Origin of the sequence: Enterobacter cloacae complex sp. IR5401 (assembly GCF_049238425.1) — a bacterium.
Classification (GTDB): Bacteria; Pseudomonadota; Gammaproteobacteria; order Enterobacterales; family Enterobacteriaceae; genus Enterobacter; species Enterobacter hormaechei_C.
Genome location: NZ_JBMKHN010000008.1, coordinates 113,882 through 226,267, shown reverse-complemented (window position 1 = coordinate 226,267; position 112,386 = coordinate 113,882). Strand labels below are relative to the sequence as shown.

Below are 112,386 nucleotides of genomic sequence, written 5' to 3'. Positions count from 1 at the left end.
ACGCCGTAGCGCCGATGGTAGTGTGGGGTCTCCCCATGTGAGAGTAGGGAACTGCCAGGCATCAAACAAGTGAAGAGGCCATCCGCAAGGATGGCCTTTTTGCGTTTCTACACCTGCTTCCTTTCCATAAACAAATCACCTATCCCCCCATATATACGGTAAACTATCCCGGTTTTTGCATCAGGATAGCGTCTATGAATCACTCCCTTAAGCCCTGGAATACCTTTGGTATTCAACGGAATGCTAATCAAATTGTACGTGCCGAAAGTGCTCAGCAGTTGCTGAATGCATGGCAAAACGCAACAGGAAACGGTGAACCCGTACTTATTCTGGGCGAAGGAAGTAATGTCCTGTTTCTCGATGATTTTGCGGGGACGGTAATCGTCAATCGCATCATGGGGATTGAGTGTAAAGAGAGCGCTGAAAGCTGGCATTTACACGTGGGTGCTGGCGAGAACTGGCACCATCTGGTGCAATATACCCTTGAAAAAGGGATGCCCGGACTGGAAAACCTGGCCCTGATCCCGGGCTGTGCAGGATCATCTCCTATTCAAAACATCGGTGCCTACGGCATCGAACTGAAACACGTCTGCGAATATGTCGATTGCATCGAACTCGCGACCGGAACGGCGAAGCGCCTGACCGCAGAGCAGTGCCGCTTTGGTTATCGCGACAGCATTTTCAAGCACGATTATCAGGATCGTTTCGTCATTGTGGCCGTTGGTCTGCGCCTGGCGAAAGCCTGGAAACCCGTTCTGACTTACGGCGATCTGACCCGTCTTGACCCGGCTACCGTCACACCGCGTGAGGTATTTGATTCCGTATGCCACATGCGCATGACCAAGCTCCCGGACCCGAAAGTCAACGGAAATGCGGGCAGTTTCTTCAAAAACCCGGTGATCAGCAGCGAAAATGCAAAAGCATTTCTCGCTGGCTGGCCAACGGCCCCGCATTATCCTCAGGCGGATGGCAGCGTGAAGCTGGCCGCAGGCTGGCTTATCGATCAGTGTGAATTAAAAGGTACTACTCTTGGTGGCGCTGCTGTTCATCGTCAGCAGGCGCTGGTACTGATCAACCAGTCCAACGCGACAAGTGAGGATGTCGTCAACCTGGCGCACCATGTTCGTCAGCGCGTGGGCGAAAAATTCAACGTCTGGCTGGAGCCTGAAGTTCGCTTTATTGGCCGAACGGGCGAAGTGAATGCCGTGGAGACCATTGCGTGAAGGACAATACTATTCCGTTAACTCTCATCGGTATCCTTGCTGATGGCGAGTTTCATTCTGGCGAGCAGCTGGGCGAACAGCTGGGCATGAGCCGCGCTGCCATCAATAAACATATTCAAACGCTCCGCGACTGGGGCGTGGATGTGTTTACGGTGCCGGGAAAAGGCTACAGCCTGCCGGAACCGATCCAGTTACTGAATGAAGAGATCATCCGCAGCCAGATTGGGCACGGTAACGTCGCGGTATTGCCGGTCATTGATTCGACGAACCAGTATCTGCTGGATCGCCTGAGCGAGCTGAAATCCGGTGATGCCTGCGTTGCCGAGTACCAACAGGCAGGACGTGGCCGCCGGGGGCGTAAGTGGTTCTCACCATTTGGCGCCAACCTCTACCTTTCCATGTACTGGAGGCTTGAACAGGGGCCAGCTGCGGCCATCGGGCTGAGCCTGGTCATCGGCATTGTGATGGCAGAGGTGCTGCACGATCTGGGTGCCGATCAGGTGCGGGTAAAATGGCCCAACGATCTGTATCTCAACGATCGGAAGCTGGCGGGGATCCTGGTCGAACTGACGGGAAAAACAGGCGATGCCGCACAGATCGTTATTGGAGCGGGGCTGAACATGGTGATGCGAAACGTGCAGAACGATGTCGTGAACCAGGCCTGGACCAACCTACAGGAAGCGGGGATCACCATCGATCGCAATACGCTTGCCGTCCGCATGATCAATGAGTTGCGTAGTTCGCTGACGCTCTTTGAACAGGAGGGGTTAGCGCCATTCCTGTCCCGCTGGGAAAAGCTGGATAACTTTATTAACCGACCGGTGAAGCTGCTGATTGGGGATAAAGAGATTTACGGCACATCACGCGGCATTGACGCGCAGGGTGCGTTGCTTCTTGAACAGGATGGTGTGATTAAGCCCTGGGTGGGCGGTGAAATTTCGTTACGAAGTGCAGAGTAACCCTCTCCCCACAGGGGAGAGGGTGTAGCAGCTCATCACTGCGGATACGGCACCCAATCCCCGGCATTCAGTCGGACATAAGGCTTATTCTGATACTGGATCACCACCGCATTGGCGTTTTCCGATACCTCCGCCGTCTGCGGCAGCCCGCTGGTGAGCTGATCCCAGTTCACGCTATCTTCCACAAACAGCTTACCGTCTACTGCGCGAGCGACCAGTTCCGAGATAGCCAGATAGCTGCTTGGCTGGGTGATCTCAACTGGCGCTCCCTGATGCGGCGCCTTCATGCCAAAGAACTTAATCCCGGCCGGAACGTTAGTGATGGACGGGCTTGGGATATCGCGCAGACCAGACACCTGCATCCTGTCGCCTTTCAACGCTCCCCCATGTTCCGGTACTACCACCACCATCACTTTGCGGCCTGATTTTTCCAGCTCGTTGAAGAACGCGTTCAGCTCGTCAAAGAACTTCTGCGCACGGGCCTTATAATCGGCCGTTTTACTCACGCCGGGATAATGGTTCCCGTCGTGCAGCGGCAGCGTGTTATAGAACGTCGCACTACGTGTCCCTTCCTCTTTGCCGACGGTATCTAACCAGCGCTGAAGCACGGCGGTATCGTCATACACCGGCGAGCCATCAAAGCCCAGCAACGTAACCGGCAGCCCTTTCTGGTCCATCAGCGGGGCCTGCATGCCACCCTGTTCACGTACTTCTTTCAGGAAGTTACCGAACTGACCGTTATGACCCATCATCAGGTGCTGGGTAAAGCCCAGTTTTGCCAGGTTATCAAACAGATAACACTGGTTAGCTGCCGGCTGGTAGAGGTTCTTATGCGAAGGCTGTCCGCAGCTGGCGCGCAGCAGGCGGATAGCCGCCGGGCCGCTGTACGACGTGGCCGAGTTGAAGTCCTTGAACTGAATATCGAAATGCGACCACAGCGGGTGCGACATCAAACCAGCCGCGTCAACGTCAGCCCAGGACAGAGAACAGATGTTAATGACCAGCAGCTCAAACGGCTGAGCATCGGCAGGCAGCGCGTCCGGGAATTTCGTCTGACGCTTATCTTCCGCAGCGTAAAAACTGGAGAGCCACGCGTTCAGGTTCGTGGATGTCGGCGGTGCAGTCTGCGCTGGAATATCCCCAACCACAGGCGTATCCCCTGCTGTCGCGACGGTCGCGGCGGCGGAACCGCCCGTGGTGGTCACGGTTGTCGTCGGCTGACCGGCTGGCCACAGCGAGAAGCTCGGGCCCGTCAGCGTCAGGACGTTAAGCCAGATCATAATCGCGACGACAAACACCGTCACCCGGATCCACTGAGACAGGAACAGCCAGGCGACCAGCAGGACAAATACCGCGCCAATCATCTGCCAGTTAATAAAGCGCTCAACCAGATCGAGCATATAGTCCGCACTGAAACCTGCGACCTGGGAGCCCTGGCTCATGATGCTTTCAGGGCCGGGCAGCCAGGTATCATGCCAGAACAGGGCGAAACCGATGGGAATAGCGACCCAGTGACGTATACGGTGCAGCCTGAGGTTCGGGATTGGCATCAGCAGGAATGCCATAAACACCAGGTTAAGCAGAGGGTGGAAATTAAGATAGCCTGCCCACAGCAGACCAAACTTCACCAGAAAGTAGAAATTCCAGCCGGACAGGCCGCGCCAGTATTGCCAGAGTGGCGATGGCGCCGAAGAGGTATAGGTAGAATTAGTCATGTTTTCGGTTTGCCTTGACGTTCGGAGCGCGACTCAGTGTTCCGGCGGGTTTAATATAGCGAGGTTTGACGAACAGTAATCTGACCGTATCGCGAATACGGCGCAGGGAATGGCGTGCATAGTAGCCAAGCGGCAAAAAAATCAGCGCGCACAGAACAACCAGTTGGATGATATCGCTGATATTCATAATGGCGCGCTCTCCTTGTTCTCATCCAGTAAGCGTAGCGGCTCAGGTACCCGACGCCAGACATGCCCGTCATGTTTCGCGTTCAGAACCGGTTTGGCACCGCTTGTCACAGGCAACGGTTTCGCCCACTTTTCAGGAGCCAGGGCACGCATCTGGACAAGCTCAGCGCTGATCAAATTATCTTCAAACCAGACCATGCGGTTCGAGAAGATATCCCCGGTAGGAAGCGGGAAGATATGGTTAAGCGCCGTATCCAGATCGTTCACCCGGCAGAAGGAGAGGAACAGCACCAGGCGGTTATCGCCAATGGTCATGATATCCCCGATACGGTTAGGGCGGCACAGAGTAAGCGCCTGCTCAACGCGAATACCCGGCACGGGGCGCAGGGCAACCATCACCCCTTTTCCGTCTGCCGGTAACAGCGTATTGCTCATCATGTTGCCCACCGCATCGCAGAAGGTGTCCCATTTCTGGTAGCCGCGCAGTTTCATCGGCTGCGTCATTGAAAGCAGGGTGCTGATATCTTCCGGAACATGTCGATTAAACTGCTGGCCCTGGATGCTTTCGATCAGCGTCAGACAGCGCGACAGGGGAGCATTCCACGGGATGACCATATTCGCGCCGCAGCCCAGTAATAAGCGCTCATCGGTGGCGCGCAGGCTGGTATTATTTTCACGCACCACAATTTTTAACGCGCTGCCGCGCTGGCGACGTAATGTGTGAATGTGCCTTGCCAGCGTTTCTATTTGGTTATTCTGGATCAACGAGAAAATAATGGTCGCCGCCTGCGTGGTGCGCGCCTCATCAAATAAGGCTTCATTGGTATCGAACAGTGACCAGTGCTCAGACAGTGCAGGCGCACCTTCCAGTACCGCAATATGACTCAGAACGCGTTTTTCATCACTGCGTGGCTGAACTATCGTCTCTTCCTGTTGAGCAAGATGCCACTCATCCCCGACATGTTTGAGGGTAAGTTGTTGTCGGGAGCTCACCCCTTTTTCATTGCACCAGAAAGCCACGTCGTAAAGATGGCTGTCGGTCTGGACACGAATACTGGCCAGGCCATAGAGAGAACGGTATTCACTCATTAAAAGTGAAAAAAGCTTGTCATTATTACTGCCTGGGTTAACAACCAATAAGGTGCAATTTTGATTTTTTGCCCATCTGTTGATTTTTTCCAGCCATTTCAGCAGTTTTTCAGAGGGGATATTTTGCAGGCCGTTATTAGAGCATTTTAGAATCAGTAAATAGTGTTCAGGAACAATAGAACACTGAATATCGCGGGGTAAAAAGTATAGACTGTCAGCCTCCGCAGGCATGGAAAATAATCGTACTGTCTGGGGTCCACGGTCACTGTCGAGCCTGATGATTGACTTCGGCTCTTCGCCCATCGTAATTATGGCCACGCGGGAATCCTTCCCCTGCGCCGCTATCGTCTGGTTTACCAGACTGATGGCATCTTCATTACGATCCGTATTAACCCACCAGACTCCTCCGACTGGCATGTGGCGCAATTCGTCCCATAATGACTGGATGCCAATAGAAAATATGGAGTCCACGGTGTCCCTCTTTTCGTCGAATTTCTATGTCTCTCAGTTTACTAGCGAAAGCGTAGAAATAAACCTAACATTGAAATTAAAGAACATCAGATTTAGCATGTAAATGAAATTTAGTGGGCAGGACGCCTCGCTGCATCTGAATCTTATGATTTTACTCAAAGGGATGAAAAAAGAATGCAAAATAACGAACCCGCAACCCCAGTCGACTCAAGTCTGGGTTACACATTCCAGAACGATTTTTTGGCACTCACGCAGGCTTTTTCTTTGCCTGAAATAGATTACACCGATATTTCCCAGCGGGAACAGTTGGCGGCGGCTATTAAACGTTGGCCGTTATTAGCTGAGTTTGCCCAACAACAATAAGGAAGCCATTGATGGCTGTACTAGGATTACAGGGCGTCCGTGGTGGGGTGGGTACAACTTCCGTTACCGCGGCGCTGGCGTGGTCATTGCAGGTATTAGGTGAATCGGTACTGGTCATTGATGCCTGTTCCGATAATTTGCTGCGCATGTCATTCAATGTCGACTTTACGCATGCAAACGGCTGGGGACGTGCGCTTCTGGACGATAAAGACTGGCGGGATGCGGGTTTGCGTTATACCTCCCAGCTCGATTTGCTTCCCTTTGGTCAATTGACCGAAACCGAGCGCGGGAATGAAGCCGCGTACCAGCGCCTGTTCTCTCGCTTCATCACCGCATTGCAGAGCCTGAAAGAGAGCGGGCACTATCAGTGGATCCTGCTGGACCTGCCGCACGGTGCCGCGTCGCTGACCCGCCAGCTGCTGGCGCAGTGCGACCATGTGCTCTCCATCGCGAACGTAGATGCGAATTGTCATATCCGTCTGCATCAGCAGCCGATGCCTGCCAATGCCCATATTCTGATCAACGATCTGCGCATTGGCAGCCAGATCCAGGACGATCTCTACCAGGTCTGGCTCCAGAGTCAGCGCCGCCTGTTGCCGATGGTGATCCATCGTGACGAAGCGATGGCGGAGTGCCTCGCGTCCAAACAACCCCTCGGGGAGTACCGTAGCGATTCACTGGCGGCGGAAGAGATCCTGACGCTGGCCAACTGGTGTCTGCTGCACTTTGCTAAACGGCCGGAGCCTGCCGGGAGTTCAGTATGAGCCGCCTGACTAACTGGCTGCTCATTCCGCCGGTCAGTTCGCGCTTAAGTGAACGCTACCGCCATTACCGTCATCACGGCGCCTCGTCGCTGAGCGCAGCGCTGGGCTGTTTGTGGATGATTCTGGCGTGGATGTTCATCCCCCTCGAGCATCCCCGCTGGCAACGCATTCGCGCGCGCCACGGTGAACTCTATCCGCATATCAACCCTGACAAGCCGCGTCCGCTGGATCCCGCGCGCTACGCTATTCAGTCCATCTGGCTACTGACGACCTCAACGGGCGCGGAGAAAAAAACGTCCCGCTGGCGCAGCTTCGATCGTGTGCAGAACCTGCGTGAACACTACCACCAGTGGCTTGACCGGCTACCCGACCGGGTGGGCGACAAAACGGGTCATTTAGATAACCAAAAAGAGCTCGGGCACCTACACCCGGGCTTGCGGCGTTTTATTCTCGGCGTGGTTGTGGTGTTCTCGCTGATTCTTGCGCTGGTCTGTATTACCCAGCCTTTCAACCCGCTGGCGCAGTTCACCTTCCTGATCCTGCTGTGGGGCGTGGCGCTGCTGGTGCGGCGCATACCAGGGCGTTTTTCTGCCCTGATGCTGATTGTGCTATCGCTGACCGTTTCCTGCCGCTACATCTGGTGGCGATATACCTCAACGCTGAACTGGGACGATCCGGTCAGCCTGGTGTGCGGCTTAGTGCTGCTGTTTGCTGAGACTTACGCCTGGATCGTGCTGGTGCTGGGTTACTTCCAGGTTATCTGGCCGCTGAATCGACAGCCGGTGCCGCTGCCAAAAGACACGACCCAGTGGCCTACGGTGGACCTCTTCGTGCCGACCTACAACGAAGACCTGTCGGTGGTAAAAAACACCATTTACGCCGCGCTGGGTATCGACTGGCCGAAGGATAAAATCAAAATCTGGATCCTCGATGACGGTGGCCGCGCCGAGTTCCGCCAGTTCGCGGACGAAGTGGGGGTAGAGTACATCGCCCGTACCACGCATGAACACGCGAAAGCCGGTAACATCAACAATGCGCTGAAATATGCCAAAGGGGAATTCGTCTCTATTTTCGACTGCGACCACGTGCCAACGCGCTCGTTCCTGCAAATGACCATGGGCTGGTTCCTGAAGGAGAAAGAGCTTGCGATGATGCAGACGCCGCACCACTTCTTCTCACCGGACCCGTTTGAACGTAACCTCGGTCGTTTTCGTAAAACCCCGAACTAGGGCACGCTGTTCTATGGCCTGGTGCAGGACGGGAACGACATGTGGGACGCCACGTTCTTCTGCGGCTCCTGTGCGGTGATCCGCCGGAAACCGCTGGATGAAATTGGCGGGATCGCCGTCGAGACGGTCACGGAAGATGCGCACACCTCGCTGCGTCTGCACCGTCTTGGCTATACCTCCGCCTACATGCGTATTCCTCAGGCGGCGGGGTTGGCCACGGAATCCCTGTCGGCGCACATCGGCCAGCGTATTCGCTGGGCCCGCGGCATGGTGCAAATTTTCAGGCTCGATAACCCGCTGATGGGTAAAGGGCTGAAGCTGGCGCAACGGCTGTGCTACGTCAACGCCATGTTCCACTTCCTGTCGGGTATTCCACGGCTTATCTTTCTCACAGCGCCGCTGGCGTTCCTGCTCCTTCACGCTTACATCATCTATGCGCCTGCGCTGATGATTGCCCTGTTCGTTCTGCCGCACATGATCCACGCCAGCCTGACGAACTCGAAGATTCAGGGGAAATATCGGCACTCCTTCTGGAGTGAAATTTACGAAACGGTGCTGGCCTGGTACATCGCGCCGCCAACCATGGTGGCGCTGATTAACCCGCATAAAGGGAAATTCAACGTCACCGCGAAGGGCGGGCTGGTGGAAGAGGAGTATGTCGACTGGGTGATCTCCCGACCCTATATCTTCCTGGTGCTGCTGAATATTGTGGGCGTGATTGTTGGGATCTGGCGCTACTTCTACGGCCCGGAAAACGAAATTCTGACGGTCTTCGTGAGTATGGCGTGGGTGTTTTATAACCTGATTATCCTCGGTGGCGCGGTGGCGGTATCGGTGGAGAGCAAACAGGTTCGCCGCGCGCATCGCGTCGAAATCAGCATGCCAGCGGCCATTGCCCGCGACGATGGACATCTCTTCTCCTGTACCGTACATGACTTTTCGGATGGCGGTCTGGGTATCAAGATCAACGGTCAGGCGAAGGTGCTGGAGGGGCAGAAGGTCAACCTACTGCTTAAGCGCGGCCAGCAGGAGTATGTCTTCCCGACGCAGGTGGTGCGTGTGAGAGGAAATGAAGTGGGTCTGCAACTGATGCCGCTGACCAAAAAACAACACATTGATTTTGTGCAGTGTACGTTTGCCCGCGCGGATACGTGGGCTCTCTGGCAGGACAGCTTCCCTGAGGATAAGCCTCTGGAAAGCCTGCTGGATATTCTTAAGCTGGGGTTCCGTGGCTATCGTCACCTTGCAGAATTTGCCCCGTCGTCGGTGAAATTAATTTTCCGGTCACTTACTTCACTGGTTTCCTGGGTCGTGTCGTTCATTCCGCGTCGACCTGAGCGAGATGAAGCGAAGCAGGCGGACCCGGTTATGGCTCAACAATGATGATAACGCGATGAAAACAAAACTTTCCTGGTTATGTGCAGTGGCAATGGGGATGAGTGCGCTCCCTGCAACAGTGGCTAACGCGGCGCCTGATAACGCAGCGACCACGCCCGCGCCAACGGTGCCTGTCGTCGCGCAAGCGACCGATCCGGTTGTGACGGCCGCGCCGGGGCAGACGGAGAACGTTGTCCCGAATCAGCCGACGACGGGGAATACGCTGCCCGGCGACAACCCGGTGGTTGGGCAGGTCATGCCTGGCGTGCCGGGAGCCAGTGCGCCGGTGGTTGCCGAAAATACGCCGTCGCGTGACGTTAAGCTGACGTTTGCCCAGATCGCGCCTCCTCCGGGCAGCATGGTTCTGCGCGGCATCAACCCAAATGGCGGTATCGAATTCGGTATGCGCAGCGATGAAGTTGTGTCAAAAGCGATGCTCAACCTGGAATACACCCCATCGCCGTCGCTGCTGCCGGTGCAGTCCCAGCTTAAGGTCTATCTGAATGACGAGCTGATGGACGTCCTGCCCGTCACCAAAGAGCAACTGGGTAAGAAAACCCTGGCTCAGGTGCCGATTAATCCGCTGTTTATCACCGACTTTAACCGCGTGCGTCTGGAGTTTGTCGGCCACTACCGCGATGTCTGTGAAAACCCGGCCAGCAGCACCCTGTGGCTGGATGTCGGGCGTAACTCTTCGCTTCAGATGACCTATCAGCCGCTGGCTTTGAAAAACGATCTCTCCGCCTTCCCGGTGCCGTTCTTCGACCCGCGTGATAACCGTCCGCTGAACCTGCCGATGGTCTTTGCCGGCTCGCCGGATGTGACCGAACAGCTGGCGGCCTCTATCGTGGCATCCTGGTTTGGTTCCCGCTCCGGCTGGCGTGGTCAAAGTTTCCCGGTCATGTACGACAAAATGCCAGACAAAAACGCGATTGTGTTTGCCACCAACGCCAAACGCCCGGCATTCCTGCGTGACCATCCGGAGGTGAAAGCACCCACCATCGAGATGATCAGCCATCCGGACAATCCGTACGTGAAGCTGCTGGTGATCTTCGGCCGTGATGACAAAGATCTGGTGCAGGCGGCGAAGGGCATTGCGCAGGGAAATATCCTGTTCCGCGGTAACAGCGTTGTGGTGGATGAGGTGAAACCGCTGCTGGCGCGTAAGCCTTATGATGCGCCGAACTGGGTACGTACCGACCGGGCAATCACCTTTGGCGAGCTGAAAACCTATGAAGAGCAATTGCAGTCAACCGGGCTTGAACCTTCTCCTGTCAGCCTGTCGCTGAACCTGCCGCCGGATCTCTATCTGCTGCGCACCAACGGCATTGATATCAACCTGAACTACCGTTACACCGCGCCGGCAACCAAAGACAGCTCGCGCATGGATATCAGCCTCAACAACCAGTTCCTGCAATCGTTCAGCCTGACCAGCAGCCAGGAGACAAACCGGTTGATGCTTCGTCTGCCTGTATTGCAGGGGCTGCTGGATGGCAAAACCGATGTGTCGATCCCGGCGCTGAAGCTCGGTGCGGTGAACCAGCTGCGGTTTAACTTCCAGTATATGAACCCCATGCCGGGTGGATCGGTGGAAAACTGTATTACCTTCCAGCCGGTGCAAAACCACGTGGTGATTGGCGATGATTCCACGATCGACTTCTCGAAGTATTACCACTTTATCGCGATGCCGGATCTGCGTGCCTTTGCTAACGCCAGCTTCCCGTTCAGCCGCATGGCTGATCTCTCTGAATCGATTGTCGTGATGCCAAAAGCGGCCAACGAAGGTCAGGTTGCCACGCTGCTGGACACCATGGGTACCGTTGGGGCGCAAACCGGCTTGCCGGCTATCAACGTGACGGTGACGGATGACGGTAGTCAGATCCAGAACAAAGATGCCGATATCATGGTCATCGGCAACATTCCGGACAAGCTGAAAGACGAGAAGCGCGTCGATCTGCTAGTGCAGGCGGCTCAGTCATGGGTCAACACGCCGCTGCGTCAGACCGAGTTCCCGAGCATCATGCCGGACAGCGGCGATCGTCAGGCCAATATCAGGACGACCGTAAGTTCAACGGGTCCGATGGCCGCGATTGTCGGCTTCCAGTCGCCGTATAACGACCAGCGCAGCGTTATCGCCCTGCTGGCGGACAGCCCACGCGGCTATGAGCTGCTCAACACGGCCATGAACGACAGCGGTAAACGGGCAGCAATGTTCGGTTCCGTCTCGGTGATCCGTGAGTCGGGGGTAAACAGCCTGCGCGTGGGGGATGTCTACTACGTCGGTCATCTGCCGTGGTTCGAACGCCTGTGGTACGCCCTGTCTAACCACCCGGTGCTGCTGGCCGTGCTGGCTGCGCTCAGCGTCGTATTGCTGGCGTGGGTACTGTGGCGTCTGCTGCGAATCATCAGCCGTCGTCGTCTTAACCCGGACCATGAGTAAGCGGTGATGAAAATCTTTCGCGGGTGTGTAGTCGCAGCGTTGATGCTGGCGGCGGCGAATCTTCACGCTGCCTGTCGCTGGCCTGCCTGGGAGACGTTCAAGCAGGATTATATGAGCGAAAGTGGGCGGGTCATTGATCCCAGTGACGCGCGCAAAATCACCACCTCCGAAGGGCAAAGCTACGGGCTGTTCTTTGCCCTCGCGGCAAACGATCGCAAGGCGTTCGATCTGCTGCTGGCATGGACGCGCGATAACCTTGCCGAGGGAGATTTAGCCCAACATCTCCCGGCCTGGCTGTGGGGAAAAAAGGACGACGAAACCTGGGCGGTTATCGACCCTAACTCCGCGTCTGATGCCGATATCTGGATTGCCTGGTCGCTGCTGGAAGCCGGGCGGCTGTGGAAAAATCCCGATTACACGCGCACGGGTAAGGCGCTGTTGACGCGCATTGCCAGTGAGGAAGTGGTGAAGGTGCCGGGGCTGGGTTCTATGCTGCTGCCGGGTAAAGTCGGTTTTGCCGAAGAGAGTGTCTGGCGCTTCAACCCCAGCTACCTGCCGCCGCAGCTTGCGAGCTATTTCACCCGTTTTGGCGCGCCGTGGACGACGCTCCGTGAAACTAACCTGCGTCTGCTGCTGGAGACCGCGCCTAAAGGATTTTCCCCGAACTGGGTGAAATACCAGAAAAAGGGCGGCTGGCAGCTGTCGCAGGATGCATCCCTGATCGGCAGCTACGATGCGATTCGCGTCTATCTGTGGGTAGGGATGATGAACGATAACGATCCGCAGAAAGCCCGGCTACTGGCGCGTTTCAAGCCCATGGCGACCACCACAATCAAACAAGGCTTGCCGCCGGAGAAAGTGGATGTAGCAACCGGGAAACGCACCGGAGATGGGCCGGTAGGGTTTTCTGCCTCTCTCCTTCCGTTTTTACAAAACCGGGACGCGCAGGCGGTGCAACGCCAGCACGTCGCCGATCGTTTTCCCGATAATAATGCTTATTACAGCTACGTTCTGACCCTCTTTGGACAAGGGTGGGATCAGCATCGTTTTCGTTTCACCGTGCAAGGTGAATTACTACCGGATTGGGGCCAGGAATGCGCACGTTCACACTGAATCTACTCACCTTATCGCTTGGCCTGGCGCTAATGCCCCTGGCCCAGGCCGCCAACTCCCCGCAGCAGAGACAGCTGCTGGAACAGGTCCGTCTGGGGGAATCCACCCAGCGTGAGGATTTAGTGCGCCAGTCGCTCTATCGCCTTGAGCTGATCGATCCCAACAACCCGGACGTGATTGCCGCGCGCTTCCGCTACCTGTTACGACAGGGCGATACGGCGGGCGCGCAAAAAGAGCTGGATCGCCTGAAAGGAATGGCACCCGATTCCAGTGCCTACCAGTCCTCCCGTACTACCATGCTGCTCTCCACGCCGGATGGTCGCCAGGCCCTCCAGCAGGCTCGCCTGCTTGCCACCACCGGGCACACGCAGGAAGCCATTGCCGCGTATGACAAACTGTTTGACGGTAAGCCGCCCAGCGGCGACATCGCGACGGAGTACTGGAACGTGGTGGCGAAAGAGCCAGCCCGCCGCAACCTGGCCATTAATCAGCTTAAGAAAATAAACGCCAGCAGTCCGGGCAACGTCCCGCTACAGTCCTCGCTGGCACAGCTTCTGTTTCAGAGCGGACGGCGTGATGAAGGGTTCGCGGTGTTGCAGGAGATGGCCAAATCGAATAATGGCCGCAGTCAGGCGTCGGACATGTGGTACCAGCAGATCAAAGATCAGCCGGTCAGCAGCGCCAGCGTCACCGCGCTGCAACAATACCTGAGCGTATTCAGCGATGGCGATAACGTGACGGCGGCGCGCACCCAGCTTGAAGCACAGCAAAAACAGCTCGCCGATCCGGCGTTCCGCGCCAAAGCCGAAGGGTTAGCCGCAGTGGATGCCGGGCAGGGCAGTAAAGCGGTAACGGAGTTGCAAAAAGCAGTCAGCGCCAACCACGCCGACAGTGAAGCCGTAGGCGCGCTGGGGCAGGCCTATTCTCAGAAAGGCGATCGCGCGCGTGCGGTTGCGCAGTTTGAAAAGGCGATCGCCCTCGATCCGCAGAGCGATAACCGGGGCAAATGGGACAGCCTGCTGAAGGTCAACCGATACTGGCTGCTGATCCAGCAGGGGGATAACGCCATGAAAGCCAACAATACGGCCCAGGCCGAACGCTATTACCAGCAGGCGCGCAATATCGACAATACTGACAGCTACGCGGTTCTGGGGCTCGGTGATGCGGCGGCGGCGCGCAAAGATAACGACGCGGCCGAACGCTATTACCGCCAGGCGTTGCGGATGGACAGCGGCAACAGCAACGCGGTGCGTGGTCTCGCCAATATTTATCGCGCGCAGTCTCCGGAGAAGGCGACGCAGTTTATTCAGTCGCTCTCTGCCAGTCAGCGCCGCAGCATTGATGATATTGAACGTAGCCTGACGAACGAGCAGCTGTCAGCCCAGGCTGAACAGCTGGAAAGCGAGGGGAAATATGCGCAGGCCGCAGAAATTCAGCGCCGACGCCTTGCGCTATCCCCGGGCGACGTGTGGATCACCTACCGACTGTCACGCGATCTGTATAGCGCGGGTCAGCGCAGCCAGGCGGATAACCTGATGCGTCAGCTGGCAAGTCAGAAACCGGGCGATCCGGATCAGGTTTACGCCAGCGGGCTGTACCTGTCCGGTAACGATCAGGACCGGGCGGCGCTGGCGCATCTGAACACGCTGCCGCGCGACAAGTGGAACGGCAACATTCAGGCGCTGGCGGACCGCCTGCAAAGTAACCAGGTGCTGGAAACCGCCAACCGCCTGCGCGACAGTGGAAAAGAGCAGGAGGCGGAAACGTTGCTTCGCCAGCAGCCTCCGTCCACCCGTATCGACCTGACGCTGGCGGACTGGGCTGAACAGCGGGGCGATCATGAGGCCGCGAAAACCGCCTACAACACCATTCTGCAACGCGAACCGCAGAACGAAGACGCGATCCTCGGCCTGACCGAGGTCTATCTTGCTCAGGGCAACAAGGAGGCGGCGCGCGCGGCGCTGGCGAAACTGCCCGCGGCACAGAACGGCGAACCGCTCTCCATCAATATGCAGCGCCGGCTTGCCATGGCGCAGGCCGGACTGGGTGATCCTGCCGCGGCCGAAAAGACCTTCAACGCCATTCTTCCGCAGGCCAAATCGCAGCAGCCTTCGATGGAAAGTGCGCTGGTGATGCGCGATGCCGCCCGTTTCCAGGCACAAAATGGTCAGCCTCAGCAGGCGCTGGACACCTGGAAAGATGCGATGGTCTCATCGGGCATCACAACGACCCGTCCGACCGATAACGACAGCTTTACGCGACTCACGCGTAACGATGAGAAAGATGACTGGCTGAAGCGCGGCGTGCGCAGCGATGCAGGCGATCTTTATCGTCAGCAGGATCTGAACGTCACGCTGCAACACGACTACTGGGGCTCCAGCGGCACGGGAGGCTATTCCGACCTGAAAGCGCACACCACCATGCTCCAGGTTGATGCGCCGCTGTCGGATGGACGTATGTTCTTCCGTAGCGATCTGGTCAATATGAACGCCGGTTCCTTTGACACCGATAACGGAACTTACGATCCGACATGGGGTACCTGTGCCGAAACGCCATGTCACGGCAGCACGAACCAGTCGGCTAACGGCGCCAGCGTGGCCGTCGGCTGGCAGAACAAAACCTGGGCGTGGGATATCGGTACAACGCCGATGGGCTTCGACGTGGTCGATGTGGTGGGCAGCCTGAGCTACAGCAACGATTTAGGGCCGATTGGCTACACCCTGAACGCCCATCGCCGTCCGATTTCCAGCTCGGTGCTGGCCTTCGCCGGGCAAAAAGATCCCAATACCGACACCACCTGGGGCGGCGTGCGTGCCACCGGTGGCGGCGTGAGCATGAGCTACGACAAAGGCGAAGCTAACGGTATCTGGTCAAGCCTGAGTGCCGACAGCCTCACCGGAAAGAATGTCGAAGATAACTGGCGCGTCCGCTGGATGACCGGCTATTACTACAAGCTCATCAATCAGAACAACGAACGCCTGACGGTGGGCGTGTCCAACATGCTCTGGCATTACGATAAGGATTTAAGTGGCTATTCGCTGGGCCAGGGCGGTTACTACAGTCCCCAGGAGTATGTGTCGTTCGCCTTACCGGTGAACTGGCGTAAACGCACAGAGAACTGGTCATGGGAGCTGGGCGGCTCCGTCTCCTGGTCTCATTCAAAAACAAAAGATGTGATGCGTTATCCGTTACAGGGGCTGATCCCGGACAATGAGCCAGGCCGTTATACCGATAAAGGTGTGATGGAAACCGGAAGTAGCTCGTCAGGCACGGGTTATACCGCAAGGGCGATTGTTGAACGCCGCGTGACGTCCAACTGGTTTGTCGGTCTGGGCGTCGATATTCAGGAAGCAAAAGACTATACCCCGAGCCATGCGCTGCTCTACGTTCGGTATTCTGCCGCGGGCTGGCAGGGTGATATGGACTTACCACCGGAACCGCTGGTGCCTTATGCAGACTGGTGATCGGATTTTTACTTAATCTAATTGTAAGTCTCTCTTAAAAGTGCAGCTATCGGGTATACTCGGACGCACCAGGTTTACACCCTGGTGCGCCCTGCGCTTCGAGTTTTGTGGAGAGTCATTTTGCGTGTCAGCCGTTCCTTAACGATCAAACAGATGGCGATGGTGTCTGCCGTCACAATGCTGTTTGTCTTCATCTTCTGCGTCATTTTGCTGTTTCACTCCGTACAGCAGAATCGCTACAACACGGCTTCGCAACTGGAAAGTATTGCCCGCTCGGTGCGGGAACCCCTGTCAGCCTCGATCCTGAAAGGGGATATCCCCGAGGCGGAATCCATCCTGAAGCGCATTCAGCCCGCCGGTATCGTGAGCCGCGCGGATGTTGTACTGCCGAACCAGTTCCAGGCGCTGCGGATGAGCTTTATCCCGGAGCGTTCCGTCCCGATGATGGTGATGCGCCTGTTTGAACTGCCGGTGCAAATTTCCCTGCCTCTCTACTCCCTGGAAAGACCGGCTAACCCGCAACCGCTGGCCTACCTGGTGCTACAGGCCGACTCGTACCGCATGTATAAATTCGTCATGAGTTGGGTTGCTACATTAGTGACCACTTACTTACTTTTGACATTAATGCTGAGCGTGGCGCTGACGTGGTGTATCAACCGGTTAATTGTGCATCCGTTGCGCCGCATAGCCCGGGAGCTGAACGACCTCTCTCCACAGGAGCACATGGGGCATCAGCTTCCGTTGCCGCGCCTGCATCACGACGATGAAATTGGCATGCTGGTCCGCAGTTACAATATCAACCAGCAGCGTGTCCTGCGTCAGCAGGAAGAGCTCAGTAGCAACGCCACCCGTTTTCCGGTATCTGATCTGCCAAACAAAGCGTTTTTAATGGCCTTGCTGGAGCAGACCGTCGCCCGCCAGCAGACCACCGCGCTGATGGTGATTGCCTGCGAAACCTTGCAGGACACGGCGGGCGTGCTGAAAGAGAGCCAGCGCGAAATGCTGTTACTGACGCTGGTGGAAAAGGTGAAATCCGTTCTGGCGCCGCGCATGGTGCTCACCCAGGTCAGCGGCTATGACCTGGTGGTGATCGCGCACGGTGTTAAAGAGCCGTGGCACGCCATTACGCTAGGTCAGCAAGTACTCACTGTCATTAATGAGCGGCTGCCCATTCAGGGTATCCAGCTTCGCCCGAGCGCCAGCATCGGTATTGCGATGTACTACGGGGGGCTGACCGCCGAGCAGCTTTATCGTCGGGCTTTCTCGGCCGCGTTCACCGCGCGCCGGAAAGGGAAAAACCAGATCCAGTTCTTTGATCCGGAGCAGATGGAAAAAGCCCAGCAGCGCCTGACGGAAGAGAGCGACATTCTGACGGCGATGGACAATCGCCAGTTTGCGCTCTGGTTACAGCCGCAGGTCAATTTGCGCACGGGTGAAGTGACCAGCGCCGAAGCGTTGCTGCGTATGCAACAGCCGGACGGCACGTGGGAGCTGCCTGAAGGGATGATCGAACGTATCGAGTCCTGCGGCCTGATGGTCACCGTCGGCTACTGGGTGCTGGAAGAGTCTTGCCGCCAGCTTGCGGCCTGGCAACAACGGGGCATCACGCTGCCGCTGTCGGTGAATCTCTCTGCGCTACAGCTGATGCACCCGACCATGGTGCCGGAGATGCTTGAGTTGATCCATCGCTACCGCATCCAGCCCCACACGTTGATCCTGGAAGTCACCGAGAGCCGTTGTATCGATAATCCTGACGACGCTGTCGCCATCCTGAAACCGCTGCGTAATGCCGGGATCCGCATTGCGCTGGACGATTTCGGTATGGGGTATTCCGGCCTGCGTCAGCTCCAGCACATGAAAACGTTGCCGGTGGACGTCCTGAAAATCGACAAAACCTTTGTGGAAGGGCTGCCGGAAGATTGCAGCCTGGTGCAGGCCATTATTCAGATGGCGCACAGCCTGAATCTGCACGTCATTGCCGAGGGTATTGAAACCGACGCCCAGCGTGAGTGGCTGGCTGCGGCGGGCGTAGAGAGCGGACAGGGCTTCCTGTTTGATCGCGCCGTACCGACGGATATCTTTGAGCAACGCTATCTCGCCGACGCTGGCAATAACGCAAAAGTGTAATTTTGTTGCTGGCTTGTGCGAGCCAGCTCAAAGTTCTTAACATTTGTGTTTCAAATTTGAACCCCGTTTATTTCTGTCCTGTTATGTGGGTGTTATTTTAAAGCCGCAGGTTAACCATAACCTTACAAAGCCTGTAGTTTTTCTTTCCAGGGACACCCTATGAAAACCTCACTCTTCAAAAGTCTTTACTTCCAGGTCCTGACAGCCATCGCCATCGGTATTCTGCTCGGTCACTACTACCCGGAGCTGGGCGCGCAGATGAAACCGCTTGGCGACGCGTTCGTTAAGCTCATCAAAATGATCATCGCGCCGGTCATTTTCTGTACCGTGGTGACCGGTATCGCTGGCATGGAAAGCATGAAGGCGGTCGGGCGTACGGGGGCGGTTGCCCTGCTGTACTTCGAGATTGTCAGTACCATCGCGCTGATTATCGGCCTGATTATTGTCAACGTGGTACAGCCTGGCGCGGGCATGAACGTTGACCCGGCCACGCTGGATGCGAAAGCGGTGGCGGTTTACGCTGAACAGGCGAAAGATCAGGGGATTGTTGCCTTCTTGCTGGACGTGATCCCGAGCAGCGTGATTGGCGCGTTCGCCAGCGGAAACATCCTCCAGGTACTGCTGTTTGCCGTGCTGTTTGGCTTTGCCCTGCACCGTCTTGGCAGCAAAGGCCAGCTGATTTTTAACGTCATTGAAAGCTTCTCGCAGGTTATCTTCGGCATCATCAACATGATTATGCGTCTGGCCCCGATTGGCGCCTTTGGCGCGATGGCCTTCACCATCGGGAAATACGGCGTCGGCACGCTGGTACAGCTGGGCCAGCTGATCGTCTGCTTCTACATCACCTGTATTCTGTTTGTGGTGGTGGTGCTCGGCTCCATCGCCCGTGCGACCGGCTTCAGCATCTTCAAATTTATCCGTTACATTCGTGAAGAGCTGCTGATTGTCCTCGGCACATCCTCTTCGGAGTCCGCGCTGCCGCGTATGCTCGATAAAATGGAAAAGCTGGGCTGCCGTAAGTCAGTGGTGGGGCTGGTTATTCCTACGGGCTACTCTTTTAACCTGGATGGCACCTCGATATACCTGACGATGGCGGCGGTCTTTATTGCCCAGGCCACTAACAGCCACATGGATATCTTCCATCAGATTACGCTGCTGGTGGTGCTTCTGCTCTCTTCAAAAGGGGCGGCGGGCGTAACGGGCAGCGGATTTATCGTGCTGGCGGCCACCATTTCGGCGGTGGGCCATCTGCCGGTGGCGGGCCTGGCCCTGATCCTCGGTATTGACCGCTTTATGTCTGAAGCCCGTGCGTTAACCAACCTGGTCGGCAATGGCGTGGCGACGATTGTGGTGGCGAAGTGGGTGAAAGAGCTGGATCACAAGAAGCTTAACGATACGCTGAATAACCGCATATCTGAGGACAAAACCCCCGGTTTATCCTCTTAATCCCTCATAAATGCCCGTATTCCCTTGTGGGGATGCGGGCACCTGCGCATAATAACCGTTCATACCTGTCATAATTCGACAAGATTTTTTTTGGGTATATTTCACTTCCGCCCGTGACGTTTAGCCGAACACGCTGTCTAATCGGAAGGTTTTCATCGTCATCTTTGAGTGCTCACGTCGCGAGACACTCTCTTTAACCAGGAATGTTGATCAGGGGTTCACATGCAGGGCACAAAAATTCGACTCTTAACCGGCGGTTTGCTGATGATGGCAGCAGCCAGTTATGTGCAGGCAGATGCGCTCCAGCCAGACCCGGCCTGGCAACAGGGAACACTGGCGAACGGTTTCCAGTGGCAGGTATTATCCACTCCGCAACGTCCGAGCGATCGCATTGAAATCCGTCTTTCTGTGAATACCGGCTCCCTCACTGAAAGCACCCAGCAGACCGGCTTAAGCCACTTTATTCCTCGACTGGCGCTCACCCAGAGCGGCAGTTTGCAGGCGGTTCAGGTGCGTTCTTTATGGCAACAGGCCATCGATCCGAAACGCCCGCTGCCCCCGGCTGTGGTTTCTTATGACTACACCATGTTTAACCTGAGCCTGCCCAACAACCGTAACGATCTGGTTAAAGAAGCGCTTACCTATCTATCCGATGCCACCGGCAAACTGGCGATTACGCCTGAGACCGTAAACTATGCGTTGAGCAACAGCGACATGGTGGCGACCTGGCCGACGGATACCAAAGAAGGCTGGTGGCGCTACCGCCTGAAAGGGTCCACTCTGCTTGGCCACGACCCGGCAGAACCGCTGAAACAGCCGGTGGATGCAGAGCAGGTGAAATCTTTCTACCAGCAGTGGTACACCCCGGATGCCATGACCCTCATTGTAGTGGGCAACGTGGACAGCCGTGCGGTGATAGAGCAGATCAACAAAGCCTTTGGCGATCTGAAAGGGAAGCGTGAAACGCCTGCCCCTGTTCCTACCTTGTCCCCGCTGCGTCCTGAGACGGTCAGCATCATGACGGATACCGTGCGTCAGGATCGTCTTTCAATGATGTGGGATACGGCCTGGCAGCCGATCCGCGAGTCTTCTGCGCTGCTGCGTTACTGGCGTGCGGATCTCGCGCGTGAAGCGCTGTTCTGGCACGTTCAGCAGACGCTCAGCAAGAACAACGTGAAAGATATTGGCCTGGGCTTTGACTGCCGTGTGCTGTTCCAGCGCGCCCAGTGCGCCATTAACGTGGAATCGCCGGGCGATAAGCTCAATGCCAATCTCGGCGTGGTGGCGAAAGAGCTGGCTAAAGTGCGTAAAGAGGGCCTGTCTGAAGAGGAGTTTAACGCGCTGGTGGCGCAGAAATCCCTTGAATTGCAGAAACTGTTCGCCACCTATGCCCGCGCCGATACCGATATCTTAATCAGCCAGCGCATTCGCTCCTTGCAGAATCAGGTGGTGGATATCGCGCCGGAGCAGTATCAGAAACTGCGTCAGGACTTCCTGAACGGTCTGACCGTGGAGATGCTGAATCAGGATCTGCGCCAGCAGTTGTCGCAGGATATGGCGTTGATTCTGTTACAGCCGAAAGGTGAGCCGGAATATGACATGAAAGAGTTGAAGGCCACCTGGAACGCCATCATGGCGACGGCGCCGCAGCCAGCGCAAACGGCAGCCGATGATTTACATCAGGATGCGAGCGATATTCCGCAGGGCCAGTAAGCCCTGCGTCCCCTCTCCCTGTGGGAGAGGGTTAGGGTGAGGGCATCAGCCCGCCCAGTCCTTAAGCAGGCATCGCCTCGCGCGGAATAATCGCTCCGCGATACTGAATCACCGTGCTGGCCGTTAAATGACCGCGCTGCGCCGCCGCTTCCGGCGTACCTCCCGTCAGACGTACCGCCAGATACCCCGCGCTGAAAGAATCTCCCGCCGCAGTGGTATCGATCACTTTCTCTTTCGCCAGCTTCACCGCCGGGACCTCTGTCACGGCTTCACCTGCAACCGCCACCAGGCAAGACTCCGCCCCACGCTTGATCACCACTTCGCTGACCCCGGCAGCCTGCGTCCGGGCGATGACCTCATCAACCGGTTTTTCGCCCCACAGAGCATCTTCATCATCCAGCGTCAGGAAGGCGATATCGGTGCATTCGAGCATCTGCTGGTAGACCTGCTGCGTCTCTTCGCGGCTGGCCCACAAACGTGGACGGTAGTTGTTATCGAAAATCACCTTACCGCCATTGGCACGGCATTCGCGCAGCAGTGACAGCAGCTTTTCACGGCTCTCCTGGCTCAGGATCGCCAGGCTGATCCCGCTCAGGTAGAGATAATCGAAGGTCGCCAGTTCTTCGCAAATGGCAGCGGCGGCCTCGCTTTCCAGCCAGAATTTGGCGGCCGCTTCATTACGCCAGTAATAGAAGGTGCGCTCGCCGGTGCTGTCGGTTTCGATGTAGTACAAACCCGGCAGGCGGTTTTCCATTCGCTGGATCAGCGAGGTCCCAACGTTTTCACCCTGCCAGGCTTCCAGCATCTGCTGGCTGAAGCTGTCCGTTCCCAGCGCGGTAACGTAGCTCACGCTCAGCGCGTCGGGGGAGACCTGACGGGCAATGTAAACGGAGGTGTTCAATGTATCGCCACCAAAACCGCGGCTGACTTCCGCGCCTTTCTGGGACAGCTCAATCATGCATTCGCCAATCACGGCAATTTTTTTAGACATAGTCGTGAACCTGAACAAAGTAATTAAGGGTAGTGTGCGCTGTGTGTTTTTTATGGTCAACTATATTAAAACGACGTTCCATTATTTTTTTTGAGCCAGCGCGTATTCCGGCATATTTCTGTCATCTTAATTTCATTTTCCCGGTGAATTGAACATAAAGTTCTCACCTGGCGGGCCGATAACTCAGTGACGAGTCCAGAAAGGCTATCCCATACAACAGGACATCCGAAATGAAGTCAGAGCAGGTTATCCAGCGGCTGAGCACTACGCCTGAGGCAAGTATTGAGAACTTGCAGGAGCATCGCTACTGGCTGCAATGTGAGCGAGCGTACACTTATCAGCCCATCTACCGTACCGACGGTCGGTTAATGGCGATTGAGGTGTTAACGGTCGTCACTCATCCATCGAATCCTTCAAAGCGTATTGCACCGGACCGCTATTTTGCGGAGGTTGCCGTGCGTCAGCGTATCGACGTGCTGGAAGAGCAGCTGAGAATGCTGGCGACGAAGCAGGCGTTCTTCGAGCAGCACGGTATTCTGGCGTCGGTGAACGTGGATGGCCCCACCCTGATGGCGTTACGTCAGAATGCGACGTTGCAGGCGCTGATTGCTACCTTGCCGTGGATGCGCTTCGAGCTGGTGGAACATGTTCAGCTGCCGCAGGACTCCTCGTTTGCCTCGATGTGTGAGTTTGGCCCGCTGTGGCTGGATGATTTCGGTACCGGTATGGCCAATTTCTCCGCCCTGAGCGAAGTGCGTTATGACTACATCAAAGTGGCCCGCGATCTGTTTATCATGCTGCGCCAGACGCCGGAGGGACGGAACCTGTTTACGATGCTCCTGCAACTGATGAACCGCTATTGCCAGGGTGTCATTGTGGAAGGCGTAGAAACGCTGGAGGAGTGGCGCGACGTGCAAAATTCCCCGGCAGCGGCGGCACAGGGTTATTTCCTCTCTCGTCCTGTCCCCATGGATACCCTGGAAAAGGTGATAACCAGCCTCTGATCTGCCCGCTTCCCTTTGTCTGAACTATAGTTTTAGAGGCAAGTTCATCAGGAAAGGGGACAACAATGACAAAAACAACCAGGGTGATTTCCTGGACAGCAGGGATTTTCTTGTTGCTGATCGTGGTCTTAATCATCATTATCGCCACGTTTGACTGGAACCGCCTCAAACCGACCATCAACCAGAAAGTCTCAACTGAGCTGAACCGCCCCTTCGCAATACGTGGCGATTTGGGCGTCGTGTGGGAGCGCCAGAAAGAGGAAACTGGCTGGCGGAGCTGGGTGCCCTGGCCGCACGTTCATGCCGACGATATTATTCTCGGTAACCCGCCCGACATCCCCGAAGTAACCATGATCCACCTGCCGCGAGTGGAAGCCACGCTGGCGCCGTTAGCCCTGTTAACCAAAACGGTGTATCTGCCGTGGATCAAACTCCAGCAGCCCGACGCGCGGCTGATTCGCCTGTCAGAGAAAAACAACAACTGGACGTTCGATCTCGCCAGCAGCGGCGATAAAGATCAAAATGCGCAGCCCTCTTCGTGGTCTTTCCGCCTCGACAATATTCTGTTCGATCGGGGGCGGATCGCCATTGACGATAAAGTGAGTAAGGCTGACGTGGAGATCCTCGTCGATCCGCTGGGCAAGCCGCTGCCGTTTAGCGAAGTCACGGGCAGCAAAGCCAAAGGCGATGACAGCAAAGCGGGCGATTACGTCTTTGGCCTGACGGCGAAAGGGCGCTACAACGGCCAGCCGCTCACCGGTAAAGGCAAAATCGGCGGCATGCTGGCGCTCAGGAGCGAGGGCACGCCGTTCCCGGTGCAGGCGGATTTTCGCTCCGGCAATACCCGCGTGGCGTTCGTGGGCACGGTTAACGACCCGATGAACATGGGCGGCGTCGACCTCCAGCTTAAGTTTGCCGGTGATTCGCTGGGGGAACTGTACGATCTCACCGGCGTACTGCTGCCGGATACTCCGCCGTTTGAAACGGACGGGCACCTGGTTGCCAAAATCAACACCGAAAAATCGTCCGTCTTTGACTACCGTGGATTCAACGGCCGCATCGGCGACAGCGATATCCACGGCACGCTGACCTACACCACCGGTAAACCGCGCCCGAAACTGGAGGGGGACGTTGAATCCCGCCAGCTGCGTCTGGCCGATCTTGGTCCGCTGATTGGCGTAGATTCGGGCAAAGGCACGAAGTCTAAAGAGGTTAAAAAGGACGTTCAGCCTGCGGGTAAAGTGCTGCCCTATGACCGCTTCGAAACCGACAAATGGGACGTGATGGATGCGGATGTGCGCTTCAAAGGACGTAAAATCGAGCATGGCAGCACGCTGCCGCTGAGCAACCTCTCGACCCATATCATCCTGAAAAACGCCGACCTGCGCCTGCAACCGCTGAAGTTTGGCATGGCCGGGGGAACCATTTCATCGAATATCCACCTGGAGGGGGATAAAAAGCCGATGCAGGGAAGGGCGGAGATCCAGGCGCGTCGGCTGAAGCTGAAAGAGCTGATGCCGGACGTGGAACTGATGCAGAAAACCCTCGGTGAGATGAACGGCGACGCGGATATTCGCGGCACGGGTAACTCCGTAGCGGCGCTGCTGGGCAGCGGAAACGGCAACCTGAAACTGCTGATGAACGACGGGCTGGTGAGCCGTAACCTGATGGAGATCCTGGGGCTGAACGTCGGGAACTTTATCATCGGGCAAATCTTCGGTGACGACGAAGTACGCGTTAACTGCGCGGCGGCAAATCTGGATCTGGTCAACGGCGTGGCGCGTCCGCAGATCTTCGCCTTCGACACGGAAAACGCGGTTATCAACGTCACCGGTACCGCCAGCATGGCGTCCGAGCAGCTCGATTTAACCATCGATCCGGAAAGTAAAGGCATTCGTATCATCACCCTGCGCTCGCCGCTGTACGTTCGCGGAACCTTCAAAGATCCGCAGGCGGGCGTGAAGGCCGGGCCGCTGATTGCGCGTGGTGCGGTCGCCGCCGCGCTCGCTACGCTGGTGACCCCTGCGGCGGCGCTGCTGGCGTTGATTTCGCCGTCAGAAGGCGAAGCGAATCAGTGTCGGACGATTTTGTCGCAGATGAAGAAGTAGTCCCGTTTCTCCCTCTCCCTGTGGGGTGAGGGATCCCCACAAAATAATGCCTGCACAGACGGCCCCCTCTCCTTTGAGGGAGAGGGCTGGGGTGAGGGGGAACATACGGCTCTGGTGGTCATTCCGTTCACTTTATGTTCCTTGCTACTCTGTCACGACATGACCGGTGAACGTGCCAGGGTGGCTCAGTCGCCACCACCCTGGCGACCCGCCCTCTCGGCGCATCCCCGCGCCTCGCCCCGGCATTCACTTACAGCGCCTGATGCTTCGTCTCATGCGTCAGCAGCAACGCAATCAGCGTCAGCGCTGCCATTGCTGCCAGATAGACACCCACATAGAACAGGCCATAGTTCGCCTGAAGCCAGGTGGCGATATACGGGGCTACCGAGGCGCCCAGAATCGACGAAACGTTATAGGAGAACGACGCGCCGGTGTAACGCACTTCAGTCGGGAACAGCTCCGGCAGCAGCGCGCCCATTGGGCCAAAGGTCAGCCCCATCAGGCTCAGGCCAATCAGCAGATACGCCATCACCAGCGCAGGGCTACCTGAACCCAGCAGCGGCGGGAAGACAAACAGCGCGAACAGAATAATCTGGGAGGTGATGACGATCATGCTTGAACGACGGCCAAATTTATCCGCCAGCAGGCCCGCGATAGGCACCATCACACCAAATCCGATGACCGCCATCATCAGCATCCACAACACTTCGTTACGTGGCAGGCCCAGGCCGACCGGCGCGGCGGCAGTACTGAAGGTCATGGAGTAAACGGTCATGATGTAGAACAGCGTGTAGGTCGCCAGCATGATGAACGTGCCCAGCACGGTCACGCGGAGGTGTTTGGTCAGCAGCGTCCCCAGCGGAACTTTAACCTGCTTTTTCGCCGCGGCGACTTTAGCAAAGACCGGCGTCTCGTGCAGCGACACGCGCACGTACAGGCCAATCAGCACCAGCACGGCAGAGAAGACGAACGGAATACGCCAGCCCCAGCTCATGAACTGTTCATCGGTCAGCAGCCAGGAGAGGAGCAGGAAGGTGCCGTTAGCGAAGAAGAACCCAATCGGTGCGCCCAGCTGCGGGAAAGAGCCATACAGGGCACGCTTGCGCGCCGGAGCGTTTTCGGTCGCCAGCAGTGCCGCGCCGCCCCATTCCCCGCCCAGCCCCAGACCCTGACCAAAGCGCGCCAGCGCCAGCAGCACAGGCGCCAGAATGCCGATAGTTTCATAGGTCGGCAGCAGGCCGATGGCGACGGTGGAGATCCCCATCGTCAGCAGCGAGGCAACCAGCGTCACTTTACGGCCAACGCGATCGCCAAAATGCCCAAAGACCGCTGAACCAATCGGACGCGCAACGAAGGCGATAGCAAAGGTGGCTAAAGACTGTAGCGTGGCTGCCGTCGGGTCGCCCTGAGGGAAGAAAATATGCGGAAAGACAATGACCGCAGCGGTGGCGTAAATATAAAAGTCGAAGAACTCAATGGCGGTGCCAATCAGCGATGCGACGACGACTTTATTGCGCGAGTTGACCGGAACGTGTTCCGCCCCTTCGTTAAGTGTGGTGGCTGTTGCTTGCATAATATTTTCTTATTTTTGGACGAACGAAGGGCCATATTAGGCATAGCAAAAGCGACATTTCAATCTGTAACAAAGGCGTGGCGTGGTCATAAAAGCAACAAAAAGCGGATAATTTTCAGACCAGCGAAAACACTTCTATGAAATGCTTCACACTTTTTAAATATCAGTCATTAAAACTGGTTTTGCGTTAAATAAAAGTTACGGACTGGATTTATATGCTGAAATGGCGGATCGGGCTGAAATATCAGCCCGACAGGACATCAGCGGTGGGTTTTACCCGGCATGCGCGGGTCATCTTTATACTCAGCCGTGGCGATCCACGCGGCGCAGAACAGCGTCAGGCGAGCGAAGAAATAGAAGAAAGCCATCAGCCCCAGCACCGAACCAAAGGCCGCGCCGGAGGGCGACTTCACCAGCGACGGAAGCGTATAGGTCATCACAATTTTGATCACTTCAAAGCCAATGGCGGCAATCAACGTCCCACGGATCAGCGCCTTCTTGCGCGGCCGATGGCGGGGCAAACGCCAGAAGATCCAGAAGAAAAGCAGGTAGTTAGCAAAGATGGAGATGGCAAGCCCTATACCGCGCCAGGCCGGTTTCAGCCATTCAATGTAATCCAGGTACAGCGCGGAGATAATCATCTGCTGCGCGGAACCGGCGACCGAGGTGATAGAGAGCGTGATGACCAGCGCCACCAGCAGCCCAATCAGCGAAATAAAGTCGCGCAGATACTTCACCCATATCTTCTCCTGATCCTGCGGCCTACGCTCCCAGACGTCACGCGACTGGGCGCGAATAGCCTCACGCAGGTTGCCCATCCAGTTCACCCCGGAATAGAGCGCAATCAGCAACCCGACGATACCCACGGTGGTACGCTGCTGCACGGCGGTATTGATGGTGCTTTTGAGCGTTGTGGCGAGCGTCTGGTCGCTGACGTTGGTCAGGATCTTATTGAAGATGTCCTGCAACAGCGTCGGGTGAGACGCCAGCACAAAACCGGCGGCGGCAAATGACACCATGAGGATGGGGATCATCGACAGGAACGAGAAATAGGTAATCGCCGCGCCAAACTGATTTCCCATGCGGTCGTTAAAGCGCTCAGCGGCGCGTATCAGGTGAGCAATCGCGGGTATCTGCTGAATTTTTTCGGCTATGCCGGTCACGGTGCCCAGCGCTTTGCTGGCCGTTCCAGGCTCTTTCGGCGCTTCAGGCTCGTTATCCATCTTTTTGATGGGTTCATAATCTAAATGTTGAGTCGGTCGTTGCGGGTTATTTTCCGGCGTCACGCGCATTTTCCTTTTCGTTGAGCTGGATGTTACTGAATTATAGCTTGCGACTAGTCCACGTAACCTTTTGTGAGTTCGGTAAGCCACTCCATAAACACATGCACCCGACGGGAGAGGTTACGGCGGTGGGGATAAATGAGGGAGACGGGCATTGGTTCAGCCCGATATTGCGGCAGGATCTCAACGAGTTTTTTCGTGCGCAGGGCATCACGCACCCCGACGCGCGGGACCTGAATAATGCCAAGCCCGGCGATACAGGCGGCCTGGTAGGTTTCTGTGCTGTTAACCGACAATACGCCTCCCGTTTTTACCCACTGGGTCGCGCTGCCGTTGTAATACTCAAAACCCTGCGGACGGGTGCCCAGCGTGGCGGAGTAGTGAATGAGGGCATGCGAAGCCAAATCGTCCAGCGTCTCAGGGTAGCCGAATCGCGTCAGATAATCCGGGCTGGCGCAATTAATCACCGAGAGCTTCCCAAGCGGGCGGGCGATAAGCCCGGAGTCCTTTAAGTTTCCCACGCGAACCACGCAGTCAAATCCTTCGCGGATGACATCGACCAGACGATCGCTGCTACTCAGCTCCAGTTCAATGCCGGGAAACTGTTGTAAAAATGCAGGCAGTTTCGGAATGACGACATTTCGCGCAATGGCAACGGGCATATCCACACGTAGCCGACCACTGATGGTTGAAGGGTCGTGCAGGAATATGCCGTCCAGTTCGTCCAGATTCATCAGCAGATCTTTGGCGCGCTCGTAATAAACCATGCCGTCCTGCGTCAGGCTGACGCGGCGGGTAGTGCGGTGCAGCAGCTGCGTCCCCAGCGCGTTTTCCAGTGCCTGGATCTGTCGCGATACGCTCCCCTTCGGCAGGCTTAACGTCTCCGCCGCGCGGGAAAAACTCTCCAGTTCCGCGACCCGAAGGAAAAGCTGCATTGCGTGTATTTTATCCATAGATGTTGGTCATTGTTGTTAAGAATGAAACAGTGAAGCGCTCACGGCACTATTTATTGATTTTCTACCATCTAATAAGCTCTTTCTCAATCTTCATCACAGCCGAAACGAGGTGAATTATGAGTGAACGTATTGCTTTAGTGACGGGCGGTAGCCGCGGCCTGGGTAAAAATGCCGTTTTGAAGCTGGCCGCGGAAGGGACAGGCATTATCCTCACCTGGAACAACAGCCAGCAGGAGGCGCAGGAAGTTGTGCGCGAAATCGAGGGAAAAGGCGGAAAAGCGGCAGCATTGCAGCTCAACGTCGGCGATACGGCAAGCTTTTCGCGCTTTGCTCAAAAGGTGAAAGATACCCTTAAACACGTCTGGCAACGTGACACCTTTGACTATTTAGTGAACAACGCAGGTACAGGGTTATATGCACCCTATACCGAGACGACCGAGGCGCAGTTTGATGATGCGATGAACATTCACTTCAAAGGACCGTTTTTCCTCACGCAACAGCTGCTGCCGCTCATAAAAGACGGAGGGCGGATCCTGAACGTCTCCAGCGGACTGGCCCGTTTTACTCAGCCCGGTTCAGGAACCTACGCGGCAATGAAAGGGGCGATGGAGGTGCTGACCCGCTATCAGGCAAAAGAGCTTGGCGCGCGCGGAATTACCGTCAATATCATCGCGCCCGGCGCGATTGAAACCGACTTTGGGGGCGGGCGAGTGCGGGATAATGCGGAGCTTAACCAGCTGCTGGCCTCGCAGACAGCGCTGGGACGCGTGGGCCTGCCCGATGATATTGGTGACGCCATTGCGGCGTTGCTCAGTGACAAACTGGGCTGGATGAATGCGCAACGTATTGAAGTTTCAGGCGGTATGTTTCTGTAATATTCAGTCTTAAGGGGGAAGGAACCCTCTTAAGGAAATCCTTAAAACAGTTATGTCTAAATGCTGGAAGATATAAAGAGAGCTGGGTGATTTGTAACCTCTCCATTCATTGAGTTTTTTCTTAAAAAATGCCTCTGTAGAATCCCCCTTCGCTATTCTCAGAGGAGTAAAACGATGCGAGTAATCATGTTTGACAGGCAGTCATTATTTATTCATGGAGCGATGTACAGTTTGCAGAAGTTAATTCCGAAAATAGATATGACAGGAACTCGTCAGACTGATGAATTATGGGCGCAATTATCCGCGTCACCCTCCGCTATCGTCATGATAGATGGGTATTTAATTCGTGATAATGGTGTGGCTTTACTGGAAGAGATTATGGATCGCTTTCCAACGTCGCGCGTGGTGTTGGTGTTAACGAAAAAAGAGCGGCGTTGGGTTGAGCAAATGTTTCAGCGCAACGTGGTGGCGATAATTCCCCGCAATGCGAATCCCGAACGCTTTTCCGCAGTGCTGGATTCTGTATCGCGAGGAATGGTCTGTTTTCCCGGCGAGTGGCTGAAGCAGCACACCTCTCAGGATGAACTGGCAGTGTTAAGCGAGCGCCAGCGTGAGGTATTGAAGTTACTGGCGGCCGGAGAGTCCAATAAAGAGATTGGACGTAATCTCAATATCAGTGCGGCAACGGTAAAAGCCCATCTTGAGACGCTTTTCCGGCGTCTTGATGTCAAAAACCGGACGCAAGCCGCGATGTACTACACCCGGGCGACGGCCTGAAGGATCTTCTCTGGCAGAGGGGACTCTTCCCCAAAACTGAAGAGGGTTAATATCAGTGCGTCATGCTGCTGTTGGGTTAATGGGCGTTTGTTCATTTCCCGCAGCAGCGCCTCACATAATTGAATATCATTACAAAGCAAATTCTCCGCCTCAGTCGGCGTGATGAGACCGTTAAATTTTTCCCACTGGCGAATTACGTGACCATAACCTATAACCCATATTCCCTTTTCGTCACGGTATTTCTCCAGGGAAAGGCCCTGTTGTTTTTTAATTAATGCGATTGCAGCAGAAGATATCTGCATTGCATAACCCGTCATAAGCGTTTCCTCTTAATGACGCGACTATAGAGGAAACGCCGCCGGGGAAATATCCGCCAAATGGCTGTTGATCAGGTTTAACTGAACGGGAATTCCTTTTTCAGTAAACCGAATAGCCAGTCGTTATGCCATTGCCCTGAAAGGAAATAACTCTCGCGCAACTCACCTTCCAGCTGAAAACCTGTTTTTTCCAGCAGTCGCCTGGAGGCGATATTTCCCGCCGTCACGGTCGCGGTGAGCCGACGGATATTGCCCTGAGTCAGCGCAAAATCACACACAGCCCGCAGAGATTCAAAGCCGTAACCTTTCCCCTGCGCAGAAGGCGCAAAGAGAAAACCGACTTCTGCACAATCTGCTTCCCGGTGCACATATCCGGTTACGCCCAGCGGCGTATGGCTGGCCGTCTCACGCACCATAAGGCAGAGCCAGTGCGAACTGCCCGGCGTCCACGGCAACAGACGAGACTCAAAGGCTTCCCGAATGTCCGCCTCGCTACGCGCAGGGGCGACAAAACGCATTACCTCAGGATTTTGCTGTAGCGACAGAAAAAAGGGCCAGTCTTGCTCTTGCAGCGGCGAGCAGGTGAGACGCGCGGTGGTTAAGGCGGGCATGACGATCCTCCGGAGACATTGCAAATGATTATAAGGTTGTCACTTTATTTCAACAGAAAGTCAGGTATGTTTAACCTCATATAAATAAAAAGAAAAACGACTTTTAATGCCGCTTTAGCGGTACTCATTGTCTCTCAAGGAAAACAATGATGATTAGCTCATCGCATCATACCCGCGAACAGTTTGAACACTGTCTGGCGGCGATCCGTCAGGCGTCTGTTGAAATTTTACTTCTGTTGAATGTACATGTTTCTGAAGGAAAAGATCCACGCTGGTTTCTGGAGCAACTGGATAGCGCCCGCCTGGGGCTGGGCGGGTGGGGCGCTGTAGCCAGGAAGCTGAACCTGAATGATGCGGAAATGACGGCCTTTACGCTGCAATTACGCTTGCTTCAGCAGCGTGTTCCCCAGTATGAAAGCGGGCAGGATGTCAGCGAAAATCAGCTGATTGCGGCGATGCGCTTCGTCACCTCCCTTGAATATCTGCGTCTGCAACAGCCCCTCCTGACCTACGAAACCGGGAGGGTGCCAGAGAAGGAGAGCCAGCTTCAGGCGCAGAAACAGGTGCGTGCCATTGAGCTGATGATTAAAGGGCTGATACAGCAGGCGTGGCCCGATCCGGTGCGGCTGAATAATCATCTTAAGACCTTGTTTAACGCTGAACGCGTGCGTCGCTGGCTGAAAAACGGTGAGATTAATGATGTTCTGAGCGGCATGTTGTTCAGCGAACTGGCCCAACTGCTGGTGGATAAAAAAGAATTTAGCCGCTACTACGCGCCGCTGTTTAACGCCCCGGACATGCTGACGCTGCTGGTAGAGCCCCGCAAAACCCTGCAAACCTTCCTCGAAGATATTCGACAAATCCGCAACAGCATCACCGTGCAGCAGCCGTTAAGCGGAGCGCAAATCCAGCTGCTCGACTGCTATTACACGCAGATCACCCGCTCCGTTCAGCGCGCGTTTGAGGAAGGGCGGACACGCGTTAACCCGGCGGCGCTGATGGCGGTGGACGAAAGCGAGCTGCACGCGTTCTGGGAAAAGGCGCAAAAAATGGACCGCACCACAGGCGGCGATCTTTTTGAAGTGCGCGACAGTATAGAAAAACCGACTCAGCGTGCCACGCGTACGCCAGAGCAGCGTGAACAGCTGATTTCCGGCGTGCTGTGGGGAGCGGTTGGCGTGATGGTTATCGCGATTGTCGTGGGGGGATTCTGGCTGGTGAACAGCAGTAAACCGCAGCCGGCTGTGGCCAGTACGGCATCTCCCGCACCGGTGCAGGAGATGCGCGAAACGCCTTCCTCGCGAGAAACGCTGACGCGGATGGGTGTCACCTGGGATGAAAACAACTTCCGTTCAGCGATTAGCCGCAACGATACCCGGGTGGCGCTCCTGTTTTTGCAGGGCGGGATGGACTGGAAAATGTCATGGACGGAGGAGGCGTTGTCGGCAGGCTACGACGATGTGCTGGAAGTAATGTTGCGCTACCGCCTGCAAATGACAGAGCAAAAGCCCTGCCGACGCTTTATTAATACGCTTAGCCATGCGATGGCGAACGGGGAATCGCTGACGCCTATGCGTAAGCAGTACCTGAAAGCATTCTGTACCGTCCCTGCGGTGGTGAAACGCCAGCAGCACGACGCCGATATGGCAACGCGGCGCGCGAAGACGCAGCCCGATGCCAGCACAAAAAAATGGCAGTCCATCCAGACTGCCATTTATGAGGTGATTCGTTAACTTTTCCCTCTCCCCTCAGGGGAGAGGGTCAGGGTGAGGGGCAAGGCTCAAGGTTCACCATATAACCCAATCAACCGCCGCACCACGCCATTCGTCCAGCCGAAGCCATCCTGCAACGGATACTCCCCCCCGCCACCTTCGCGTGGCGTGCTGCTGGCGATGTGGTACTTCTCAATCAGCTTATGATGGGTTTTGTAGTAATGGTTCACCGTGTGCAGCCAGCTCCAGGCGATCTCATCTCCCAGCGAGTCGTTGCCGTACTGCTTGAACCCCTGGATCGCCATCCACTGGAGCGGCGCCCAGCCGTTCGGCTTATCCCACTGCTCCCCGGTTTCATATTCGGTGGCGAGAATACCGCCCGGCGTGAGCAGACGGGCTTTAACGGCATCGGACAGCCGTTCAGCCTGCTCATGCGTCGCCATGCCCACATACAGCGGCACAATGCTGGCCGCAGAGAACAGCGCCAGGGCTTCACGCCGCCAGTCGTAATCACGATAACAGCCGTTCTCTTCGTCCCACAGATAGCGGTTTACCGCCGCGCGCCGGTCGCTGGCTTTCTGGCGGAACAGATCAGCCGTCTCTTTATCCCCTTTCGACGCGGAGATGTTGGCGATAGCGCTCTCCAGTTTGAACAGGAATGCGTTCAAATCGATGGGGATAAATTGTGTTGTGCGGATGCTGGCCAGCCGCGCAGGATCGCGCAGCCAGCGGGATGAGTAATCCCATCCTGAGGCTGCCCCGGCACGCAGGTCACGGTACACCTCGTTCGGCGGACGACCAGAATGACGGGCAGTTTCAACGTCCTCAATCCACGATTCATCCCGCGGCGTATCGCGATCGTCCCAGTAACGGTTGAGCAATGAGCCATCCGGCATACGAACCGCACTGCGATAGGCCTGATTGAGCAGCAGCGATTCCGCCCCGTCCATCCAGAAGGCGTACTCCATCTTGAGGTGCTCAAGATAGCGCTTCGCCCCGCGCACGCCGTCCTCTTCAAACAGCTCCACCATCAGAGCAAAAACGGGCGGCTGGGAGCGGCTGAGATAGTAGGTGCGGTTGCCGTTCGGGATATGGCCGTAGCGCTCAATCAGCCAGGCGAAGTTATCGGCCATACATTTCAGCAGATCGTTACGACCGCTTTCTGCCAGCCCCAGCATGGAGAAGTAAGAGTCCCAGTAGTAGGTCTCGCTGAATCGCCCGCCGGGCACAATATAGGCCTGCGGAAGCGCCAGCAGCGACGACCACGGGATGTGATCCTGCGGCTCGCGCGTCAGCACCGGCCACAGATTATCGATATGTTCTTTCAGGGACAGGCCGGGATCAGAGACGTACTCTTTGCTGTAGTCCTCCGGTAGCCAGAAGTGATTCTCCACAAAGCGCGCCAGGTCAAAATCACGGTGGCGACGCACCTTGCGATAGCGGATCAAAATATCCAGCGGATCCATCTTCGGCGCGCAGTCGGGAAAGGTTTTGCTGTCCGCAAACAGCCGCGACGACTGGACGTGTTCAAACAGTTCAAGGTAGCGGTCAGCGGGCGTAAGGGCATCGGACGCCGGCAGCCCTTCAATCATTTCCGGTTCCGGCTCTGCCTCGATCATCTCATCCAGTTTTAACTCACAGGGATCGGTTTCATAGCGCAGCTCTTCTGCAATATCGAACTCGATATCCTCGGCAGTCTGTAGTTTCTGGTTGAACATGGTGTTCAGGACCTCCGGTTTATGTCGTAACAAATACGGGTTTTTCCCGGCTATCTTTTAAGCGTAGACATTCGCTTCGGTTAATGCGGTGCGAAGTGTGCGGTAGATCACGCTTTCAAAATGGATTTAAACACGCTGAAAATCAGATATCCCTTTGATTATGAAATCATTAAATCAGAATCTTTGGAAACAGAGCAGGAATAAAATTCAGAGCATTCGGTATTCTGCATTTACGCAGGGATTAATGTGCCTGACGCGCATTGCCTTGAAGGCTGTTGGCGGTTTGATTGGCTTTCTGACTGGCGCCTTCGCTTTTATCCATCGCCTTGCTGGCCGCTTTTTCTGCATGGGCGGCGCTGTACGCAGCCAGATGGGAAATCACGATGGCGTAAATGCTCATTAACGACACCCACAGAATGCTGTTTTTCCACCACAGCAGGGTAGGAATAGTCAGTATCGCCCATACCAGCGCGAGAACAAGGTGCATTTTGGCCATCAGTTTTGCGGTGATCTTTACGTGCATTTTCATATCTCTAATCTTTTTCCGTAGTAACAGGCGAACGCGTAGCGCTTTTTAAGATTAGTTAATTCCACCGCGGGTAGCGGGTTATTTTGTTACCGTTTGTACACCCGTTAGGTTTACCTGCCCAGGGCATAAAAAAACCGGCCAGTTGGCCGGTTTTGTTGCGGATCAGACCGATCAGCGCATGGTCACAAATTCTTCCGCCGCAGTCGGGTGGATTGCCACGGTGTTATCGAAGTCTTTCTTCGTTGCGCCCATCTTCAGCGCCACCGCGAAGCCTTGCAGGATCTCGTCCATGCCGAAGCCAATGCCGTGGATGCCGACGATCTTCTCTTCCGGGCCCACGCAGACCAGCTTCATGCGGCACGGCTGACGGTGCGAGGTGACCGCGGTATACATCGCGGTAAACGCCGATTTATACACTTTCACCTGATCATCGCCGTACTGCTCACGCGCCTGCGGCTCGGTTAAGCCGACGGTACCGATTGGCGGGTGGCTGAAGACCACGGTCGGAATGTTGCTGTAATCCAGATGTTCGTCCGGCTTGTTGTTAAACAGACGCTCGGAAAGACGACGCCCCGCCGCCACGGCAACCGGCGTCAGCTCTACGGCGCCGGTGTTATCACCGACGGCATAAATGCCCGGTACGCTGGTGTTCTGGAATTTATCAACGACAATGTAGCCTTTTTCATTGGTTTTCACCCCGGTTGCGGCCAGGTTGAAGTTGTCGGTGGCCGGTTCACGGCCAATCGCCCAGATCAGGCAGTCAACGGTCTGGCTGCGGCCATCTTCCAGCTCCAGCGTCAGGCTACCGTCCGCATTTTTCACCACCGCTTTTGGCACGGCGTTGGTGTGCAGGGTTGGGCCTTCGGCGTTCATCACCTCGACCAGCGTGTCGACGATCAGCGGGTCAAAGCTGCGCAGCGGCGCGTGTTTACGCACGAACAGGTGCGCTTCCGCCCCCAGGCCGTTAATCACGCCGGCCAGTTCAACCGCGATGTAACCTGCGCCCACAATGGCAACGCGTTCTGGCAGAGCAGGCAGCTCGAAGAACCCGTCGGAGTCAATACCGTATTCCGCGCCCGGAATGTGCGGGTGGCTCGGACGGCCGCCGGTGGCGATCAGGATGTGATCGGCGGTGATCGTCTCGCCGTTCACTTCGATCGTCTTCGCATCCACGAAACGGGCAAAGCCGCGGATCACGTCGACGTTATTCTTGCCCAGCACGTTATCGTACGAGGTGTGAATACGGTCGATGTAGGCGGTACGGCTGGCGATCAGTTTATCCCAGTCGAAGTGGTTGATGGTGGTGTCAAAGCCGTAGTCCGGGCCATACATATGGATAGCTTCACGGATTTGCGCGGCATGCCACATCACTTTCTTCGGTACACAACCCACGTTCACGCAGGTGCCGCCGAGTTCTTTGGCTTCAATCAGCGCACACTTCTGGCCGTACATGGCTGCACGGTTGATGGAGGCGATGCCGCCGCTGCCGCCGCCGATTGCGATGTAGTCATAATGCTTAGTCATAGCGTTGTCCTTAATCGTGAATTGCCGCGATTGTATACCTGAAATCAATAGTTTCCACCGATGGCTGCGATTACTCCGGCACGATCCAGCTCACGGTGGCGTGACCCGTACCGGCTGGCACCAGCGTTTTGTGCAGCCACGGCAGCACGTTGTTCATCTGTGCTTCGAGCTTCCACGGCGGGTTAATGACGATCATGCCGGACGCGGTCATGCCGCGCTGGTCGCTGTCAGGGCGCACCGCCAGCTCAATTTGCAGGATTTTGCGAATGCCCGTCGCTTCGAGGTCTTTGATCATGCGTTTAATTTGCGCGCGCAGCACTACCGGATACCACAGAGCATAGGTGCCGGTCGCAAAGCGTTTGTAACCTTCGTTAATGCCGGTCACCACCGCCTGATAGTCGGTTTTGATTTCGTACGGTGGGTCAATTAGCACCAGGCCGCGACGGGAAACCGGCGGCAGTTTGGCTTTCAGCTGCTGGTAACCATCGGCTTTGTCTACGCGGGCGCGGTTATCTTTCTGAAACTCAGAACGCAGCAGCGGGAAGTCGCTCGGGTGCAGCTCGGTTAACTGGAGGCTGTCCTGCTCGCGCAGCAGCTGGCGGGCAATCAGCGGGGAGCCAGGGTAGTAACGCAACTGGCCGTTGCGGTTGAAGTGATTCACCACGCCAATGTACGGCTCCAGCTCGGCAGGCAGATCGTCCTGCTGCCAGATACGCGCAATCCCTTCCAGATATTCACCGGTACGCTCAGCATGCTCGCCGCTCAGCTGATAACGGCCCGCGCCCGCGTGGGTGTCCAGATAAAGGAACGGTTTATCCTTTTCTTTAAGCGATTCGATGATCAGGCTCTGAACGGTGTGTTTGAGGACGTCGGCGTGGTTGCCTGCGTGGAAGCTGTGGCGATAACTGAGCATGGGTAATGATATTCCGCTGAATTGACGATTTGCCACAGTTTACAGCAGAACGGCACAGATTACCCGCAGGCCCGGTAAGCGCAGCGCCACCGGGCTCTTTTCCGCCACGTCTGGCATTGAAATCCTCTACACTTAACCCCATTACTGAACAATATGCACAGCGCCGGATGCGCGCTTCATTCACCTATTTCAACAGGACAGCGTTTATGACCAATCCATTACTGACGCCTTTTTCGTTGCCACCGTTTTCTAAAATCCTCCCCGAGCATGTGGTTCCAGCGGTTACGCAATCGCTGGACAACTGCCGCGCGGCGGTAGAAAGCGTGGTCGCGCAGGGCGGGCCGTACACCTGGGAAAATCTGTGTCAGCCGCTGGCCGAAGTGGACGACGTGCTGGGGCGCATCTTCTCCCCGGTGAGCCACCTGAACTCGGTAAAAAACAGCCCGGAGCTGCGCGAAGCCTACGAGCAAACCCTGCCGCTGCTCTCTGAGTACAGCACCTGGGTCGGCCAGCATGAGGGGCTCTACAAAGCCTACCGCGACCTGCGCGACGGCGACCACTATGCCGAACTGAACACGGCGCAGAAAAAATCGGTCGATAACGCCCTGCGTGATTTCGAACTGTCCGGGATTGGCCTGCCAAAAGAAAAACAGGTTCGCTACGGTGAAATCGCTGCGCGCCTGTCCGAGCTGGGCAACCAGTACAGCAATAACGTCCTCGACGCTACCATGGGCTGGACGAAGCTGATTACCGATGAATCTGAACTGGCGGGCATGCCGGAAAGCGCGCTGGCGGCAGCAAAAGCCCAGGCCGAAGCGAAAGAGCAGGAAGGCTTCCTGTTAACGCTGGATATCCCAAGCTATCTGCCGGTGATGACCTACTGCGACAACCAGGCCCTGCGCGAAGAGATGTACCGCGCCTACAGCACCCGCGCCTCCGATCAGGGGCCGAATGCGGGCAAATGGGATAACAGCCCGGTGATGGCGGAGATCCTCGCCCTGCGCCACGAGCTGGCACAGCTGCTGGGCTTCGACAGCTACGCGGATAAATCCCTCGCCACCAAAATGGCCGAGAACCCACAGCAGGTGCTCGACTTCCTGACCGATCTGGCGAAACGCGCCCGTCCTCAGGGTGAAAAAGAACTGGCTCAGCTGCGCGCCTTTGCGAAAGCGGAGTTCGGCGTAGACGAGCTTCAGCCGTGGGATATCGCGTACTACAGCGAAAAACAGAAACAGCATCTCTACAGCATCAGCGACGAACAACTGCGTCCGTACTTCCCGGAAAACAAAGCCGTTAACGGCCTGTTCGAGGTGGTGAAACGCATCTACGGCATTACCGCGAAAGAGCGTACCGACATCGACGTCTGGCATCCGGACGTGCGCTTCTTTGAGCTGTATGACGAGAAAAACGAACTGCGCGGCAGCTTCTACCTCGATCTCTACGCGCGTGAGAACAAGCGCGGCGGGGCGTGGATGGACGACTGCGTGGGCCAGATGCGTAAAGCGGATGGTTCCCTGCAAAAACCGGTCGCCTACCTGACCTGTAACTTCAACCGTCCGGTGAGCGGCAAACCTGCGCTGTTTACCCACGATGAAGTGATCACCCTGTTCCACGAGTTCGGTCACGGCCTGCACCACATGCTGACCCGCATCGAAACCGCTGGCGTCGCCGGTATCAGCGGTGTGCCATGGGATGCGGTCGAGCTGCCTAGCCAGTTTATGGAAAACTGGTGCTGGGAGCCGGACGCGCTGGCGTTTATCTCCGGTCATTACGAAACGGGTGAACCGCTGCCGAAAGAACTGCTGGATAAAATGCTGGCAGCGAAAAACTACCAGGCGGCGATGTTTATCCTGCGCCAGCTGGAGTTCGGCCTGTTCGACTTCCGCCTGCACGCCGAGTTCAGCCCGGAGCAGGGGGCGAAAATCCTCGAAACCCTGGCTGAGATTAAAAAGCAGGTTGCCGTTATTCCAGGGCCAACCTGGGGACGTTTCCCGCACGCGTTCAGCCATATCTTCGCAGGCGGGTACGCCGCAGGCTACTACAGCTACCTGTGGGCCGACGTGCTGGCGGCGGATGCCTTCTCGCGCTTCGAAGAAGAGGGGATTTTCAACCGCGAAACCGGTCAGTCGTTCCTCGACAACATCCTGACCCGCGGCGGTTCAGAAGAGCCTATGGAGCTGTTCAAACGCTTCCGTGGCCGCGAGCCGCAGCTGGATGCGATGCTGGAGCATTACGGAATCAAAGGCTGATTGCTACGTGAAGATCTGCTTAGTAGATGAAACAGGCGCCGGGGACGGCGCCTTATCTGTTCTGGCGGCCCGCTGGGGGCTGGAACATGATGAAGACAACCTGATGGCGCTGGTGATGACGCCGGAACATCTGGAGCTGCGCAAGCGCGATGAGCCAAAGCTTGGCGGGATTTTTGTCGATTTTGTCGGCGGCGCGATGGCGCACCGGCGTAAGTTCGGCGGCGGTCGCGGCGAAGCGGTGGCCAAGGCGGTTGGCATTAAAGGGAGCTATCTTCCGGACGTGGTGGACGCCACGGCGGGGCTGGGGCGCGATGCGTTTGTGCTGGCCTCGGTGGGCTGCCGGGTGCGGATGCTGGAGCGTAATCCGGTTGTCGCCGCGCTGCTTGACGACGGGCTGACGCGGGGCTATGCGGACCCGGAAATCGGCTCGTGGTTACAGGAACGTTTGCAACTTATTCATGCCTCCAGCCTGACGGCGCTCACCGACATCACCCCGCGCCCGCAGGTGGTTTATCTCGACCCCATGTTCCCGCATAAGCAGAAAAGCGCGCTGGTGAAGAAAGAGATGCGGGTGTTTCAGTCGCTGGTGGGGCCAGATTTAGATGCCGATGGCCTGCTGGAACCGGCTCGTCAGCTGGCGACGAAGCGTGTGGTGGTGAAGCGGCCGGACTATGCGCCGCCGCTGGCGGACGTTGCGACCACTAACGCGGTGACCACGAAAGGGCACCGGTTTGATATTTATTCGGGTACGCCGGAATAGAAAAAGCCGGGTGGCGGCTTCGCCTTACCCGGCCTACATCCTCGATCTATTCCCTCTCCCTTTGGGAGAGGGTTAGGGTGAGGGGAATTTAACGCACTTACTCGTCTTCTTCGTCACGCAGTGGAACAATCAGCATATCCACGTGAACGGTGTTAATCAGCTGGCGCGCGGAAGACATCAGTTTGCTCCAGAAGTCCTGATGGTGACCACATACCACCAGGTCCATATCGTATTTCTTAATCGCATCAACCAGCACCTGGCCCAGATCGCCGCTACCGCTTAAGGTTTCAGTGATCGGATAGCCCGCGTTGGTAGAAAGCTCGCTCAGCGCGTGGTGAGTCTCTTCGGAGATGCGTTTCTGCATATCGCCGAGATTCACGTCGATCAGACCGGTGTAGAGGTCGGAGTAATTCACATCTACGTGAATCAGCGAAACTTTCGCGTTGTAGGGACGTGCCATGGATACTGCTTTATCAACCAGCACTTTACTCTCCGGGGAGAGGTCTACCGCGATAAGAATGTGTTTGTAAGCCATAGTGTTACTCCTTCCTTAAGTTATCGATGACTAAATGGGAAAGCCGTCGTCTGATGCTTTCATTACGGCCCAGTTAAACATATTTTTCAAGCTTTGGTGTTGATAACGATTAACCTTGTGGCAAAAAAATTAACGGATCTCCTACACTATTTAATGAGCCGTTCGGATATTAAAACGCGAACCGGATCGACTTTTGGTCATTCTTTCACTGAACTGTCTGTCAGGGCATTGGGGTGCGGTAGCTCAGGAGCCTTGCTTCGTGGGCGGACGCCGGGGAGGATGTATGATTAGCACCGTCGCATTGTTTTGGGCGTTATGCGTGGTTTGCATAGTGAATATGGCGCGCTACTTCTCATCGTTACGTGCGCTGTTAGTGGTACTTCGTGGTTGCGATCCGTTGCTTTATCAGTATGTGGACGGTGGAGGGTTCTTCACCTCGCACGGACAGCCCAGCAAGCAGATGCGTCTGGTGGGGTATATCTACTACCAACGCTACCGCGATCACCACGATGAAGAGTTTATCCGTCGCTGCGAGCGCCTGCGTCGTCAGTTCATTTTGACCAGCGCCCTGTGTGGTCTGGTTGTGGTGAGTATGATTGCGCTGATGATTTGGCACTGAGCATAAAAAAAGCGGGCCAGTTTCCTGACCCGCTTTTTTGTCGCCTTCAGCCGATTAAATCAGCTTCAGCGAAATCCAGTACAGACCGCCAGACAGCAGGATGGACGCCGGGAGGGTGAACACCCAGGCCATCAGGATGTTGGTCACGGTTTTACGCTGCAAACCGCCGCCGTCAACAATCATTGTACCTGCCACGGACGAAGAGAGTACGTGGGTGGTGGAGACTGGCATACCGGTGTAACTCGCCAGACCGATAGATACCGCTGCCGTCATCTGCGCGGACATACCCTGCGCATAGGTCATGCCTTTCTTACCGATCTTCTCGCCGATGGTGGTCGCCACACGACGCCAGCCAATCATCGTACCGATACCCAGCGCCAGCGCGACCGCCATGATGATCCAGATTGGCGCGTACTCAATGGTATTGAGCATATCGCCTTTCAGTTTCTTCAGCAGACGTTGGTCGTCAGCATTAACCTCTGGCAGCTTCGCGACTTTATCGGTCACGTCGGAGATACAGAGCATGATGCGACGCAGCTGACCACGCTGTTCAACAGCCAGTTTGTCATAGCTTTCGATATCGGCCAGCATGCCTTTCGCACGTTCCAGCGCGTTAATCGCGTTTGCCGGATGGCAATGGAACTCGCCCGGTGCCGTCGTTGCGCCTGACTCCGGAGAAGGAATCAGCTGGTCCACGCCGGTCGCTTTCTTCAGCAAATCAGGATGCTGCTGGAAGTAAGTCTCAACGTTGTTTACCGCATCACGGGTACGGGTGATTTCGTAACCGGAGGCGTTCATGTTAACCACGAAGCCCGCCGGTGCGACGCCAATCAGAACCAGCATCACCAGGCCGATACCTTTCTGACCATCGTTCGCGCCATGAGAGAAGGCGACGCCGATAGCGGAAATGATCAGCGCGATACGCGTCCAGAACGGCGGCTTTTTCTTGCCGTCTTTCTTCTCACGCTCTGCTGGCGTCAGGTGGATACGCGCACGTTTTTTCGTGTTGCTCCAGTAGCGACGCAGGATGAAAATCAAGCCACCCGCCACCACCAGACCGACGATAGGGGAGATGATCAGAGAGCCGAAAATGCCGAGAACTTTCGGGATATTCAGCGCATCAACGACGGAGGTCCCGGTCATCAGGGCATTGGTTAACCCGATACCGATAATCGCGCCGATGAGGGTGTGAGAGCTGGATGCCGGCAGGCCGAAATACCAGGTACCGAGGTTCCAGATAATCGCAGCAAGCAGCATAGAGAACACCATGGCCAGGCCATGACCGGAACTCACGTTAAGCAGCAGATCCGTTGGCAGCATATGCACAATGGCATACGCAACGCTCAGTCCGCCCAGGAGGACACCAAAAAAGTTAAATACCGCCGCCATAACAACCGCAAGCTGCGATCGCATTGCGCGAGTGTAGATAACCGTTGCTACTGCGTTTGCAGTGTCGTGGAAGCCGTTGATCGCTTCGTAAAACAGCACAAAAACCAGAGCAAGCAATAATAAAAGCCCGGTATGTAAATCCAGGCCGGCAAACAAATGTAGCATAGGACGTTACGCCATTTTGAGGACATGAACGCGGCGCATTATCCAGGACAAATGCGCAACGGGCAAAGTGAAATATAGACTTTTTTTGACATACCACCTGATTTGAGAAATGTGCCTGAAAGGATAATCTTTAAATATCAATGAAATGGCTTTGTAATATCTTTTTACGCTGGTGCGACCACTGAGGAAACTTTACAATCCGCGGCAGTTAACGAAGAGGATTTTGACGTGGAAAGGTTTGATGCCGTAGTTATTGGCGCCGGTGCGGCGGGTATGTTTTGTGCGGCGATGGCCGGACAAGCGGGTCGTCGCGTGCTGCTGCTGGATAACGGAAAAAAGCCTGGCCGCAAGATCCTGATGTCTGGCGGTGGGCGCTGCAACTTTACTAATCTTTATGTCGAGCCTGCGGCCTATTTGAGCCAGAACCGCCATTTTTGCAAATCTGCGCTGGCGCGCTATACCCAGTGGGATTTTATCGAACTGGTGGGTAAACACGGTATCGCGTGGCATGAGAAGACGCTGGGACAGCTGTTCTGCGACGACTCCGCGCAACAAATCGTTGATATGCTGGTGGCCGAGTGCGAGAAAGGCGGCGTAGTAATGCGCCTGCGCACCGAAGTGCTGGACGTCGCCCGTGACGAGCAGGGCTACACGCTGCAACTCAACGGTGAGACCGTCAGCGCCGATAACCTGGTGATCGCCAGCGGCGGCCTCTCGATGCCGGGGCTGGGCGCCTCACCGTTCGGCTATAAAATTGCCGAGCAGTTTGGCCTGAAGGTACTGCCCACCCGCGCCGGGCTGGTACCGTTCACGCTGCATAAGCCGCTGCTGGAGCAGCTTCAGACACTCTCCGGCGTGTCTGTACCGTCGGTCATTACGGCCGAAGACGGCACGGTGTTCCGCGAAAACCTGCTCTTTACCCATCGTGGACTCTCGGGGCCGGCGGTATTGCAGATCTCCAGCTACTGGCAGCCGGGGGAGTTTGTCTCCGTAAACCTGGTGCCGGACTGCGATCTGGACGCCTTCCTCAACGAGCAACGCGCCGCGCACCCGAATCAAAGCCTGAAAAATACCCTGGCGATGCAGTTGCCGAAGCGTCTCGTGGAGTGCTTGCAGGTGTTAGGGCAAATTCCGGATGTTGCGCTCAAGCAGCTCAACAGCCGCGAGCAGGAAACGCTGGTGGAGACGCTGACGAACTGGCGCGTACAGCCAAACGGCACCGAAGGCTACCGCACGGCGGAAGTGACGCTGGGCGGCGTGGATACAAACGAACTCTCATCCCGCACGATGGAAGCCCGCAACGTGCCGGGTCTTTATTTCATTGGTGAAGTGATGGACGTGACCGGCTGGCTCGGCGGGTATAACTTCCAGTGGGCGTGGGCCAGTGCCTGGGCATGCGCGCAAGCGCTGGCTGATGTCCGAGGACAATAAAGTTGTACACAAAGCACTAAAGTTGTAACCATTCTCAAAAAACGACGCTAATGTTGTATACTTACTGAATGTGTGGTTATAGGGTTGGAGACTATAAAATGCACATATAGGTACGTATCAATGTCGTTTTTAGGGTACGATCATGGCTAGGGGTAGGCGTCTCAAATCCTATTTGGATTATGAAAATGCGCTAGGTGACGGCATAGGAGTGGGCTATGGCCAAAGTTATCAGCCCTGGCTTAGAGCTCAGGACGTTAAATCCCGTGGAAACCGTTCGATAGTCTTTGGCCTTAAGACGTTTCGAAACCATCATCTCCTTTCTTCTGTCGAAAGTAACTTTTTCTATCTGGCTGAGTTTAATGACTCGGTGATTGATATCCGGGAACAATTCCCACTCTTTCCTCTCCGGCTTACCCAACAAATAGCAAATCATCTACATTTTCAACATCCTATGGTGAGGGGAGTAAGAGGAGTACCTGTCGAAGTTCTGAATGTTATGACAACCGATTTTTTACTGACCTTGAGAACTCCTGAAGGCGGACTTCGATACAAAGCTATAGCAGTAAAACATAACGAGAGCATACCTGAACGCGAAGCCCAAAAACTTGAAATAGAGAGGATGTTTTGGCAGTTGATTGATGTTGAGTTTCAAATTTATGTTGGCTCGGAACTCAATAACGTCGTCGGTAAAAACATTTGCTGGGCTACTTCTGTATTAAGAGATGGTTCTGAATTTTATGATAAATATCCTCTTGATAAAATCCTATGGAAGCTTAAACCAGATGTTTATCCCATAGTAGGACTACGTGCAATGATTTCATCAATCTTTGGGGTAGATGCACAAGAAGCGATGATGTTATTGCAGGCAATGATTGGATTAAAAATGATAAATGTTGATTTATCATATCCAATACTCGAAACCGGTCTGATAAAGATAATTTCCAATGACCACTATATAGGACTGAACGCAAATGGATATTATTAGGAATTCAGTCTGGCTCTCTCAAGGCACTGATTTGCTTGCAGAGGGACTTTACCGTGTTTTGGATTTTGACAGAAAGGTCGATTTGTTAATTTTGTTTAAAATAAAATCAGAAAGAACGGGTAAGCCAATCCCTTTCTCATTTTCAATGTTTAAATATTATATTGAATCAAATAGCATAACTTGTAAAGATTATATATATCCTTCATATATGTTAGTAGATGAGAAAGAATTAACAGATAAAGACAGAGGAAGGCGAGATGAAAATTACAATATCATTAAAGATCTTGTAGATGACAGAATGTTTCTGTTCGACTATGCATTACATAAAAAGTCGCACCTTTTAATGGATTACTCAAGAAATAAAAAAATATCACAATATACTATCAGAACGCTTCTGGCGTTGTATTGGCGACATGGGCAGGATATTTATGCATTGCTACCCGCATTCTCGAACTGTGGCGCCGCTGGGAAAAGTAGAATCAAACATGAAATTAAACTTGGGAATTCCAAAAAAAACAGAGCATTACCTAATGAACGATCACGTGTTTTCATTCTTAATGAAAGAGATATAAATAATATTAGAAAATCTCTCATTACGTATCATTATAAAGTTAACGGAGATACGATAAAGAAAACATTAGAGAGACATATTGATTTGTATTTTAGGGATGAAATTAAAACAGCAAACCTAGAAAATAGAGCTCCATATGTTCCTTCTTTAAAACAATTTTCATACTGGAATAAAAAACTCTTCACTAAAGATTTCTCGATAAATAAGAAGAACACGAAAAAAGAAATAGACCTCAAAATGCGGGCGCTTTTAGGTAGTGTGGCTAATACAACTGTTTTGCCGGGTGATGTTTTCGAAATAGACTCAACTGTCGCTGATGTACATCTTATTTCGAGTTTAAACAGACGAAAAGTCATTGGGCGTCCTACTATTTATACAGTGGTGGATCGTGCAACAAGAATGATTGTTGGCCTTCATGTTTCTTTATACCATGCTTCATGGCGAGCCGCCCGACAAGCGTTAGCAAATTGCTTTATGCCAAAAAAAGAATATTGTAGATTATTTGGAATCTCTATTACTGATGATGATTGGCCTTGTTCTCACATTCCATTAACATTGATGTGTGACAACGGGGAGATGATTGGTCTTAAACCTCAGGAAGAGATGACCCCCCTGACAAAACTTGAGTTTGCGCCAGTCGGTAGAGGCGACAGAAAAAGCATTGTTGAACGCTGTTTCGGCATTCTGAATGATGAGGTTATTCATAGGCTTATTGGAACAACACGAAGGGGAAAGATTGTTAAAGGAGAGCCAACACCGCAATCCAGGGCTTGTTTAACGATTCAGGAGGTCACGTCTTTACTGATTCGGGAGATACTTGCACATAATCAGAGAACGTATGAGGAACTGGCTTATATCAATCCCTTACTGATTGAAAATGATCTCGTAATATCACCAAAAAATAGTTGGATGATAAGCTTAAAGCACGGGAGATTCAGCGCAAGAGCCGTTGGGGCCGACGAAGTGATCGCACGATTGTTAATCCCTGTGAACGCTAACATTACCGCCGGTGGGATTCAGTACAATAATCTTTTTTATGAATGTGATCCTGAAATTGCATCAGGTGTCAGAGTATTTGGAAGAACCACTTGTGAAGCAAGAATAGATGACAATTGCGTAGATTATATATATGTAAGATTTGACAAAAATAGCATTTTCAAAAAACATTACCTACTTAAGAAAAGAGATGTATTTAAAGGGAAAGCTCATCTTGATACAGATGTAATGGCTGATTGGGTAGATACTCAAAAAGAAATTAATTTATTTACTCTGGATTCGCTCAGCAATATCAATAATAAAGATGAATTTAACAGGAAAGGTAACGAAAGATTAAATGAAATATACGAATCTCGCCGGGTACATGGTAAAGATATTAAAAAGAACAGGAAAAATGAACTTGATTCATTAGGGCGAACTCATGTTGCTAATGGAAGATCTGAACCCCTACTTCCTTCATCCAGTAATGTTCTGCTTTTGCCTGGCCGGGAGGAGAAACAAAGATGGTTAAAAGGTAAGAAGAAGACTGAGGACGCAGAATAATGAATCTTATACGGCGCGTTTCAGCGATATATAAAGAACAGGAGTTACCTGAGTATCGTGGCAATCCCTTAATTGAAGCACTTCCTGAAGCGCTTACGGAAGATGAAGTACTTCTGGAAATGAGTTATTTCCCCGAAATTGACGAAAAAATCCGCTGGACTGCCCCGGCGAATGTTAGAGAGCAGTATGTCGAACGTATAAAGAAATTCCGTTGCCCTCAAACCAATCTTATCCAGGCTTATAAGATGATCTTACGGGCACTTAGGGAAAGCTATGCAGCTCGTAATCCTTTAAAAAGCGGAACAATTCAATATCTTCATTACTATGGAAATGAGCGTCCTGATATTGAGCCAGAAAGTGGATATTTTAAATCCCAGGCTGAAACTATTACGATAGTTGGAATGAGTGGTTCTGGAAAAACTACCATGATTGAGCAAGTCATGGATCATTTCCCTCAGATTATAGAACACAGCAGCTATAAAGGAGTTTTTCCCGGCTTCAGTAAGCAAATTGTATGGGTAAAGATTAATTGTCCATACAATTCAAGTGTGAGAGACCTTTGTGAAGAGATTTTACAAAAATTAGATGATGCAATTGGTATTGAACGAACTACACCTGAGATTAGAAATGGTGCTCTGGCTCGCCAGATTGCACAAAGAATTAAATCATCATTTTTGGGTATCCTTGTTATTGATGAAATGCAGAGGCTTAAATTTTCAAGAACCGGGGGTGAGAGTAAGTTGATTGATTTTTTACATGAAATTGTAGATTCCATGGGGGTATCTATGGTTTTTTGTGGAAATCATCCTTTTGACGAGACGCTGACAAAGAAAATGAGAATTGCCAGGCGGGCAGAGTCTGGTGGTTACATGAAAATTAAGAATGTTAGATACGATTCACAAGACTGGCAATCGTTTATTCATTATTTATGGCCATTACAATGGACAAATGTTGAAACTCCATTAAATGATGAGTTAAACGAAAAATTATTCATTTTATCTAAAGGCAATATTGGATTGGCTCAGATGATTTATCGGGGGGCACAATTAAAGGTTATCGGTAGCGGCAATGAAATCATCACTGGCGCAGTCTTGTCGGCCTCTGTACCGGTACTCGTGAGTCATACGGAGGAATATAAGGATACTCCACTCCCGGGGGCCGCGACTGAAGATGAGGAAGCTAAATGGCTCTCTGCATCTAATGAGGGTGATGCTTCGGCTAAAATCATGGCAGAGAAGTCCCTAAAGTCTTTGATCCCTGGGGATATAGACAGGCCACAGCACAAGGAATTCGTAGGAAAAATAGACGAGGTTTTGCGCAATTTCGACGAGAAAATACTGTCTCTTGACCACGATCTTGTTATCAACAGAACAGCTGAAAAGAAAAATACCTACGATGCTCTTCAGCGTTGCGGGCTTATAAATATAGATCCACTTAATAAATTGTAATGAGGTAACAGTTCGTAACGGTCAAAGAGAGGTGTGGGAAATGAGAATGTTGCCTGTTTTGCCTGATGAATCCTTGTTCAGCCGGTTTTGTCGGACAACTACCGTGTACGGTATGTCCCCATCTTCTCTGTTAACGATCATTTTCAACAAACCTGATATGAACGTCCATCCAATTCTCAATTCAGGATTAAAGGCTATTTCTCTTCATACATCCGAAAGTGCTGATCAGCTCTGGCATGAACAGACTTTACTCCCTCTTTTTGCCTGGGCACTACCAATCAGTCGTAATGAAATTATGGATTTCAACACGACCCCTGCCAGGCTTAATCGATTGTGCCGCCTTAGTAATTTTTCACTAGGGCAGCGCACACTATTGAAGTTTTGCCCGGTTTGCGCTCGTGAAGATACTTTTCATTATGGTGTTACTTATTGGCATCTGGCGCATCAGCTTCATGGGGTTACAACCTGCCATCGGCATCCGGTAGCGCTTGAAAGCATCCATGTCCCTTCTTCACCGCACATACGTATTGGACTGATGCCTCCTGTTTCGTATACAGAACAACTTAGCAATGAGATAGACTTCGATTTTGCTAAGTTTTGTTATGAGTCCCTAAATATAATCAGAAGAAAAGATATTACACACCCCAATTACATGGATGTACTTAAAAAGTTGAATTTATTATCATTGGATGGAAATTTAAAGAAAAATGTATTCTACGCACATGTTTATGCTAAGTGCCAGTTATTTGGGGAGGGTTCATCGGGACTTATACCAACATCCCTAACTGATTATCATTACTGGGAGCCTATACTCAAAGACAAATGTTGTCAGCATCCCACAAAGCATCTTTTGCTTTGTTATTGTTTGTTAAATACTTGCTGGCCAACGTATGCAGGAAGTCGTACTAATAAAAAGAAAGAAATCTTTAAAAGTCATAAGAAATACAGTTTTCATATAGTTGAAAATAATACTAGTGTTAGCAACCTTGGGAAGGAATTTAGTCGCAGCAGATGTTACATTAAAACACTTATTTATAAAAAATACCTGAGGGCGTTTAAGCGAAACACAAAAATTAATATATTCACTGAATTGCTTATCAAGTCTATGGCTGTAAGGGGGTTTAGTCTGGCATCCATAGCTGAGAAAAACTCATTATCGGAAGGAGCTGTATCCTCTGTAATTTCATCTTGTTACGGTTTATGCTCATGGCGTAAAAAATGTAAAAAAGATTCTTTAAGACGGCGTCATAAGCAGAAAATATTAAGATTTATACATAATCAATCCGTTTCTATAACACGAAAGTTAGTCAAAGAAAGTTGTTATGCAAGTTTCTATTGGCTAAATAAACATGAATGTGACTGGCTTAATTCCTGTCTTCCTAAAACAATACGATGCTATAAAAATAAAAGAGTAGACTGGAGCGAGAGAGATATTATCTCATCATCATTAATAAATGATGTTTTATCTCAGGGGCAGTACTCGATGTCACTTACAAGTCTAGATGCTTTACTGGGAGGGCATGGCTGGCTTTTGAAATACAGAGATAAACTACCAATGACAATGATACTTCTCAGAAAAATGGAACTAATTAAATAAGAGGGAGTTATATGGTTTACGAAAATGAATTGTGGCACAGTTTTCTTCTGCGTTCACAGATAATGTATAACTTATCCAATTGCAGGAACATAATATCAAAGCATGGCGCACTAAGGTACGATGCCTTTCCTCGTTTCGAACTGATTGATATGTACAAATTGCATAGCTTGCAGGATATATATGACATTCTTGCCACTAGAAATGGTTATATACTAACTTCCAATATAGTGTCGTTATCTTCTGGTGTTTACGGGTATTTTAACGCTGTTGAAGATGCCTGTCGGAAAAATTTTCACATAACTAATTCATATCCATTGGTAAACATCTCAAACATTCGTTACTGTCACAAATGTATTGTTGAAGATATACACTCTAAAGGCATTGGTTATCTGCGTCATAGATGGTTGTTTGAATCTAAATGTGCAGTTCATAGTACCAGTTTATATGAGGTTTGTTTTGATAACTATTTGAATGCAGTGAAAGGACTTAGTGACTTAATTATAAGTGGAATAAATCCTCATGGTTATTGTTCCCTTGTGGTTGACGTTTCAAACCCTTTCAAAAATCCAGTGTATATATTACCATGTGCACGTAATAAAATTTTAAAATGGATTTCGGACAATAAAAATATGCTGATTTACTTTCTCTTTGATCTCTTCAAATGTAAGTCGCATTCAAGTTTATCTAAGGTTATCGAAGTCAAGATAATGCATGATAGATATATTTCTGCGGTGTTCAAGATGTTAAGTGAAGTTAATTTTTGTAATTTCAACTCATTTATTTCTGATATTTTTGAGGACGTAAGTTATGCCTCTATCGGACTTGATGATTATTCTGTTAATGTGCATTTTCTCAGGCTAAGGGCTGCAGATTGTAAATTTTGCCAGTTGAATGGTAAATATTTTTGCTCACTTTACAATGTAAAACTTCTTCGCTAATTTCACTTCATTTATAAAATACTAAGAAAGCTAGTTAGATAAGGTTTTATATTTTGACTGGGGCAGGAATAAATTATCACTCATAGAGTTTCCCTGGGGGTTACCACCTGTGTATGATGCCGGTTAGCAACAACGTCTAAAAGACCTGCGATCACGTGGGTCCCTCTCCAGCAAAGGGGCAAGGGGTGCTATATAACGGTGTACTGCTTACCCAATACGGCCTTGTATTTGAAAGATGCCGCATCTTGGCAGGATTCGTATTACAGCCTATAGTCTGTTAATGAGCATTACAGCCTATATGCTGTAAATCCCTGCGTTATGCTTGTTAACTCGTCGATACGGAAGGTCACTTATGAACACTCAATACGCTTTGAAGACTTTGAATCAGTTACGTCCTGTTTTAATCGGCTTTCGCAAAGCCAATGGACTGACGCAAAAAGATGTTTCTGAACGTTTGGGTATAACACAGCAAACTTATGCCCGACTAGAGGCCAACCCTGCAAGTGCGGGTTTTGAGCGTTTGTTTAGGGTGTTCAGCGTCCTTGGAGTGGAGATCGTACTTTCATCCAGGGAACCATTGTCAGATGCAAAGCCCGAATACGGAGCTATGCACAATTATTCTTCACTTCCAGCCAGGCGGGAGAAATGGTGACGCCTGGCGCTTCCCGGTCTAATTTTTCTTCAACAAGATTAACCCCTTAGCGGCCTGAAGTATCAGGTTGCGATAGAGCCTTTCATTTCTTCTGTTATGTTAAATACACCATTTTGAGCTATTTCGCTCGGCCTTAAATTATCTCTTCATTCTTCAGTGAAAATTTTATGTCGATCACATTATCGATGAATTTAGGAAATAATCCGTAAATGAAAATCTATCTTCTTTTAAATTCATCAGTGTCAGTAGCAAATATTACGCATAAAAGAATGGTTATTATTATCATTTAAATTATAAAGCTCATGAGTCAATTCCAAAAAATATAATAAGCATTGAAATCATTACCCGTGATTCTGGAGTTTTAACTTTGCCATGTAACCAACCACAAGTTAGTTTCCGGTGTTTTGAGGGGCAGTAAAGTTCTGAAAGCGCGACCAGATCATAATCCCGAAATGTCGTTAAGATATTCTGAATAACGGTTATCCCTGCTTGTTGGCAGGCATTTGAAAATATATTTTGTATTCAGGTTGCAGCAAAACGCTTTCTTACACACAGGACTTCATATGCGGCTCAGAAAATTAAAACTGAAAAACTTCAGAGGCTACAGAAACTCTACTGAAATCATTATTGATGAAAGCATGACGGGTATTGTCGGTCGTAATGACTTTGGGAAATCAACGCTTCTGGAAGCGCTGGCTATTTTTTTTGAAACAGAAGGAATGAAGGCTGACAAGAATGACATGAACTGTTTCAGCCTAAGAGAAGGGGACGGCCGTTTTGAAATAGCCTGTGAATTTGATGACCTGCCCGATTTTATCATGATCGACGACAGGGTGCAGACCACGCTCGCCTCAGAACATCTGCTGAATGAGGACGGCAATTTTGAAATCGTCAAAACGTTTAAAGCAACGACCTCAGGAAAACCGGAGCAGACCTGCATCCGCTGCATCCACCCGGATGAGGAGCCCCTGAGAAATTTACTGGGCATGAAAATTTCTGAGCTCAAGGCGGTGGGAAAAGAAGTTGAAAAAAATGTGGCGGATAAACGCACTGCATCGTTATGGCGTCAGGCCATCAGGGAAGCCGCAGCCCCCTATACCTGTTCGGAAATTATGCTGGATGTCGATAAAGAGTTCGGAACCGACACAAAATCATTATGGGGTAAGATCCTCGATTTGCTGCCCACGTATGCGATTTTCAAAGCCGACAGGGAAAGCAGCGACGGGGATTCCGAAGCTAAAAACCCCTTACAGCAGGCCGTAAAAGACGCTCAGGCTGCGCTGCAGGACAAAATTACAGCGCTGGAAAATGAGATTCAGGACAGCGTCCTGGATGTCGCACAGAGAACGCTGGATAAATTACGTGAAATGGCCCCCGAACTCGCCAGTGAACTGACTCCACGATTTAAGGAGAAACCCAAGTGGACCTTCAATTTCACCCTGGACGGGGAAAATGGCATCCCCATCAATAAGCGCGGCAGCGGGATAAGGAGGCTTATCCTGTTGAATTTTTTTCGGGCTGAGGCTGAAAAGAATGTCGCGGGGACGCCCAGAAATGTGATTTATGCCATAGAGGAGCCTGAAACGTCACAGCATCCGAACTATCAGATGATGCTGATGAAAGCGTTACTGGCACTGGCAGGCCAGCCGCACCGTCAGATTATCGTCACCACCCATGTCCCGGCGCTGGCCGGATTAATCCCTGTCGAAGGCGTACGTTATGTTACCCGAAATGAGGCGGGTGAACCCGTAGTAAAAATGCCGGATGACGCAGTGCTGAAGGAAGCCACTGAAAGCCTGGGGGTGCTGCCAGAGACCGGTATGGAAAGGGCGCAGGGGATTGTTCTGGTAGAGGGAAAGTCGGATGTTACTTTCCTGAGGCATGCGGCCAGTTCATTAAAACAGTCAGGTGCGCTGCCAGCCTCTCTGGAGGACGTGAAAATAGTGCCAGTCCTCATAGGAGGGTGTGGTAGCGTCAAACACTGGGTTACATTGAATCTGGCCAAAGATCTGGGGCTTCCCTGGTGCGTATTTCTGGACTCCGATATTGGGGGAGACCCTGCACAGGTTCTGTCCATCCAGAAGCGTAAAAAAGAAGTAGAGGAGGCCGGTAAGGTATTTTTCGCTACGCGCAAACGTGAGATAGAAAACTATCTGTGCCCGGATCTTATCGAGGAAATTACTGGTGTAGCCGTCACGTTTACGGACACCTGTGACGCTAAAAAAATAATCGGCCGGGCTGTGGGAATGAAACCCGATAATGTACTAGATAAATTCTGGCCTCAGATGACATCAGAAAGAATCATCTCAAGATCAACCTATCATGACGGAACGCAGGAGAGAAGCGAGCTGGTTGAGATCCTGAGCGACATTGTATCCATGACGAGATAATGTATTAAATAAGCATCTCAGGTGCATATATTCCGGTCCTCAACAAAGGACCGGAGTACAGAGTAGTAAAAACCCGAAATTAATCGGGTTTGAATTATATAAAGATTAACCGACTCCCGCGCCCAGGAACGATGTAAAATCACGCTTGTCGTGACATTTCTACAATGTTTACTTTTGACTATCAAGCCATTTATTCATCTGCTCAATTTCACCTTTTTGAGCTTTAATGATGTCCTGCGCGAGCTTTCTCATTTTCGGATCTTTTCCGTATTTGAGCTCGGTCTCAGCCATTGCTATTGCCCCTTCATGGTGCGCTACCATGCCTTTCGCAAAAGCCTTGTCGGGATCGGACTCATTTACGGCAGCCATCATTTTGTCATGCATGTCTTTCATGCCAGCCATATATTCCTGTGACGAAGCCGAGGTAGACATATCAGTCATTTTCATTTCTGAATGTTCTGCTGAAATCGCTGGCAGGGATAACATTAATACTGCAAATAAAGTGTTTCTGGCTTTCATAAAAAATATCCTTTTAGCGTTGATGCCCGTTAACTGTAGCAGAATCTGATAAAAATGCCCCCTGTAGGGGGCAAAGATGTTGCCATATATCCGGTTACGGAAAAATCTATCAAGGAAATAAGGACAGCACAGATACTTCCCTCGCCGTCAGCCTGCACTGAGCATGCGACGATGCGCTTCGGCCATGGCCTGATGTGGGCCAGACTGACCGTTATTCATAAATTCATGGGCAACTGCAGCTCTTTCATGCTCATTCATTGCCGCTAATGACTTCGACGGCCCGGTAGGGGAAACGGTCTGACTTCCCATCATCCTCTGATGACTTTCCACCATTTTCTGGTGCGCATCCGCCGACCCGTTCGTCATGGTTTCATGAGCAATAATGGCCTGTTCATGCTGGTCCATACCGGCCATACGAGGTGCAGTCCCCTGGATCCCGACAGGAGCCGCAGCAGACTGCATCTGGTGAGCAGGTGCCTGTGCATTGTTGACCCGCTCATGGATATTCACGGTTTCAGTGGCCCAGGCCGAAGAAATTAAGCCAAAGCCCAGCAAGGATGCTAATACGATATTTTTCATGATAACTCTCCATTTCTTAATTAGTGATGTCCGGGGGAGTACAACCGGTGTTTTCAGTTCCATAACTGAAACAGGTTCGGAAGTGTTTATTTCTCCGGGAGGGGACTGGATATTCATTTCCTGGCGTCCACTGACGCCGGATATTGATAAAGCAATCCAGCCTTCCTGATAAGTTGCACTAATTATATCGAATGGCTTCTGTTTGCTGCATGACAGGCTAATGACATCTTTGTCATTTAAATCTTTATTCCCAGCACTGGGTGTCCGGAATCATTTTCTCCAGTCTGGGCACGGATAAGATAAAACGCGTTGAGTGTACGTCCGATTCCACCTGCACTCTTCCGTGATGTGCTTCCACGATTGACTTCACAATCGCAAGGCCGATGCCGCTGCCTTCTCCTTTTCGTTGTCTGGACGGATCCACCCGATAAAAACGGTCAAACAACCTTGATAAATGCTCTTCAGGGATTGGTTTCCCCGGATTTTCAATCACAAGGTCAAAAAAGCTCTCCTGCTCTCTTATTGAGACGGTGATTGCCTGTCCCTCCGGGGTATAACGCAGGGCATTGGATAACAGATTATTGATCGCCCTTCTGAACATTTGTGGATCTCCCTCAACCAGGCAGGGCATCCCGTTAAATTTGAGCGTGATATTGCGTTCTTCGGCCCAGGCTTCGAAAAACTCGAAGACTTTCATGACTTCCGCTCTGAGGTCAAACATGACCCTGTCAGGTATCAGCTGATTATTATCTGCCTGTGCCAGGAACAGCATATCGCTGACCATTTTGGTCATCCGGTTATACTCTTCAAGACTGGAATAGAGGACATCCTCAAGTTCCCTCTGTGTTCGATCCTGACTCAGTGCGATTTCAGTCTGCGTCACCAGATTGGTGATGGGCGTTCTGATCTCATGCGCGATATCGGCAGAGAAATTGGCCTGGCGGGTAAAGACATCCTCAATCTTTCCAATCATATGATTGAACGAGATAACCAGTTGCTCCAGCTCAATGGGAACGCGTGTCGGTTCCAGTCGCGCATCAAGATTCTCGGAGGTGATGTTTTTAATGGCATTGCTGACATTACGAAGGGGCAGGTGCCCCTGACGGACAGCGATTCGAATGATCAGAACAATCAACAGGCTTATCACGACGGCAATCGCAATCAGGTTCTTTTTCAGCGCATCGAGGTAATGGAGATGGAAATTAATGGATAGGCCAGTCAGCATGACATAGTTCTGCTGTTTGCCCTGAAATATCGCCTGACCAGAGGAGGCGATAATCCTGTATGTTTCCATCTTCATTTCGGACCCGGTATCCATCGGTCCCGCAGGATCCTCCACCGTCCAGAGAAAGACATCCCGTGCGCGGCTGTGCTCGCTAAAATCTGCTGAATTCACTGCCGGGCGTAGTGCCGCCCCCTGAGCTGAGCTAAAGAGCACTTCCCCCCTGGGATTGAGGAGCAAAAGGGCAACGTTGCGGTAGCTGGCAATTGATTCCTTTATTTTGCTTATTTTTTTATCATCCGGATCCACCGGGGACTGCAGTATACGGTTCAGTGTGGTGCTGATTTGTTGAAGATCGCTGACATCCTGCTCGGCAAAATGATTTTCAACAGAATGCAGCATAAACCAGGTGAATGCGATAAAAGCCAGTATCGTGGACAGGCTGATAAAAAAGGTCAGCCGCAGAGCGAGTGAGAAAGGGCGTCTGGAAGGTTTGCTATGCATCCGGGACCTCCAGCATGTAGCCCACGCCCCGGACTGTCTGGATCAGCTTTGTCTCGTAATCGTTGTCTATTTTAGCGCGGAGTCGCTTTACTGCGACATCGATCGCATTAGTGTCGCTGTCAAAATTCATGTCCCAGACCTGAGAGGCAATCAGGGAGCGGGGAAGAACCTCTCCCTGATGGCGAATGAAGAATTCCAGCAGGCTGAACTCTTTACTGGTGAGCACAATGCGGTTTCCGGCGCGACTGACTTTTCTGGATACGAGATCAATCGAGAGGTCAGCCACCTTAAACTGGCTTTCCGTGATCATCGTGTTTCCCCGCCTCAGAAGGGTTCTCACCCGGGCGAGCAGTTCGGCAAACGCAAAGGGTTTAACCAGATAATCGTCCGCACCCAGTTCCAGTCCTTTGACCCTATGTTCGATCGTGCCGAGGGCTGTCAGCAGTAAGACCGGCATACCCTTTCCGGCAGTGCGCAGCATGCGGATGATATCCCAGCCGTTCACATCAGGTAGCATGATATCCAGAATGACTAAATCATACTCGGCTGTCATGGCGAGATGATATCCGGTAAGACCATTATCAGCGTGATCCACTACGAACCCTGCCTCTGTAAGCCCTTTGCTGAGATATTCACCTGTTTTAATTTCGTCTTCGACGATCAATATTTTCATCTTGCTCCCCGGCTGGCTGCTAATGTCATTCTATTGCGCCCACGATCGTTATCAACGGATTACAGCAAAAATGACAACATTGTCATTATCCTGTCACCCGGCAAACAGAGAGCGTTAGGTAAAGTACCCCTATCAATACTCTGGACTTCATTTGAACCATTTACCAGGTCTGCCTGGACGAGAAGCGTTATGTTCAAATTAAAATTACTCAGCATTAGCACGATATTCATCCTGGCAGGCTGCGTGTCGCTTGCGCCTGAATATCAGCGGCCCGCAGCACCGGTACCCCAGCAGTTTTCACTGTCCCATAACAGCCTGACGCCAGCGGTAAATGGCTATCAGGATACGGGCTGGCGTAACTTTTTTGTCGATCCCCAGGTTACCCGGTTGATCGGTGAAGCTCTGACTAATAACCGTGATTTGAGAATGGCTGCCCTGAAGGTTGAAGAGGCCCGAGCCCAGTTCAACGTCACGGATGCAGATCGTTATCCCCAGCTGAATGCCTCATCCGGGATAACATACAGCGGTGGTCTGAAAGGTGACAAGCCGACCACACAGGAGTACGACGCGAGACTGGAGCTCAGCTATGAGCTCGATTTTTTCGGCAAACTTAAGAACATGAGTGATGCTGATCGCCAGAACTACTTTGCCAGCGAAGAAGCCCGTCGGGCCGTACACATCCTGCTGGTATCCAACGTTTCACAAAGCTATTTCAGCCAGCAACTGGCGTACGAACAACTTCGTATTGCGCGGGAAACGCTGAAAAATTATCAACAGTCCTATGCTTTCGTTGAGCAGCAGCTCGTGACCGGGAGTACGAACGTTCTGGCACTTGAACAGGCGCGAGGACAAATCGAAAGTACCCGCGCCGAAATAGCCAAACGAGAAGGCGATCTGGCTCAGGCAAACAATGCCCTGCAACTGGTGCTGGGAACGTACCGCGCACTTCCGTCAGAAAAAGGGATGAAAGGCGGGGAGATAGCCCCAGTAAAATTGCCACCAAATCTGTCTTCACAAATTTTGCTGCAGCGACCGGATATTATGGAAGCGGAATATCAGCTGAAAGCGGCTGATGCCAATATTGGCGCAGCGCGAGCGGCCTTTTTCCCCTCAATTACCCTGACCAGTGGTCTTTCCGCAAGCAGTACGGAGCTGTCCAGCCTGTTTACGTCAGGAAGTGGAATGTGGAATTTTATCCCTAAAATTGAAATTCCTATATTTAATGCTGGCAGGAATAAAGCCAATCTGAAGCTGGCTGAAATTCGCCAGCAACAGTCGGTGGTTAATTACGAACAAAAAATTCAGTCAGCCTTTAAGGATGTTTCCGACACGCTTGCGCTGCGCGACAGCCTTAGCCAGCAACTTGAGTCACAGCAGCGTTATCTTGATTCACTTCAGATAACTCTCCAGCGTGCCAGAGGATTGTATGCAAGTGGTGCTGTCAGTTACATCGAAGTGCTGGATGCAGAACGTTCCCTCTTCGCTACCCAGCAAACCATTCTCGATCTTACCTATTCCCGGCAGGTTAACGAAATTAATCTGTTTACCGCGCTGGGTGGCGGTTGGGTAGAGTAAATTTATTTAATTAATCAGGAAATTAAAATGCGTAATTCACTTAAAGCCGTTTTATTTGGTGCCTTCTCTGTCATGTTTTCTGCCGGTCTTCATGCTGAAACACATCAGCATGGCGATATGAATACTGCCAGTGATGCTTCGGTACAGCAAGTTATCAAGGGCACCGGTGTCGTTAAAGACATTGATATGAATACTAAGAAAATCACCATTTCGCATGAAGCAATTCCAGCGGTGGGCTGGCCTGCAATGACCATGCGCTTTACTTTTGTTAATGCAGACGATGCTATTAATGCCCTGAAAACAGGCAACCATGTCGATTTCTCGTTTATTCAGCAGGGCAATATCTCCTTACTCAAAAGCATTAACGTGACGCAGTCCTGATTGGCTGTCCGGAGCGATTACATCCTGTGCGCCTGTACATTCACATAGGTATATGTGTGAGTTAACCGTCAGGCGCATATGCCAGGTGTTTTGATTTTTTAGCGGAAAATTGTATGGCTTCTTTAAAGATAAAATATGCTGCAATAATTATCAGCAGCCTCATAGCAGGGGGGCTGATATCGGTTACTGCCTGGCAGTATGTAAACTCAGCACAAAAGACAGAAAAAACAGAACAAAAGGCACCGGAACGAAAGGTGCTTTTCTGGTATGACCCAATGAAACCGGATACCAAATTTGATAAACCCGGAAAATCGCCCTTTATGGATATGGACCTGGTGCCAAAATATGCTGATGACAGTGGCGATAAAAGCAGTGGCGGGATCCGTATCGACCCAACCCAGGTTCAGAATCTGGGATTAAAAACGCAAAAAGTCACGCGAGGAATGCTGAATTATTCTCAGACAATCCCGGCTAATGTCAGCTATAACGAGTATCAGTTTGTTATTGTGCAGGCGCGTTCTGACGGGTTTGTCGAAAAAGTCTACCCCATGACGATTGGCGATCATGTGAAGAAGGGGACGCCACTTATCGATATTACCATTCCGGACTGGGTGGAAGCACAGAGTGAATTCCTTCTGTTATCCAGCACCGGTGGTACTTCCACGCAAATTAAAGGCGTTCTGGAACGGCTTCGCCTGGCAGGTATGCCGGAAGAGGATATTCAGAGACTGCGTTCTACCCGGAGCATTCAGACCCGTTTTACCATTAAAGCACCTATTGATGGTGTCATTACTGCATTTGACCTGCGCACCGGCATGAATATTTCGAAAGATAAGGTGGTGGCTCAGATTCAGGGAATGGACCCGGTCTGGATCAGCGCTGCAGTGCCAGAATCTATCGCCTATCTGCTGAAAGATACGTCGCAGTTTGAAATTTCGGTACCGGCTTATCCGGATAAAACATTCCATGTCGAAAAATGGAATATTCTTCCCAGCGTGGATCAGACAACCCGTACGCTTCAGGTCCGTCTCCAGGTTTCTAATAAGGATGAGTTTCTCAAGCCGGGCATGAATGCCTATCTGAAACTGAATACCAGAAGCCAGGAGATGCTGCTGATACCAAGCCAGGCCGTTATCGATACCGGCAAAGAACAGCGCGTGATTACTGTTGATGATGAAGGCAAGTTTGTGCCGAAACAGATCCACGTTCTGCATGAGTCACAGCAACAGTCCGGCATCGGCTCCGGCCTGAATGAAGGCGATACCGTGGTGGTCAGTGGCCTGTTCCTCATTGACTCTGAAGCCAATATTACGGGCGCACTGGAACGTATGCGCCACCCTGAAAAAACAGAAAGCAGTATGCCAGCAATGTCTGACCAGCCTGTAAATATGCATTCAGGGCACTGAGGAGACGACGATGATTGAATGGATTATCCGGCGCTCTGTCGCCAACCGTTTCCTGGTCATGATGGGGGCCCTGTTTCTCAGCATCTGGGGCACATGGACGATTATTAACACGCCTGTCGATGCCTTGCCTGACCTGTCAGATGTGCAGGTCATTATCAAAACCAGCTATCCCGGCCAGGCCCCGCAGATTGTAGAAAACCAGGTCACCTATCCACTTACCACCACCATGCTGTCCGTGCCTGGCGCAAAAACCGTGCGTGGTTTTTCACAGTTCGGTGATTCGTATGTGTATGTCATTTTTGAAGACGGCACCGATCTGTACTGGGCCCGTTCCCGCGTGCTGGAGTACCTGAACCAGGTACAGGGAAAACTGCCCGCCGGTGTGAGTTCTGAAATCGGTCCGGACGCCACGGGGGTGGGCTGGATATTTGAATATGCCCTTGTCGATCGCAGCGGAAAACACGACCTTTCAGAACTGCGTTCTCTGCAGGACTGGTTCCTGAAATTTGAGCTGAAAACCATCCCGAACGTGGCTGAGGTCGCTTCGGTTGGCGGCGTGGTGAAACAGTACCAGATTCAGGTCAATCCGGTAAAATTGTCTCAGTATGGTATCAGCCTGCCCGAAGTGAAACAGGCCCTTGAATCGTCTAACCAGGAGGCCGGTGGCTCATCCGTTGAAATGGCCGAAGCTGAGTATATGGTCCGTGCCAGCGGTTATCTTCAGAGCATTGATGATTTTAATAACATCGTCCTGAAAACAGGCGAGAACGGCGTGCCGGTTTATCTGCGGGATGTTGCCCGCGTGCAGACCGGGCCTGAAATGCGGCGTGGTATTGCCGAGCTGAACGGCCAGGGCGAAGTCGCTGGCGGCGTGGTGATCCTGCGGTCGGGTAAAAATGCACGCGACGTTATCACGGCAGTGAGGGATAAACTTGAGACGCTGAAGGCCAGCCTGCCGGAAGGCGTTGAAATCGTGACCACCTACGATCGCAGCCAGCTCATCGACCGGGCGATTGATAACCTCAGTTCCAAACTTCTGGAAGAGTTTATCGTGGTGGCCATCGTCTGTGCCCTGTTCCTGTGGCACGTACGTTCTGCCCTGGTGGCGATTATCTCTCTGCCGCTTGGTCTGTGTATCGCCTTTATCGTCATGCACTTCCAGGGACTGAACGCCAATATCATGTCGCTGGGAGGGATAGCGATTGCCGTCGGTGCGATGGTGGATGCCGCCATTGTGATGATTGAGAATGCGCATAAGCGGCTTGAGGAGTGGGATCATCAGCATCCGGGTGAGCAGATTGACAACGCCACCCGCTGGAAGGTGATTACCGATGCCTCCGTTGAAGTGGGACCCGCACTGTTTATCAGCCTGCTGATCATCACCCTGTCCTTTATTCCTATCTTTACCCTGGAAGGTCAGGAAGGACGTCTGTTTGGCCCGCTGGCATTCACGAAAACGTACTCCATGGCGGGCGCGGCCGCGCTGGCCATCATCGTCATTCCGATTCTGATGGGATTCTGGATCCGGGGGAAAATTCCTGCAGAGACCAGTAACCCCCTGAACCGGGTACTGATCAAAGCGTATCATCCATTGCTGTTGCGGGTTCTCCACTGGCCAAAAACAACCCTGCTGGTTGCGGCCTTGTCCATTTTCACCGTTATCTGGCCGCTGAGCCAGGTGGGCGGTGAGTTTCTGCCGAAGATTAACGAGGGCGACCTGTTGTATATGCCGTCGACCCTGCCGGGTGTCTCTCCGGCTGAAGCTGCAGCGCTCCTGCAGACGACGGACAAGTTAATCAAAAGCGTTCCTGAAGTGGCCTCTGTATTTGGCAAGACCGGTAAAGCAGAGACCGCCACGGATTCCGCACCGCTCGAAATGGTTGAAACCACGATCCAGCTCAAACCTGAGGATCAGTGGCGTCCAGGCATGACGATTGACAAGATTATTGAAGAACTCGACAGGACCGTCCGTTTACCGGGGCTGGCAAACCTCTGGGTGCCGCCAATCCGTAACCGTATTGATATGCTCTCAACCGGGATCAAAAGCCCGATAGGTATCAAGGTGTCCGGAACGGTTCTGTCCGATATCGATGCAACGGCGCAGAGTATCGAAGCGGTCGCCAAAACCGTACCCGGCGTAGTGTCTGCTCTCGCAGAGCGACTGGAAGGCGGGCGCTACATTGATGTGGATATCAACCGGGAAAAAGCCTCCCGCTACGGAATGACGGTGGGCGATGTGCAGCTGTTCATCTCATCAGCCATCGGCGGCGCGACGGTAGGGGAAACGGTTGAAGGCGTGGCCCGGTACCCGATTAATATCCGCTATCCGCAGGATTACCGGAACAGCCCGCAGGCCCTGAAACAGATGCCGATCCTGACCCCGATGAAGCAGCAGATCACGCTGGGCGATGTTGCGGATATTAAGGTCGTTTCCGGGCCGACTATGCTGAAAACGGAAAATGCCCGTCCAGCCAGCTGGATTTACATTGACGCGCGCGGCAGGGATATGGTGTCGGTGGTTAATGACATTAAAACGGCGATCAGTCAGAAAGTGAAACTGAGACCGGGTACCAGCGTGTCATTCTCCGGACAGTTTGAACTGCTTGAGCATGCCAACAAGAAACTGAAGCTGATGGTGCCGATGACGGTGATGATCATCTTCATCCTGTTGTATCTGGCATTCCGCCGGGTTGATGAAGCCCTGCTGATCCTGATGAGCCTGCCGTTCGCCCTGGTTGGCGGGATATGGTTCCTGTACTGGCAGGGCTTCCATATGTCTGTCGCAACCGGAACGGGGTTTATCGCTCTGGCCGGGGTGGCAGCAGAGTTTGGCGTGGTCATGCTGATGTATCTGCGTCATGCCATTGAAGCGCACCCGGAATTGTCCCGTAAAGAGACGTTCACACCGGAAGGCCTTGATGAAGCCCTCTATCATGGTGCCGTACTGCGTGTCCGGCCGAAAGCCATGACCGTGGCGGTGATCATTGCGGGTCTGCTGCCAATACTCTGGGGAACCGGTGCAGGTTCAGAAGTCATGAGCCGTATCGCGGCACCCATGATTGGTGGGATGATCACGGCTCCGCTGCTGTCCCTGTTCATTATTCCTGCCGCCTACAAATTAATCTGGCTGCGCAGACATAAAAAAAGCGTGTCCTGAACCTGAAAGGGCACCCCCTGTGGGTGTCCTTCTTTACTGATTCACCCTGACGTCAGGGTTTAAATCGATAATATACAGAGGTGAGTATGAAAAAAGTGGTTCTGATGGCGCTGGCTCTCGGCCTTTCACTGCCCGCGATGGCGAGTGAAAAAGTGATTGATATGTACAAATCTGAAAACTGTGGCTGTTGTTCCCTGTGGGGCAAGGCGATGGAAAAAGACGGGTTTGAAGTACGAACTCACGTCATGAATGATCAGGCGCTGTCAGCCCTGAAAGAAAAGCATGCTATTCCTGCAGGACTGCGAAGTTGTCATACCGCGGTTGCCGGTAATTTGATCATTGAAGGCCATGTGCCTGCGACAACGATACATAAGGCAATGCAGTCTGGTTCAGGTATATACGGTCTCGCCACCCCCGGTATGCCAGCAGGAAGTCCTGGAATGGAGATGGGAGCCCGAAAAGAGGCTTACGATGTTATCGCATTCTCACCGGATGGAAGTAAAAAAGTCTTCCAGCGAATCGAATAGTCAGCGGAACGGCTGATAACGGGACGCCGGTAGCAGGCACTCCTGTGCCGGCGATATTCGTGGTAATCGCATCCATGACATACCCTGAAGACAGAAGATGCTTCGGTATGCATAAGGAGAGTTACTGTGAAAAATGACAATGCAGTGCAACACAACAACCAGACTGCTTCTGAGCAGACATTATCCCCGGACGAGGGCCACGTATTGCATAAGGTGAGAGATCCCGTGTGCGGGATGGCCATCCTGCCCGACAGGGCGCACAGCAGCATTCGATACCAGGACCATCAACTTTATTTCTGCTCCGCCAGCTGTGAGAGTAAATTTAAAGCCCATCCCGATCGTTATCTTACCGAAGATGCCAGTGAACATTCCCATCACCATCACCACGATCATCACGAAGTCAGCCCTGATCAGATAAAACAGCCTCACCACCAGGCGGAAAAAGAGAATTCTGAAGGTGTGTGGACATGTCCGATGCACCCGGAGATACGCCGCAGTGGTCCCGGAAGCTGTCCTGTCTGTGGAATGGCACTGGAGCCGCTCGTAGCTACGGCATCCACGGGGCCGAGTGATGAACTTCACGACATGACAAGACGCTTCTGGCTGGGGTTGTTGCTGGCGTTTCCGGTTCTGGTACTCGAAATGGGATCTCATCTGTTTCCCGAGTTGAGGAATACAGTACCGCCACAGTACAACACATGGCTGCAGCTGCTTCTGGCCTCCCCTGTCGTGTTGTGGTGTGGCTGGCCATTCTTCGCCCGGGCCGGAATGTCGTTACGTAACCGCTCCCTGAATATGTTTACCCTTGTTGCAATGGGGACCGGCGTAGCCTGGGTTTACAGCGTCATTGCAACCGTCTTCCCCTCCTGGTTTCCTGCATCGTTCAGAAACATGGATGGCCTGGTGGCCGTTTATTTTGAAGCCGCAGCAGTTATTACGGTGCTTGTTCTGCTGGGACAGGTTCTTGAGCTGCGGGCACGGGAACAAACCTCAGGCGCCATTACTGCGCTTCTGAACCTTGCCCCCAAAACCGCCAGACGGCTGGATCATGACGGTCATGAAACGGATATTAATGCGGAAGATGTCCTGCCTGGCGATAAGCTCCGCATCAGACCTGGAGAGAGTATTCCGGTCGACGGTATCGTGATCGAAGGCAAAACAACCGTTGATGAATCGATGGTGACCGGGGAATCTATGCCGGTTACCAAAACGGAGGGTGACCCTGTCATCGGGGGGACCATTAATCAGACAGGGAGTCTCATCATCCGTGCAGAGAAAGTCGGTGATGAAACAATGCTCTCACGAATTGTTCAGATGGTCGCTGATGCACAGCGTTCGCGTGCCCCCATCCAGAGAATGGCTGACAGCGTTTCAGGCTGGTTTGTTCCTCTGGTGATACTTATCGCGGTTGTTGCTTTCGTGATCTGGTCTGTCTGGGGGCCCGAGCCCAGGATGGCGCACGGTCTCATTGCGGCTGTGTCGGTCCTGATTATTGCCTGTCCCTGCGCGCTGGGGCTGGCCACGCCGATGTCGATAATGGTGGGGGTGGGCAAAGGAGCCCAGGCCGGGGTGTTAATCAGGAATGCCGAAGCCCTTGAGCGTCTTGAAAAAGTGGACACGCTGGTTGTCGACAAAACAGGCACGCTCACGGAAGGTTCGCCTACGGTGACAGGGATTATCAGTCTCAATCCGGGTGGGGAAACATCTCTTTTGCGTGTAACAGCCGCAGTGGAAAAAGGCTCGCAGCATCCGCTGGGTATGGCAGTAGTTAAAGCAGCACAGGAAAAGGGGATCGCAATACCCGCAGTCACTCATTTCGATGCACCGTCGGGTAAAGGTGTCTCAGGCGATGTCGAAGGTCAACGGGTTGTTATTGGTAATGAACTGGCTATGCAGGAAAACAGTATAGTTATTGATAATCAAAAGGCCGTTGCGGATACGTTGCGGATGGAAGGCGCTACCGTTATCTATGTGGCCACAGACGGGGACCTTGCAGGCCTGATAGCTATCTCGGATCCCGTGAAAACAACCACGCCGGATGCGCTTAAAGCTTTGCGTCAGGCGGGGATCCGCATCGTTATGCTCACCGGGGATAACCAGCTTACTGCTGAAGCAGTCGCACGGAAACTGGGAATAGATGAGGTTGAAGCCGGAATTCTGCCGGATGGCAAAAAAGCAGTGATAACCCGACTGAAAGAGTCTGGCCATGTGGTTGCGATGGCCGGAGACGGTGTGAATGATGCCCCGGCGCTGGCAGCGGCTGACGTGGGTATAGCCATGGGAACGGGTACAGATGTGGCAATTGAAAGTGCCGGAGTCACCCTTCTCAAAGGCGACTTGATGATACTGAACAGGGCCCGTCATCTGTCAGAGATCACCATGAAAAATATCCGTCAGAATCTGTTTTTTGCATTTATCTACAACGCACTTGGCGTGCCTGTGGCTGCAGGTCTGCTTTATCCTGTGTATGGAATACTGCTGTCGCCAGTTATTGCGGCGGCGGCCATGGCTCTTTCCTCCGTCAGCGTCATTGTGAATGCGTTGCGTCTGAAAAGTGTCAGGCTCGGGAAATAACACTGAGTGAAGGGTCAGTTACGAACAGAAGGAGTCCAGTATGAAAAGTACCACCTATGCGCTTATTGCTGTCGCCGCGATCGCGGCATTTGCCCTCCTGCGCGAACACTGGTCACATGTGGCAGGTTACTGGCCATATCTGTTATTGCTGGTCTGCCCGCTAATGCATCTTTTCCACGGCCACGGAGGGCATGGAGATCATCAACATCACGGAAGTGAAAACGATAAAAAAAATTAATCCGGCAGACGGGGCCGCGTCGCGGTCCCGTTATCAGTCCAGGTATCGTTCGTAGTCTCTGGCATGCGCAAAGGCATGCTGTTCGAGTTTGTTATCAGCGGGTGCCGCTGCCCGGAACGCCAGAGAGTTAACAGGGTTGTTATTGATGACCAGCTCGTAATGCAGATGAGGACCGGATGAACGTCCGCTGTTACCGGATAACGCAATAGCACCTCCCCGTGTAACCCTGGCCCCTTTAGTAACGAGTATTTTATTGAGGTGGAGATAGCGAGTTTTAACACCGGCTTTTCCCGTTACTTCAACAAAATATCCCATGGTACTGTTGTATTCGGCCCGGGTGATTTTTCCGTCGATGACGCTGACTATTTTCGTGTTCATGGGCATGGAATAATCAATGCCATTATGGGGACTCACTTTTCCCGATACCGGGTTAAGTCTTGCAGGATTGAAAGGCGAACTGAGTCTTGCTGTGGCCGGTAACGGATAATCGAGACTGCCTTTCCCGGAAGTATCGGAAAGGTTATAGAACTTTTTATCTGATATACGATACGCCGTGTAATTAAATGAACCGGACGTAAATTTATAGGCCACGACACGTGATTTTCCCGCTTTCTTTTGCAGTACGAGTTTTAATGATTCATTTTTTTTCAAATGCCGCAGATTAAACCGGGAAGGCAAGGAGCGCTGAAGAGTAGCGATCTCGTTCGATTCCAGCCCCGAGCGGGTGGCTGAAAGGTAGGCATTTTCTTTTACGACATCGGTAGAATACATTTACTGGAATTCGCCGTTAGCATGAACACTGCGGCGTATGCTAGGGGTTTTCAGGAGGCGTGTCATCTGTCAGTTAATCGGGAGCACCGTTGATGGTCGTCATTTTTGTAACATATCTTGTTTCCCGTTTGCTCCTGAAGCTCTGGGAACTGTATGACCAGCCCGACGGTGATGATTAACGGGACTGAAACAGGTTACGGCAGAGCAATATGGGGCTCATGTCCTGCTACGTAACCCGTCAGTAAAGCCCTGCTGCGCACCTGACGCTAAGCACTAACCCGCCTGCAGTTACCTGGTCGAATACAGCCCGCGAAGCTTTCTTGCCTGCGTCTGATGTGCTTCCGCACCGGCATTATTGACCTGCTCATGCACGAGAGCGGCTTTTTCTCCGGCATTCAGTTCGTTAAAAGAAGAAGACGAGGTCTTTGAATTTGCATCACTGCCGGACAGCATTTTTTTATGTTCCTCAATCATTTTCTGATGCGCATAGGACGCGCTGTTGTTCATAAATGAATGAGCAACAATGGCCCTTTCATGTTCATTCATTTCAGAGAATGAGGGCGTGTTGTTTTTATTAACCCTGTCCGGTAAGTTTTCATGCGTCGAGGAATTCACATGACTGACGGCTGAGGCATTATTAACAAATCGATGTGCTTCATGGGCAATATCACTGGACTGAGCAAAAGCTGCCCCACAAAATAAAGCTGTAAACGCAGTGGTCGTGATTAATATATTCATGTGTAATTACCTTCTGAGGTACATAAAAGATGTCCTTATGATCATATATAAAAATAATCAACCTGTGGGGAAGATGACGTAAATGTAATACAGCTATGTACATTACACGATTGTAATGAATTTGTTTCTTAAGGGGTGCTAGATTCATTTCATTGTAAGTGGATGAACCAGTAATTTAATTTAAATCGGTTCTCGAATTCTGTCAGTAACCATACTTTAAATAAGGGAATGCGCATGCTGTTGAAAACGTCTCGACGAACTTTCCTGAAGGGGTTAACCCTCTCTGGCGTAGCCGGAAGTCTTGGCGTATGGAGTTTCAATGCGCGTTCCAGTCTGAGCCTGCCAGTTGCCGCATCCCTGCAGGGTACTCAGTTTGACCTGACCATTGGTGAAACGGCCGTCAATATCACGGGCAGTGAGCGTCAGGCCAAAACAATCAATGGAGGCCTGCCGGGGCCCGTTCTTCGCTGGAAAGAAGGTGACACCATTACCCTGAAGGTCAAAAACCGTCTTAATGAACAGACGTCCATTCACTGGCACGGCATTATTCTTCCGGCCAATATGGATGGTGTTCCGGGGCTGAGTTTTATGGGCATAGAGCCTGATGATACCTACGTTTACACCTTTAAGGTTAAGCAGAACGGGACTTACTGGTACCACAGCCATTCCGGTCTGCAGGAACAGGAGGGGGTATACGGTGCCATTATCATCGATGCCGGGGAGCCAGAACCGTTTACTTACGATCGTGAGCATGTGGTCATGTTGTCTGACTGGACCGATGAAAATCCTCACAGCCTGCTGAAAAAATTAAAAAAACAGTCGGATTACTACAATTTCAATAAACCAACCGTTGGCTCTTTTTTCCGCGACGTGAATACCAGGGGGCTGTCAGCCACCATTGCCGATCGGAAAATGTGGGCTGAAATGAAAATGAATCCGACTGACCTCGCGGATGTCAGTGGCTACACCTACACCTATCTCATGAACGGGCAGGCCCCGCTGAAAAACTGGACCGGACTGTTCCGTCCCGGTGAAAAGATACGCTTACGGTTTATCAACGGCTCGGCAATGACCTATTTCGATATCCGTATCCCCGGGCTGAAAATGACGGTCGTGGCTGCAGATGGCCAGTATGTAAACCCGGTTACCGTTGACGAATTCAGGATTGCCGTTGCCGAAACCTATGATGTCATTGTGGAGCCTCAGGGTGAGGCCTATACCATCTTCGCACAATCCATGGACAGGACCGGTTACGCTCGAGGGACACTGGCCACGAGAGAGGGGTTAAGTGCTGCCGTTCCCCCCCTCGATCCCCGTCCTCTGTTGACCATGGAAGATATGGGTATGGGGGGAATGGGACATGATATGGCAGGAATGGACCACAGCCAGATGGGAGGCATGGATAACAGCGGAGAGATGATGTCTATGGACGGTGCTGACCTTCCGGATAGCGGGACATCCTCCGCGCCCATGGATCACAGCAGCATGGCCGGTATGGATCATTCCCGGATGGCCGGAATGCCGGGTATGCAAAGTCATCCTGCGTCAGAAACGGATAACCCACTGGTTGATATGCAGGCGATGAGCGTCTCTCCGAAATTAAATGATCCGGGTATTGGTCTTCGAAATAACGGAAGAAAGGTTCTCACGTACGCGGATTTGAAAAGCCGCTTTGAGGATCCTGACGGACGTGAACCTGGCCGTACCATAGAACTGCATTTAACCGGCCACATGGAAAAGTTTGCCTGGTCATTTAACGGAATCAAGTTTTCAGATGCCGCACCGGTGCTGCTGAAATACGGTGAGCGGCTCAGGATCACGCTGATCAACGATACCATGATGACTCACCCCATTCACCTGCATGGTATGTGGAGCGATCTGGAAGATGAAAACGGTAATTTCATGGTTCGTAAACACACAATAGATGTTCCCCCTGGTACAAAACGCAGTTACAGAGTGACAGCAGATGCGCTTGGCCGCTGGGCGTATCACTGCCATTTGCTCTATCACATGGAAATGGGAATGTTTCGTGAAGTCCGGGTGGAGGAATGATGCGAATGAAGAGAAATTTGAAGGCCATACCTGTTCTGGTCGCCGGTTTGTTTACCTCACAGCTTTCTATTGCGGCGGGCTCCGTCTCTGCAGATCCCCACGCCGGGCACGACATGTCTGCCATGCAGATGCCAGCAGATGAGAATTTCACTGAGATGACGTCAATGGAGCCCATTGTAACTGAGAGCAGAACGCCAATTCCGCCTGTTACCGATGCCGACCGGAAGGCTGCATTCGGCAATTTACAGGGGCATGCGATTCACGACAGTGCGATTAATTATCTGGTTCTGCTGGATCAACTGGAATGGCAACGGTCGGATAACACCAACAATTTCAGCTGGAGTGTTAACAGCTGGATTGGAGGCGACACAGATCGGATTTGGCTAAAGAGTGAAGGTGAACGAAGCAATGGGGAAACGGAGGCGGCTGAAGCGCAGTTACTCTGGGGACATGCGGTTGGCCCATGGTGGGATTTGGTTGCGGGTGTCAGGCAGGATTTCAGACCTGCTTCTGCCCGGACCTGGGCTGCTGTCGGTTTTCAGGGGCTGGCACTCTATAATTTTGAGTCTGAAATTACGGGTTTTGTCAGTAATGGCGGAAAAGCAGCCCTTCGTCTGGGAGGAGAATACGACGTTTTACTGACTAACCGGCTCATACTCCAGCCATCCTATGAGGTGAATTTCTACAGTCAGGATGATGAATCGCGGGGTCGCGGCAGGGGACTGACTGACACAGAGCTGGGGCTCCGGCTGCGCTATGAAATACGCCGTGAGTTTGCACCCTATATAGGCGTTTCCTGGAATCAACTTTACGGGAAAACATCCGATATGGCGAAAAGAGAAGGTGAGAAAGACCATCAGGTAGTATTCCTGGCGGGAGCCAGAATCTGGTTTTAACGCACTGATATAAAACACTCAACTAAACAGGTAAATAAAATGTCGATTTTAAATAAAGCCATTCTTACAGGTGGCCTCGTTATGGGCGTTGCTTTCTCTGCTATGGCCCATCCGGAATTAAAAAGCTCTGTGCCACAGGCTGATTCAGCCGTAGCGGCCCCGGAAAAGATTCAGCTTAATTTCTCGGAAAATCTGACCGTGAAATTCTCAGGTGCAAAATTAACGATGACGGGTATGAAAGGCATGTCATCACATTCTCCGATGCCGGTCGCGGCAAAAGTGGCGCCAGGCGCTGACCCTAAATCGATGGTCATTATTCCGCGAGAGCCTTTACCCGCTGGCACTTATCGTGTTGACTGGCGCGCGGTTTCTTCAGATACGCACCCTATTACCGGTAATTACACCTTTACAGTGAAGTAATATTATGAACGACCTGATTATGATTGTTATTCGTTTTCTTCTTTATCTGGATTTGATGGTAATATTTGGATTGCCATTTTTTCAGATATATGGAATAAGCGGTGTCAGACATGAAACCTATAACCTGACTAATTTCAGGTCGTTTATAACTTTTGCTGTTGTTACAGGCATCATTCTTACTGGCATTAATATGCTCCTGGTATCTAATGCCATGAGTGGAGTAACTGACCTCAGAGAATTATCCATCCATGTTATCGAGATGGTGATAGAAGAAACTGATGTGGGTATTAGCTGGATTGTCAGGCTCTGTGCCCTGTTTACCACACTCGGTGCTTTGTTCCTTTACACTAATAAGAGAGTATTGTCCTGCCTGCTGATGACGATGAGTGGGGGCGTGGCGCTGGCTACACTTGCCTGGGGAGGACACGCCGTTATGCATGACGGTCTGCATTACTATCTCCATTTACTGAGCGATCTGACCCATCTCGGCGCTGCAGGTGCCTGGACAGGTGCTCTGGTTGCATTTGCTATCCTGCTGATGCGCAGAAACGAGCATAATGCACAGAGCGTCATTGTGATATCTGACTCCCTGGCAAAATTTGCCACGGCAGGAACGGTGATTGTTGTAGCCCTGATCCTGAGTGCGCTGGTCAACTATCTGTATATTGCTGAGGGTAACTTAACTCCCTTATTCAACAGTTCCTGGGGGAGGATATTGCTTGCCAAGACGGCTCTGTTTGTTCTGATGCTTCTTCTGGCTGCAGCAAACCGGTTTCACCTGGGTCCCCGGCTTGAAGTTATGGTCAGGGAAGGGAATTATGATCGCAGCGTTGCCCTGATGCGAAACAGCATCCTGACAGAATTCGTTGTTGCGATTATCATTCTGGGCGCCGTAGCGTGGCTCGGAATGCTTGCTCCGTCTCAGGTCAGCTAGGGGACAGCCAAAGCTCATGCGTGAGATTTTTACTTTCATATCAGCGAGTTGACCATGCAGCGTATTTTAATCGTTGAAGACGAACAAAAAACAGGTCGTTACCTGCAGCAGGGACTGGTTGAGGAAGGCTATCAGGCCGATCTCTTTAATAATGGCCGCGATGGTCTCGGGGCCGCGTCGAAGGGACAGTATGATTTGATAATACTGGACGTGATGCTGCCTTTCCTCGACGGGTGGCAAATCATCAGCGCACTGAGGGAGTCCGGGCACGAAGAACCGGTCCTGTTTTTAACCGCAAAGGACAACGTGCGGGACAAAGTGAAAGGACTGGAGCTTGGCGCAGATGACTACCTGATTAAGCCCTTTGATTTTACGGAGCTGGTTGCACGTGTAAGAACCCTACTGCGCCGGGCACGCTCGCAGGCCGCAACAGTCTGCACCATCGCCGATATGACCGTTGATATGGTGCGCCGGACCGTGATCCGTTCGGGGAAGAAGATCCATCTCACCGGTAAAGAATACGTTCTGCTTGAGTTGCTGCTGCAACGCACCGGAGAAGTGTTACCCAGGAGTCTTATCTCGTCCCTGGTCTGGAACATGAATTTTGACAGTGATACGAATGTGATTGATGTCGCCGTGAGACGTCTGAGAAGTAAAATTGATGATGACTTTGAGCCAAAACTGATCCATACCGTTCGCGGTGCCGGATATGTCCTGGAGATCAGAGAAGAGTGAGGTTCAAAATTTCCCTGACCACACGCCTGAGCCTGATTTTTTCTGCGGTGATGCTTACGGTATGGTGGTTATCAAGTTTTATCCTGATTAGCACCCTTAATGGCTATTTCGATAATCAGGACCGCGATTTTCTGACAGGTAAACTTCAGCTCACCGAAGAGTTTCTTAAAACAGAGACGTTCAGGAACAAAACGGATATTAAGTCATTATCAGAAAAAATAAACGATGCGATGGTGGGGCACAATGGCTTATTCATTTCTATAAAAAACATGGAAAATGAAAAAATTGTTGAACTCTATGCCAAAAATTCTGTTGTTCCAGCGATCCTGCTTAATAAGTCGGGTGATATTCTCGACTATATGATCCAGACGGAAGAAAATAACACCGTGTACCGCAGTATCTCGCGGCGGGTTGCCGTGACGCCGGAACAGGGTAAAAGCAAACATGTCATCATTACGGTTGCCACGGATACTGGGTATCACACCCTGTTTATGGACAAACTCAGTACCTGGCTGTTCTGGTTCAATATCGGTCTGGTCTTTATTTCTGTTTTTCTGGGCTGGCTGACCACACGTATTGGTCTGAAACCGCTACGGGAAATGACCAGTCTGGCTTCCTCCATGACCGTACACAGCCTGGATCAGCGTCTAAATCCCGATCTGGCTCCGCCGGAAATCTCTGAGACCATGCAGGAGTTCAATAATATGTTTGATCGCCTGGAGGGGGCATTCCGGAAACTGTCAGATTTCTCGTCTGACATCGCGCATGAGCTGCGCACACCAGTCAGTAATCTGATGATGCAGACGCAGTTTGCACTGGCTAAGGAAAGGGATGTTTCGCATTACCGCGAAATTTTATTCGCTAACCTGGAAGAACTGAAAAGGTTGTCACGAATGACCAGTGACATGCTTTTTCTGGCACGTTCAGAGCATGGTCTGCTGCGGCTGGATAAACATGATGTGGATCTGGCAGCCGAACTGAATGAATTACGTGAGTTGTTCGAGCCCCTGGCAGACGAAACAGGAAAGACAATCACGGTTGAAGGAGAGGGCGTTGTTGCCGGAGACAGCGATATGCTCCGACGTGCTTTCAGTAACCTGCTTTCCAATGCAATCAAGTATTCTCCCGATAACACCTGTACAGCGATACACCTTGAGCGTGACAGTGACTGTGTGAACGTGATGATTACGAATACGATGTCCGGCCAGGTTCCCGCTAATCTGGAACGTTTGTTTGACCGGTTCTATCGCGCAGACTCATCAAGGTTCTACAACACGGAAGGCGCGGGGCTGGGATTATCAATTACAAGGTCGATCATTCATGCTCACGGCGGCGAGCTGTCAGCAGAACAGCAGGGGCGTGAAATTGTGTTCAAAGTGCGCCTGTTAATGGATTAATCCCGTTGTTCAGGAGAAACCTGGAAGGTGACAAAATTGTCATCATTCAGTCACGCGATAAACAGAGGCGGTTTTTTATAATTATTCATAAATCAGGAGCAGCGTGATAACACAATCACCTGGTTCCTGGAGTGATGATTAACCCGCCCTGAGATCAACTGCTTTCTCTGTTATAAGCCATTGATTGTTTGGGTATGTAAACACCGGAGACCCAACCATGAAAAAGATTCTCGTATCATTTGTTGCCATTATGGCTGCCGCTTCATCTGCCATGGCTGCAGAGACAATGAACATGCATGACCAGGTAAATAATGCACAGGCACCTGCCCAACAGATGCAGTCATCTGCTGAAAAAAGTGCAATTCAGGGAGACAGCATGACAATGATGGATATGAGCAGTCACGATCAGGCCGCAATGTCCCATGACATGATGCAAAACAGCAATTCTGCTGCCCACCAGGACATGGCTGAAATGCATAAAAAAATGATGAAAGCTAAACCCGGAGCTACCAACGAAACAGCAAAATCATTTTCTGAAATGAGCGAGCATGAGAAGGCCGCAGCTGTACATGAGAAGGCGAATAATGGTCAGTCTTCCGTTGTTCACCAGCAGCAGGCTGATAAGCATCGCAGTCAGATCACCCAGAATTAACCCGCAGCTCCACTTGTTAGACCCTCATTTGACGCCGAAGTCACTGGCTTACGCTCCCGTCCGGGAGCGTTTTTTTTCCCATATATCAAACTTTAACTCTGAAGAGGTGGAAGTATCTGACCAACACTGTCACGTAACGCCAGATAACTACAAAAACACCTTTTTCCTCCTGTAAATTGCAGTTCCTGCAAGAACATCAAGGCATAATGTTGGAACAGCGTGTGATACACACTTAGCATCATGTTTTGTATGTGTTTTTTTAAAACTTTACAACTTTAAAGTCTTTTTCAGGTTAAAGGATACAACTTTAATGTCTCTACACACCTGAAAAGAACGGTTAATATTTATTTTTTAGCGTGATGCGTCCTTAACGGGCCCACGCTTTTTATTGTGTGCATGGTGTTTTGTCTTCTTAAAAGGGTTGTCTATGTCTGCTGCTCATCTCGGTTTCCCGACGGAAACCGTTGTTGTCTTCGTGGTGATGGCCGTTGGGGCGATGTTTATCGACCTCTTCATGCACCGTCACGATAAACCGATCTCGTTGAAAAGCGCGGTTATGTGGTCCATCTTCTGGGTCATGATGGCGATGGCCTTCGCCGGATTTTTATACGTGCACCACGGCGCGGAGATGGCCAGTCTGTTCCTGACCGGCTATGCGCTGGAAGAGGTGCTCTCCGTCGACAACCTGTTTGTGATGATGGCGATCTTCGCCTGGTTCGGCGTGCCGGATAGATATCGTCACCGCGTGCTCTACTGGGGCGTGCTCGGGGCGATTGTGTTCCGCGGTATTTTTGTTGCCATCGGCACCAGTCTGTTGAGCCTGGGGCCGTATGTTGAGGTCATTTTTGCGCTGGTCGTCGGCTGGACGGCGGTGATGATGCTGAAACGCAATGAAGAGAGCGATGAAGTAGAAGATTATTCCAACCATCTGGCGTACCGCCTGGTGAAACGCTTCTACCCGGTGTGGCCAAAAATCAGCAGCCATGCGTTTATCCTGACCCAGAAAGAGGTGGATGCCGAACTGGAGAAGCCTGAAAACAAGGATGTAATGGTAGGCCGCGTGAAGAAGGCGAAGCGCTACGCGACGCCGCTGCTGCTCTGTGTTGCGGTGGTGGAGCTGTCCGACGTGATGTTCGCCTTCGATTCCGTACCCGCAATCATTGCCGTCAGCCGTGAGCCGCTGATTATCTACAGCGCAATGATGTTCGCGATCCTCGGCCTGCGTACCCTCTACTTTGTGCTGGAAGCGCTGAAGCAGTATCTGGTGCATCTGGAGAAAGCGGTGGTGTTACTGCTGTTCTTCGTGGCGTTCAAGCTGGGGCTGAATGCGACCGACCACTTCTGGCATCACGGTTATAACATCGGCGCCACGGCAAGCCTGTTTGTGGTGCTGGGGGTACTGGCGCTGGGGATTATTGCGAGCGTGATGTTCCCGGGAAAACGTGAGGCCTGATGTACCGCTTTTCTCCCTCTCCCTGTGGGAGAGGGCCGGGGTGAGGGCACCGGGCCGCACCTAACCCTTAATTGGTGAATTTCGGCGCTTGCTCGGATGATGAAAATGCCGCCAGTGTGGATCCTGCGCCGCCGCCAGCAACTCGTGGTCGCCACGCGTGTCGCCCCAGGCGCGCAGGTGATACGCGTTCAAATCCCCATACACCTTCTCCAGCCTCGCCACCTTCTGGGCACACCGGCAGTTGTGGCCGGTGATCCGCCCGGTCAGCTTGCCGTCTTTCACTTCCAGCTGCGTGCCAATCAGCTTAATGCCGAGCTTATCGGCCCACGGCTGCAATACCAGCGCCGGGGAAGCAGAGCAAATCGTCACTTCCGCACCGGAATTGACCTCGTTGGCGACGGCCAGCACACCTTCCGGGCGCATCAGCTTGTTCCAGTATTTTTCACAGAAGGCTTCCGCCTGCTGACGTAACCAGTGCTCATCCACCCCCGTCAGGAAGGTTTTGATCAACACCTCTTTCAGCTCATCTCGCGTCAGCTTGCGGCGCACACAGTGCAGCGTAGGCAGGGCCATGCGCACCAGTCGGCCAGCAAAGTAGCGCTTGCCAAAGGCAAAGCGCAGGAACGGGATAAAACTGTCGTGGTGCGTCAACGTACCATCAAAGTCAAAGACAGAGAGCACGCTGGACTTCGCCACGGCTTCGTCGGCAATCATATTGGTCATAAATACGTCTTAGCTGAAATACACATTCTGTTCACTAGTTTACCTGCTTTACCTTCATAGTCCTTATATCAGGTCGCATTTTTTCCTGAACCTGTGGCCTGACGGGTCAAACTATGTCATCCACCACGCCACCGTCAACGCGCAGCGCCGCGCCGGAAGTCGCGGAGGCCTGCATGGAACAGACATACACCACCATATTCGCCACTTCTTCTACCGTTGCGGCGCGCTGAATAACCGAGCTGGGACGATTCTCCATCACGAACGCTTTCGCCAGCTGCTCCAGCGATTTACCGGTTCTTTCGATTTCGTCTTTCATCATCGCGGCAAAACCGTCCGACATTGTCGGGCCCGGCAGTACGCTGTTCACCGTCACGCCGCTGCCTGCCACGAACTTCGCCAGACCGCGCGCCAGCGAGAGCTGGGCGGTTTTTGTCACGCCATAGTGGATCATATCCGCAGGAATATTGCAGGCCGATTCTGACGAGATAAACACTACCCGACCCCAGCCCTTTTGTACCATGCCGGGCAGCAGGGCACGGGAGAGGCGCACACCGGACATCACGTTGGTTTGCCAGTAGCGTTCCCAGGTCTCGTCGTCGGTGGAATAAAAATCCTGCTGGCCATAGATCCCAGCGTTATTCACCAGAATATCGACGTGCGTGGCGACCCTGAGCAGTTCGTCAACGCCCTCCTGCGAGCTCAGGTCGGCGATGGCGGCACGGACCTGTACGCCAGGCACCACCTGCTGTAGCGCCTGAATGCCTTTATTCACCGAGTCGACGCTGCGTCCGTTTACGATCACTTCCGCACCGCTCTCCGCCAGCCCGCGGGCGATGGCAAACCCAATACCGCCGGTGGACGCGGTCACCAGCGCTACTTTCCCCGTTAAATCGATTTTCATCGTTCACTCCTTGTCGTTTTATGGTTCAAAACTTAAAGCGTAGCAGTTGACGATGACGGCTCCTGCTTAAAAAGGCGCAACAGCGTCTCAACCTGCTCGTCCAGCGGGCTGAGGGAGCGTTTGACGATGAGGTGCAGCGGCGTGGCGCGACGCACGCCGTGGCTGAGCGGCAGCGTTTTAAGGATGCCCTGCTGGAGCGGGGTCTGAATGCGTTCTTCCGGTAACCAGCCGTATCCAACCTGATACATCACCGCTTCGATCGCGGCATCGATAGTGGAGAATGTCCACGACTCCCCGGTGGGGTGAGTGGTGGGCTGGCTGTCTGCGATCTGAATGCGCGGCCACGGCCGTAGCATCTCGTCATTAAGCGGCGTATCCAGCGAAAACAGCGGGTGCGCGTGATGCGCGACGGCAACAAAATCGATATTCATCAGCCATTCGCCCAGGCCGGTAATGTCCTGGCGGCGGGTTAAGACCATCACGTCGGCTTCATCATTGAGCGCATCTGCGCGGCTGTTTTCCAGCACCTCGGTAAGCCGCACCTGCGTTTGCGGGTACAGCTGCTGAAACTGGCGCAAAATCGCGAACAGCCGGCTACGCGGAAAAATACTGTCTACCATCAGGTCGATACGGGTTCGCATCCCGCTGCGCAGGGTCGCAGCGCGCGTTTCAACATAGGCGAAGGCTTTCAGCAGCGGTTTAACCTGATTCAGCAACAGCTCACCCGCCGGGGTTAGCACGGCACGCCGTCCCTCTGTCATCAGGAGCGCCACGCCCAGCCGCTCCTGCAAAAGCGACAGGTTATAGCTGACCGAGGACTGGCTGCGGTAGGTCTCTTCCGCCGCCTTAGCGAAGCTGCCAGCCTCGATGACTCTCTCCAGCAAGGCCCACTGTTCGAGCGTCGTCTTGTGCATAATTAATCTAAATTTTGGATGAATTTGATTCAAACATAGCGTTATTCATTCATTTTTTGAAGGGGTACGATCGTTTCATCAAAACAAAGGATACATCGTATGAGCACCTTCGATAAACATGATTTAAGCGGCTTCGTCGGCAAACATCTTGTATATACCTACGATAATGGCTGGAATTACGAAATTTACGTTAAAAACGAAAACACCCTGGACTACCGTATTCACAGTGGTCTGGTTGGCAACCGTTGGGTGAAAGATCAGCAGGCCTTCATCGTCCGTGTTGGGGAGAGCATCTATAAAATTTCCTGGACGGAGCCAACCGGTACTGACGTGAGCTTGATCGTGAACCTGGGCGACCGCCTGTTCCACGGCACCATCTTCTTCCCGCGCTGGGTCATGAATAATCCGGAAAAAACCGTCTGCTTCCAGAACGATCACATTCCGCTGATGAATAGCTACCGTGATGCCGGACCAGCGTATCCAACCGAAGTGATTGATGAATTTGCCACCATCACCTTCGTGCGTGACTGCGGTGCGAATGACGATAGCGTGATCAATTGCGCGGCCAGCGAGCTGCCTGCAAACTTCCCGGAAAATTTAAAATAAGATCGAGAACAACGTGAACGGGACATTGGCCATGTTGGTTTTAACCGGCATGGCCGTTTTTTATGCCGCAGGAATACCGGAGTAAGTAACCGCTTCCGCCGTTAAGGTGAAAGGCGTAGGGGTACAGACCGCCAGGCTCAGCGAGCCGAAGCGTAGCTGACTGACCGGGAGCGACTGGGCGGTGCTGTCAATGCTGACTATCTGCCACGCGCTGCCGCCACGCTGTTTGACGATTGCCTCTTTGCGTGTCCAGATGCGCCAGAATGCGGAAAGCTGCTCTTCCGGCGCTTCACGTTCCAGCTCGTCATGTTCGGTGAGGCTGAAAACGGCATTTGCCAGCGCCTGCCAGTTCTCCCGCGGGCGGATCACTTCGATATCGCAGCCCACTTCACCTTCATCGCTCATCAGCAGGGCAATATCGTCCCCGCTGTGGCTCAGGTTAAACCACAGCGGATGGCCGTTAGCGAAGGCCGGTTTTCCCTGCTCGCCGTAAATTATCTCGGGAAGGGGCGAGGGGGATAAGGTTCTGGCGAGCAGCGTCCGGCCTGCAAGCCAGGAAGCGTGTCGTGCACCCTGAGGTGCCATGTCTGCGAGCGTTGACGCCAGCGGGTCCGCGCTAAGGGTGGAGATCTTTCCCAGTACAAACTGGTACATAGTTACGCCCAGCGTTTAATGATTATCGAGGTATTGATGCCGCCAAAGGCAAAGTTATTGCTCTGAATAAATTCGCAATCAATCGGGCGGGTTTCCCCCATAATATAATCTAAAGCGCCGCATTGCTCATCCGGTTGTCTTAAATTGAGCGTCGGCGTGAACCAGCCCTCCCGCATCATATGCAGACTCAGCAAGGCTTCCAGCGCGCCGCAGGCACCCAGGGTATGACCGAAATAACTCTTTAAGGATGAGATGGGCACGCTGTCGCCGAAAATGGCGGCGGTCGCCTGACTCTCGGCGATATCCCCGCGATCGGTTGCCGTGCCGTGGGCAGAAATGTAGCCAATGTCCTGAGGGCCAAGACCCGCCATCGCCAGCGACTGCTCCATACACACCTGCATGGTTTCACGCTGGGGCTGGGTGATGTGCGCCGCATCGCAGTTGGTGGCAAAGCCCACGATCTCGCCATAAATTGTCGCTCCGCGCGCTCTGGCGTGATCCAGCGCTTCCAGCACCAGCGTACCCGCCCCTTCGCCAATCACCAGGCCATCGCGCTGAACGTCAAACGGCGACGGCGTGGTTTTTGGCGCGTCGTTACGCTGGCTGGTGGCAAACAGGGTATCGAAAACCGCCGCTTCCGATGGGCACAGCTCTTCCGCGCCGCCTGCCACCATCACCGTCTGGTAGCCGTGACGAATCGCTTCCCAGGCGTAGCCAATCGCCTGGCTGCCAGAGGTACAGGCGCTCGAGGTGGGGATCACCCGTCCGCGCAGGCCAAAGAACAGCCCGGTATTCACCGCCGTGGTGTGCGGCATCATCTGCACATAAGTGGTGCCGGTGATGTTGTGGGTGTGCTTTTCGGTGAGCATAGAGGCAAACTCGCTGACCGGCCCGGTGCTGCCGGTCGACGAGCCGTAGGCGATGCCGGTCTGACCGTTGGTCAGCACCGCGTCGTCGATTAGTCCCGCCTGCTCCAGCGCCAGCTCGGTGGCGCGGGTAGAGAGCAGCGACACGCGGCCCATGGCGCGAATGCGCTTACGGGTATAGTGAGCGGGGAGAGTGAAGTCTTCAATCGGCGCGGCGAGCAGGGTTTGCAGGCCGTCATACGCCTGCCACTCCGTCATGGTACGCACCGCATTTTCATACTTGCGCAGACGGCGCGAGATGGTCGGCCAGTCCTCGCCGAACGCGGTGACGCCGCCCATGCCCGTAATCACTACCCGGCGGGTCATAGCATGCCTCCGTTAATCGAAATCACCTGACGCGTCACATAGCCTGCTTTATCCGACATCAGGTAACTCGCCAGCCCCGCGACCTCCTCGGCCTGGCCCATACGCTGCATCGGGATCATCGACATCGCCGCGTGCAGTGCGGCTTCGTCCATCTCGATCATGCCGGTATCGATCAGCCCCGGCGCGATGCAGTTGACGGTGATTTTGCGTTTTGCCAGCTCGGTGGCGAGCGCTTTGGTGGCGCCGATGATCCCGGCTTTCGCCGCGCTGTAGTTCACCTGCCCACGGTTGCCCATAATGCCTGACACCGACGACAGGGTGATGATCCGCCCGCCCTTGCGGGTGCCGATCATCGGCATAATGCAGGGATGAATGACGTTATAAAAACTGTCGAGATTGGTGTGGATCACGCTGTCCCAGTCATCGTCGCTGAGCGCAGGAAATGCGCCGTCGCGGGTAATACCGGCGTTACTGACCACGCCATACCACGCGCCGTGGTCAGCGATCTCCTGTTCCAGCACCGTGCGGCACTGCTCGCGGTTGCCCACGTCGAAGGTGAGTAAACGGCCCGCGCCGCCTGCCTGGACAATCGCTTCCAGCGTCTCCTGCGCGCCCGCTTCATCACGATGGTAATGCACGCCGACGGTGAAACCGTCCGCCGCAAGCTGAAGGGCGATAGCGCGGCCAATGCCTTTGCTGGCGCCAGTGACCAGTACGGATCTCATGATGGTGTTCCCTGGTTGAAAAGTGTGGTTAATTCTTCCTCGCTCGGCTGGAAGGTGTTCACGCGGCCCGTGGCGAGGGAGACACTATCCGCATGAATGGTGCACTCGAAGCTGCCAAAGCGTTCATCCTGCATCAGACGTTCGATGGTGATGGTCAGCGTGCTGCCTGCGGCAAAATGCCCTGCGTCGCACACCAGCTCGCGCGCGCCCAGCACCATGCCCAGCGCACAGTGCGGCAGCCCTTTTTGCATCCGGTGCCATTCAGACCAGACGCCCACGGTCTGGGCCATCAGCTCCAGCGCAAACCAGCCAGGCAGGTTGCCGTCCGCGTCCAGGAACGGGGCCAGAACGCCCCGTTCGTTCACCGTCACGCTGCAAACGGCGCGGTCATCGGTGACGCTTTCCACGCTCTCAAGCAGCAGCATCGGCGTGTCGTGAGGAAGATAATCCCCGGGAGGTAAGTAGTGCATCATACTCTCCCCAGCAGAAGGCTGGCGTTGTTGCCGCCAAACGCGAAGGAGTTTGACAGGATCACCGGTTTATTCAGCGGTGCGCTCTGGTGCAGTAGGCCGAAGGCGGGCAGGGTGTCGTCCGGCGCGTAGCGGGAAAAATCCTGCGGCGGCAGCGGCAGGCTTCGGGTCAGGATCAGCCAGCTCAGGGCGGCCTCGGTGATCCCCGCGGCGCCCAGCGTGTGGCCGGTAAGATGTTTCGTGGAGCTGCACGGCACGCGGTCGCCAAAGAGATCGTGGATAACCTGCGCCTCAATGCGATCGTTCAGCGGCGTGGCGGTGCCGTGCAGGTTGATATAGCCGACGTCCGCCGCCGTTATGCCCGCCTCGTTCAGCGCCTGGTTGATGGCGCGGATCGCCCCTTCGCCCTGCGGATGTGGGGCGGAAATATGGTACGCATCGCTGGATTCCCCCGCGCCCAGCAGCGCAACCTCGCCCGGCTCGCGGGTCAGCACCATCAGTGCCGCCGCTTCGCCAATGGTGATCCCCCGACGGTTGCGGCCAAACGGTTCGCACAGGGTCGGGGAGAAGGACTCCAGGCTGTTGAAGCCGTTGACCGGCATGCGGCTCAGGCTGTCGGCCCCGCCGACGATGGCGACGTCCACCAGCCCGGCGTCGATCAGGCGACGACCGCTGATGATCGCCCGCGCGCTGGAGGAGCAGGCGGTCGAAATGGTATACGCCGGGCCGTCCAGCGCAAGCCAGCTGGCGAGAAAGCGCGACGGATCGCCCAGCTCCTGCTGCGGATATTGCCACTGCGGGCTGCGCTCGCCGTTCTGCGCGCGGCGCACGTACTCATCACCCTCGTCCAGTCCGGAGGTGCTGGTGCCCAGCACAACCGCCACGCGGTCTCGCCCCACGCGCGCAATGGCCGCATCGACGGCGGGCCAGATTTGCGCAAGCGCCGCCAGCAGCAGCTGGTTGTTGCGGCTGCGATGGGCGGAAAAAGACTCGGGGACAGGGGGAAGTTCACCCTCCACGCCTCCCAGCACGGCCTCGGGTAAGCCCTGTAGCCAGCCCGCACGTTGGCGCATCCCGGGGGCCACGCCAGCGATCAGGTTCGCCGCTATTTCATCAGCCGAGTTGCCGAGCGCGTTGACCATGCCAACGGCAGAAAGGTAAATCATCTCAGTCACCCAGATATTGAATGGTGATGTGGTAGTGAAAAGCGTGCTGCACAATGCTAATCGGTTCGCGCCTGCCGTTACGGTTCAGGTAGACAATTTCCGTGACCAGTTTGCCATCGGGGTTGCGCAGTTCGCGTCTGGTGTCAGTATCGTTCAGCGTCCAGCCTTTCGGCAACTGCGGCTGCCAGGCGCTGAGCGGCCAGTGGCTCAGCATCACGTCGGCCAGCACCTGGCTGGCGGGCGGCAGCTGCGGCATCACAACCGACTGCTCGGTGTGGATCCCGGTGTCGTCGTAGGTGGCGAGGAACAGGCGGATCCCGACGTAGGAGAGGCCGGCAAGCGTCACTTTATTTCCGTCGGCGTTCAGCATCACCAGCAGCGACTGGGTCTGGCCTTTAAAACTGCCGGTAAGCAACTGCTGCGCGCGGATGGCAGGCGTGATGCCCGGCGGGGGTAGCGTGACGCGGGTGCCGGGCTGGAGCCAGGCCTGAGGGCGCGCGTCATCGCGGTTCGTCGTATGGCTACACCCCGCCAGCAACAGGGCCATCATCACTGCCGCCAGGCGAATGAAACGGGTCATGGTAAGTTCTCTTTGTTAGACGGCATCGCCAGCGGGGCGAGCAGGAACGCGGTGAAGATACCGCTCACCAGCACAATGCCAAAGCTGCTGATGGCCTGAGTGGTGCTGAATACCAGCATCCCCAGCGTCAGCAGGGTGGTCATCATGGCGAGGGTAATCGCCAGCATGGAGGTCAGCGGCGTGCCGCGCGGGTTGCTGAAAAACAGCGTGTAGTTGATGCCAATGCCGAGGACCAGCACCAGCGCCAGCAGGGAAAACAGGTTCACCGGATGGCCCGTCACGGCCAGCGCCGCCAGCCCGCCGCCCAGCGACAGCACGGATGGCACCAGCGCCACCAGCCCTTTTCGCCAGCCGAGACGTAGCATCGCGCCGCCGGCAATCACCGCCAGCGCCACGCCCAGCAGCCCCGACAGCAGCGAGCGGTAGAGCGCAAACAGGCTGTCGAAGCTGGCCTTACGGTCAACCCAGACGACCCCGGGATGGCGGGTGGCCAGCTCACCGAGCGCGGCGCTGTTTCTGACGCCATCGACCGGGACCAGCACACCGCTTTTGCCGTCCGGCAACGTCAGCCACAGCAAACGCCAGCCCTCGCTGGCCGGGCTGGCGAGCCACGCTTCCACGCTGACAGGCATGGCGTTCAGGTTCGGAGGGACGGCATTCAGCCCCGTGCTTTGCAGCATTTTCGTCACCGTCGGCGCGGCGTTACGCAGAAGTTGCAGATCGCTGTTCTGCCGCGCCAGCGAGTTCAGCGGCAGGGTGCGCCAGCGGGTTAATTCTCCGGCTTTTTGCGCCTGCGCCAGCGCCGGGGTAAACGCCTCCAGCCGCTCCAGCGTTTCCTGAGCCGACGCGCCGTACACCAAGAACCATTTCTGATCGACATTTTGCCCGGTCAGGGCGGTGATGGTTTTTTCCTGCGCCAGAATGTCCTGCGGCAGCGCCTGAAGCCGGGCGATATCGTCATCCACCCGCAGGCTGGCGATCCCGATGGCGGAGAGCAGCGCCAGCGCTACCGGCAGCCCGACAGAGAGGGCTTTACCGTCGCGCCAGGCGTCCAGCCAGCGCTGCATTATCCGTCTCAGGGGGACCGGGCGGACCGGCATGCCACGGCACAACCACGGATGCCAGAACATTACCGTCAGGCACGAGGCGCTCAGTCCTGCGGCGGCGAACACCGCCATCTGACGAATGCCGGGGAAGGGGGCCAGCATCATGAAGAGATACGCCACGACGGTGGTCAGCAGCGCCAGCAGCAGCGCGTTACGCACTTTTGCCAGGCTTTGCCAGGGCGAGTGTTCCGCGCCGTGCACCATCCGCTCCGTGAGGTAGTAAATCGTATAGTCCGCCGAGATGCCGATAATGCTCATGCTCATCACCAGCGTCATCAGGTGCAGCTCACCGAACAGCAGGAGCGTCACGACCGTCCCCGCCAGCGCGCCGATGGCAATGGAGAGCAGGCTCAGCAGCAGCGGACGCACGGAGCGAAACACCGACACAATCAGCAGGATCACCCCGAGCACCGTGGCGACGCCAAGCGTGGAAATATCGTTTTTAGCCTGCTGGCTGGCGTAATCGCTGTAGAACACCGTCCCGCGCGAGAGCAGCTGCGCCTGTGGATACTGGCTTTTCAGCGTCTGCTGCAACGCGTTGAGGGTGGTCACCAGCTGGTGGGTTTGCTGCATGTCAAACGACGAGCCCGCCAGCTCGCCGTGTAGCAGATACCAGTAGTTCCCGGCCGCATCTTTTGTCACCAGCCAGCCGTCCATCAGCTGCATCTTCTGGCTGTTCTTCGCCAGCGCGAGCTGCGCGCCGCGCATCAGCATCAGCGGATCGTTTTGCAGCTCCTTGCCGCTCACGCCGGAAAAGGCGGAGTAGAGCTGGGACAGGATCCACTGAGCCTGCGCTTCACCGCCGTTTTGCAGGCGGGCGCGGGTGGCCGGATCGACCAGGCCATTGCGGTGCTGCCAGAAGAAATCTCCCCAGGCCTGTTGCCCGGCGGCATCCAGCGGACCTTTTACGACACTCAGCGCCTGGCTGCGTTGCAGCAGGGTTAACCACTGCTGCGCCACGCGCGGGTCCGGCTGTTTGCCGGGGCTGACCAGCCAGATGAGCTGGCGGTCGAGGCGCTGCATAAATCCGTCGTTGAGAGCGGGAGGGATCGCGCCGAGCGTCTGTTTCGGCAGCATGGCGAGCACGCTGCTGTTCAGCCGCGAGCCAGGCAGCAGCGACAGCAGCACGCCCAGCAGGATCAGGCATACCGCGGCCCACAGCAGCGCCGGGCGCAGGGCGTTACGGTGCGGCAAAGCGCTGGCGTTCTGCATCAGTCAGGCGGGCGGGCGTCAGTTGGTGGCGGGAGAGGGCGATATCCGTCGTGTCGCCCTGCTTATCGTTCAGGCGAATGGATTCCAGATAGATCGCGCCCTTCAAATCAAGGGTGGAGAAAATCTTGTCCAGCGGCGTGGTGACGGGCGTCAGCACCAGCGACCAGCGGCCTTCGCCCAGGTCTTTGAAATCGACGCGGAAGTTCTCTTCCAGTACCTTGCGGTCGGCCTGGAACAGCGCCCGCAGCAGATGGTTGAACTGAAACATCTGCGGGTTAGTGTCGGCGGTAATGGTCTGCGGCGACTGACCGTTGAAGATCTGCACCATCCGTTTGTCATCCAGCAGCAGCGTCATCGGGAACGGCGCTTTTTGATCCCACAGCAGGCCATTGTCACGGGCGATTAGCATCTCCCCCTGCGAGCGCAGGGGCTGAGGCATATCCTTGATCGTGCGGGTCTGTTCGAAGTGTGCGCGCACTACCGGTTGCTCCGCAAACCGCTGTTGCAGTTCATCCAGCGTGACCGCGTTCACCAGCGGGCTTACCAGCAGCGCGAGTAGCGTTATCCATTTCATGGCGCGATCCCCATGCGTTCGAACAGAATGGCCGGGCTGACAAAGCACATCTCCCGGCTTGCTTCTTCCACCGCCACCTGAATGGTGTAGCCGGTGGTGGTGCGTTTCCCGGTTTGCGCGTCGAAGATTTGATAGGCGATGCGCAGACGGTTTTCAACCTCTTCAATGTGGGCGCGGATGCGAATGCGCTGCTCGAAGGTCACCGCGTCGCGGTATTTCACCCGGGTATCCACCACCGGCCAGACGTAGCCGGACGCTTTCATCTGGCGATAGCCGTAATCAAACTGGTTGAGCAGCGCTTCGCGGGCAATCTCAAAGTAGCGGAAGTAGTTGCCGTGCCACACCACGCCCATCATATCGACGTCGTGGAACGGAACGGTGATTTCAACTTCAGCCGTAAAGCGGGGATCGGTCAGCACCCTTTACTCCTTCTCGTTGATCTCTGGCAGCTGCCAAAAATCGAAAAAATTAAACCAGTCGAGCGGCGACAAGAACGCGTAATGCTCCAGCCGCTCCGCATAGCGGTCGACGGTCTGCTGTAGCGCCTGCTGGCGTTCGCCGCGCGGCAGCAGCAGCGGGTCGGCAAACGGCTCGCAGTGCAGGGTCAGCTTTCCCTGCTGACAGAGGGCAAAAATCAGCACCACCGGGCAGCGCAAAATGGACGCCAGGATAAACGGCCCCTGCGGGAACGGCGCGGGCTGGCCCATAAATTCGCTCCATATCACCCGCCAGCTACCGCCGCGCTGCGGGGTGACGGCAATGCGATCACCCACGATCGCCACCCATTCGCCGCGATCCAGCTTCTCTTTGATGAGGATGGCGGTCTCCGGGCCAATGTCGGTGACCGGCATCAGGTGAATGCCCGCCTGCGGCGCCATCTCCTCCATCACCTGCTTAAAACGTCTGGCGTTGTCGCTAAAGACCAGCGCGTTGATGGTTTTCGCCCCTTCGCGCTGGGCCAGCGCCCGGCAGGCTTCCACATCGCCAAGATGCGACGCGAGCAGCAGTTTGCCCTGAGGATCGTCGAGCCCCAGCGCCTCCTGCGCGCCTGGCGCAAAGACCAGATCGCGATGGAGTTTCATTTCGCCGCGCCAGCTGGCCACTTTGTTCAGCATGGCATGACCGAAGCGCAGGAAGTGGGAAAAACTGTTAAGCCGCGCGGGTTGCGGCATTTGCCGCTGTGCCATCACCGTTTTAACCCGCGCCAGCCACTGCTGCGACGCCTGACGCGCAGCGCGGGCGGTTAGCCAGTAGACGGCCGTAACCGGCCATAGCAGGGCGGTAAACGCCTTACGCCCCAGCAGTTGCCAGACGCGCAGCATCAGGCGCATGCCCCATAATCCTTTCACCTCCTGCTGCTGCGCCCAGTGCTGCGAGCGGCGACGCATCAGCAGGGAAGGAATGCGCGGCAGCATGCCGAGAAACAGACGGGTATGCATCAACGAGATGCGCACGTTGTCTTTCAGGGCATCGAAATGGGATACCCCGTCCGGCGGATAGGTCACGCGGGTGGGCAGAAAATAGCTGGTGTTGCCCTGCCAGTAGAGGCGCACCATCACTTCGGTATCAAAATCCATTCGCCTGCCGAGCGGCGTGGTTGCTGCAAGGCGCAAAACCGGGGCTATCGGGTAAACGCGAAACCCGCACATGCTGTCTTTCAGTTGCAGGGAGAGGGTTTCAATCCAGACCCAGACGTGCGTTATCCAGCGGCCGTACAGGCGCGAACGGGGGATCGAGTCATCGTAAACGGGCTGCCCGGAAATGAGCGCATCGGGATGGCGTTCGGCCAGCGCCAGCAGTTTGGGGATGTCTTCGATAGCGTGCTGGCCGTCAGCGTCCACCTGAACGGCGTGGGTGAAGCCGCGATCGGCGCAGTCTTTCAGCCCCTGCATCACCGCCGCGCCTTTGCCGCTGTTTTCGGCCAGCCGCAGCAGTGTGATCTGCGGACGATCCGCCGCCAGCGCTTCAAGCGTGCGGCGCGTGGTTTCATCGCTGCCGTCGTCCACCACCAGACAGGGCAGATCGAAAGGCGCCAGGCGCGCCAGCACCGAAGCCATCATCGCCCCGTGGTTATAGCACGGGATCAGCACGCAGGGACGGAAGGTTACTGACATAAGCGAATCTTCCCGCTGCTGGCGGTGTGGCGCTCGTTACCCGCATGGCGCTGGTAGCTAAAGGTCAGCATCTCGCGTTCGGGCTGCCAGGCAAGGAGCAGCGTGACCGTATTCTCCGGCAACAGCGGGGCGGCGAACTTCACGTTCTGAATACTGTGAAAACGGTAGCCCGGCGCCAGCGCGGCAGCGTAATGCATTACCCAGTCGAGCTGGGCCACGCCCGGCAGCAGCGGCTGTACGGCGAAATGTCCCTTAAACCAGAGCAGGTCAGGATCAAGATAAAAGGTTATCTCCAGATGCTGTGGATCGGGCTGGAGGCGCCCGATTTCAGGGATCTTCATGAAACAACTCCTGTAGCTGCGCAGTCACGCGCTTGTTCATGCTGTTGACCGGGATTTCATCAACGATCCGCCAGTAGCGCGGCACGGCAACCGGTTCAAGCCAGGGGCGAAGGGCGCGTCGCCAGGCGAGCTCCTGCGCTTTTTTGCCCTGTTCGTGTTGCTGACGCACCGCTTCATTCAGCACCAGCAATACGCCAATGCCCTGACGCCCGCCGCGCGTCACCGTCAGCGCGGCGGCCTCGCGGATGCCGTCCAGCGCCAACAGGCGGCGCTCAATGTCATCGAGTGAAATGCGTTTATCTTCAATTTTGACCACCCGACCGCGGCGCCCGACGAGGCTGAACTGCCCGTCAGCCGTGAAGTGCAGGATATCATCCAGCACGACCCCCTCCACCTCGGGGATCAGCGGCGACATCACGCGATCGCCGTGAAACGTCACGCCGGGGAAAGGTTGCCAGCGGGTGCTTTCCTCCTGACGATAGCGCCAGGCCATTACGCCTGTTTCCGTGCTGCCGTATATTTCATCCGGCCAGACGTTGAGCCAGGCCTGAACCGCGGCGACCTCCTGCCAGGGCAGCGCGCCGCCAGCGGAGAAGAGCAGGTTGACGGGGGGCGGCGTCAGTGACGCGTCCAGCCGCTTGAGAAACGCCGGACTGCTGATGAAAAGATAGCGTTTATCGTCGGGAAGGGCAGAGAGCTGCTCGGCATAGTTGAGCAGGCTGGCGTGCAGCGGCAGGCCGAGCGCCATGGGTAAGACGACACGAAACGTCAGGCCATACAGGTGGTGCAGCACCACGGAAGCCACGACGTGACAGCCCGCCAGACGCTCGCCAAAATGCGCCGCCAGAAGACGAGCCTCACGGTCCAGGCTGACCACCGGCTTACTCACCCGCTGCGGCGTGCCGGTCGAGCCGGAGGTGTAAAGCTCGATCGTGCGCATCTCACCGATGGCAGGCAGCGGTGAAAAGGGATGGCCTGCCCGCTGAGCGGAAGCCACCCGCAGCTGTTGCCCCTGAAAATCGAGCGTGGTGTCGCTCAGGACGCCGCTGAACAGCGCCCGCTGTTCGTTAAGCTGCGCCGCCCGGCTGTGCCCGGGGAGGACCGGCGTTTTACCCGCATGCAGCGTCGCCAGCAGCGCGACAATAAACAGATAGCCGTTTTCGATGCACAGCGCCCAGCGCTCGCCCTCTTCACGACGCAGCGTGTCGACCAGCTGAGTGACGTCGTGGCGCAGATCGCCAAGCGTCCAGAGATGGTCGTCCTGCCAGGCGACAGGGGTGTCGTCAGGGCGGGGCGCACTGAGCCACTGGCTAAGCGGAAGAGGGTTAAGCATCGTTTTTCTTCACCCGTTGTCGCACCAGCCACTCGCCAGCCATCAGCGTGCCCATCAGGAGATAGGCAATCATCCCGTTCCACAGCGTCCACAGACGGATATCGGCGTGTAATACGGTAAACAGCGCGATCGCCCCGTTGATAATAAAAAAGCCGCACCAGACCTGGGTAACCCGGCGCGTGTAACGTACCCCGACGGGGGAGAGGTCCGGTTCACGCAGGCGCGCCAGCCGCTCGACGACGGGCATTGCCGTCCACAGCGAACCGCCAAACACCACCAGCATCACCAGATTCACCACCACCGGATATAACAGCACCCACTGGTGCGCGTGCAGGACGTAGCTCGCCGCGCAAAGCGCTATGCCGGCCAGCGCCACGCTTACGAACAGATAACGCAGGGGGCCGCCCTGCCGACGGGCCTGGCAGACGCGCATCAGCAGCACCAGCGCCATCACGGGCAGTATCCCGTGCAGGCTATTATTCGCCAGCCCGAAGCCGATCAAAAACGGCCATGCCAGCAGCATCAGCCCCGTCAGGGCGGGAAGAACTGGAATCGAACGCACGTTACGCGTCGCGCTGAAGCTGTTCCACAACGTCCACGACGTCCTGCACCGTGCGCACCGCTTTGAAGGTTTCAGGCTTGATTTTATGGCCCGTTTTCTTTTGCAGGTGCACCACCATATCGACGGCATCAATGCTGTCGAGGTCCAGATCCTCGTAAAGACGTGCCTCAGGGGTAATATCCTCCGGGGCGATTTCAAACAGCGTAATAAGAAGCGCAGAGACTTCCTGATAAATCGTTTGTTGTTCTGTCATAGCGGTCATTCTCAGGCGCGTTGTTGATGGATAAAAGCCGCGAGCGTGGCAACGGAATAAAAGTGCTGACGCATCTCATCACTTTCGGCAGAAAGCACTACGCCGTACTGATTTTTTACCGCCAGCCCCAGCTCAAGGGCGTCGATTGAGTCCAGACCGAGGCCGTCGCCAAAGAGCGCGGCGTCTGTATCAATATCCTCTGGGGTAAGTTCTTCCAGATTCAGTGTAGAGATAATGAGATTCTTAATTTCAAGATAGAGCGCTTGCATCTTTCGTTCCTGACAAAGATTGAAGACCGGTTGTTAACTGATGCTGCATATGCCGGTTTAACTGCCTTGCTGCCAGCGCGGGTTCGTGCTGACTCGCATCATAAAAATCATGAATGTTGATGCGTTCGCGAACATCCACGGTGAAAACAGGTTTGTTGGGGGGCACGTTATACCAGCTGCTCTGTTTATCCAGCATCCGTTCGCTACAGTGGATCACCACCACGCGCACGGCGCTGTTGCAGCGAACGGCGATATTCGCCGCCCCACGTTGCAGGGTCATGACTTCCCCCACCCGGGTGCGGGTGCCTTCAGGGAAGATAAGCAGGGTGTCGCCCTGGGACAGACGCTGCTGGCTTGCGGCAAGCAGCGTGTCGGCTTCGCTGTTAATCAGATAGTCAGCCGCGCGGATCACGCCGCTGACGAACGGGTTACGCAGCAACGCGCTTTTCACCAGACAGTCGGTTTCGTTCATCACCGACGCCAGCAGAACGTAGTCCAGCAGCGAGGGATGATTCGCAATCACCAGACAGCCCCGCTCGGCGCGTAGAACGTCCAGGTTGTTGAAACGGTAATCCAGTACCCCTACACCGCGTACCACCGCGAGGAACAGGCGAAAACTGGCAGAAATAGTACGGCGTGCCAGGCGGCGACGTTGGGTGCGGTCGCGCTGGAAAATCAGCAGCAGGTTAAACCATACCAGCGACAGCGTCAGTCCGCCGAGGCCGAACAGGGCGAAGCACAATCCGGTCATCAGCATCCGCCATAACCGATCGAGGCGGGAACGTAACCCTCTCATTGGCGCGTCCATTGCCACAGCAGGCGCTCGCCCGGCAGGGTGAACTGGCGCTCGTCCCGCAGGTAATGGCGCAGGAACTGGAGGCTTTGCGGCAGCGCGGGCTCTTCAGGCGTGCGGTTGACGTGCGTTTCACAGCTGAGCGTATTTCCGGCTTCAATCACCAGCGCCAGCGCGTAGGGCCAGACGGGCATCTGCGGTGGCAACCCGGCGTGATAAAAATCAGGCAGCAGACCGTCGAAATCCACCAGCAATACGCGGGAGTAGCCCGCATGCAGCAGGCTCAGCACGTCGCACAAGCTCTGCTGGAAGGTATCCATACCGGCGGAAACCGACGAAGAGACAACAGGCTGACGCGCGGCGATAGTGAGATTGCCGACCGCCGAGTTGTGTACCGACATGGCAAAATCGGTGGGGGAAACGGGCTGTTCTGCCGCCAGGGCCTGGAGAATACGGAAATTGCGCTCCAGCTCCCCATGACGGCTGCTGTAGACGACGGCATCGATGCGGTGTTTGCGCAGCATCATCAGGCCAAGATCGACGGCCAGCCTGCTGCCTGAATTCAGGCGGCGGGCGGTCATCATCGGCAGATCGGTCAGTTTCGCCAGCGGTGCAGCGGGATCGATGGCGTCAGACCGGCGTGACCATGCCTGCCATTCGTCGGCATCGCTGAGTCCTGGCGCTCTTGCCTGCCAGTCGATAAGGGTAAGTGTAAATTTCATCTACGCGCGTCCGCGATAAACCTGTTTCTGTGACTTTTTCTTCGCCAGCGCGATTTACTGCGCACATCGTACAATGTTGTCGTCGCGCTGGCGAATAAACGTCACTTTTGACCCTTTCCACCCGGTTATCCCGGCAAACGGCTTTTTGGCCGACCCGGACCCAGAAGAATGGCGAGTTTACTGCCTCCTTTCGTGGTTTCCATCCAGATTTTACAGACGCTGGTGAGCGGCACGGAGAGCAGCATGCCCACCGGACCCAGCAGCCATCCCCAGATCAGTAACGATAAAAACACCACCATCGTCGACATGCCCAGACGGTGGCCCATCATGCGCGGCTCAAGAATGTTACCCAGCACCATATGCACGACGAGGAACAGCGCCCCTACCAGCATGCACTCATAAAAACCGTTAAACAGGAACGCCTGGATCATCGGCGGAACGGCGGAAAGCACCGCGCCGATATTGGGTACGTAGTTCAGTAAAAACGCCAGCACGCCCCACATCAGCGCGAACTGCACGTCCAGCAGTACCAGCCCCAGCCAGACAATCACGCCGGTCCACAGGCTTAACAATGTTTTCAGCGCCAGATACTTGGATACGCCTTTCAGCGCGCGGTGCAAGCCGGCAATGTGGATCTGCGGATTGTTCAGGGCAAAACGCAGCTTATACGGCACGTGGCGCACTTCGAACAGCATAAACACCACCGTCATCACCAGCAGCAGAATGCTGGCCATTGCCCCTGAAAGCCCGGTCATCAACGTGGTGGCGTAGGTCATCACCTTCTCGGAATCCATCCGGCGCAGCATCCGTTCCGGTGAGATATGCAGATTCACGAATGGCAACATGCGCTGAAGATCGACCAGCTTGCGCGTCAGCTCTTTATTGTACTGCGGCAGCATGGTGGAAAATTCGCTCAGCGAGGCGGCGAGCACGCCGAACAGCGCCGTCAGGACAACCAGCATCACCATCACCACAATGGTAATCGCGACTGGGCGGCTGATGCCCCGGCGTAAAAACCATGTCACCAGCGGGTTGAGCACAATGGCGAAAAACAGCGCCAGCAGAAGCTGAACAATGATATCCGCCGCCGCGTGGATACCCGCAAGGATAACCACCAGGCAGGCAAGTTTTAATAAAATATGAAGTCCGGCTTTGTCGGGCGGGCTGGCAGTCATAAGAATTCCTTTTTCCGGGGGGCGTGTTAATTGTAGTGCGCCGGATGGGCTTCGTCTGGAGCGTTAGTCTGAAAGTCGTGGCAAAAAAATGGCCCCCGGCGCAAGCGACGGAGGCCACGGCATCCCGGTGAACGATTACTGGATCACGAGGGTGTTAATGATGTTTTCAGCGGCGGTCTGCGCTTTCTGCTGATTATCTGCCGGCAGGGTGATCTGCATGGTCAGCAGTTTATTGTCCACCTTGCCGAGCACCACGGAGGAATACGCGGTCTGGCCTTTGGCAGAGATGATGCTGTCCAGCTGTTGCAGCGTGTGGCCTTTCAGTTCAACAGACTTGTTGGTGACCACCTGAAGCTGCGGGTCGCGGCTGCGCTGCTGATCTTCCAGGCGTTTGGCCAGCACGCCCAGATCTTCGCTGGTATCGTCACCGACGATCACAATCACCGCTTTTTGGCCGGTGGCATCGGAATAGACGTGCATATTGTTCGCCTGGGTACCCAGCTTACCGCTCTGGTCGGTCATGTCCGCGGGCAGAGAGAAACTGAGTTTGCCATCCATCAGGCTCACCGGCTGACCGGTGGCGTTGCTTTCTGCTGACGCGCCCTGAGCAGGCGTTTTGGTGTCGCTGTTATCACAGGCTGCAAGGCCAACAACCAGCAGGCCAATCCCGACATATTTAACCAGATTGCGCATTGACTTCTTCCTTTCGATAAACGGCCATAACGGCTCATTCGTTCATCTTATCACAACTGATAAAGCGAACCCTTAACCTGCCTGCAATGCGGAGATTTCAGATTTATCTGCCAGCCTTTTCAGCAGCATATTCAACAGTACGCCGTACATCGGCAGGAAGAAGACCAGGCTAATAAGCACCTTAAAGGCGTAGTCCACCAGAGCGATTTCCATCCAGTGTTCTGCCATGAAGGCGTCCGGGCTGCGCCAGAAGGCGATGAAGAAGAAGGCCAGCGTATCGCTCACGTTACCGAACAGCGTGGAGGCCGTTGGCGCCATCCACCAGCGATGGTTTTGACGCAGGCGGTTAAACACGTGGACATCGAGGATCTGCCCCAGGGCGTAGGCCATAAAGCTGGCGGTGGCAATACGCGCGACGAACAGGTTGAAGTGTGTCAGCGCTTCGAAGCCCTGCCAGCTTCCCATGTAAAACAGCGAGGAGATGGCGTAGGAGACAAACAGTGCCGGGATCATCACCGCAAAAATAATCCGCCGCGCCAGCGGTGCGCCAAAAATACGCACGGTTAAATCCGTCGCAAGGAAAATAAACGGGAAACTGAACGCGCCCCAGGTGGTATGGAAACCAAAAATGGAGATGGGGAGCTGTACCAGATAGTTACTGGAGATGATCACCAGCAGATGAAATAGCGAAAGCCAGAACAACGCCTTGACGCGCTGCGATTGTGTAAAGGAGTTCATATTGTACCTTTTTGATTAATATTTGGGGTGAGGGAACCCAATAAAGCCGCCGCATAATACTGCTTTGACGACACTTTGCAATGGCTAATTTTCACGCAATCGTTAACCTGGTTTGCATTGGCGATAGCGGGGCGTAAACTACAGCCGTTTTTACCTGAACGAGAAGAAAATGACCGACCTGTTTTCCAGCCCAGACCACACGCTTGATGCTCAGGGCCTCCGTTGCCCGGAGCCGGTAATGATGGTGCGTAAAACCGTCCGTAACATGCAGAGTGGCGAAACGCTGCTGATCGTCGCCGATGACCCGGCTACCACCCGTGATATCCCCGGCTTTTGTACCTTTATGGAACATGAACTGGTGGCGCAGCAAACCGAGACCTTGCCGTACCGGTATTTGATTCGTAAGGGGTAAGTGCGGCCTGACGCCCGGCGGCGCTTCGCTTGCACGGGCCTACGGGTGTAGTAGGTCGGGTAAGGCGCAGTCGCCACCCGACAAGTACTCATCACAATTTCGAACCATCGTTTCAAAATTTCGCGCTTTTTGTGAGGCGCTTCACCCTCCCTTTTCCAGCCGTAGTCTAATTTTTAAGCGTCAAAAATTAAAACATCGTTTTAACGCTTATCTCACTACCCTGGAGTTGACTTAATGAAAACGACCCTCAAGCCGTTACTGGCCGCGCTGTGTCTGACTGCTTTCGCCTGCACCGTTTCTGCCCAGACCATTAAAGCCGCCGATGTGCATCCCGAAGGCTACCCGAACGTGGTGGCGGTCCAGCACATGGGTGAAAAACTCAAACAACAAACCGATGGCAAGCTGGAGATTAAGGTCTTCCCCGGCGGCGTGCTGGGGGATGAAAAGCAGATGATTGAGCAGGCGCAGATGGGGGCGATCGACATGATCCGCGTCTCCATGGCGCCGGTAGCCGCCATCCTGCCGGATATCGAAGTGTTTACCCTGCCCTACGTATTCCGCGATGAAGACCACATGCACAAGGTGATTGACGGGGATATCGGCAAGCAGATCGGCGACAAACTCACCGCCAACCCGAAATCGCGTCTGGTCTTCCTTGGCTGGATGGATTCCGGCACCCGCAACCTGATCACCAAAGAGCCGATCGTCAAACCGGACGATCTGAAAGGGAAGAAAATCCGCGTGCAGGGCAGCCCGGTGGCGCTGGCCACGCTGAAAGCGATGGGGGCGAACTCGGTGGCGATGGGCGTCAGCGAGGTTTACAGCGGCATGCAGACCGGGGTGATCGACGGCGCGGAGAACAACCCGCCAACCTTTATCGCCCACAACTATATGCCGGTCGCCAAAAACTACACGCTGAGCGGCCACTTCATCACCCCGGAAATGCTGCTCTACTCCAAAGTGAAATGGGACAAGCTCAGCGCTGACGAACAGCAAAAGATCCTGACGCTGGCCCGCGAAGCGCAGTTCGAGCAGCGCAAGCTGTGGAATGCGTATAACGACCAGGCGCTGGCGAAAATGAAGGCCGGCGGCGTGCAGTTCCACGACATCGATAAAACGGTGTTTATCAAGGCGACAGAGCCGGTGCGCGCGCAGTATGGCGATAAGCATCAGGATCTGATGAAAGCCATCGCTGACGTTCAGTAAGCCGGAGTACGTATGTCCGAACTCTACCTGAAGTGGATGGACCGTCTGTACCTGCTCGCCATGGTGGTGGCGGGTCTCTCGCTACTGGTGATGACGATTGTGATCCCCATTGGCATCTTCTCTCGCTATGTGCTCAATCGCGGCGAATCCTGGCCGGAGCCGATCGCCATTATCTGCATGGTGACGTTTACCTTTATCGGCGCGGCGGTGAGCTATCGCGCCGGGTCGCATATCGCGGTCAACATGCTCACCGACCGCCTGCCCGCGTCGCTGCAAAGAGTATGCGCGCGAGTGGTGGATCTGCTGATGCTGCTCATCTCCGGCCTGATGTGCTGGTACAGCTACTGGCTGTGCGTCGAGCTGTGGGAGCAGCCGGTGGCGGAGTTTCCGCTCCTGACCTCCGGCGAAAGCTATCTGCCGCTGCCTGTCGGGTCGGCCATTTTGATCCTGTTTGTGCTTGAACGCCTGCTGTTTGGCTCGCAGGAAAACCGTCCCGTCGTGCTGATCGGCAATCACAGTTAAGGGGTGAACAATGGATGCGTTTGTTTTGTTATTCACCCTCGCCATTTTGCTGGCGCTGGGGATGCCGGTGGCCTTCGCCGTCGGCTTAAGCGCCGTGGCGGGCGCGCTGTGGATTGACCTGCCGCTGGAGGCGCTGATGATCCAGATCACCAGTGGAGTGAATAAATTTACCCTGCTGGCGATCCCGTTCTTCATTCTTGCCGGGGCGATCATGGCGGAAGGGGGTATTGCCCGACGGCTGGTTAACTTCGCGTACGTTTTTGTCGGCTTTATTCGCGGCGGGCTGTCGCTGGTGAACATCGTGGCATCAACGTTCTTCGGCGCGATTTCCGGCTCGTCGGTGGCGGATACGGCGTCTATCGGCAGCGTGATGATCCCGGAGATGGAGAAGAAGGGCTATCCGCGCGAATACGCGGCGGCGGTGACGGCCAGCGGGTCGGTGCAGGCGATCCTGATCCCGCCCAGCCACAACTCGGTGATTTACTCCCTGGCGGCAGGGGGAACGGTTTCCATCGCCACGCTGTTTATCGCGGGCGTGCTGCCGGGCCTGCTGCTGGGCGTGAGCCTGATGGTGCTCTGCCTGTGCTTCGCCCGCAAGCGCGGCTATCCGAAGGGGGACAAAATCCCGTTCAGGCAGGCGCTGAAAATCATGCTCGATGCCCTGTGGGGGCTGATGACGGTGGTGATTATCCTCGGCGGGATCTTGTCCGGGATATTCACGGCGACCGAATCTGCCGCCGTGGCCTGCCTGTGGGCGTTTTTCGTCACCATGTTTATCTACCGCGACTATAAATGGAGCGAACTGCCGAAGCTGATGTGCCGCACGGTGAAAACCGTCACCATCGTGATGATTTTGATTGGCTTTGCCGCGGCGTTTGGCGCGGTAATGACCTACATGCAGCTGCCGATGCGCATCACCGAATTCTTCACGTCGCTCTCCGATAACAAATACGTGATCCTGATGTACCTCAATATCATGCTGCTGCTGATTGGCACGCTGATGGACATGGCGCCGATCATCCTGATCCTGACCCCGGTGCTGCTGCCGGTGACCAATGCACTGGGTATCGACCCGGTGCATTTCGGGATGATCATGATGGTGAACCTGGGGATTGGGCTGATCACGCCGCCGGTCGGATCGGTGCTGTTTGTGGCGAGCGCGGTGAGTAAGCAGAAGATCGAGCACGTGGTGCGGGCGATGCTGCCGTTTTACGGTATGTTGCTGGTGGTGCTGGGGATGGTGACGTACATCCCGGCGATTTCATTGTGGTTGCCGGGGCTGCTAGGGATGCAGTGATGCGTGCGGCCTGATGCCCTCACCCCGGCCCTCTCCCGCGGGGAGAGGGGGCAAACACGAGAAACGGCAACCCGGTTGCCGTTTCACTTTTACCTTTGGCGCAACAGCCGCAACGCGTTCGCCGTAACCAGCACTGTCGCCCCCGTATCCGCCAGTACCGCCAGCCACAGTCCGGTCATGCCGAGCAGCGTGGTGACCAGGAAAATCCCCTTCAGACCCAGCGCAATGCCGATGTTCTGCCGAATATTGGCCCGCGTCGCCCGCGCAAGATCTATCATCTGCGCCAGCCCGGTCAGGCGGTTGTGCGTCAGCGCCGCGTCGGCGGTCTCCAGCGCCACGTCGGTGCCGCTGCCCATCGCAATGCCGATGGTGGAAGCTTTCATTGCCGGGGCATCGTTTATCCCGTCCCCGACCATCGCCAGCGGGGCGTTGCTGTTCAGCTCGGTTACCGCGCTGACTTTATCGGCAGGCAACAATCCGGCCTTAAACTCCAGCCCCAGCTCACCGGCAATCGCCGCCGCCGCGCGCGGATTATCGCCGGTCAGGATCACGCCCTGTACTCCCAGCCTGTGCAGCGCGTCGACGGCGTCTTTCGCATCGTCGCGCAGGGTGTCGCGCAGCGCCAGCATGCCCATCGGTACACCGTCCTGCATCACGGCAACGACCGTCTGCCCGGCCTGCTCCAGCGCCTCAACCTGTGGAGTAGAGCGCGAGTCCGCCGCGGCAATCAGCACTTTTTTGCCTTCGACCACAGCCTCAATCCCTGACCCGACCAGCGCTCGCTGGGCGGTTGCCGGAGGGATGTTCAGCCCGCGCGACTGCGCTTCTCGCACAATCGCCTGCGCCAGCGGGTGAGTGGAGCCCTGCTCCACGGCAGCGGCCAGCGTCAGCAGGGCGTCTTCACTGATGTCCTGCGGATACACGCCGGTCACCTGCGGCTTGCCGACGGTCAGCGTGCCGGTTTTGTCGAAGGCGATGTGCTGAACCTGGCTCAGCTGTTCCAGCGCCGCGCCGCCCTTAATCAGCGCCCCGCGACGTGCCGCCGCCGCCAGCCCTGAGGTAATCGCCGCCGGGGTGGAGATCACCAGCGCACACGGACAGCCGATCAGCAGCAGCGTCAGCCCTTTGTAAATCCAGCCCTCCCACGGCGCGCCGAAGCACAGCGGCGGGACGACGGTGACCAGCAGCGCCACCAGCATGATGGCGGGGGTGTAAATCCGGCTGAAGCGATCGATAAAGCGTTCTACCGGCGCGCGGCGCTCCTCGGCCTCTTCAATCAGCCTGAGGATGCGGTCGATGGCGCTGTCGCCCGGTTCGGAAAGGACCGTCAACTGCACCAGTCGGTCGACGCTGGTGGCGCCCGCAGGCACCTTTTCACCCGCCGCGCGCGCTACCGGGATGGATTCCCCGGTCAGGGCACTTTCGTCAAAACTTGCGGTGGCAGTAACGAGGGCCCCATCGGCTGGCAGGCGTCCGCCTGCGGGCACTTCAATCACGTCGCCCGGGCGCAGGGTGTTGATGGCGACCGTTTCACGCTGACCATCAATAACCCGCGTGGCGGTTTCCGGCTTCAGCGCCATCAGCGCGCTCACCCCTTTACGCGCCCGGCTCGCCGCCCAGCCCTCAAGGCGTTCGCCAATTAAGAACAGCAGCAGCACCATCGCCGCTTCCGCCGTCGCGCCAATAAACAGCGCCCCGATAGCCGCCACGCTCATCAGCGTTTCGATGGCAAACCAGCTGCCGCTTCTCATCAGACGCAGCGCCTGACGCGCAATCGGGAACAGGCCAACCAGCGTGGTGGCGATAAACGCCAGGTTGCCGAATGGGTGGTTGATCTGCTCCAGCCCCCAGCTCAGGGCCATCATGATGATGAGGGTGATAAGGGGCAGATTTTCTTTTAGCGGGGACGTTTTTTCTGCGGGCGCCGTTTCACTGCGCAGGGTATAACCCGCTTTGCTGACGGCGGCTTCAACCTGTCTGCTGACGTCGTTTTCGGCGCTGACCAGCAGCTTTTCGGTAGCGAACAGCACCTGAACGTGATTCACGCCTGGCACCTGCTTCACCGCATTTTCCACTTTGCGGGCGCAGGCCGCGCAGTCCATGCCGTTGACCACCCAACTGTAGCGGTTGCCGCTTTCAGGCAGCGCTTCGGTCTGGGTTTCGCACGCGCCCTCGCAGCAGCAGTCCTCTTTTGGCGGAACCGGGCTGAGCTTAAGTGCCGAGAATTGGGGAACTTTTTTAGGTGTTTCTGGAGTCGACATGGCAGTCTCCGGTAATGATAATTTTCTCATTAACCGCAGCATACACTCTGGAGTCGACTCCAGAGTCAAGCGTTATTTAGATATACAGCGAACGCACAATCAGGAAGTGTCCGGCAAAGTAACAGGCGGCGGAAATCGCATTATCCGCACGGAAGCGGCGACGATAGTGGCTGCCCAGCCAGACGATATTACCCAACAGCAACAGTGCGGCACCGAAGAACGCAGACATTGCAGGCGCCGTCGGACGGAAGAACCACAGCTCGCCCGCCAGCCACACCATCACCAGCGTCATAGCGATAAACGTACAGACCGGCAGACGCATCTCTTCCAGACGCGACCAGATCACCGCGATCAGCAGGGCGCCAATCACCAGCAGCACCAGCGGCAGCGGCCAGAAGAAGGAGAGCGTCATCTGGCTGGCAAAGTAGATGGTATAGAGCAGATGTGACAGGAAGAACGCCCCCACGGCGTACAGCAGGCGCTGACGCGGCAGCAAGGTTAAGGCATCGCCAATCAGGGAAGCACACAGCCCCGCGAGGACAAGATAGCTAACGGCGTTAAACATCGGGGCCTGCCAGGCAAGCAACAGCAGGAGTAATAGCGTGACGGGTTTAAATAACCAGCGCTGCCAGGCTGGGCCACGGTAGGACGCATCGACGTAAAGCCATGCGGAAAAACAGACAGCGATAAATGACCAAAGCATATTAACTCCCTGTAACTGTTGAGGCTGAATGATCAGTTCCTGATCCAGTGTAGTGACGCGAGCGGGCGTTTGGCAATGCCGGGGCAGGCGAGGTATCCTGAATTCCGCATAATCTGATGGGATTTTTCAATGAGCAAGATGCCGCTGTTTTTCATTATCGTGGTGGCGATTATCGTCATTGCCGCCTCGTTTCGCTTCGTGCAGCAGCGCCGTGAGAAGGCCGACAATGACGCCGCGCCGCTGATGCAAAAGCGCGTGGTGGTGACGAACAAGCGTGAGAAGCCGCTTAACGACCGCCGCTCCCGCCAGCAGCAGGTGACGCCTGCGGGCACAACGATGCGCTATGAAGCGAGCTTTAAGCCGGAAACCGGCGGGCTGGAGATGACCTTCCGCCTGGAGGCGCAGCAGTACCATCAGCTGACGGTGGGAGAGAAAGGCACGCTGAGCTATAAAGGGTCGCGTTTTGTAGGTTTTAGGGCTGAATAATGCGCGATCGGTCCCCTCTCCCAGTGGGAGAGGGTTAGGGTGAGGGCATCACACCGCACCTTACTTCTTCACCTGCGCCTTAAACTTCTTCATCCACACGAGCAGCTCAAATACGCCGAAAATAAACACCCGCAGCTGCTGCCAGCCGGTCATCGGTGGGCTATCTTTCGGCAGTCCGTTTTTCAGCATCACCATCTGTAAGGCATGCATGAACGCGGTAAAAATCAGCGCCACGTTAATGAAGATATTCAGCGGACGCGGGAACGGGTGCACCAGATTCAAAATCAAAAATGCCCAGACGCCCAGCATCAGCACGCGCCCTACGTTAATCAGTACTGGCATCGGATCCTCCTTGTGCCTGACGGTGATACAGACGATAAGCCACCTGGCCGGCGACCTTCTCGCGGTGCAGATCCCAATGAACGGGAACGGACGGCAGACCATTTTCCACTTCGCTTTCAACGTAAATCAGCGCGTCGTCCGCCAGCCAGCCATTTTGCTCCAGCAGGGATAGCGTCTCTTCCAGCAGCCCTTTACGGAACGGCGGGTCAACAAACACCACGTTGTACGGCGTCCCCTGTTGGGCGAGGAAGCTCAGCGTGTTGGTATTCACCACTTTGGCGTTGGTTGCCTTCAGCGTAGCCAAATTTTGCTGCAACGTCTGCGCGACGCCGCGCTCCATCTCCAGCAGCGTGGCGCTGGCAGCATAGCGCGACAGCGCTTCCAGCCCTAATGCACCGCTTCCGGCGAAGCAGTCCAGGCAGTTGGCGTCTACCATAGACGGGGCGAGCCAGTTAAACAGCGTCTCGCGAACGCGGTCCGTGGTGGGGCGTAAACCGGGGCTGTCCGGCACCGGTAATTTCCGGCCTCGCCACTGACCGCCGATAATGCGAATTTGACCGGCCGGGGCGCGGGTGGGTTTCTTCATCTCAGGAAAGCTCTGTTAACCATTGCCCTGCGATTGCGGGCGGTGATGTCAATTAAGTAAAGTGTTAGACTATTTCATCATTTTTTTAGCTTCCCTGTATATAGCGCCGCGAGGAGTGTAGTCGCAGATGGCAAAACAAAAAAAACGTGGCTTCTTTTCCTGGTTGGGTTTCGGTGAAAAAGAGCAAGAAACAGAACAGAAAACCGAAGAACAGCAGGTTGTAGAAGAGCAGTCACAGCCTGAAACGCCTGTCGAAACCGCTGCGGTTGTCGAAGCGGAAGAGCCAGCCCACAGTAAAGAAGAGATTGAATCCTTTGCTGAAGAGGTGGTTGAGGTCACTGAGCAGGTTCAGGAGAGCGAGAAGCCAGAGCCGGTTATCGTAGAAACCCTTACCGAAGCGCCGCAGGCCGCTATCGAACACGAAGCGCTGCCGCTGCCCGAAGAGGTTAAAGCTGAAGAGGTTTCTGCCGAAGAGTGGCTGGCCGAAGCGGAAACCGTTGAAATTGTTGAGGCGGTGGAAGAAGAAGCGGTCCTTGAGCCAGAGCTGACCGACGAAGAGCTGGAAGCCCAGGCGCTGGCGGCGGAAGCGGCTGAAGAAGCGGTCATCGTCGTACCGGTGGAAGAGCAGGCCGAAGAAGAGATCGTTCAGGAGCAGGAAAAACCGACAAAAGAAGGTTTCTTCGCGCGCCTGAAACGCAGCCTGCTCAAAACCAAAGAAAACTTAGGTTCCGGATTTATCAGTCTGTTCCGCGGCAAAAAGATCGACGACGATCTGTTTGAGGAGCTGGAAGAGCAGCTGCTTATTGCGGACGTGGGCGTGGAAACCACCCGGAAGATCATCGCTAACCTGACTGAAGGGGCGAGCCGCAAACAGCTGCGTGACGCCGAGGCGCTGTACGGCCTGCTGAAAGACGAGATGGGTGAAATTCTCGCAAAAGTTGACGAACCGCTTAATATTGAAGGCAAAATGCCGTTTGTTATCCTGATGGTTGGCGTCAACGGCGTGGGTAAAACCACCACCATCGGCAAGCTGGCGCGCCAGTTTGAGCAGCAGGGCAAATCGGTGATGCTGGCGGCGGGCGATACCTTCCGTGCGGCAGCGGTGGAACAGCTCCAGGTGTGGGGCCAGCGCAACAATATTCCGGTCATTGCTCAGCACACCGGCGCGGATTCCGCGTCCGTGATTTTCGATGCCATCCAGGCGGCGAAGTCGCGTAACGTGGACGTGCTGATTGCGGATACCGCGGGGCGTTTGCAGAACAAATCGCACCTGATGGAAGAGCTGAAGAAAATCGTTCGCGTCATGAAGAAGCTGGACGAAGATGCACCGCATGAAATTATGCTGACTATCGACGCCAGCACCGGACAGAACGCCATCAGCCAGGCGAAGCTGTTCCATGAAGCGGTAGGACTGACCGGGATCACGCTGACCAAGCTGGACGGCACCGCGAAAGGCGGGGTGATCTTCTCCGTGGCCGACCAGTTCGGCATTCCTATCCGTTACATCGGTGTGGGCGAGCGTATTGAGGATTTACGTCCGTTTAAAGCGGACGACTTTATTGAGGCACTATTTGCCCGAGAGGACTAACAATGATTCGCTTTGAACACGTCAGCAAGGCCTATCTCGGCGGGAGACAAGCGCTACAGGGGGTGACATTCCACCTCCAGCCAGGCGAGATGGCATTCCTGACCGGCCATTCCGGCGCGGGGAAAAGTACCCTGCTCAAGCTGATCTGTGGGATCGAGCGGCCAAGCGCCGGTAAAATCTGGTTCAGCGGCCATGAAATTAGCCGTCTTAAGAACCGTGAAGTGCCGTTCCTGCGTCGTCAGATTGGCATGATTTTTCAGGATCACCACCTGCTGATGGATCGCACGGTTTTCGATAACGTCGCGATCCCGCTGATTATTGCCGGCGCCAGTTACGATGATATCCGCCGTCGCGTTTCGGCGGCGCTGGATAAGGTCGGGCTGCTGGACAAAGCGAAGAACTTCCCGATCCAGCTCTCCGGCGGTGAGCAGCAGCGCGTGGGTATCGCCCGTGCGGTGGTGAACAAGCCTGCCGTTTTGCTGGCGGATGAACCGACCGGTAACCTGGACGATGCTCTCTCTGAAGGGATCCTGCGTCTGTTTGAGGAATTTAACCGCGTGGGGGTCACGGTACTGATGGCGACGCACGACATGGGGCTGATCTCCCGCCGTTCGTACCGCATGCTGACCCTGAGCGACGGGCATTTGCACGGAGGCCACGGTGAATAAGCGTGATGCAATGAACCAGATTCGGCAGTTCAGCAACCGGTTTGACCGTTTCCGCAAGCCTCAGGGCGGTGGTGACGGCAATCGCAATGCGCCTAAGCGTGCCAAAGCGACACCGAAACCGAACTCCCGCAAAACCAACGTCTTTAACGAGCAGGTGCGGTATGCCTTCCAGGGCGCGTTGCAGGATCTGAAAAGCAAACCGCTGGCGACGTTCCTGACGGTGATGGTGATTGCCATCTCCCTGACGCTGCCCAGCGTCTGCTACATGGTTTACAAAAACGTAAACCAGGCGGCGTCCCAGTACTATCCGTCGCCGCAGATCACCGTTTATCTGGATAAAGCCCTCGACGATAACGCGGCGGCTCAGGTGGTGGGGCAGATTCAGGCCGAGCAGGGCGTGGAGAAGGTGAACTATCTTTCCCGCGATGAAGCGCTGGGTGAGTTCCGCAACTGGTCCGGATTCGGCGGCGCGCTGGATATGCTTGAAGAGAACCCGCTGCCCGCGGTGGCGGTGGTGATCCCGAAACTCGATTTCCAGGGCACGGATTCGCTCAACACCCTGCGCGACCGCATTACCCGCATTAACGGGATTGATGAAGTGCGCATGGACGACAGCTGGTTTGCCCGTCTTGCCGCCCTGACCGGGCTGGTAGGACGCGTGTCGGCGATGATCGGCGTGCTGATGGTGGCGGCGGTGTTCCTCGTCATCGGTAACAGCGTGCGCCTGAGCATCTTCGCCCGTCGCGATACCATCAACGTGCAGAAACTGATTGGCGCAACGGATGGTTTCATCCTCCGCCCGTTCCTTTACGGCGGCGCGTTATTAGGTTTTTCTGGTGCATTTCTTTCATTGATATTGTCAGAAATTTTGGTGATGCGGCTGTCGTCAGCAGTCACCGAGGTGGCGCAGGTTTTCGGAACTAAGTTTGATATCAGTGGTTTAGGTTTCGATGAGTGCCTGCTGTTACTGCTGGTGTGCTCCATGATCGGCTGGGTGGCGGCATGGCTGGCAACGGTTCAACATTTACGCCACTTTACTCCCGACTAATAAAAGCGTGATATAATCTTTCCCTGCACCGAGATGTTCGCTTGCAGGGAAAGCGTCCCTGTTGTCTCTTCCCCTGTAATCATCTTCATGTCACATTTTGTGCGTAATTTATTCACTGTTCCACCTGGAACTTGTGGATAAAATCACTGTCTGATAAAAGAGTGAATGCTAATCTCGTTGCTCAAACGCTTTGGCATGGTTGTTGCCTGACGGGGACAACCTGGACCAGAAGAAACATTGAGAGGAATGAATGACCAAAGAAATGCAAACTTTAGCTTTAGCCCCTGTTGGTAACCTGGAATCTTACATCCGGGCTGCGAACACCTGGCCGATGTTAACGGCTGAGGAAGAAAAGGAGCTTGCTGAAAAGCTGCATTACCAGGGCGATCTGGAAGCAGCTAAAACGCTGATCCTGTCTCACCTGCGCTTTGTTGTTCACGTTGCTCGTAATTATGCGGGCTACGGCCTGCCGCAGGCGGACCTGATTCAGGAAGGTAATATTGGCCTGATGAAGGCGGTACGTCGCTTTAACCCGGAAGTGGGTGTGCGACTCGTCTCCTTCGCCGTGCACTGGATCAAAGCGGAAATTCACGAATACGTCCTGCGTAACTGGCGTATTGTGAAAGTCGCCACGACGAAAGCGCAGCGCAAACTGTTCTTCAACCTGCGTAAAACCAAGCAGCGTCTGGGCTGGTTCAATCAGGATGAAGTGGAAATGGTGGCGCGCGAGCTGGGCGTTTCCAGCAAAGACGTCCGCGAGATGGAATCCCGTATGGCCGCTCAGGACATGACGTTTGATATGTCTGCCGACGATGACGCGTCCGACAGCCAGCCGATGGCCCCGGTTCTGTATCTACAGGATAAAACCTCTAACTTTGCTGACGGCATTGAAGAGGATAACTGGGAAGACCAGGCGGCGAACAAGCTGACCTTCGCGATGGAAGGCCTAGACGAGCGTAGCCAGGATATCATCCGTGCCCGCTGGCTGGACGAAGATAACAAGTCCACGTTGCAGGAACTGGCCGACCGCTACGGCGTCTCCGCTGAACGTGTGCGTCAGCTTGAAAAGAACGCCATGAAAAAACTTCGCGCCGCTATCGAAGCGTAATTTTCGCGAAGTACACCGAGAACCCCTGGATGAGAGTCTGGGGGTTTTGTTTTTTTAGCGCCCGCTCTGGCGAATTTCTTCCCCCTGGCAAACACTTACTGATGCGCTAAGCAGGCGACTTTCAGAGGGTGACAGGGTGAAAAATAACGAACTGAACGACCGGCGTTTACAGGCGACGCCGCGCGGTATCGGCGTCATGTGTAACTTCTATGCCGATAAAGCCGAAAACGCCACGGTGTGGGACGTGGAAGGTAACGAGTATATTGATTTTGCCGCCGGGATCGCCGTGCTGAATACCGGGCATCGCCATCCTAAAGTTATCGCCGCCATCGAAAAACAGCTTCACGCCTTTACCCATACCGCTTATCAGATCGTCCCCTATGAAGGTTATGTGGCGCTTGCCGAGCGCATCAACCAGCGCGTACCCATAGAGGGGCCAGCCAAAACCGCCTTTTTCTCAACCGGTGCAGAAGCGGTCGAAAACGCGGTGAAAATTGCCCGCGCGTACACCAGACGTCCCGGCCTTATCACCTTCGGCGGCGCGTTCCACGGCCGTACCTTTATGACCATGGCGCTGACCGGCAAAGTGGCGCCCTATAAGCTCGGCTTCGGCCCGTTCCCCGGCTCGGTGTACCACGCGCAATTCCCTAACAGCCTGCACGGCGTCAGTACCGCCGAAGCGTTAAAAAGCCTGGAGCGCATCTTCAAAGCCGATATCGCGCCCGATCAGGTGGCGGCAATCATTATTGAACCGGTTCAGGGCGAGGGCGGATTCAACGTCGCGCCCGCTGATTTTATGCAGGCGCTGCGTGCCCTGTGCGATACCCACGGGATTTTACTGATTGCCGACGAAGTGCAAACCGGCTTCGCCCGTACCGGCAAGCTGTTCTCCATGGAAAACCACTGCGTGAAGCCCGATCTGATCACTATGGCGAAAAGCCTGGCGGGCGGGATGCCGCTCTCTGCCGTCTCTGGCCGGGCGGAGGTAATGGATGCGCCGGCCCCGGGCGGACTTGGCGGAACCTACGCAGGTAACCCGCTGGCGATTGCGGCGGCCCATGC

General features: G+C 54.4%; 100 protein-coding genes and 1 pseudogene (1 of these 101 running past the window's edge). 53 read left to right on the top strand and 48 right to left on the bottom strand.

What is annotated here, in order from left to right:
* Positions 1–194 precede the first annotated feature (194 nt).
* Positions 195–1,223 carry a UDP-N-acetylmuramate dehydrogenase gene (gene murB, locus ACOTX1_RS14380; RefSeq protein ID WP_022652019.1) on the top strand — a complete coding sequence of 343 codons (1,029 nt, stop codon included), beginning with the start codon at positions 195–197 and terminating at the stop codon, positions 1,221–1,223.
* On the top strand, positions 1,220–2,182 hold the full coding sequence (birA, locus tag ACOTX1_RS14375; protein ID WP_003861169.1) for a bifunctional biotin--[acetyl-CoA-carboxylase] ligase/biotin operon repressor BirA: 963 nt from the start codon (positions 1,220–1,222) through the stop codon (positions 2,180–2,182). The genes murB and birA overlap by 4 nt, the downstream gene beginning before the upstream one ends.
* Before the next feature lie 35 nt (positions 2,183–2,217).
* Here the strand turns inward: birA and bcsG are convergent, their stop codons facing one another.
* Genes bcsG through bcsE form a run of 3 tightly spaced genes read right to left on the bottom strand, consistent with a single transcriptional unit; the run spans position 2,218 to position 5,643 of the window.
* On the bottom strand, positions 2,218–3,897 hold the full coding sequence (gene bcsG / locus ACOTX1_RS14370) for a cellulose biosynthesis protein BcsG (RefSeq protein WP_023315007.1): 1,680 nt from the start codon (positions 3,895–3,897) through the stop codon (positions 2,218–2,220).
* Positions 3,890–4,084: a cellulose biosynthesis protein BcsF gene (gene bcsF / locus ACOTX1_RS14365; RefSeq protein WP_003861172.1), complete on the bottom strand. Its 195-nt coding sequence runs from the start codon at positions 4,082–4,084 to the stop codon at positions 3,890–3,892. The genes bcsG and bcsF overlap by 8 nt, the downstream gene beginning before the upstream one ends.
* Positions 4,081–5,643, bottom strand: coding sequence for a cellulose biosynthesis c-di-GMP-binding protein BcsE (bcsE, locus tag ACOTX1_RS14360; protein ID WP_023315006.1), 1,563 nt, complete (start codon positions 5,641–5,643; stop codon positions 4,081–4,083). Before bcsE ends, bcsF begins: the two co-directional genes overlap by 4 nt.
* Before the next feature lie 174 nt (positions 5,644–5,817).
* Between bcsE and bcsR the strand changes: the two genes are divergently transcribed.
* The 9 genes and pseudogenes from bcsR (at position 5,818) to ACOTX1_RS14315 (ending at position 21,679) form a co-directional block, all read left to right on the top strand.
* Positions 5,818–6,006 carry a cellulose biosynthesis protein BcsR gene (gene bcsR / locus ACOTX1_RS14355; protein ID WP_003861175.1) on the top strand — a complete coding sequence of 63 codons (189 nt, stop codon included), beginning with the start codon at positions 5,818–5,820 and terminating at the stop codon, positions 6,004–6,006.
* Between the two features lie 11 nt (positions 6,007–6,017).
* A complete protein-coding gene (gene bcsQ / locus ACOTX1_RS14350) occupies positions 6,018–6,770 on the top strand; it encodes a cellulose biosynthesis protein BcsQ (protein ID WP_003861177.1) in 753 nt (250 codons plus the stop codon).
* Positions 6,767–9,382, top strand: a pseudogene (gene bcsA, locus ACOTX1_RS14345) (UDP-forming cellulose synthase catalytic subunit). The gene bcsQ and the pseudogene bcsA overlap by 4 nt, the downstream one beginning before the upstream one ends.
* Positions 9,383–9,392: 10 nt before the next feature.
* Positions 9,393–11,816, top strand: a complete 2,424-nt coding sequence (gene bcsB / locus ACOTX1_RS14340; RefSeq protein ID WP_057979983.1) for a cellulose biosynthesis cyclic di-GMP-binding regulatory protein BcsB — start codon at positions 9,393–9,395, stop codon at positions 11,814–11,816.
* A gap of 6 nt (positions 11,817–11,822) precedes the next feature.
* A complete protein-coding gene (gene bcsZ / locus ACOTX1_RS14335; RefSeq protein WP_003861183.1) occupies positions 11,823–12,929 on the top strand; it encodes a cellulose synthase complex periplasmic endoglucanase BcsZ in 1,107 nt (368 codons plus the stop codon).
* Positions 12,911–16,393, top strand: coding sequence for a cellulose synthase complex outer membrane protein BcsC (bcsC, locus tag ACOTX1_RS14330; protein ID WP_059288096.1), 3,483 nt, complete (start codon positions 12,911–12,913; stop codon positions 16,391–16,393). Before bcsZ ends, bcsC begins: the two co-directional genes overlap by 19 nt.
* Positions 16,394–16,513: 120 nt before the next feature.
* A complete protein-coding gene (hmsP, locus tag ACOTX1_RS14325; protein ID WP_023315002.1) occupies positions 16,514–18,520 on the top strand; it encodes a biofilm formation regulator HmsP in 2,007 nt (668 codons plus the stop codon).
* 159 nt (positions 18,521–18,679) lie between these two features.
* Positions 18,680–19,966: a C4-dicarboxylate transporter DctC gene (dctA, locus tag ACOTX1_RS14320; protein WP_023315001.1), complete on the top strand. Its 1,287-nt coding sequence runs from the start codon at positions 18,680–18,682 to the stop codon at positions 19,964–19,966.
* A gap of 222 nt (positions 19,967–20,188) precedes the next feature.
* On the top strand, positions 20,189–21,679 hold the full coding sequence (locus tag ACOTX1_RS14315; RefSeq protein WP_023315000.1) for a M16 family metallopeptidase: 1,491 nt from the start codon (positions 20,189–20,191) through the stop codon (positions 21,677–21,679).
* Between the two features lie 61 nt (positions 21,680–21,740).
* On the opposite strand, the gene ACOTX1_RS14310 is transcribed toward ACOTX1_RS14315, so the two are convergent.
* Positions 21,741–22,670 (bottom strand): sugar kinase, encoded by a 930-nt coding sequence (locus tag ACOTX1_RS14310; RefSeq protein ID WP_003861191.1) that lies wholly within the window; start codon positions 22,668–22,670, stop codon positions 21,741–21,743.
* A gap of 230 nt (positions 22,671–22,900) precedes the next feature.
* Between ACOTX1_RS14310 and pdeH the strand changes: the two genes are divergently transcribed.
* Positions 22,901–23,674: a cyclic-guanylate-specific phosphodiesterase gene (pdeH, locus tag ACOTX1_RS14305; protein ID WP_023314999.1), complete on the top strand. Its 774-nt coding sequence runs from the start codon at positions 22,901–22,903 to the stop codon at positions 23,672–23,674.
* A 65-nt stretch (positions 23,675–23,739) separates the two neighbouring features.
* Complete coding sequence (locus ACOTX1_RS14300) at positions 23,740–25,782, top strand: AsmA family protein (protein WP_017693812.1); 2,043 nt, start codon at positions 23,740–23,742, stop codon at positions 25,780–25,782.
* 250 nt (positions 25,783–26,032) lie between these two features.
* On the opposite strand, the gene ACOTX1_RS14295 is transcribed toward ACOTX1_RS14300, so the two are convergent.
* From ACOTX1_RS14295 to ACOTX1_RS14285, 3 genes are all read right to left on the bottom strand, one after another.
* Positions 26,033–27,355, bottom strand: a complete 1,323-nt coding sequence (locus tag ACOTX1_RS14295; protein ID WP_023314998.1) for an MFS transporter — start codon at positions 27,353–27,355, stop codon at positions 26,033–26,035.
* Positions 27,356–27,615: 260 nt separating this feature from the next.
* Positions 27,616–28,641, bottom strand: coding sequence for an inner membrane protein YhjD (gene yhjD / locus ACOTX1_RS14290; protein WP_003861199.1), 1,026 nt, complete (start codon positions 28,639–28,641; stop codon positions 27,616–27,618).
* A gap of 50 nt (positions 28,642–28,691) precedes the next feature.
* Positions 28,692–29,591 carry a LysR family transcriptional regulator gene (locus ACOTX1_RS14285; protein ID WP_032634329.1) on the bottom strand — a complete coding sequence of 300 codons (900 nt, stop codon included), beginning with the start codon at positions 29,589–29,591 and terminating at the stop codon, positions 28,692–28,694.
* A gap of 119 nt (positions 29,592–29,710) precedes the next feature.
* Here ACOTX1_RS14285 and ACOTX1_RS14280 point away from each other — a divergent pair, with 119 nt between their 5' ends.
* A complete protein-coding gene (locus ACOTX1_RS14280) occupies positions 29,711–30,469 on the top strand; it encodes an SDR family NAD(P)-dependent oxidoreductase (RefSeq protein ID WP_023314996.1) in 759 nt (252 codons plus the stop codon).
* A gap of 174 nt (positions 30,470–30,643) precedes the next feature.
* Positions 30,644–31,246, top strand: a complete 603-nt coding sequence (locus ACOTX1_RS14275; protein ID WP_003861204.1) for a helix-turn-helix transcriptional regulator — start codon at positions 30,644–30,646, stop codon at positions 31,244–31,246.
* On the opposite strand, the gene ACOTX1_RS14270 is transcribed toward ACOTX1_RS14275, so the two are convergent.
* Together ACOTX1_RS14270 and ACOTX1_RS14265 are read right to left on the bottom strand one after the other, a co-directional pair.
* The gene (locus tag ACOTX1_RS14270; RefSeq protein ID WP_003861206.1) at positions 31,225–31,563 is read right to left on the bottom strand and encodes a lysozyme; all 339 of its coding nucleotides are present in this window, start codon (positions 31,561–31,563) and stop codon (positions 31,225–31,227) included. The two genes, ACOTX1_RS14275 and ACOTX1_RS14270, sit on opposite strands and share 22 nt — an antisense overlap.
* Positions 31,564–31,640: 77 nt before the next feature.
* The gene (locus ACOTX1_RS14265) at positions 31,641–32,174 is read right to left on the bottom strand and encodes a GNAT family N-acetyltransferase (RefSeq protein WP_023314995.1); all 534 of its coding nucleotides are present in this window, start codon (positions 32,172–32,174) and stop codon (positions 31,641–31,643) included.
* A 146-nt stretch (positions 32,175–32,320) separates the two neighbouring features.
* On the opposite strand from ACOTX1_RS14265, the gene ACOTX1_RS14260 reads away from it, so the two are divergent.
* On the top strand, positions 32,321–33,907 hold the full coding sequence (locus ACOTX1_RS14260; RefSeq protein ID WP_023314994.1) for an STY4199 family HEPN domain-containing protein: 1,587 nt from the start codon (positions 32,321–32,323) through the stop codon (positions 33,905–33,907).
* 47 nt (positions 33,908–33,954) lie between these two features.
* Here the strand turns inward: ACOTX1_RS14260 and ACOTX1_RS14255 are convergent, their stop codons facing one another.
* From ACOTX1_RS14255 to ACOTX1_RS14240, 4 genes are all read right to left on the bottom strand, one after another.
* Positions 33,955–35,604 carry an alpha,alpha-trehalase gene (locus ACOTX1_RS14255; protein ID WP_003861211.1) on the bottom strand — a complete coding sequence of 550 codons (1,650 nt, stop codon included), beginning with the start codon at positions 35,602–35,604 and terminating at the stop codon, positions 33,955–33,957.
* 241 nt (positions 35,605–35,845) lie between these two features.
* Positions 35,846–36,133, bottom strand: a complete 288-nt coding sequence (locus ACOTX1_RS14250; RefSeq protein WP_003861213.1) for a hypothetical protein — start codon at positions 36,131–36,133, stop codon at positions 35,846–35,848.
* Between the two features lie 171 nt (positions 36,134–36,304).
* A complete protein-coding gene (gene gorA, locus ACOTX1_RS14245; RefSeq protein ID WP_003861215.1) occupies positions 36,305–37,657 on the bottom strand; it encodes a glutathione-disulfide reductase in 1,353 nt (450 codons plus the stop codon).
* A 70-nt stretch (positions 37,658–37,727) separates the two neighbouring features.
* Entirely contained in the window at positions 37,728–38,570 is an 843-nt protein-coding gene (locus tag ACOTX1_RS14240; protein ID WP_006808562.1) for a 23S rRNA (adenine(2030)-N(6))-methyltransferase RlmJ, read from the bottom strand.
* Positions 38,571–38,776: 206 nt separating this feature from the next.
* Between ACOTX1_RS14240 and prlC the strand changes: the two genes are divergently transcribed.
* Entirely contained in the window at positions 38,777–40,819 is a 2,043-nt protein-coding gene (gene prlC, locus ACOTX1_RS14235; protein WP_022652005.1) for an oligopeptidase A, read from the top strand.
* A 7-nt stretch (positions 40,820–40,826) separates the two neighbouring features.
* Complete coding sequence (rsmJ, locus tag ACOTX1_RS14230) at positions 40,827–41,579, top strand: 16S rRNA (guanine(1516)-N(2))-methyltransferase RsmJ (RefSeq protein WP_032627969.1); 753 nt, start codon at positions 40,827–40,829, stop codon at positions 41,577–41,579.
* A 97-nt stretch (positions 41,580–41,676) separates the two neighbouring features.
* On the opposite strand, the gene uspA is transcribed toward rsmJ, so the two are convergent.
* Positions 41,677–42,114, bottom strand: coding sequence for a universal stress protein UspA (uspA, locus tag ACOTX1_RS14225; RefSeq protein WP_003861223.1), 438 nt, complete (start codon positions 42,112–42,114; stop codon positions 41,677–41,679).
* Between the two features lie 283 nt (positions 42,115–42,397).
* Between uspA and uspB the strand changes: the two genes are divergently transcribed.
* Positions 42,398–42,733, top strand: a complete 336-nt coding sequence (gene uspB, locus ACOTX1_RS14220) for a universal stress protein UspB (RefSeq protein ID WP_003861224.1) — start codon at positions 42,398–42,400, stop codon at positions 42,731–42,733.
* A gap of 54 nt (positions 42,734–42,787) precedes the next feature.
* Here uspB and pitA read toward each other — a convergent pair whose 3' ends face one another.
* Positions 42,788–44,287 (bottom strand): inorganic phosphate transporter PitA, encoded by a 1,500-nt coding sequence (pitA, locus tag ACOTX1_RS14215; RefSeq protein WP_003861225.1) that lies wholly within the window; start codon positions 44,285–44,287, stop codon positions 42,788–42,790.
* A 228-nt stretch (positions 44,288–44,515) separates the two neighbouring features.
* On the opposite strand from pitA, the gene ACOTX1_RS14210 reads away from it, so the two are divergent.
* The 8 genes from ACOTX1_RS14210 (at position 44,516) to ACOTX1_RS14175 (ending at position 55,838) form a co-directional block, all read left to right on the top strand.
* Complete coding sequence (locus ACOTX1_RS14210; protein ID WP_023304587.1) at positions 44,516–45,718, top strand: NAD(P)/FAD-dependent oxidoreductase; 1,203 nt, start codon at positions 44,516–44,518, stop codon at positions 45,716–45,718.
* Positions 45,719–45,860: 142 nt separating this feature from the next.
* A complete protein-coding gene (locus ACOTX1_RS14205; RefSeq protein WP_000090707.1) occupies positions 45,861–46,703 on the top strand; it encodes a TnsA endonuclease N-terminal domain-containing protein in 843 nt (280 codons plus the stop codon).
* Complete coding sequence (locus tag ACOTX1_RS14200; RefSeq protein ID WP_000351437.1) at positions 46,690–48,813, top strand: transposase; 2,124 nt, start codon at positions 46,690–46,692, stop codon at positions 48,811–48,813. Before ACOTX1_RS14205 ends, ACOTX1_RS14200 begins: the two co-directional genes overlap by 14 nt.
* Entirely contained in the window at positions 48,813–50,261 is a 1,449-nt protein-coding gene (locus ACOTX1_RS14195) for an ATP-binding protein (RefSeq protein ID WP_001049180.1), read from the top strand. The genes ACOTX1_RS14200 and ACOTX1_RS14195 overlap by 1 nt, the downstream gene beginning before the upstream one ends.
* A gap of 40 nt (positions 50,262–50,301) precedes the next feature.
* Positions 50,302–51,858, top strand: a complete 1,557-nt coding sequence (locus tag ACOTX1_RS14190; protein WP_001324699.1) for a TnsD family Tn7-like transposition protein — start codon at positions 50,302–50,304, stop codon at positions 51,856–51,858.
* A gap of 11 nt (positions 51,859–51,869) precedes the next feature.
* Entirely contained in the window at positions 51,870–52,796 is a 927-nt protein-coding gene (locus ACOTX1_RS14185) for a hypothetical protein (RefSeq protein WP_000262423.1), read from the top strand.
* 352 nt (positions 52,797–53,148) lie between these two features.
* Positions 53,149–53,448 carry a helix-turn-helix domain-containing protein gene (locus tag ACOTX1_RS14180; protein WP_001097216.1) on the top strand — a complete coding sequence of 100 codons (300 nt, stop codon included), beginning with the start codon at positions 53,149–53,151 and terminating at the stop codon, positions 53,446–53,448.
* Between the two features lie 563 nt (positions 53,449–54,011).
* The gene (locus ACOTX1_RS14175; protein WP_001239419.1) at positions 54,012–55,838 is read left to right on the top strand and encodes an AAA family ATPase; all 1,827 of its coding nucleotides are present in this window, start codon (positions 54,012–54,014) and stop codon (positions 55,836–55,838) included.
* A 168-nt stretch (positions 55,839–56,006) separates the two neighbouring features.
* Here ACOTX1_RS14175 and copM read toward each other — a convergent pair whose 3' ends face one another.
* The 4 genes from copM to silR form a co-directional block, all read right to left on the bottom strand.
* On the bottom strand, positions 56,007–56,357 hold the full coding sequence (gene copM / locus ACOTX1_RS14170) for a CopM family metallochaperone (protein WP_000647571.1): 351 nt from the start codon (positions 56,355–56,357) through the stop codon (positions 56,007–56,009).
* 147 nt (positions 56,358–56,504) lie between these two features.
* Positions 56,505–56,936 (bottom strand): silver-binding protein SilE, encoded by a 432-nt coding sequence (gene silE / locus ACOTX1_RS14165; protein WP_000790485.1) that lies wholly within the window; start codon positions 56,934–56,936, stop codon positions 56,505–56,507.
* A gap of 244 nt (positions 56,937–57,180) precedes the next feature.
* Positions 57,181–58,662, bottom strand: coding sequence for a copper/silver sensor histidine kinase SilS (gene silS, locus ACOTX1_RS14160; RefSeq protein ID WP_000555736.1), 1,482 nt, complete (start codon positions 58,660–58,662; stop codon positions 57,181–57,183).
* Positions 58,655–59,335, bottom strand: a complete 681-nt coding sequence (gene silR, locus ACOTX1_RS14155) for a copper/silver response regulator transcription factor SilR (RefSeq protein WP_000697968.1) — start codon at positions 59,333–59,335, stop codon at positions 58,655–58,657. The genes silS and silR overlap by 8 nt, the downstream gene beginning before the upstream one ends.
* Before the next feature lie 189 nt (positions 59,336–59,524).
* Here silR and silC point away from each other — a divergent pair, with 189 nt between their 5' ends.
* The 7 genes from silC to ACOTX1_RS14120 all read left to right on the top strand — a co-directional run bounded on the left by silC (position 59,525) and on the right by ACOTX1_RS14120 (position 69,193).
* Entirely contained in the window at positions 59,525–60,910 is a 1,386-nt protein-coding gene (gene silC, locus ACOTX1_RS14150; protein WP_000475506.1) for a Cu(+)/Ag(+) efflux RND transporter outer membrane channel SilC, read from the top strand.
* A 27-nt stretch (positions 60,911–60,937) separates the two neighbouring features.
* Positions 60,938–61,291: a cation efflux system protein CusF gene (gene cusF / locus ACOTX1_RS14145; protein WP_001246155.1), complete on the top strand. Its 354-nt coding sequence runs from the start codon at positions 60,938–60,940 to the stop codon at positions 61,289–61,291.
* Positions 61,292–61,404: 113 nt separating this feature from the next.
* On the top strand, positions 61,405–62,697 hold the full coding sequence (gene silB / locus ACOTX1_RS14140) for a Cu(+)/Ag(+) efflux RND transporter periplasmic adaptor subunit SilB (protein ID WP_000157620.1): 1,293 nt from the start codon (positions 61,405–61,407) through the stop codon (positions 62,695–62,697).
* Positions 62,698–62,707: 10 nt separating this feature from the next.
* Positions 62,708–65,854: a Cu(+)/Ag(+) efflux RND transporter permease subunit SilA gene (silA, locus tag ACOTX1_RS14135; RefSeq protein ID WP_000574029.1), complete on the top strand. Its 3,147-nt coding sequence runs from the start codon at positions 62,708–62,710 to the stop codon at positions 65,852–65,854.
* An 86-nt stretch (positions 65,855–65,940) separates the two neighbouring features.
* Positions 65,941–66,381: a DUF411 domain-containing protein gene (locus ACOTX1_RS14130; RefSeq protein ID WP_000758228.1), complete on the top strand. Its 441-nt coding sequence runs from the start codon at positions 65,941–65,943 to the stop codon at positions 66,379–66,381.
* A 126-nt stretch (positions 66,382–66,507) separates the two neighbouring features.
* The gene (silP, locus tag ACOTX1_RS14125) at positions 66,508–68,955 is read left to right on the top strand and encodes an Ag(+)-translocating P-type ATPase SilP (protein ID WP_001353604.1); all 2,448 of its coding nucleotides are present in this window, start codon (positions 66,508–66,510) and stop codon (positions 68,953–68,955) included.
* A gap of 40 nt (positions 68,956–68,995) precedes the next feature.
* Positions 68,996–69,193: a DUF2933 domain-containing protein gene (locus tag ACOTX1_RS14120; protein WP_000843494.1), complete on the top strand. Its 198-nt coding sequence runs from the start codon at positions 68,996–68,998 to the stop codon at positions 69,191–69,193.
* A 33-nt stretch (positions 69,194–69,226) separates the two neighbouring features.
* Here the strand turns inward: ACOTX1_RS14120 and ACOTX1_RS14115 are convergent, their stop codons facing one another.
* Together ACOTX1_RS14115 and ACOTX1_RS14110 are read right to left on the bottom strand one after the other, a co-directional pair.
* Positions 69,227–69,964: a peptidoglycan DD-metalloendopeptidase family protein gene (locus ACOTX1_RS14115; RefSeq protein WP_000287501.1), complete on the bottom strand. Its 738-nt coding sequence runs from the start codon at positions 69,962–69,964 to the stop codon at positions 69,227–69,229.
* Between the two features lie 288 nt (positions 69,965–70,252).
* Positions 70,253–70,702: a copper resistance protein gene (locus tag ACOTX1_RS14110; protein WP_001023257.1), complete on the bottom strand. Its 450-nt coding sequence runs from the start codon at positions 70,700–70,702 to the stop codon at positions 70,253–70,255.
* A 234-nt stretch (positions 70,703–70,936) separates the two neighbouring features.
* Between ACOTX1_RS14110 and pcoA the strand changes: the two genes are divergently transcribed.
* The 8 genes from pcoA to ACOTX1_RS14070 all read left to right on the top strand — a co-directional run bounded on the left by pcoA (position 70,937) and on the right by ACOTX1_RS14070 (position 79,241).
* Positions 70,937–72,754 (top strand): multicopper oxidase PcoA, encoded by a 1,818-nt coding sequence (gene pcoA / locus ACOTX1_RS14105; protein WP_000925240.1) that lies wholly within the window; start codon positions 70,937–70,939, stop codon positions 72,752–72,754.
* Positions 72,755–72,759: 5 nt separating this feature from the next.
* Positions 72,760–73,650, top strand: a complete 891-nt coding sequence (pcoB, locus tag ACOTX1_RS14100) for a copper resistance outer membrane transporter PcoB (RefSeq protein WP_001378118.1) — start codon at positions 72,760–72,762, stop codon at positions 73,648–73,650.
* 39 nt (positions 73,651–73,689) lie between these two features.
* Entirely contained in the window at positions 73,690–74,070 is a 381-nt protein-coding gene (pcoC, locus tag ACOTX1_RS14095) for a copper resistance system metallochaperone PcoC (RefSeq protein ID WP_000025662.1), read from the top strand.
* A gap of 55 nt (positions 74,071–74,125) precedes the next feature.
* Entirely contained in the window at positions 74,126–75,004 is an 879-nt protein-coding gene (gene pcoD / locus ACOTX1_RS14090) for a copper resistance inner membrane protein PcoD (RefSeq protein WP_229692861.1), read from the top strand.
* A 54-nt stretch (positions 75,005–75,058) separates the two neighbouring features.
* Complete coding sequence (gene pcoR, locus ACOTX1_RS14085) at positions 75,059–75,739, top strand: copper response regulator transcription factor PcoR (protein WP_001188930.1); 681 nt, start codon at positions 75,059–75,061, stop codon at positions 75,737–75,739.
* Positions 75,736–77,136: a copper resistance membrane spanning protein PcoS gene (gene pcoS, locus ACOTX1_RS14080; RefSeq protein WP_001211179.1), complete on the top strand. Its 1,401-nt coding sequence runs from the start codon at positions 75,736–75,738 to the stop codon at positions 77,134–77,136. Before pcoR ends, pcoS begins: the two co-directional genes overlap by 4 nt.
* Positions 77,137–77,353: 217 nt before the next feature.
* On the top strand, positions 77,354–77,788 hold the full coding sequence (locus tag ACOTX1_RS14075; protein WP_263522263.1) for a copper-binding protein: 435 nt from the start codon (positions 77,354–77,356) through the stop codon (positions 77,786–77,788).
* A gap of 427 nt (positions 77,789–78,215) precedes the next feature.
* Complete coding sequence (locus tag ACOTX1_RS14070) at positions 78,216–79,241, top strand: TerC/Alx family metal homeostasis membrane protein (protein WP_015571505.1); 1,026 nt, start codon at positions 78,216–78,218, stop codon at positions 79,239–79,241.
* A 60-nt stretch (positions 79,242–79,301) separates the two neighbouring features.
* Here the strand turns inward: ACOTX1_RS14070 and ACOTX1_RS14065 are convergent, their stop codons facing one another.
* The 3 genes from ACOTX1_RS14065 to ACOTX1_RS14055 form a co-directional block, all read right to left on the bottom strand.
* Complete coding sequence (locus ACOTX1_RS14065) at positions 79,302–79,964, bottom strand: HAD family hydrolase (RefSeq protein WP_003861228.1); 663 nt, start codon at positions 79,962–79,964, stop codon at positions 79,302–79,304.
* A gap of 106 nt (positions 79,965–80,070) precedes the next feature.
* Positions 80,071–80,865, bottom strand: coding sequence for an SDR family NAD(P)-dependent oxidoreductase (locus ACOTX1_RS14060; protein ID WP_022651983.1), 795 nt, complete (start codon positions 80,863–80,865; stop codon positions 80,071–80,073).
* Positions 80,866–80,897: 32 nt separating this feature from the next.
* Positions 80,898–81,779 carry a LysR family transcriptional regulator gene (locus tag ACOTX1_RS14055; protein ID WP_023314988.1) on the bottom strand — a complete coding sequence of 294 codons (882 nt, stop codon included), beginning with the start codon at positions 81,777–81,779 and terminating at the stop codon, positions 80,898–80,900.
* Between the two features lie 99 nt (positions 81,780–81,878).
* On the opposite strand from ACOTX1_RS14055, the gene ACOTX1_RS14050 reads away from it, so the two are divergent.
* Positions 81,879–82,385, top strand: a complete 507-nt coding sequence (locus ACOTX1_RS14050) for a phenolic acid decarboxylase (protein ID WP_023314987.1) — start codon at positions 81,879–81,881, stop codon at positions 82,383–82,385.
* Positions 82,386–82,445: 60 nt separating this feature from the next.
* On the opposite strand, the gene acpT is transcribed toward ACOTX1_RS14050, so the two are convergent.
* From acpT to ACOTX1_RS13950, 20 genes are all read right to left on the bottom strand, one after another.
* On the bottom strand, positions 82,446–83,039 hold the full coding sequence (acpT, locus tag ACOTX1_RS14045) for a 4'-phosphopantetheinyl transferase AcpT (RefSeq protein ID WP_003861235.1): 594 nt from the start codon (positions 83,037–83,039) through the stop codon (positions 82,446–82,448).
* A gap of 2 nt (positions 83,040–83,041) precedes the next feature.
* Complete coding sequence (locus tag ACOTX1_RS14040) at positions 83,042–84,271, bottom strand: beta-ketoacyl-ACP synthase (RefSeq protein WP_023314986.1); 1,230 nt, start codon at positions 84,269–84,271, stop codon at positions 83,042–83,044.
* The gene (locus ACOTX1_RS14035) at positions 84,268–84,999 is read right to left on the bottom strand and encodes a 3-ketoacyl-ACP reductase FabG2 (protein WP_026094333.1); all 732 of its coding nucleotides are present in this window, start codon (positions 84,997–84,999) and stop codon (positions 84,268–84,270) included. The genes ACOTX1_RS14040 and ACOTX1_RS14035 overlap by 4 nt, the downstream gene beginning before the upstream one ends.
* Positions 84,993–85,466, bottom strand: coding sequence for a dehydratase (locus ACOTX1_RS14030; protein ID WP_023323848.1), 474 nt, complete (start codon positions 85,464–85,466; stop codon positions 84,993–84,995). The genes ACOTX1_RS14035 and ACOTX1_RS14030 overlap by 7 nt, the downstream gene beginning before the upstream one ends.
* Positions 85,466–86,632 carry a beta-ketoacyl-[acyl-carrier-protein] synthase family protein gene (locus ACOTX1_RS14025; RefSeq protein WP_023314984.1) on the bottom strand — a complete coding sequence of 389 codons (1,167 nt, stop codon included), beginning with the start codon at positions 86,630–86,632 and terminating at the stop codon, positions 85,466–85,468. The genes ACOTX1_RS14030 and ACOTX1_RS14025 overlap by 1 nt, the downstream gene beginning before the upstream one ends.
* Before the next feature lies 1 nt (position 86,633).
* Positions 86,634–87,212 carry a DUF3261 domain-containing protein gene (locus tag ACOTX1_RS14020; protein ID WP_023314983.1) on the bottom strand — a complete coding sequence of 193 codons (579 nt, stop codon included), beginning with the start codon at positions 87,210–87,212 and terminating at the stop codon, positions 86,634–86,636.
* Positions 87,209–89,530 carry an MMPL family transporter gene (locus tag ACOTX1_RS14015; RefSeq protein WP_023314982.1) on the bottom strand — a complete coding sequence of 774 codons (2,322 nt, stop codon included), beginning with the start codon at positions 89,528–89,530 and terminating at the stop codon, positions 87,209–87,211. Before ACOTX1_RS14015 ends, ACOTX1_RS14020 begins: the two co-directional genes overlap by 4 nt.
* Entirely contained in the window at positions 89,499–90,104 is a 606-nt protein-coding gene (locus ACOTX1_RS14010) for an outer membrane lipoprotein carrier protein LolA (protein ID WP_023314981.1), read from the bottom strand. Before ACOTX1_RS14010 ends, ACOTX1_RS14015 begins: the two co-directional genes overlap by 32 nt.
* Positions 90,101–90,523: an acyl-CoA thioesterase gene (locus ACOTX1_RS14005; protein ID WP_003861252.1), complete on the bottom strand. Its 423-nt coding sequence runs from the start codon at positions 90,521–90,523 to the stop codon at positions 90,101–90,103. The genes ACOTX1_RS14010 and ACOTX1_RS14005 overlap by 4 nt, the downstream gene beginning before the upstream one ends.
* 3 nt (positions 90,524–90,526) lie before the next feature.
* Positions 90,527–92,218 carry a glycosyltransferase family 2 protein gene (locus ACOTX1_RS14000; RefSeq protein ID WP_032667181.1) on the bottom strand — a complete coding sequence of 564 codons (1,692 nt, stop codon included), beginning with the start codon at positions 92,216–92,218 and terminating at the stop codon, positions 90,527–90,529.
* Entirely contained in the window at positions 92,209–92,559 is a 351-nt protein-coding gene (locus tag ACOTX1_RS13995; RefSeq protein WP_003861256.1) for a hydroxymyristoyl-ACP dehydratase, read from the bottom strand. The genes ACOTX1_RS14000 and ACOTX1_RS13995 overlap by 10 nt, the downstream gene beginning before the upstream one ends.
* Positions 92,546–93,892 (bottom strand): AMP-binding protein, encoded by a 1,347-nt coding sequence (locus tag ACOTX1_RS13990; RefSeq protein WP_023314979.1) that lies wholly within the window; start codon positions 93,890–93,892, stop codon positions 92,546–92,548. Before ACOTX1_RS13990 ends, ACOTX1_RS13995 begins: the two co-directional genes overlap by 14 nt.
* Positions 93,885–94,484, bottom strand: a complete 600-nt coding sequence (locus ACOTX1_RS13985) for a hypothetical protein (protein ID WP_003861260.1) — start codon at positions 94,482–94,484, stop codon at positions 93,885–93,887. The genes ACOTX1_RS13990 and ACOTX1_RS13985 overlap by 8 nt, the downstream gene beginning before the upstream one ends.
* Entirely contained in the window at positions 94,456–94,707 is a 252-nt protein-coding gene (locus tag ACOTX1_RS13980) for an acyl carrier protein (RefSeq protein WP_003861262.1), read from the bottom strand. Before ACOTX1_RS13980 ends, ACOTX1_RS13985 begins: the two co-directional genes overlap by 29 nt.
* Positions 94,708–94,718: 11 nt before the next feature.
* Positions 94,719–94,976 (bottom strand): phosphopantetheine-binding protein, encoded by a 258-nt coding sequence (locus ACOTX1_RS13975; protein ID WP_003861263.1) that lies wholly within the window; start codon positions 94,974–94,976, stop codon positions 94,719–94,721.
* Entirely contained in the window at positions 94,957–95,772 is an 816-nt protein-coding gene (locus ACOTX1_RS13970) for a lysophospholipid acyltransferase family protein (protein WP_023314978.1), read from the bottom strand. Before ACOTX1_RS13970 ends, ACOTX1_RS13975 begins: the two co-directional genes overlap by 20 nt.
* Positions 95,769–96,491: a beta-ketoacyl synthase chain length factor gene (locus ACOTX1_RS13965; RefSeq protein WP_017384119.1), complete on the bottom strand. Its 723-nt coding sequence runs from the start codon at positions 96,489–96,491 to the stop codon at positions 95,769–95,771. Before ACOTX1_RS13965 ends, ACOTX1_RS13970 begins: the two co-directional genes overlap by 4 nt.
* Before the next feature lie 125 nt (positions 96,492–96,616).
* On the bottom strand, positions 96,617–97,666 hold the full coding sequence (locus ACOTX1_RS13960; RefSeq protein WP_003861270.1) for an AI-2E family transporter: 1,050 nt from the start codon (positions 97,664–97,666) through the stop codon (positions 96,617–96,619).
* Positions 97,667–97,801: 135 nt separating this feature from the next.
* Complete coding sequence (locus ACOTX1_RS13955) at positions 97,802–98,359, bottom strand: DcrB family lipoprotein (protein ID WP_003861272.1); 558 nt, start codon at positions 98,357–98,359, stop codon at positions 97,802–97,804.
* Between the two features lie 72 nt (positions 98,360–98,431).
* Entirely contained in the window at positions 98,432–99,097 is a 666-nt protein-coding gene (locus tag ACOTX1_RS13950; protein WP_003861274.1) for a 7-cyano-7-deazaguanine/7-aminomethyl-7-deazaguanine transporter, read from the bottom strand.
* 169 nt (positions 99,098–99,266) lie between these two features.
* Between ACOTX1_RS13950 and tusA the strand changes: the two genes are divergently transcribed.
* The 4 genes from tusA (at position 99,267) to ACOTX1_RS13930 (ending at position 102,534) form a co-directional block, all read left to right on the top strand.
* Entirely contained in the window at positions 99,267–99,509 is a 243-nt protein-coding gene (tusA, locus tag ACOTX1_RS13945) for a sulfurtransferase TusA (protein ID WP_000130627.1), read from the top strand.
* 234 nt (positions 99,510–99,743) lie between these two features.
* Entirely contained in the window at positions 99,744–100,715 is a 972-nt protein-coding gene (locus ACOTX1_RS13940) for a TRAP transporter substrate-binding protein (protein ID WP_023323840.1), read from the top strand.
* Positions 100,716–100,727: 12 nt separating this feature from the next.
* Entirely contained in the window at positions 100,728–101,237 is a 510-nt protein-coding gene (locus tag ACOTX1_RS13935; protein ID WP_003861278.1) for a TRAP transporter small permease, read from the top strand.
* Between the two features lie 10 nt (positions 101,238–101,247).
* Positions 101,248–102,534, top strand: a complete 1,287-nt coding sequence (locus ACOTX1_RS13930; protein WP_022649674.1) for a TRAP transporter large permease — start codon at positions 101,248–101,250, stop codon at positions 102,532–102,534.
* 89 nt (positions 102,535–102,623) lie between these two features.
* Here the strand turns inward: ACOTX1_RS13930 and zntA are convergent, their stop codons facing one another.
* Both zntA and ACOTX1_RS13920 read right to left on the bottom strand, forming a co-directional pair.
* Positions 102,624–104,795, bottom strand: a complete 2,172-nt coding sequence (zntA, locus tag ACOTX1_RS13925) for a Zn(II)/Cd(II)/Pb(II) translocating P-type ATPase ZntA (protein ID WP_023314976.1) — start codon at positions 104,793–104,795, stop codon at positions 102,624–102,626.
* Positions 104,796–104,871: 76 nt separating this feature from the next.
* A complete protein-coding gene (locus tag ACOTX1_RS13920) occupies positions 104,872–105,498 on the bottom strand; it encodes a lysoplasmalogenase (protein ID WP_003861515.1) in 627 nt (208 codons plus the stop codon).
* 129 nt (positions 105,499–105,627) lie between these two features.
* On the opposite strand from ACOTX1_RS13920, the gene ACOTX1_RS13915 reads away from it, so the two are divergent.
* Entirely contained in the window at positions 105,628–105,984 is a 357-nt protein-coding gene (locus tag ACOTX1_RS13915; RefSeq protein ID WP_003861518.1) for a DUF2500 domain-containing protein, read from the top strand.
* Between the two features lie 60 nt (positions 105,985–106,044).
* Here the strand turns inward: ACOTX1_RS13915 and ACOTX1_RS13910 are convergent, their stop codons facing one another.
* Both ACOTX1_RS13910 and rsmD read right to left on the bottom strand, forming a co-directional pair.
* Positions 106,045–106,326 carry a DUF1145 family protein gene (locus ACOTX1_RS13910; RefSeq protein ID WP_003861520.1) on the bottom strand — a complete coding sequence of 94 codons (282 nt, stop codon included), beginning with the start codon at positions 106,324–106,326 and terminating at the stop codon, positions 106,045–106,047.
* Positions 106,310–106,912, bottom strand: a complete 603-nt coding sequence (rsmD, locus tag ACOTX1_RS13905; RefSeq protein WP_023314975.1) for a 16S rRNA (guanine(966)-N(2))-methyltransferase — start codon at positions 106,910–106,912, stop codon at positions 106,310–106,312. The genes ACOTX1_RS13910 and rsmD overlap by 17 nt, the downstream gene beginning before the upstream one ends.
* 127 nt (positions 106,913–107,039) lie before the next feature.
* Here rsmD and ftsY point away from each other — a divergent pair, with 127 nt between their 5' ends.
* The 5 genes from ftsY to ACOTX1_RS13880 form a co-directional block, all read left to right on the top strand.
* Positions 107,040–108,500, top strand: coding sequence for a signal recognition particle-docking protein FtsY (gene ftsY, locus ACOTX1_RS13900; protein ID WP_022651969.1), 1,461 nt, complete (start codon positions 107,040–107,042; stop codon positions 108,498–108,500).
* A gap of 2 nt (positions 108,501–108,502) precedes the next feature.
* Positions 108,503–109,168 carry a cell division ATP-binding protein FtsE gene (gene ftsE / locus ACOTX1_RS13895; RefSeq protein ID WP_006812284.1) on the top strand — a complete coding sequence of 222 codons (666 nt, stop codon included), beginning with the start codon at positions 108,503–108,505 and terminating at the stop codon, positions 109,166–109,168.
* Positions 109,161–110,216 carry a permease-like cell division protein FtsX gene (ftsX, locus tag ACOTX1_RS13890; protein ID WP_003861527.1) on the top strand — a complete coding sequence of 352 codons (1,056 nt, stop codon included), beginning with the start codon at positions 109,161–109,163 and terminating at the stop codon, positions 110,214–110,216. The genes ftsE and ftsX overlap by 8 nt, the downstream gene beginning before the upstream one ends.
* 250 nt (positions 110,217–110,466) lie before the next feature.
* Entirely contained in the window at positions 110,467–111,324 is an 858-nt protein-coding gene (rpoH, locus tag ACOTX1_RS13885) for an RNA polymerase sigma factor RpoH (RefSeq protein ID WP_000159624.1), read from the top strand.
* Positions 111,325–111,460: 136 nt separating this feature from the next.
* Positions 111,461–112,386, top strand: partial view of a 4-aminobutyrate--2-oxoglutarate transaminase gene (locus ACOTX1_RS13880; RefSeq protein ID WP_022651967.1) — the 5' portion only. Its footprint extends 340 nt past the window's final position; only the first 926 of its 1,266 coding nucleotides appear in the window; it begins with the start codon at positions 111,461–111,463; its stop codon lies beyond the right edge, outside the window.

Coding starts and splice junctions, on each gene's coding strand:
- ACOTX1_RS13935 (WP_003861278.1), top strand. CDS start 100,728: ATGTCCGAACTCTACCTGAAGTGGATGGACCGTCTGTACCTGCTCGCC.
- murB (WP_022652019.1), top strand. CDS start 195: ATGAATCACTCCCTTAAGCCCTGGAATACCTTTGGTATTCAACGGAAT.
- silC (WP_000475506.1), top strand. CDS start 59,525: ATGTTCAAATTAAAATTACTCAGCATTAGCACGATATTCATCCTGGCA.
- zntA (WP_023314976.1), bottom strand. CDS start 104,795: ATGTCGACTCCAGAAACACCTAAAAAAGTTCCCCAATTCTCGGCACTT.
- silE (WP_000790485.1), bottom strand. CDS start 56,936: ATGAAAAATATCGTATTAGCATCCTTGCTGGGCTTTGGCTTAATTTCT.
- ACOTX1_RS14190 (WP_001324699.1), top strand. CDS start 50,302: ATGAGAATGTTGCCTGTTTTGCCTGATGAATCCTTGTTCAGCCGGTTT.
- ACOTX1_RS14020 (WP_023314983.1), bottom strand. CDS start 87,212: ATGACCCGTTTCATTCGCCTGGCGGCAGTGATGATGGCCCTGTTGCTG.
- ACOTX1_RS14240 (WP_006808562.1), bottom strand. CDS start 38,570: ATGCTCAGTTATCGCCACAGCTTCCACGCAGGCAACCACGCCGACGTC.
- acpT (WP_003861235.1), bottom strand. CDS start 83,039: ATGTACCAGTTTGTACTGGGAAAGATCTCCACCCTTAGCGCGGACCCG.
- ACOTX1_RS14255 (WP_003861211.1), bottom strand. CDS start 35,604: ATGTTCAACCAGAAACTACAGACTGCCGAGGATATCGAGTTCGATATT.
- ACOTX1_RS13990 (WP_023314979.1), bottom strand. CDS start 93,892: ATGCTTAACCCTCTTCCGCTTAGCCAGTGGCTCAGTGCGCCCCGCCCT.
- bcsB (WP_057979983.1), top strand. CDS start 9,393: ATGAAAACAAAACTTTCCTGGTTATGTGCAGTGGCAATGGGGATGAGT.
- bcsZ (WP_003861183.1), top strand. CDS start 11,823: ATGAAAATCTTTCGCGGGTGTGTAGTCGCAGCGTTGATGCTGGCGGCG.
- ACOTX1_RS14000 (WP_032667181.1), bottom strand. CDS start 92,218: ATGTCAGTAACCTTCCGTCCCTGCGTGCTGATCCCGTGCTATAACCAC.
- ACOTX1_RS14315 (WP_023315000.1), top strand. CDS start 20,189: ATGCAGGGCACAAAAATTCGACTCTTAACCGGCGGTTTGCTGATGATG.
- uspA (WP_003861223.1), bottom strand. CDS start 42,114: ATGGCTTACAAACACATTCTTATCGCGGTAGACCTCTCCCCGGAGAGT.
- ACOTX1_RS14265 (WP_023314995.1), bottom strand. CDS start 32,174: ATGCCCGCCTTAACCACCGCGCGTCTCACCTGCTCGCCGCTGCAAGAG.
- silA (WP_000574029.1), top strand. CDS start 62,708: ATGATTGAATGGATTATCCGGCGCTCTGTCGCCAACCGTTTCCTGGTC.
- prlC (WP_022652005.1), top strand. CDS start 38,777: ATGACCAATCCATTACTGACGCCTTTTTCGTTGCCACCGTTTTCTAAA.
- ACOTX1_RS14260 (WP_023314994.1), top strand. CDS start 32,321: ATGATGATTAGCTCATCGCATCATACCCGCGAACAGTTTGAACACTGT.
- ACOTX1_RS13975 (WP_003861263.1), bottom strand. CDS start 94,976: ATGCAAGCGCTCTATCTTGAAATTAAGAATCTCATTATCTCTACACTG.
- ACOTX1_RS13995 (WP_003861256.1), bottom strand. CDS start 92,559: ATGAAGATCCCTGAAATCGGGCGCCTCCAGCCCGATCCACAGCATCTG.
- ACOTX1_RS14200 (WP_000351437.1), top strand. CDS start 46,690: ATGGATATTATTAGGAATTCAGTCTGGCTCTCTCAAGGCACTGATTTG.
- ACOTX1_RS13940 (WP_023323840.1), top strand. CDS start 99,744: ATGAAAACGACCCTCAAGCCGTTACTGGCCGCGCTGTGTCTGACTGCT.
- bcsG (WP_023315007.1), bottom strand. CDS start 3,897: ATGACTAATTCTACCTATACCTCTTCGGCGCCATCGCCACTCTGGCAA.
- ACOTX1_RS14185 (WP_000262423.1), top strand. CDS start 51,870: ATGGTTTACGAAAATGAATTGTGGCACAGTTTTCTTCTGCGTTCACAG.
- ACOTX1_RS13910 (WP_003861520.1), bottom strand. CDS start 106,326: ATGCCAGTACTGATTAACGTAGGGCGCGTGCTGATGCTGGGCGTCTGG.
- ACOTX1_RS14195 (WP_001049180.1), top strand. CDS start 48,813: ATGAATCTTATACGGCGCGTTTCAGCGATATATAAAGAACAGGAGTTA.
- cusF (WP_001246155.1), top strand. CDS start 60,938: ATGCGTAATTCACTTAAAGCCGTTTTATTTGGTGCCTTCTCTGTCATG.
- ACOTX1_RS14075 (WP_263522263.1), top strand. CDS start 77,354: ATGAAAAAGATTCTCGTATCATTTGTTGCCATTATGGCTGCCGCTTCA.
- dctA (WP_023315001.1), top strand. CDS start 18,680: ATGAAAACCTCACTCTTCAAAAGTCTTTACTTCCAGGTCCTGACAGCC.
- ftsY (WP_022651969.1), top strand. CDS start 107,040: ATGGCAAAACAAAAAAAACGTGGCTTCTTTTCCTGGTTGGGTTTCGGT.
- pcoB (WP_001378118.1), top strand. CDS start 72,760: ATGAAGAGAAATTTGAAGGCCATACCTGTTCTGGTCGCCGGTTTGTTT.
- pitA (WP_003861225.1), bottom strand. CDS start 44,287: ATGCTACATTTGTTTGCCGGCCTGGATTTACATACCGGGCTTTTATTA.
- ACOTX1_RS14310 (WP_003861191.1), bottom strand. CDS start 22,670: ATGTCTAAAAAAATTGCCGTGATTGGCGAATGCATGATTGAGCTGTCC.
- ACOTX1_RS14275 (WP_003861204.1), top strand. CDS start 30,644: ATGCGAGTAATCATGTTTGACAGGCAGTCATTATTTATTCATGGAGCG.
- ACOTX1_RS14270 (WP_003861206.1), bottom strand. CDS start 31,563: ATGACGGGTTATGCAATGCAGATATCTTCTGCTGCAATCGCATTAATT.
- ACOTX1_RS14070 (WP_015571505.1), top strand. CDS start 78,216: ATGTCTGCTGCTCATCTCGGTTTCCCGACGGAAACCGTTGTTGTCTTC.
- silR (WP_000697968.1), bottom strand. CDS start 59,335: ATGAAAATATTGATCGTCGAAGACGAAATTAAAACAGGTGAATATCTC.
- ACOTX1_RS14110 (WP_001023257.1), bottom strand. CDS start 70,702: ATGAATATATTAATCACGACCACTGCGTTTACAGCTTTATTTTGTGGG.
- ACOTX1_RS14120 (WP_000843494.1), top strand. CDS start 68,996: ATGAAAAGTACCACCTATGCGCTTATTGCTGTCGCCGCGATCGCGGCA.
- copM (WP_000647571.1), bottom strand. CDS start 56,357: ATGAAAGCCAGAAACACTTTATTTGCAGTATTAATGTTATCCCTGCCA.
- ftsE (WP_006812284.1), top strand. CDS start 108,503: ATGATTCGCTTTGAACACGTCAGCAAGGCCTATCTCGGCGGGAGACAA.
- ACOTX1_RS14015 (WP_023314982.1), bottom strand. CDS start 89,530: ATGCAGAACGCCAGCGCTTTGCCGCACCGTAACGCCCTGCGCCCGGCG.
- bcsR (WP_003861175.1), top strand. CDS start 5,818: ATGCAAAATAACGAACCCGCAACCCCAGTCGACTCAAGTCTGGGTTAC.
- bcsC (WP_059288096.1), top strand. CDS start 12,911: ATGCGCACGTTCACACTGAATCTACTCACCTTATCGCTTGGCCTGGCG.
- tusA (WP_000130627.1), top strand. CDS start 99,267: ATGACCGACCTGTTTTCCAGCCCAGACCACACGCTTGATGCTCAGGGC.
- ACOTX1_RS13955 (WP_003861272.1), bottom strand. CDS start 98,359: ATGCGCAATCTGGTTAAATATGTCGGGATTGGCCTGCTGGTTGTTGGC.
- ACOTX1_RS14115 (WP_000287501.1), bottom strand. CDS start 69,964: ATGTATTCTACCGATGTCGTAAAAGAAAATGCCTACCTTTCAGCCACC.
- silS (WP_000555736.1), bottom strand. CDS start 58,662: ATGCATAGCAAACCTTCCAGACGCCCTTTCTCACTCGCTCTGCGGCTG.
- ACOTX1_RS14055 (WP_023314988.1), bottom strand. CDS start 81,779: ATGCACAAGACGACGCTCGAACAGTGGGCCTTGCTGGAGAGAGTCATC.
- ACOTX1_RS14300 (WP_017693812.1), top strand. CDS start 23,740: ATGACAAAAACAACCAGGGTGATTTCCTGGACAGCAGGGATTTTCTTG.
- ACOTX1_RS14030 (WP_023323848.1), bottom strand. CDS start 85,466: ATGCACTACTTACCTCCCGGGGATTATCTTCCTCACGACACGCCGATG.
- pdeH (WP_023314999.1), top strand. CDS start 22,901: ATGAAGTCAGAGCAGGTTATCCAGCGGCTGAGCACTACGCCTGAGGCA.
- ACOTX1_RS14295 (WP_023314998.1), bottom strand. CDS start 27,355: ATGCAAGCAACAGCCACCACACTTAACGAAGGGGCGGAACACGTTCCG.
- ACOTX1_RS14175 (WP_001239419.1), top strand. CDS start 54,012: ATGCGGCTCAGAAAATTAAAACTGAAAAACTTCAGAGGCTACAGAAAC.
- bcsF (WP_003861172.1), bottom strand. CDS start 4,084: ATGAATATCAGCGATATCATCCAACTGGTTGTTCTGTGCGCGCTGATT.
- ACOTX1_RS14050 (WP_023314987.1), top strand. CDS start 81,879: ATGAGCACCTTCGATAAACATGATTTAAGCGGCTTCGTCGGCAAACAT.
- ACOTX1_RS13915 (WP_003861518.1), top strand. CDS start 105,628: ATGAGCAAGATGCCGCTGTTTTTCATTATCGTGGTGGCGATTATCGTC.
- ACOTX1_RS13980 (WP_003861262.1), bottom strand. CDS start 94,707: ATGACAGAACAACAAACGATTTATCAGGAAGTCTCTGCGCTTCTTATT.
- ACOTX1_RS14060 (WP_022651983.1), bottom strand. CDS start 80,865: ATGAAAATCGATTTAACGGGGAAAGTAGCGCTGGTGACCGCGTCCACC.
- silB (WP_000157620.1), top strand. CDS start 61,405: ATGGCTTCTTTAAAGATAAAATATGCTGCAATAATTATCAGCAGCCTC.
- pcoD (WP_229692861.1), top strand. CDS start 74,126: ATGGTAATATTTGGATTGCCATTTTTTCAGATATATGGAATAAGCGGT.
- ACOTX1_RS13950 (WP_003861274.1), bottom strand. CDS start 99,097: ATGAACTCCTTTACACAATCGCAGCGCGTCAAGGCGTTGTTCTGGCTT.
- ACOTX1_RS14180 (WP_001097216.1), top strand. CDS start 53,149: ATGAACACTCAATACGCTTTGAAGACTTTGAATCAGTTACGTCCTGTT.
- ACOTX1_RS13970 (WP_023314978.1), bottom strand. CDS start 95,772: ATGAGAGGGTTACGTTCCCGCCTCGATCGGTTATGGCGGATGCTGATG.
- ACOTX1_RS14040 (WP_023314986.1), bottom strand. CDS start 84,271: ATGACCCGCCGGGTAGTGATTACGGGCATGGGCGGCGTCACCGCGTTC.
- ACOTX1_RS14065 (WP_003861228.1), bottom strand. CDS start 79,964: ATGACCAATATGATTGCCGACGAAGCCGTGGCGAAGTCCAGCGTGCTC.
- pcoA (WP_000925240.1), top strand. CDS start 70,937: ATGCTGTTGAAAACGTCTCGACGAACTTTCCTGAAGGGGTTAACCCTC.
- uspB (WP_003861224.1), top strand. CDS start 42,398: ATGATTAGCACCGTCGCATTGTTTTGGGCGTTATGCGTGGTTTGCATA.
- ACOTX1_RS14025 (WP_023314984.1), bottom strand. CDS start 86,632: ATGATTTACCTTTCTGCCGTTGGCATGGTCAACGCGCTCGGCAACTCG.
- ACOTX1_RS14280 (WP_023314996.1), top strand. CDS start 29,711: ATGAGTGAACGTATTGCTTTAGTGACGGGCGGTAGCCGCGGCCTGGGT.
- ACOTX1_RS14285 (WP_032634329.1), bottom strand. CDS start 29,591: ATGGATAAAATACACGCAATGCAGCTTTTCCTTCGGGTCGCGGAACTG.
- ACOTX1_RS14010 (WP_023314981.1), bottom strand. CDS start 90,104: ATGAAATGGATAACGCTACTCGCGCTGCTGGTAAGCCCGCTGGTGAAC.
- ACOTX1_RS13960 (WP_003861270.1), bottom strand. CDS start 97,666: ATGACTGCCAGCCCGCCCGACAAAGCCGGACTTCATATTTTATTAAAA.
- pcoR (WP_001188930.1), top strand. CDS start 75,059: ATGCAGCGTATTTTAATCGTTGAAGACGAACAAAAAACAGGTCGTTAC.
- ACOTX1_RS14130 (WP_000758228.1), top strand. CDS start 65,941: ATGAAAAAAGTGGTTCTGATGGCGCTGGCTCTCGGCCTTTCACTGCCC.
- gorA (WP_003861215.1), bottom strand. CDS start 37,657: ATGACTAAGCATTATGACTACATCGCAATCGGCGGCGGCAGCGGCGGC.
- ACOTX1_RS14205 (WP_000090707.1), top strand. CDS start 45,861: ATGGCTAGGGGTAGGCGTCTCAAATCCTATTTGGATTATGAAAATGCG.
- rsmD (WP_023314975.1), bottom strand. CDS start 106,912: ATGAAGAAACCCACCCGCGCCCCGGCCGGTCAAATTCGCATTATCGGC.
- ACOTX1_RS13920 (WP_003861515.1), bottom strand. CDS start 105,498: ATGCTTTGGTCATTTATCGCTGTCTGTTTTTCCGCATGGCTTTACGTC.
- ACOTX1_RS13930 (WP_022649674.1), top strand. CDS start 101,248: ATGGATGCGTTTGTTTTGTTATTCACCCTCGCCATTTTGCTGGCGCTG.
- bcsQ (WP_003861177.1), top strand. CDS start 6,018: ATGGCTGTACTAGGATTACAGGGCGTCCGTGGTGGGGTGGGTACAACT.
- pcoC (WP_000025662.1), top strand. CDS start 73,690: ATGTCGATTTTAAATAAAGCCATTCTTACAGGTGGCCTCGTTATGGGC.
- ACOTX1_RS13965 (WP_017384119.1), bottom strand. CDS start 96,491: ATGAAATTTACACTTACCCTTATCGACTGGCAGGCAAGAGCGCCAGGA.
- rpoH (WP_000159624.1), top strand. CDS start 110,467: ATGACCAAAGAAATGCAAACTTTAGCTTTAGCCCCTGTTGGTAACCTG.
- ACOTX1_RS14250 (WP_003861213.1), bottom strand. CDS start 36,133: ATGAAAATGCACGTAAAGATCACCGCAAAACTGATGGCCAAAATGCAC.